Source organism: Streptomyces sp. NPDC041129 (assembly GCF_055592265.1).
The window spans coordinates 859,062-972,582 of the sequence record NZ_JBVIYV010000002.1; the positions used below are offsets into that span (position 1 = coordinate 859,062).

Consider the following 113,521-nt stretch of genomic DNA (forward strand, 5'->3'; position numbering starts at 1 on the left):
CCACACCAGGCTCGGCAGGTCCCGCACCACCACCATCCGCGCCGGCCCCTCCGACCGGGGCACCTCGGCGGTCATGACCCAGTCGGGCGTACCCGGCGGAACGTTCTTGGTGAAGAACACCTGCCCGTCCGGCCCGTCCGGATAGCGCAGCAGGGACACCGCCCGGTCCCGCAGATGCGGCAGCATCACGTCGGCGACGGTCGCGTAGTAGTGCAGCAGCTCCCCCTTGGTGAAGCCGGTCTCCGGATACAGCACCTTGTCCAGGTTGCTGAGCGAGACCCTGCGGCCCTCCACCTCTGTGATTGGCGTCATAGGATGACAATCCCAGACAGACCCCCGCATATCGCTACACAGCACACGCAACGCCCGATCGGAACGGAGGCCGCGGCACGTGCGATCCATCTGGAACGGCGCCATCTCCTTCGGACTCGTCAGCATCCCGATCAAGCTGGTGAACGCCACCGAGAGCCACGCGATCTCCTTCCGCCAGATCCACACCGAGGACAGCGGCCGCATCCGCTACCGCAAGGTGTGCGAGCTGGAGGACCGAGAGGTCAGCCAGGCGGAGATCGGCAAGGCGTACGAGGACGCCGACGGCACGATCATCCCGATCTCCGACGAGGACCTGTCCCACCTCCCGATCCCGACCGCCCGGACCATCGAGATCGTCGCCTTCGTGCCGGCCGACCGGATCGACCCGCTCCAGATGGACGCGGCGTACTACCTCGCCGCGAGCGGACCCCCGGCCGCCAAGCCGTACACCCTGCTGCGCGAGGCCCTGAAGCGCAGCAACAAGGTCGCCATCGCCAAGTACGCCCTGCGCGGCCGGGAACGCCTGGGGATGCTGCGCGTCGTGGGCGACGCCATCGCCATGCACGGCCTGCTCTGGCCGGACGAGGTACGCGCCCCCGAGGGCGTCGCCCCGGACGGCGACGTCACCGTCCGGGACAAGGAACTCGACCTCGCGGACGCCCTGATGGACACCCTCGGCGAGGTCGACCTGGAGGACCTGCACGACGAGTACCGGGAGGCGCTGGAGGAGGTCATCGCGGCCAAGGCGGCCGGCGAGACCCCGCCGGAGGCCCCCGAGCCCGCCCAGGGCGGCAAGGTGCTGGACCTGATGTCGGCCCTGGAGAACAGCGTCCGCGCCGCCCGCGAGTCCCGGGGCGCGCGACCGGCCGCCGGGAAGACGGAGGAGGCCGAGGTCAGACCCCTCACCCGCGGCCGTTCCGCCCCGAAGGAGACGGGCGGCAAGAAGTCGACGGCCACGACCTCGAAGAAGGCGCCCGCCAAGAAGACCGCGGACTCGAAGAAGTCCACGGCCAAGACCACCGGGAGCGCGAAGAAGACCACGCAGGCGAGGACGACGTCCGAATCCCCTGCCAAGTCCACATCCAAGTCCAGTGCCAAGTCCGCCACTTCGGCCAAACAGACGGCGAAGAAGACCCCGGCGAAGAAGACGGCCTCCAGTAAGCGCTCGGCCTGACGGCGGGGCGGGAGCGGGTCCGCGGCAGGCCCGGGGCAGGGAATGGACCGGTATTCCCTCCCCTGAGGTGGGACGACTCGGGCACGATGTGGGCGTGACTTACGTGGTGACCGTGACCATGGCCCCTGCCAAGGGCGCTCCGGAACTCGACGCGCTGCAGCGGGAGGGCGTGATCTTCCTGCTGCGGAGAGGGTTCGACTCGCTCGAAGCGGTCGAGGGGCCGGACGGCATGGAGATCGAGCTGATGGACGACGTCATAGCCGCCCATCCCGGAGGTGCGCTGCTCAAACTGTTCGTGGAGGCCCCGGCGCTGGAGTTCGCGGAGGACGCCGCGCGCGAGGTCGTGGCCGAACTCCTGGAACGCACCGAACCGCTCGCCGAGTGGCAGATCACCCGCTGCGCGGTGGAACTGAACTCCGCGCTCCTGCAGGAGAGCCTCGACGCCGCCGACGGCCCCGACGCCCCGCCCGCCGACCCGGCGGAACGCGCCCGCCGCCACGCCGCGGCCGAACCCGCACCGGCGCAGGACCGCCTCGACCGGGCCGAGGTCGAGGCCATGCGCACCAGACTCCGCACCCTGGCGCCGACCTTGAGGGCCTTCCCCCTCGACCTCTTCGGCTTCTCCGACGACGAGGACGAACGCATTGTGTCCCGCGAAGCGGCCGAAATCGCCGCGGGCGCCCTCGTCTTCGCCATCGACCTCCTGGTGGACGAACTCTTCACCGACCTGGCAGGCCTGGAGGAGGACGGTCCCACGGTGGCCGGGAGCGACGCCACCTTCATGCTCCTGGACGACCTGCCCTCGCAGTACGCCGACGAGTACACCGTCCTCTTCGCCCGCCGCCTCACCGTCACGGCGGTCACCCTGACGGCCCGCCTCACCCAGCCCCACTTCACCGGCCCCCACTGCGTGGCCGAGGACATCCTGCTGAGAGTCCTGCTCACCCAGGCCGAGGTCACGGCCGACCTCTACGACCTCCTCACCGACGAGGTCACCACAGCCTTCGAGACCCTCACGGAAACCCTCGACGAGGACCCCACCCACGACCCCCTGGACCAAGCCCCGCCCGGAGTGGAGAACTGGTTCACCCCCTTCGACGCCGAGAGCCCCGTCCACCCGTACGCCACCAACGACGACGAGGAGTCCCTGCAGGGCCGATAGCGGTGGCCGCCGGCAGGCTGGACCCCCGGATGGGTTCCCCGATGAGCGCCGCGCCCGAAGTCGATCTAGCCTCCGAGATGAGCGCAGAGTGGATCTTCTGATGGTGCGCTCTTCTGATGGCGAGAAGGAGGAGAAATGCGCAAGCTTCGCACGGCCGTTGCCGCGGCCGCCATCATCGGTGGCGTCGGCTTCATGGGAACCGTCCCGGCCACCGCCCAGCCCATGGGAGGCGGTCACGGCGGCGGTTGCAAGTCCCACGACCTGAACATCGACATCCTCGGCGAGGTGGGCGTCGGCAACGGCGTGCTCGGCAACCTGTTCAACGGAGAGGGCAGCCCGGGCGGCCAGTTCACCGACATCGGCTCCGACTGCGGAGGCTGGTAAGACCACCTCCCAGCACACCCGAATAGGTCCGGGCACCCGGCCGACGAGGCCCACGCCCACTCCACCATCTGTGGCAGAGAGAGTCTCATCTCAAGGTGGACACCGAAGGCCCCGCACCGCTGATACCGGTCCGGGGCCTTTGAGTTCGTGAGCCGACGCGCGATCACGTAGTGCCTGCGCCCCGATCACCAGTCCTGACAAGATGGCGCCATGGAACGTGTGCTTGGAATCGGTGGGTACTTCCTGCGGGCCTCCGACCCGGCGGCTCTGAACGCGTGGTACCGCGACTGCCTGGGCCTGGACGCGGATGAGCACGGCATGTGGCGACAGGCCACCGGCCCAACGGTGTTCGCGACCTTCGAGTCCGATACCGACTACTTCGGCTCCCGCACCCAGCGAACCATGCTCAACTTCCGCGTACGCGACCTGGACGCCATGCTCGCCCAGCTACGCGCCGGAGGAGCGGACGTGGCAGACGAGACACAAGACATGGAAGGTGTCGGCCGCTTCGGCTGGGTCACCGACCCCGAGGGCAACCGCATCGAACTGTGGCAGCCCGTCTGAGGTGACTTGCCGAGGAGCGAACCTCGGCCAGGCCCGCGGTCGCGTCCGAGCGTCGAGATCGTGCCGGCCACTGAACGAAGTGACTCGACGGACGGCAGGACGTAGCCGACCGGATCATCGGGGACTGCTCCGCGAGCGCTGGTCGCCTCGGTGTCCTGCCTCATTCCGTTCGCCGCTTGGCACGGAGCACCTCCCGGGTAGTCCCCACCAGAAAACCCGCCGCGAGCAACCCGACCACGATCGCTCCCTGCCGCACACCGTCGGCGTCGCGTCCGTCGAGGTACGCAACGCTGCGGACCTCGGTGGGGCGCGCGGGGTTGTAGGCCACGGGTATGCGCGCTCCCGGCTCCGCGGCGTTCGCTGATCCAGACGCGACATCGACATCCGCGCGTACGAGTCCGGACGGTGTGCTGAAGCGCACGGTCACGGAGGTCGCCCGGCCTTCCTCCGACCGGCCGGAGACCCCGACCACGGTCGCGTCGGTCCTCTGGCCCTGGTCCCGGAGACCCGCCAGCGCCTGGTACTCATGAGCGGCCTCCCATCCCATGACTCCGGCGGTGGTGGCGAACACCAGGAAACCCACGGCGGCCATGCGGGCTCTGGCCCAGCGGGGCGCCACCAGCCACGACTCCGGTCCGAGCCGCAGCAGTCCGGCCACCAGACGGGCCGGCGAAGGAGCGGGCCGGCTCCGGCGGCGCAACAGCCTGGAGAAGCCATCCGCCGCGGCCAGCGCCACCGCCCAGCCGAGCAGATAGAGCCACAAGGACCCAAGCGGCCCGAAGGCCATCCACACCACGATGGCCACGACGCCAGCGAGCACTCTCCACCCGCCAGGAGAGACATCCTTGTCCCGGCCATCGCCCAGCACGGATCCGCGCTCATCCATCTGCGCCTCCACACCCCGTCACGAGATGAGACTCCCCGGCTGCCGCACGGGTTGTAGAAGCACCTGGCGTCCCCGGCCGAGCGCTCCGCTCACACCGGGGCGCTCGAACTCCCGGGCGCAGACGCCGAGGTGCCTCTCGCTGGACGGCCCCGTAACCCTGGCCGGAGGCCTGGAATGGTGAGCCCGACGTCCTGGTCGGGACCCATAGGTAATCAGTGACGGGTGATCGGACTCTGATCCTGTGGTCCCAGCTCGCGCCGGTCACGGCGACGACACGCTGTCGGCGAGGGCGGCGGGACCGCCGCTCGCAGGGCAGGTGCTTGCCTTCCCCCTACTCGCCCTTCTTGTGGGTTGACCCCCAACGCCACATCACGCCCAGCAAGGCTGCACAGGAGATGACGAAGAACACCACTGCCCCAAGGCCTATCGACTGGATCACGAGTGAGCCGATCACGATGGCGATCACCAGCAGGACCGAACAGCCGACACAGCCGTAGGCTCACGAAACGAACACGGGCTCCTGGCTCATCCCCCCCAGAAGTTCAATGAGCAAGTACCGAGCATAGATCCAAGACGCCTGTGCCGGCCGGATGCACGATGCGGCTCCGGACACCAGGCTTGTCAGCCTCGGCGTCATACATGGTGCCGAGACTGCAGTCCCGGGCTGCGCGTCGCGGCCGCCCGCATGCCGTTGCAGGTGCCGCGCTTCAGCGCGAGGCGCGGCCCGCGGCAGCGACAAGCCCTGGCCCAGCGGCACCGGCGGCATCGAGGCCGCCGTCAACTGCAGGATCCCGTTCACCCACTGCTAGTTGACCTGATCTGACAGAGTGCCCCACGCTCCCATCCTCACCTCGACCACAGACCCCGGCATGCGGGTGCTCCGGGCGGCATACGCCTGCATATACGCAAAGATCCAGGCCTCAGCGTTTCCGCTGGTGACGGGGTCTTTGGGCACCTCATGCTGGGTGCCCCCGGCAGGATTCGAACCTGCGCACACGGCTCCGGAGGCCGATTGGGTGTCCGGCATCTGCGCTGGTTAGAGCTGTTCTGGGTTGGCCGGGGCCCATTCCCGTCCACGAATGGTCCACGGACCTGGAGCTCGCTCAGCGCGCGTGGTCACCGGGTCGCTGGACGGGACCGAAAGGGATCGCTGAGCACCGCAGGCCAGCTGGGTATGGGATGTCAGACCACGGCCTTGCGACGCTCGACAGTTGCCTTGATCTCCCGAGCGGCAAGCTCTGGATCTTCGTGCTCCCAGAAGCGGAGCACGATCCAACCCTGGTCCTTGAGCGCATTGGTGGTGGCTACGTCGCGGTCTCGGTTGTCCTTGATCTTCTTACTCCATGCCTCGCTGTTCTGTTTCGACGGCCGGTAGTGTTCTGGACAGCCGTGCCAGAAGCAGCCATCCACGAAGACAGCCACCTTGACCTTCGTGAATACAACGTCTGCCGTGCGCCTCAATTCCGGGATTGGACGAACACCGACCCGATAGCGGAGGCCCTTGCGGTGCAGAGCCGACCGGAGCAATAGCTCGGGCTTGGTGTCCGCTCCCTTGTTCGCTGTCATTACTGCGCGGACAGACATCGAGGTAGCGGTGGAGCTTTCAGGCAGTGGCTCATCGACGGCGAGTCCAGCCTCACGAGCCTTGCGCCAGGCATGGGCGAGATTGGCGGCGCGAGTGGCTTCGGCGACATCGCAGACGTAGCGCTCTTCGGTGTAGCCACTGACCGACCAGCGTAGATACGCCCGGATACGCCGAGTCCGTCGATAAAGCCGGAGAGTGATTGACGCCCGCGCGAATTGGCCTTTCCCAAGCGGAACTGCACGGCGATAGCGTCCGCCTGCCGCCTTATCCTGCTCCGCTGTCCGCTTGTCCCGAGACAGGCCCGACAGCGGCTTATACGCTTTTGCGGGCGGCAATCGATCGTTCCAGCCCCGCTGCGTGCCCACAGCCTCGTGTGTCATGGCTTCTCCAGGGCACCGACCGAGTTCAGGGCAGCGGCGACTGCGTCCGCGAACACCTTGCCCAGCTTCACCGGCACTGCGTTCCCGAGCTGCCGCATCTTCTCACCACGCGGGCCAGCGAGCGTCCACTCGTCGGGAAAGGTCATGACGCGCGCGGTCTCGCGGACCGTCATGTATCGATAGCCGCTTCCATCGAACGTGGGGTCGTCCATCATCATCACGGACTCGCCGCCAGGGACGCCGTGGACGCCAGCCTTGACAGTCTTGGCGGGTCGGTCAAGGAGGTTGGGAGTGTGTCCCGTATAGACCCGAGCGCCTGGCCACCCAAAGTGGTCGGAGATCACTCCGACCTGTTCCTTATTCCTGACCGCAGCCTCGCTGACGTACGGCAGGGGACGCCCCTCGAACTCGTCAACACCGTGGATCGCATCCCGGAGTGTCCGCCACGGCTGAAGGGTCAGCTTCTCTTTGATCTTCGGGTCGTCGTAGTTGAGCTTCGGCAGGTTCGCGATGGCGCGAGCCTTCGCTTCTTCCGACACTTCCCAATGGCGCGCCCAGTACTCGCCGCCCTCACGCATGGAGTGAATCAGTGCCTCGTCAGAGTGCGTGTCCTTCGGTGCGAACCGGTCCCATTCCTCTTCGTCCAGCCCGAGATCCGCCCGAAAGGCCACGATCACGACCCTCTGCCGGATCTGGGGGACCCCAAAGTCAGCGGCGTTCACGGCGTGATGCTTCACGACGTAGCGCTCGGAGGCGGGCACCGATTCGTTGGCGAGCAGCTTCTCCAGAACCTCGTTGTGCTCCTCCCACGTCGCGCCCTCCTCACGCTCGACGAAGGGGAGCCTCATCTCGTTGAGGATGTACTGGAAGTAGGGGTTGAAGGACTTCCGAAGGAGACCCCGCACGTTCTCGCAGATGACGGCCTTCGGTCGCATCTCTTGAATAGCGCGGAACATCTGCGGGAACATGTTCCGTTCGTCCTCCGTCCCCTTGGCGACGCCGCCCAGGCTGAACGGCTGGCAGGGCGGCCCGCCGGCGAGGACGTCGACCCGGCCCTCCAGTTCCTTGAAGTCGTTCTGCAGCAGGCGAACGTCACCAGGCTTCAGTGGCCACTTCCCGCCACCCGGCATCTCGTTCGCCTGGAGGGTCTCGATGGCCCGCTTGGCGTACTCGTTCACGAGCAGCGGTCGGAAGCCAGCGTTGTGGACACCCATAGCGAGGCCACCACCACCGGCGAACAGCTCGACACAGGTACCCACCTCAGGATGCTTCTCTCGCAGCTCAGACATGAGAAAACCATACCGCGGAGTTGTCGATCAAGTGAGCCCTTCCCGGATATCCGGCACCGCGCTCCCCAAGGTCACCAGATAGAGTGACGACGATCACTCGTCGCATGCGCAGGAGGCCCAGGTCGTGTTGCTGGAGAACCACGCCGAATTCAAGTTGAGCATCACCAAAGCACTCGGCGACCAGCTCGCGGCCGCGCTGGAGGAACTGACGCCCGCGCCTCTCGCTGTGGGGAACATCTTGAGGCTCCGTCCCCTGCCCGGCGTGTACCAACTGTACAAGGGCGAAGAGCTCGTCTACGTCGGTAAGGCAGACAAGTCGCTGCCCCAGCGCATCGAGAAGCACTTCCGAAAGATCTCGGGACGAAGGAACATATCCATTGAGGAAATGTCCTTCACCTGTTTGTACGTCGATGAGGACTTCGGCGCCGTCGCCCCGGAACGCCTCCTGATCAACAAGCACCGGGGGCAGGGCGAAGTGCCCTGGAACTACAACGGCTTCGGCAACAACGACCCCGGCAAGCGGCGGGACACCACCGTGGTCGAGGAGAAGCACTTCGACCGCCAGTACCCGATCGACCTGGCCTACGCCTTCCCGGACTTCATGACCGTCGACGACGGGAGCGAGGACGAATGGACTCTGGCGAAGCTGCTAACGACCGTTAAGGCCCTCCTCCCCTACGTGTTCCGTTACGAGTCCACCAAGGCGTTTGACGAGATCGGCGTCCAGCTTCCCACCGGACCTCTCACCGCCGACGAGGCGCTACGCGTCATATCCGAGCACGTCCCCGCCCCCTGGCAGGTCACCGCCCTCCCGGGATACGTGATCATGTACGGCAAGACCGAGGACTACCCCAGTGGCATGCGTTACTACCGGGCCGGCCAGGTCATCGACCCAGCCCCGGACGCCTGAGCCTGACAGAACAGACTCCACCCATCGGGCCACCTCCTCCGTTCCCTTCGCGGGACCTTCTGCCGACCACTAGCCAGGAAGTCATGGCCACCGCATACACTCCGAAGTCGTTCGACCCCCTGTCGACTGAGCAGATCGCCCACACCATCTGCGAGACCTTCGAGCGCCAGCCGTTGGTCTCCATGCTCCGCGAGATTCCCCGATTCGACGGGGCGGGGCTGTATGCCTTGTACTACCGCGGCGAGAACGTCTCTCTCTACTCGCCGTTGAGTAACCTTCAGATCCCCGTTTACGTGGGGCAGGGACGGTCAAGCAACAGCTCCACCGGCGCCAAGACGTCGGCACGATGCCCCGTCTCCGACAGGCTCAGGAAACATCGGCGATCGATAGAGGAGGCCCAACTGCCGCTGGAGGAGTTCCGGTTCCGGGCCCTCTTGCTGCCGGACGTGCACGCCAACCTGGGAGAGAACAGCCTACGCGTCGGTTACCGACCGGTCTGGAACCACACGCTAACCGGGTTCGGCGGCAACGAGCAGGGCTCCTCAACCCGCCAAAGCAAGAAAAGCAAGTGGGACACCGTGCATGACGGACGAAGTCGGACTCACGGCGGCGTCGTACACGAGGCGAACAAACTCCTGGCCATCGCCCAGGGCCATATCGCTCAACAGGTCGCCTCTTACGATGATCTGCCTTGGCACCATCCCGACACGGACACCTACGAAGACCTGGATGACTGAGCCTTCCTCCAGCACGTGATGGCCCCTGCCCTCGACTCCACGCCGAGGGCAGGGGCAATGCGGTTGTTACAGGTACAAGTAGGGGCGCTTGTTGTCGCCCCCTACTGTTTCGGGCCCGCCCCTCTGACGCGCGAAGGCCTGGACGCCGGGGAATTCCCGGCGATCGGCCCCTCGTCCTTTTGCAGGTCTGGCTCATTGAGAATCTCTGCGGCTTCCCCGATTTCAAGTTCGAAATCGAGAAAACGGTCACTGAGGTAGTATCGCTTGATCTGCCCTTTTGACCTCTAGCGCTGTAGGGGTAATTACAGGGCGCCCTGTCGCTCCTATGAAAGCAGCGCCATCATTTCGGCGCTCCTCTTTTCCTCGAGTGCTCTGCCGCGGTGCGGCGGTCTTGCGCTGTTGAGGGGGCCGCCGGTCAGCCTGGCGGTAGGGGCCCTCGCCGAGGTGTCGGAACCTGGTCTAAGGCCCAGGCTGCGCCATCAACTTAGCTAGTCAGCGGCGGTGGGTCAACGAGTCGGGCATATGGCCTCTAATGTGATGTATGCGACACTCTCCCCGCATACTGTTTCGAAGCGTCTCAAATAATGAAAAAAGTGATTCCCCTTGCGTGCTGCCGCCCCACCGCCCTAGCTTTCTAATCGCTTACTCGGAGAGGGCGGCGAACGGTGTCGTTCCGGGTTCGCGTGATTCTTTTTCGTGCCAAGGGGGAGGGCGTCTTCGAAATGGAAGACGTGATCGATTCATGCGTCGAGGCCTTGCTGGAGGACAGCGAGCGTCTAGGGCGGCTCGAACGTGACCACGTTGTGCAAGTCGCGAGCCGGCGGGGCCTCGATCCGCAGCAGCTCGATCGAGTCATCGCCGTGTTGCGTGGTCACGGGATACTTGGTGATAAAGCGGCCTGCGGGAAATCGCCGGCCTCCGATGAGGCGGCAGAATTTGAGCCCGTCGGGAGCACCGGGTCCGGCCAGATGGGATACCAATCGGGTCGGATCGGACGCCACCGCATCCTGAGCGCCGAGGAGGAGGTCGCGCTGGGGAGACGGATTCAGATGGGGCGACGCGCCGCCGCTTCCCCGGTGGCCGGGAGCGCATCGGACGACTTGGCAGAGATGGTCCGCGACGGAGACGCGGCACGCAGGACGTTGGTCAGGCACAACGTACGCCTGGCGATTGACATCGCGAAGCGCTATCTGCCGGGAGCGGGCGACTTGGAGTTCGACGACCTAATCCAGGAGGGGATTCTGGGGCTCAACCGGGCGGCCGAGAAGTTCGATCCGACGATGGGCTTTAAGTTCTCCACATATGGAAGCTGGTGGGTTCGGCAGACGATCACTCGGGCTATCGCAAACACCGGTTCCGTGGTGAGGCTGCCAGTGCACGTGCGTGAGGATCTGCGGCGTGTTAATCAATACGCGCGAGGCTTCGAGGCGCGCAACGGCCGTCCTCCCACTATCTCGGAGCTCGCTGAGGCCCTGGGAGAGAAGCCGGAGACGATCCAGGCGCTGTTGGACTACTCCGCGCCCATCATCCACCTGGATGTACCGGTCGATGACGAGGGTGGGGCCACGCTGGGCGATCTGTTGCTCGCGTCCAAGACGGAGCAGCCCGAGGACGACACCATCCAGGAGCTGTTGAAGGAGCAAATCCTCGAGACGCTTGACGCGTTGCTCTCGGAGTCGGACCCGCGGTTGATGCGCCTGCTGGTCGGGCGTTTCGGCCTTGACGGCGAGGAGCCCATGACGCTGGACGCGCTGGGCAAGGAGTTCGGTGTCACGAGGGAGCGGGTGCGGCAGCTGGAGAAGAAGCTGCTCAAACGACTGCGGGAGAGCGGAAGGCTCAGGGAGCTGACGATGGAATTCCTGGCGGTGGAGGCGGCGTGACGAAGGACAAGGTGGAAGCCCAGACTCGGTTCGTGTCCTGGCTGGACAGCAGGGTGACAGCCGAGGGCCGAGGGGACGGGGAAAGCGTGCTGGACGCGGATCCGTCGGGCGTCTACTGGTTGGGGCGGCTTGCCCCGGAGAGCGACGCGGGGGCGGTCGGACGCGAGAGGCGTATGGACCCTTGCGCGGTGGGCATGCGTGTGCGGCCCGAACATGCAGGGCCCTGGTCTTTCCGGGTCCGGGTCCGGGCCCTGGCCTGGAACCGTGTGCGCGACCCTGGAGAGAAGTGGGAGAAGACCAAGCCTGTTGATGTGGTTGTACGCGTCGACGTGGCGGCGGGTGCCGGCGGGGTCGCCTACGGGGGGCAGCAGATCGCAGAGGCCCTTAACGCTGTGGGGGCCCCGGGCTCGAGCGCCGAGGTGCGGGTGACGGACGAGTCCTGGCGCGGAGATCCAGAACTCGTCGTGGAGCTCGTCAACACCACGCCTGAAGGACCGCGACAGCGGGGCGAGCGGCACCTGTTCGAAGTCGAGTTGCGAGTGCTGGACCTCGATACTGTGCCCTTCTTCTTGGAATCACTGCCTGAGAGCTTTCGCTACGATCGGCGGTTGCCGGCCATCGGGATCAACTGCGGTGTCGCGATTCTCGAGCCTCGGGGGCTCGCTACAACCGATCAGGTCATCGTCGAGCGACACCGCCCCGAGTACACCTTCGATCGAACCGACGCGGCCGTCTTGCCGTTGACATTCGACCGTCTCTTCGGTGATCCCGTTGCCGCGCTGTCGCGTCTGGTGGATGCCTACGCGGCGTGGGGAAGCGACCACTGGTCGCCCGAGCGCCTTCGGAGCCGTGCCCATGACGAGGACTGGCAGCCGGAGATGCTTCGCCAGGCCCAGGAGGCCGCCGAAGAACACGCGGGCGAGCTGGAGCGACTGCGCGCGGGCGTGGAGGCCCTGAAGCAGGACGCCGAACTACGTCACGCGTTCGAGCTCATGAACCGCGCCATGGCCCTCGCCGCCCGCGGCCGCTACAGCGGATGGCGACCGTTCCAGATCGGCTTTGTCCTGTCTGTGCTGCCCTCACTCGTGCGCGGGGGATCGGACTGGGGCACGGTAGAGACGGTGTGGTTCGCCACCGGCGGTGGCAAGACCGAGACTTATCTTGCCTTGCTCGTGCTCGCCGCCTTCTATGACCGCTTGCGCGGCAAGCTCGCCGGCATCACCGCCTGGAGCCGCTTCCCGCTGCGGATGTTGTCCCTGCAGCAGACCCAGCGTTTCGCCGACGCGCTGGCGGCGGCCGAGGTGGTACGCCAGGACCACCACGTGCCAGGGGATCCGATCTCACTCGGCTACTTCATCGGTTCCGGTGCCACCCCCAACGAGGTCCCTACAGCGCCCACCGAACACAACCCCGTCGACGTGGACGACCCCGGTATGGCCGATCGCTACCAGGTTCTCACCGCCTGCCCGTTCTGTGGTTCCGAGGACCTGGGAATGAAGTTCCACCGCGGTGACTGGACCCTGCGCCACGTGTGCAAAGCATCTCAGTGCCGCTCCGAGGGACGACCACTTCCCGTCTACGTCGTCGACCAGGAGATCTACCGGTTCCTTCCCACCGTCGTCATCGGCACCTTGGACAAGGCCGCGCTCATCTCAATGCAAGGCGGCATGCGTGCCTTTGTCGAAGGGCCGGCAGGTCGATGCTCCCGCCCCGGCCACGGCTTCACCTATGCCAAGCGCGCCAAGCGCCCGAATGGCTGCCTGGTCCCGGACTGCCCCGGTGAGTCCAGCCCTCTGGGTACGAGGGAACGAACCCGCTTCGCCCCCTCATTCCGGTTGCAGGACGAGCTACACCTGCTGCGTGACTCCCTGGGAGCGGTCGACTCGCACTACGAGTCCCTGTTGGACGCCCTCCAGCTTGAACTCACCGGTACCACTCCCAAGATCATCGCGTCGTCGGCGACCCTAACGGGATTCGAGCGACAGGTGCGCGTCCTGTACAACCGGCCCGGGCGAGTTTTTCCCGTCCCGGGTCCCTCCGCTCGCGAGTCGTTTTGGACACGGGATACCAGCAGCCTGCTGCGTAGATTCGTCGCGGTGTGGCCGCGCGGCGTCACCCTGGAGTGGGTCTCAGACCGCACCACCACCATCCTGCAGCAGTCCGTCCGCCGTCTGGTTGATGAGCCCCAGCGTGTATGCGCCGAGGCTGACATCGACCCCTCCCACGTGCCCATGCTGCTGGACCTCTACGGGACACACGTCGTGTACGGCAACACCGTGCGGGACGTCGAAGCAGCCCGTCGATCCCTGGGTACGCAGGTACCCGTCACCCCGCTTAACGCGGCGCAGCTCACCGGCCAGACCCCGTTCGAGGAAGTCCGTGAGACCCTTCAACGTCTTCTGCGGCCAGAATCCGATTTCGACGACCGCCTTCATGTCGTGACCGCCTCCTCCATGATCTCCCACGGGGTCGACGTCGACCGCTTGAATGTCATGACGGTGCTCGGCGTGCCACTGACGACCGCAGAGTTCATCCAGGCCACCGCCCGGGTGGGACGGTCGCATCCAGGGCTGGTCTATGTCATCCACAAGGTCGGCCGCGAGCGCGACGCAGCCGTGTTCGCCCACTTCACTCCGTTCATAGAGCAGGGCGACCGGTTCGTGGAACCGATCCCCGTGACGCGTTCCAGCCGCCGCGTACTGGAATTGACCACCAGTGCGGCGATCGAGGCCCGCCGCTTGTTCGTCCACGAACCACGCTCTGCGTGGGGTCGGCTGACCACGGTTGACATGCTGCGTAAGTATGCCGCCCAAACCAGCCTGGGAGCGAGCGAGGAGGCACGGGCCTGCGCTGCGGCCCTGGGAGTCGAGGAACAGCACCACCTGGCTTTCGGTGACGTGAACCGACAGCTGGAAACGTATTTCATGCGCCTCGAAAACCCGGGCGACGGAGCCAAGTGGCCCCAGCAACTGTTGGCCCGCCCGCCCATGCGCTCGCTTCGTGACGTCGAAGCCCAGATCCCCGTCAGCGACGACTGATCGAACCGGGAGAGAGCAGATTATGAAAGACCAGCGCAGCGGATCACAGATCCTCTACGGCTTCCTCCCGCAGCAGACCGCCGACCTCAAGGGGGGCATCTGGCTGACTACTGAGTGGAAAGATCCGCGCCCGGTCGACGTCGACGACTCGATCATCCGCACGCGGCTGATCGCCGAACTTCAGGGCTGGGTCGCGCACGGCATGGACCCCGGCGCGGTCAACTTCCTTCGTTCTGGCGGCGCAATCGAGGTTGTGGCGGTCAACCCCGAGCGCGGTGTGCGTGTCGAACGCTATCCCCAGGTGTGGGTGTGTCGTATATGCCGGCGTGTGGAGACTGGCGCGCCGAAAGCCTGCGTCTGCAGCAACAACCGCTGGCAGCAGCTGCACTTCGTCGGTTTCCATGACTGTGGACTCCTCGAACAGCCAGTGATCCCTACGTGCCCTGAGCACCACCAAGTTCGCATGCCACACCAGTCCAGCATGGACGCCTCGCGGATCCGCTTTGAGTGTCCGGTGTGCCACCGTGAGATTCGGAAGGGTTTCGGATACCGCAAGTGCCCCTGTGGCCGTAGGTACTCTGATACCAGGAACAGTGAGTACCTGCGGTACAACGTCCACCGCTCCGCTAGCGTTTACACGCCCCAGACCTTCACGCAGATCAACCCAGCCAGCCGGGCCGCGATGCGCCGGGTTACCGAGTCTGGTGGCCCGCGGCGAGCGTTGCTCTGGGCTTTGGGCGGCTTCGAGGACGCCGAGCCGGGGGCCGGACGGCGGACGCAGGCGGCGATAGTCGACCAATTGGTCGCCTCGGGGCTTACGCGCGCGGTGGCCGAGCGTATGGCTGCCGTGGCCAGCGCAGCTGGTGAACTAGGGGCCGAGGAAGACCTTGGTGCGCTCGCGAACGCCAACGTAGACCAGATCGAGGCTGCGGAGCGTGAGGCAGTCGATGTCGCCCTCGCCGCAACTGAAAAGGGCTCCCGCCGACGGGTTGACGACTTGATCACGCCCTCGACACCGAGCGACGCGCTCACGCGCTACCGACATGATTACCCAATCGCGCTGAGACGGGCAGGTCTGGCCGGAGTCGATCTCTTCACTGACTTTCCCGTTCTGAAAGCCGTCTATGGCTATACCAGGGGCAGCGGCGAACCGGGAGCCTCCCGTCTGAGTTTGTACACTGGCAAGAGCGGCCGGCGGGTGTACGCGGACTTGCGCGCCACCGAAGCGCTTTTCTTCCGCCTTGATCCGTTGATGGTGCACGCCGCCCTGCGAAGCCGTGGCCATGTGTTGCCAGGCGTGACCGACGCCCGCGAGGCTCGTGCCGTTCTCGCGGCCGGCGTGAATCCGCCGTCCCGCTTCAGCGACCCACAGGACGCGGACCCCCTGGGCCGTGACCTGCTAACCCTGATTCACTCCTATGCCCACCGTGCCATCCGCCAGCTCGCGGTTTTCGCCGGCGTTGACCGAGAAGGCCTGGGTGAGTACCTAGTCCCCCGGCACAACGGGTTTTTCGTGTTCGCTGCCAGTCGAGGCGACTTCGTGCTCGGCGGTCTGCAGGCCGTGTTCGAGAACGATTTGCACCTGCTGCTGGCAACCATCGCAGGCGCCGAATCGCGGTGTGCCATGGACCCAGCCTGCGAACGAAATGGTGGGGCGTGCCATGCCTGCCTGCATCTCGGGGAGCCAGCGTGCGACCACTTCAACCGGTACCTGAACCGTACCGCTCTCTTCGGCCCGGACGGGTTTCTTGCCGCGGCAACGCCGATCACGAAGTGACGGTCACAGCGCAGGGGGAGGGTTCACTTCTGTTGCCTCGCTGCTAGCCACCGATGCTCACCTGCTCTTTGCCGGCAGGTGTACAACGGGTGGGGGTTGGAAGCGCTGCAGCCAATTGTATAGCTGGGCTCGCGCATGGGGTGCCACGCTAGGAAGTCCGGCGGTGTAGCGACTGCTGACCACCTTTTTCGTGAGCGGTATTCCATGCTTGATAGCGAACAGTGCCGAGGTAACCTCGTCGACGCGCTTACGACGTGTACGGTAGAAGGCCGACGTTGCGGTGAACCGGTTAACACCCACTGATTCGATCCGCTTCTGGATTGACAGGTCAACCGAAGCGGGTATACCGATAATTCGCCAAGCCTCGTCCACCACCGACCTGAGGTGAGGTGCCACTGGTGCGCTGCGAAACAGGGCAGTCGCGAGAAGTTGAGCAGCGCGCTGGAAGGGCTGGCCCTCATAGTCGGTGAGCTTGGCAACCTCAGTCGGAAGCCAAACGAGGTTCGGAATGAAGCTGTAAAGGTGTGGTATCCGGCTCGCGAGGACGGCCTGGCCAACTTCTCGCCATATATGTGCCGCAGTGAACCCAGGGCCCATCTTTGCGCCGTCAAGAGGGTGCCCAAAAGGAGCGGTAACACTCAGAGAGCGGGCTGTTCCCTTGATGAACGAGTTATCGTCCAGACAGTACCCGCGCAAGTCCGGGCTGGACCACCGTTCTTCGCGCACGCCCCCAGCGCTACGGCAGGACAGATCACGTACAGACCATGGCAGCATCACAGGCCAGGCAGCGTACGCATCCAGTGGTAGCCAAATCCCTGTCCGGAGAATCACGTCGATTGGGTCTTTCTCGGCTACACGCGAAAAATCAGGCACGGAATGCGCCAAAACGTCCCAGCCTGGGACTCGTCTGGTAACCATTTCACCGTCCAGTAGCCGTAGTTGTGGTGCGAAAGATTATCTGGCCCGACGTCTCTGGGGTGGACTCAGAACCTACAGAACAGGGACGGAGATGACGTTCCCCGATGACTGGGTCCTCGCTGGCCCACGAGGCGAGAAGCTGCGGCAGCTCGGCAATGTCGTTCCGGTCAAGCTCGGCGAGACCTTCGCGGGGCAGTCCTGACCGCCCTCCATGACGCCGAGGGGCGGACATGACGCGACCGGCCAGCCGACACGTTTGGAGTGACCAGCTCCCACCCGAGCGGGCCTGGAAGGCGAGAGCGGGGATGACCAGGGTCGCCCGCTCGGTGGAGCAGGATCCCGCGGCAGGCGGCCGCCACCGTCGCGCCGTTGTGATCGATGACGAACGACGGGCTACCGGATCCATCGCGCTTCGCCACTACCGCCGCACGCGTCGGATCCGCGCGCACCTCTGTTGGTCCCAACAGGGCTCTTAACGAGAGCATTACGTGGGCCAGGTCAACGCCACGACTCGGGCCGCCAACCTTGCTCAAGCCTGATCCATGGCTCGGGCCGCCGGGATGGTCACGGATGAGGTCCTGCCGACCGGCTCCAAGGCCTCCTCGATGGCCGTGCGCGCCGTCATGGCGACCAACAAGGGGCGCGACACGAAGCTGGAGCTCCTGCTCCGTTCGATCCTGTACCGCAAGGCCTTCGGTACCGCGTGAACGTGCAGCCACTGCCCGAGCTCCGCCGCACGGCCGATCTAATTTTCCCCAAAGCCCACGTCGCCCCCTTCGTCGACGGCTGCTACTGGCACGGGTGCCCCGACCACTACCGTCCCGCCATGAAGCGCTCCCGATTCTGGCAAGACAAGATCCAGGGCAATCAGGCCCGGGACGCCGACACGAACCAGAGGCTTCGAGAGCAGGGCTGGGGGGTCGTTCGGGGTCTGGGAGCACGAGGCCCCGAACGCCGCTGCCGAGAAAGTCGTAGCGGCACTCGAGCAACGGTGAACGATGCCCGTCGCGGCTACCGTGGCAGGCTGTGGGCATGCTTCGGGAACCCACACAGCTGACGATCGGCGACGACGGACAGGTCCAACTCCCCCTCGGCCTCCTGGCGGAGGCCGGCCTGAGCCCCGGCTCCGAAATCCTCGCTTACAGCATGGGAGACGGTCGCATCACTCTTCGCCGAGCTGAGGACGCGATCGGCGAGCTACTTTCCACGGGAGACCTCACGTAGGCGGGACCCGTCTGGGGACAGTGGCCGTTCAGATGGGCCTTTCTTCGAACGCACTGATTCGCAGCTGCTGATTTTGCTGTGATTTACGAAAACGTTGGGCCGACCACTCGCACCGACGGGTGCGGGGGACTTGGTGGGACCGGTATCCCTACGCGGTGGCCGCCTCAGCGGGAGCCTGTTGGGGAATCGCGGTCGTCGGCATGTGCGCACGGTGCATGTCCCAGTGCTTAGCCAGCCACTTGAGGTGATCGGCCGTCATGGTTACGGTCAGCGGGGCGCCGTCCAGCCTGGCGTAGTCCGGGTACGCCTTGAGAACGTTGGCCAGGTGCAGAGTCTTGGTCCGGGGGTTGACGGAGATCAGCCCGAGATCGAAGAGCCGATGCATGTCACGACGCAGCAGCAGACCACCGCCCTTATGGTGTTTGCCGTTGGCGGCGTAGCTGTACAGGTGCGCCGCTTCCAACGCCTGGACCGGGGCCGGACCGGTGAACGCGCATACCTCGCCGAACATGTCCAACAGGTACTTGCGGAAGGCGGGCTGCCCTTTACGTACGCGGATGGTCGCGGTGCCGTGTCCTTCGGCGATCACCTGCTGGGTCGTGTCGATGATGCCCAGCGGAAGCGGCACGCCGCCGTGAGTGAGGGCGTGCTGGAAGTCGTCCCAGCGCAGTTCGCGCAGGCTGTTCTGAGACGCGCGTTGCACGCACAGCATGCGCAGCTCGGGAGCGGTCAGGGTGCCGCGTGCGTCAATCCAGCCGGCCTCGTGCCGGCTGCGGTAGGTGGTGACCTGCTTGCGCTTCCAGCCCGCCTGGTCTGATTCGTGCTTGCACTTCTGGTTCCAGCACACGAACCGGGGCAGCTTCTTCTTCCGCTCGGCCACATCGGCCTTGCCGCACTTGAGACAGTACGGGGTTTCCTTCTCGGCCTGCCCGACCTCGATGTCCTCAATCACCGACAGACCCAGCAGCTCGGTGGAGTCCCACAATGCGATCACGTCACCGACCTTCAGCTTGGCGTGGTTGTTCACCGTGTTGTCCCAGCTGTAGTGGGTAGAGGGGTTGTCGTCGTAGCCCTCGCTCACCCGCTTGCTTCCAGCCTTCGCCAGCACCAACCACGCCGTCATTAAGCCCTCCAAGGCATCTCGAACCAAGGTGCCTCCATGCCGGAACGAGCCCGCACGAGCGCCTGGAGCAACGTAGCGGGCTGCACTGACAATCCCCTCTCGGCCTCCTGGCAGGGCTCGGTCTGAGTTGTGGCTCCGAGATGGTTGCCTGCAGCACCGTGGGCATCCGACGCCGTTTACGTGGCGGTGGATGTCACCTCAATCATGATCAGACGTCGGCTGGATTGCTTAACGGTCGCTGTGCCCGGCGCTTGCAGAGAGACTAGCGATCGGCGCTGAAGGTTGGGGCGCCTCGCTGCTGGGCTGCCAAGCCAGCACTACTACGTTGACCGTGGTCCGCCGAGAGAGTCGGTGGACCCCTCGAGGCCCGGAGCTGATAGTGGGCAGGTCGACGCTCTCACCGTCGAGTCAGGTTGGGGCCAGATTCCGCCTACAGGGGGAGGTGGTGTTCTCCTCGGGACGGCAGTCTGCGAAACCTGTCCAGGTCGAGCTTGGTCGGTTTGCAGGTCAGGAGCCGTTTGGACATGCGCCCCCAATCTCTCACTTGGTAGATGACGCTAGGATCCGCCTCTGACAGGGCCGCGGGGGGCAGCTTCCTCACATCCTGCCCGTGGCACTGCATTGCCGTAGTGATGCCCACCCGTCCTTGCTGGGTAGTGCTGGCAAGCGGTGAGGCCAGCCCTGCTGGCTCCTAGAGTCGGGCCGGGCACGTCACGCCCCCGCTTCCTCTTGCCAGTTTCTCGGTTTCCCTGCGATGCGGCGGAGAGGTCGACTTAACTTTCCTCAGCAACGCCGTCCCGGTCGAGGAGTCCAACATGAGCCTCATCTACCAGCCGTCCAAGCAAACAATTGGCCAGCTTCTCAACGACACGAAGAAGACCTCAGTCCCTGACTACCAGCGGGACTACAGCTGGACCGCTAGCCACGTAGATTACTTCTGGCAGGACGTCGTGCACTTCGCAGACGGCCTCATTGGTAGAGATATGGCGGACGAAGAGTACTTCCTTGGGTCCATGGTTAGGGTTGATCTCCCCTCTCATTTTGAGTTGTTGGATGGACAGCAGCGACTGGCAACCGCAGTAATCCTCCTATCGGCCATCCGGGATCATCTGCGGCCGTTGAACAGGCGAGTGGCGGATAAAACACAGGATAAATACATTGCCGAAGAAGCCGATCGTTCCGGGGAACTCGCTCCCTCTCTGCGGCTGAGCAGGTACGATCGCGATTACTTCCGGCGGCGCATTCAGGAAGACCCGGGAACCGAGGTGGAAGCAAAAACTCGCAGCCAGAGATTGATTAATGAGGCGCGCAATAAGTTCGACCTTGAACTCGCTAACGTCCTAGCCGTCAAGGCTGACGAAAGGGAGAGAGAGCAATGGCTGATCTTCCTGAGAGATGTGATTGTAGATCACCTGACAACGGTGACTGTCACGTGCGCAAGCGAACGCTATGCGGCCAGCATTTTTGAGACCCTAAACGACCGAGGTTTGGGGCTCTCCACAGTGGACCTGCTGAGGAATTTTGTTTTGCGCCGGGCTGCTGAGCCCGATCGCGAGGAAATCATCAGCCTCTGGCATCAAATTCTCGATGAGTCTTCCTCCGTGGACGTAGACGACTTTCTGCGGCATTATTGGACTTCCCGCCACGGAGACATTAAGTCACAAAGGCTCTACCGAGCAATCCGTGACCAGATGGAAGAGGACGCAACTCCCAGTGTTGAATTTATGCGCGACCTCGCTGACGCGCATAAGGACTACGTTCGGATCATCAGCGGAAAATTCCAGGATGCCCGTGTTCGCGATGTGCTCCAAGATGTATTCTCCCTCAAGGCAAAGATGCTCTACCCCCTTTTTCTGAGTGCACTTGCTTCGGGGGAGGAAAACTTTTCCGGGCTTGTGGAGGCTGCAATCACGTACTACACGCGTGAAGGGATCGTGGCCAAACGGAATGGATCCCAGATGGAGCGGATCGTCTTTTCTGCTGCCGTAGATCTCTATAGGCGCAAAGATGTCAAAAGCGTGTTCTCCGCGTTGCTCCGAGAAAGTGCCGACGATAATGTCTTCGAGGCGGCGGTGAGCGGTCTGAGAGGTCTCGACGCACCCTCGGCCAGATATCTCCTTAAGGAGATCGAAATGTCTCTCAGGAACGGTGAAGAGACTAAAGTCGGACGCCCCCCCAAGGTACACGTCGAGCATGTCTATCCCCAACGCCCTCGCAGTGAGTACAGGTGGTCGAGTCATGCCGAATATGTCGGCAAACTGGGAAATCTGACTCTTCTTTCGCGAGCAATTAATACAAGGATCAAGAATGCGCCGTTCGCCGAAAAAAGGCAGCACCTTGCAGAGTCGGAGTTGCTGATCACTCAAGAGGTGGCAAGCCACACTGAATGGAATGAGGCTGCGGTCGACTCCCGGCAGACGTTGCTGGGTGAGCGCATCAAGAAGATCTGGGCTTGGCCACAATTCGTGGTGGAGGCGGCGGACGAACTGCGCGCATTGGAAAGTGAAGGAGATGTTGTAATTCCGAGCCAGTCAACAGAGACTCGGGCTAAAGCGGCGAGTAAGCCAAACCCCTAGCGATACCACGGTCAACCCCAGCTTCCATCCCGTCTACCGTCGACGCACACTCCGTGGAGCAGGCGCGGTGCCTGGCGTCCAGGTGGAGCGCGCCACTGTACGAACGACTGTGAGGATTGATCACGGCGCAGCTCGGCAGGGCTGACCCGCCGAACGATTGACGCTTTGAGCTGTCCTCACCAGGAATCGTCGGCCAGCTGGGCGGCGCTTTGTACGCGGCCGGTCGGGCACCTGCGACTTTATAGGAGCCCGGCCAATTCGTCTGCCTCGTAGAGGCGAGCTGCGCTTTGTAGAGCATGCTTGAGGTCACTCGAACTGAAGCTCCTCTTGGGTCCCGTCGAAACGGATGGTTCGTGGCAACGGGGATCCCCCCAGAGGTATGGGCGGGCGAAATCGTCGGGAGCGGGGGTCACGCACGCAGTCACTGTGTGCGGCCACTTGCCAATGTGGCTCTTAGGAATATATGGTCCGCTGACTCCCGATGTTGCCCGCGGTTGCTTGCACTACCTAAAAAGCGGTTATCGCGTTCAGGTTGATAGCGCTGCAATGTGTTGGACGAGTTCTCCCTCGTCCATCGAGCATTGAGCAGTGATCATGGGCCACCATTGGCTTTCTCTGGTGGTATATGGATTGCCGGCATTAGAAATTAGCGAGCGTGCCCTCGTAACGACGAACCCGTGGCGTGCCCTGGAGGCCATGACGAGAACCACTCGGAGCTCCTCTTCCAGTTGCGCTGCACTGCTTGCCCGGCTGTCCGGAATATGGAAATCTTCAAAGCCGGGGACGAACACCCAGTCAAATTGTTGGCCTTTCCCTGTGTGTGCGTTGAGAAGGTGGACACCGGGCTCGATTGCTGTCTCGCTGTCCACGACGCGTAGCTGAGCCGCCGCAGCAGTTAGGGATCCTGCCTGAGCCACGAGCCCTTCGAACTCCGACAGAGCAATTTCTACTTGCTCCAACGTCTCGACGTCGCCTTGGTCGATGCCGTCCAACACGAGGCTGCGCAGCAAACCCAGGTCGGCTTGGCGTGGCAGCCGGCCAACTGCTGTAACGAGGCGTTGCACCATACTGCTGTCCTCGAGTGCGAGGTCCCAGCGCTGGCACGCCAACTGATCTGCGGCCGCAAAAGCCGCGTCCACGGCCCTGCGCCGCCAACCGGAACGGGTGATGATGCCGACGGTGCCTTTAGGATTTGCTGTGAGGATGTCTGTCGCTCTCTGCACGAGCCACTCGGCCTCCTCGGTACCGCTGGTAAAGATGGCAGAGCCTGCTGCCCCGCCCGAGGGCCACGCATCAGGCTGCGCAGCTTGGAGGTCGCCGCTGCCATTAAGCCTCGCCGAGACATGGTTCACGACGGCAAGCACTGCTGGAGAGGAGCGGTAAGAAAGAGTGAGTCGATGTGGTTCGCCACACAGTGTTCGCAGTTGCCGCTCGACTTCTGTTGGCCTAGCACCAGCCCAACTGTAAATACCCTGCAGCGGATCACCTACGAAAGTGCGACTTTTACCGCTGGCCAGGGCAATTTCCAATTGCTGAGGCGACAAGTCTTGGAACTCGTCGACTAGAACCGCCCTGTATCGCGACTGATAGAGATTTGCAATTTCGGCAACTCTGAGCAGCCGCTGTGCGTGCCGCAGCAAATCGTCGTAGTGAAAGATCCCTGCTTCTATGCGTCCTGCTTCGATTTGTTGGGCATGGACGTTACCGCTTGCGATGAGAGCAGCATGCACTACGGCGTCATCGTACGGGCCCTGCTTAGCGCTCGACAAAGCCGCTTCGATGCTCTTTCGAAGATTTATGGCTGCACCGACATTTAGGCCTTCTGTATATGTGGAAATAGCATCACTGAGCGTTGAGCGCCCGGGCATGGGAGTTTCTGGCGCCAGGTTGAGCGTCCGACCATGTGCGCGAATGATTTCGGCGGCATGCCCGTGGAAGTTAGTAACTCGCACGCAGCGCGAGAAACGTTGAGACCCGAGGGCACGCCTTAGACGCTCGCGCAAATTCTGTGTCGCACGGTTGGAAAAAGTCAGCGCCAGGAGCCGTTGGTGAGGCTCAAGACCATCGAGTAGGTGGACAGCGCGCCGCGATAGCAACTCTGTCTTACCGCAACCCGGTGGCGCAATGACCAGCAGGTTTGCTTGATTGCTGTATGCCGGGTCGGACTCATGTCCTGCGCTCATGCTTCGGCCAGTTTCTTCGCCTTGGAGAGGACCCCAGCAACGCTGGTGATCGCTTCAGCGTGCTCGCGTGTCATGGCCGATGCGATCGCTGTGGCGGCGTCCGTCTTGTTCTTGCGGCAGAAGGCCGCGACGCCCTCCGAAGTGAGGTCACTTTCCTGCGAAACACCGCATGCCTGAAGGAGTCCATCAAGACGACAAACGCCGGCGTCGACGAGGATGCGGCCAGCTACCGGGCCGGTCAAGGCCTTGCAGTACTCGTCTTCAAGATCACGATCGCTGGACCAGACCTTCGTGCCGAGCAGGAGCTTGGGCTTGCCACCGATGGCGCCGGTGAAGATGCCCTCCTCCGCTTTGTCCACTAGACCGAGGACGTGCACACCAAAACCCTTGTCACCGAGCATTTTGTAGACATGCCTGAACTTGTCGGCACCGTCGAGTTCGAATACGACGACGCCGCTCCGGTCGAGGCCGATGCCTAGTGCCCGCGCTGCAGCCTCCACGATGATCCTGTCAGCTACACCTTCAACAGTAATCACGAAACGGGCAGTCAGTGCCTCGAGGAGACGTGGAGACCACCACTGGGAGCGTAGTTTTTCCACCGCCCCAAGTCCCGCATCTGGAATCTGATGCACGTTACCGCCAGGAGCGACAACGAGGACCTGGGAAGGTTCGAACCGCTGAAGGACGTACGGCGAGTGTGTACAAACAATCTTTTGGTTCTCGGATGCGGCAAACAGGTCGGCGATGGTTCGTTGACTCGAAGGATGAAGGTGCAGTTCTGGCTCGTCGACAGCAATGATGTTCGCGGCATTTTCGGCCAAGTCGAAGAGAGTCAGCGACATCAACTGACGCAGACCGTCCGACTGTTCCGTGATCGGCTTGTACTCATCATCACGTTGTAGAAACATGGAGACGCCCTCCAGAACGGAGGCCCCCGGATCTGCTGCCGTGCGCACAGCTAGGTCGTCGGCGGTGATCGGACGCGGCATGGCCTTCGCCAGATGCCCAGCGATTTTCCTTCGCAGGTCACTCAGACTTTCACTGGCGTGGAGCTTGCTATTGAATTGGCTCAGGATCTCGGTGAGAACGGCTTTCTCGGAACCGAGGTCAAGGCCGTCGAGCATTAGCTGTAGGGCGCTATTCGGACCGCCGAGTTGGAAACCACTGGTTCCACGCGTTGCAGGGAGGTATCGCCAACCGATCGCTTCGAGCTGCTGACGGGTGGGCGCACGACGGTCCGCAGTTCCCGTAAGGACCCGGTGGATGACGACAGCTTCGACGTCGTCCTCGTTGGGCGCCACTTCAAGACGGACAGTCAGTGATGCCTTCTTAGTGGCGGAGTCGATGTCGATCTCGCGGTGAAATAGCGCCTTCTCGGTGTTGGAGAAGTCGGCCAGAACTGCCTCCACGGTGAGTGGACGTCCCGGGTCTCGGAGATCAGCCCGAGACAAGCTCTGATATAGATAACCGAGCGTGGCGCCCAGCGTGAGATTGAGTAGCCGCAGTAGTGACGTCTTGCCAACGTCGTTTGCGCCGACAAGGACGAGATGTTTGCGGACTTCGACGTCGAGATCTTGCAGGCGGGCATAGTTAGAAATCTTCAACTGAGTGAGTCTCACTGGTGCCAACCTGCCCATCTCGGTGCCGGATTCAGACACTGACCGCTGGCAGCGGCAAGGCTTCCGGGCAGACTCGTCGCGGTACTGAGGGTCACCCGGACAGGCTACGACGATCAGGACATCCCAGCAGCCGTTTTCTTCGTTTACTACCCCAAGCCCGCGCAGGCCCATCCCGGTGTCGTGAGTGCTGCCAAGCCCGGTTTCGCCCGTCCGCGCAGGTGCATCCTGCACACGGTCCAGCGCGCAGAGTTGGGCATTGCGCCTCCGCGACATGGCACCGTGTGAGGCCCCCACCCACCACCGGTCGCGTCTGGCTCCGGAGACCTATGACCCAGCGCGGAGTCAGCATGCTCCATCTGTGATTGAGTGCTTGGATGCCCCGCGATGCCTCAACTTTGTGGTGTGAGGTTGGTGGAGCGGCTTTGGGCTGGAGCTGCTTTGGCGCGAGTGATCATGGCCCCGTAAGCTTCCGGCGCGTCGGGCAGTCTGTGGACCTGCCCGCTAAAGCACGACGTTGGGGCCGTGATCTGCGAGGCTCGCGCCAAAGTGGCTGCCTAAAGCCGTGGAGCCGACCGCCCCAGCCACGACGTACCTCTTCTCTGGCATCAGGTGGCTGACTGCTCTGAGCGCAGCACGGGCGCCGGCCGGGCTGGAGCGGGGCGGAGACAGGAGCGCAGGCCCGGCCGGCGCCCGGGCCGCGCGCGGCGAGCGGAGCGAGCCGCCTTGAACCCGTGAAGAAAGTTGTTACTCACGTGCCGTCTGGGATGCGCCACAAGGGCGCGTCGTACTGCTTCGGCCAGCTATCGATGAGCAGCCGCCGCAAGTCGTCGCGCTGAGAGCCGCTGAGATCCAGTGCCTCAGTGATGCGGCGGAACGTTGTGTGGCTGATGCCGTGGGCCCGGGCTTCGCGCTCGAACTCCTCGAGCTGCGGCCAGATAGCCGCTGGGTCCAGCTTGGCCGGCTCCCGGTCGTCGAGCCATAGGGCCTTGTTGCGCTCGTAGTCGATTTCCGAGGAGCCACAGATCTCGCGGCTATGGGCTTCGGCCTCATCCAAGTGCGCTGTAGCCATGATGGCTCGGGCCAGCTCGTTGCGGCTGATGGCGTCGTCCAGTTCGACCTCGTGCACCCGCGGGCTCTCATCCGTGAGCGGTACGGGGAGTCCTGCGTCTCGGATCTCGCATGTGCCTCGTACGCCTCGGGCCGCTGCCGCAAGGAGGGCTGTCGCTTCGGACGGGTGCCACTCCAGGACGGCGCTGATCGCGTCTGCGTCACTTGCGGTGAAGGTATGGACGACGGGGCCCAGCACGTCCCCCATGTCTTCCTGCTTGAGTTCGCCGTCCATTCCCGGACCCGCGACCAGGAGTCGCACCGGTGCGTTCACCTGGCAGCATGCGGCAAGCGTGAGTGCGTCAGCTAGTGGGCTCCTGAGTGTCGGCTCGTCACCCCGCGCGAGGATGTCCCCACCGACGTCCAGGAGGTCGATCGACTCGGGCTCCATGTGGCTCACCAGGTCTTCGAGCTGATGGGTGAGGCCTTCGGCGCCCCCGGACGGGTCGAGTAGCGCCAAGATGTGCGGGAGCTCCGATGCGAGTCGGGGGAGCGTGGAGCCTGCGGGCGCGATGGGGCGGGCCTCTGCCGGTACTGCCCAGACGGCCGGGGTGAGACGTTGCAGGCCGGTGAAGTCGCCGGGCCGCCGCGGGCCCGGTAGCGGGTCGATCAGGAGGCGGTCCCATGCATACGTGAGGATCACCGCCTGGTCCTCCCCGCCGTAGAGAGCGGCGTGAAGCATTGCGGCGGCGACTGCGTCGCCCCCTCCTCCTGCTGCGACGATCAACCGCGTCATGCGTTCAGACTACGGGTTCACAGGTTGGCCACTCACTCTATAGTGGCTAAAGGCCATAGCCACTTGGACTAGGAGGGGAAGATGCCTCAGATCGAGGAGGCTCAACCGAAGTACCTTCAGATCGCCCACTACATCCGTGATCAGATCCTCAGGGGTGACCTGCGCCCGGGGGACGAGGTGCCCTCGGAACGGCAGCTCGCCGTTGACTGGAAGGTGTCCCGCCCTACGGCGGCGCGGTCACTGGAGGCGTTGAGTCATCAGGGCCTGGTCGAGAAGCGTCAGGGCTCGGGGACCTATGTGCGCAGTCTCGAAGTGAACCGGCGCGCAAGGGAGTTGTACGGGCGGGCGCGGCAGACTGGGAAGATCTATACGCCGGGGGAGTACGCGGTGATTACTTCGGCCGGCTGGCTGGAGGCGCCGGACTACGTGGCCGAGGCACTGGGTCTGGTGAAGGATCGTCGAGCCGTGCACCGCCGTCGAGTGACGAACAACCAGGACGGTCCGATCACGCTGTCTACCTCCTGGTTCGCTCCAGAGGTCGGCCAGCGAGCGCCCAAGCTCACGGATCCGGAGCGGATCCAGGAAGGGACGCTCATGTACGTCGAGAGGATGACAGGGCGTCAAGGCAGCTACGCCGAAGACCGCATGTGCGCTCGGGCTGCGACGGGTGAGGAGGCGGACGATCTGCGGCTGGAGCCGGGATCTGCGGTCCTCATCGTCCATCACGTCGTCTTTGACCTCCAGGATCGGCCCTTGGAGTTCGCCGAAGCCACCTACCCGCCGCACCGCTGGGCGTTCGAGCAGGGATACCCGCTCACCTGACGACTCGCCAGTTACGGCGAACCGCTTGCACTCCGCAAGTGGCCAATGCCACTATCCAGGAAGTGGCTAAGGCCACTTGAGGAGAAGGGGGCACGGCGTGACGAGTCGTCGGCCGGCGCAGGGTGCGCCGTTAGCTTGCCGGGGGTGTCGGGGGCGTGGGTGGAAGCGCGTCGGCTCTCGGACGGAGCTGGCGCTCTCCACGGCCAACGACCGCAGCCGTGCCACGTCGAAGCGGCGCTGCCTCGACTGCGACGGCAGCGGCAAGGAGTGAGCACCCATGGCGTACACGATCGACCGATACCCGTGCCAGGACTCACCGCGACTCGGAGCGATGACCTTGCAACCCGTTCCTGAGTCCGTGCCGCGAGCCCGGCGCTGGTTCCGGAAGTTCATCGCTCCTCACAACCCGAGCTGCTCGGTCGACGACTGCGCGCTGATGATCTCTGAGCTGGTGACCAACGCCATCAGCTACGGCACGTCGGATGACCCCTGGCTGGTACGAGTCGAGTGGTTCCGTGAGGGAACCTCGCTCCGCGTCGAGGTGCACAACCCGGGCTTTCCGGCGAACGTGCGGCTGCGGCACCCTGAGGCGAACGACGCACACGGGCGGGGGCTGGTTCTGGTCGACTCCATCGCCGACTCCTGGCACTCGGGGCCCAGCTACTTCGGTGGAACTGTCGTCTCCTTCGTGGTGGCCGATGCCTGGCCGGCGTGATGGGATAGCCCACCCCTCCTACTGTCGGTGTGCAAGTGTCGCTAGTCTGGTTGACCAGTTGACTTGGCCAATCCCGACAGGCGGCGTTCATGGCGTATGAAGTGGAGCCACCGAAGTACGTGCGCCTCGCGCAGACGCTTCAGCGCCGTATCGAGGACGGCACCTACGCGCCGGGTACTCGTGTGCCGAGTGAGAACCAACTGGTGCAGGCATTCGGGATGTCTCGCCCGACCGTCGTCCGGGCGCTGGAGCTGCTGAAGCGGGACGGTTGGCTCGAGTCCCGGCAGGGGTACGGCACGATCGTCCGCGGTCGTCCGGAGGTCGTCGAGCACAAAGACCGGCGGGGGCGCGAGGCGCTCGAACGCGACGAGTCGCAGGACGCGGGCCGGCTGATCGAAGTCGGACACGTGGCTGTCCCGGCTCGGGTCGCTTCTGCGCTTGGCCTCCCGAGGGGAACCGACGTGCTCGTGCGCCGCTTCCTGGTCGAAGAGGGCGGCGAGGCGGTCGAGTTGGTCTCCTCGTACTTTCCCGCCGGCTTGGCTGAAGGTACTGAACTGGGTTCAGACAAGCCCTTGAGTGGAAGTACCCGTGAGCTCCTCGAGACACGTAAAAAGATCCGCTTTGATCACGTGGTCGAGCGCGTGTCGGCTCGGCTGCCCGAAGAGCGTGAGGCCGAACTACTGGGGCTGCCGGACGGTGTCCCTGTTCTGAGCGTCCTGGTTATCGCCTGCGACGCCTCCGGTCGTTCCCTACAGGTCTCCGACGTGCTCCTCCCGGCTGACCAGCACGAACTTGAAGACACCTACCGCCTGAGCTGATGCCGCCCTTCGGGCGAACCTCCGTCGATAGCAACTTGACAAGTCAACCTGGCAACCCTAACTTCGAACTTGCTAAGTCAACCTGTCAGGCCGACAGGTTGATCGACTCTCAGAGGGAGAATCCCTGTGCGTGTGATCCGCATTGACGCTTCCGCCGCCACGATCCTGCTCACTGAGGCCCCGGCGCCGAAGGTGCGCGACCGGCAGACCGGCGAGATCGCCAAGGACGCGCTGACCGGCGAGGCGCTGATGACCGTCGGCGTCGTCTACATCGACGAAGGCGAGTCGTCGCTGATCCAGGTCACCGTTCCGGAAAGCGGAGTGACCGAGGGCCTGACGGTAGGTGCTCCGGTCTCGCTCCCGGGCCTGGTGGCGCGGCCGTGGCAGAGCGTCTTCAACGGCCAGGAGCGACACGGGATCGCCTACCGGGCGACCGCCATCGCTTCGGGTGCCTTCCCGATGGCCCAGGCAGGCTGATCGCTGTGACGGACCTGGTGACGTTGGCGGAGCTGGGCGGTCCTCTCGCCGTGATAGGCGGCGCCGCCTACGCCCGGCACGCCTACCCGGCGGTGTACTGGTCCACGGTCGGGCTGCCGCTCTCGGTAGCCCGGCTGCTGGCCTCGTACTCCTCGACAATGGATGCCTGCGGCCTCACTGTGGAGCCGTCCCGGTGGCGGGCTCTGGCTGTCCGGGCGACCACCCGCCGTGAGGTGCGGCCGGTGCCTCCTCGTCGGGGGATCATCCGGCCTACGTCGACTGGTCTGCGCATGCGGCTCCGGCTGGTTCCTGGACAGGAGCCGGCGGACGTGGCGGCTTCGGCCGAACGACTTCGGCATGCCTGGGGCGTCCACGCAGTTCATGTGCGGGACGTGAAGCCGGGTGTCGTCGAGTTGTGGCTCGTCGGCTTCGACGTCCTGCAGCAGGTGAGGATGCCCCGTCGCTCCGACAGTCGCCCGCTTCAGGTGCCCGTTGCGTTACGGGAAGACGCGACCGCCTTCGTGCGGGACTACCGGACTGTTCCGCATGAGCTTGTGCTCGGTGCCACGCTCTCGGGCAAGTCCATGTACCTGCGGAACCTGGTGACCGGGCTGGCTGCTCAACCGGTCGTGCTGGTCGGCATCGACTGCAAGCGGGGGGTTGAGCTGGCTCCCTTCGCGTCACGGCTCTCCGCCCTGGCAACCGACCCGGATCAAGCGGCTGAGCTGCTCCCCGTGCTCGTCAAGGAAATGGAGGATCGATACGACCTGATCAAGACGCGACAGGGCATCGCGCCCGGCACCGCTGAAGAACTGATCACCTCGGACATCTGGGGACTTCCGGAGGACGAACGACCCGCTCCACTTGTTCTCTTCATCGACGAGGTTGCCGAGCTCTTCATGGTCGCCACGCGAAAGGAGGAGGAACGGCGGGACGAGATGGTCACCCAGCTCATCCGGCTCGCCCAACTCGGCCGGGCCGCTGGAATCTACCTCGAGGTCTGCGGGCAGCGCTTCGGCGCCGAACTCGGCAAGGGCGCGACCATGCTCCGAGCGCAGCTCACCGGTCGTGTCTGCCACCGCGTGAACGACGAAGCGTCGGCGAAGATGGCGCTCGGTGACATCGCCCCTGAGGCCGTCCAAGCATCGTGCGCCATCGCCCCCGAGCTGCCCGGCCTGGCTGTCGTCGGCGACACCTCCGGCGGCTGGTCCCGCATACGTACTCCCTACCTCTCCCTAGCCGACGCTGCGGCCACCTGTCGTGCGACGGCTCACCTTGCGCCTGACCTCCCGGCGCTCAATCCCTTCCGGCCCTACGTTTCGCCGCTGCCGGATGTGGCGCCTGGCTCCATGGCCACAGCTCGCCCGGTCACCGAGTAACCGCACTCACTCCCACGGCTGGCACGGCCGTTCCGTGCCAAGTCCCTACCCCCTCCATGCCTGGAACCGGAAGGAGTCGCGCCGTGCGTGCCCTGCCCGTCCGCCTCGACGCCGTGCTCGTCCAAGCGGTAATCGCCGCCGCGCTGTCCTTTGCCCACCTGCACGATCTGGCATCGGCCGCCGGACAGCACGGATGGAAGGCATGGGCTTACCCGGTCTCCGTCGACCTGCTTCTCGTGGCTGCCTGGCGGCGGCTCCGGTGCGGTGGGGCGAAAGCGGCAGGCTGGTGTTGGTTCCTCGTAGCCCTGACCGCATCGCTCGGCGCCAATGTCTCCACGGCCGGGCTGCTCGACCTGGGCGCCGTACCGGCCTGGCTGCGCATTCTTGTAGCCGGATGGCCCGCGGTCGCCTTCCTTGGCGGAACGCTGCTCGCTCACGGTGCAACCTCCGTCACCCAGGCGGAGGGGCGCGAGTCCGCCCCGGAACCCATGGCACCAGAACCTTCCGCCTCTGCCCCTCAATTGCCCGCTGCAGAGACCGAACCGATTCCGCCCTCCGCTTCTGCGGTTCCGCCGGCGCTCATCGCACTCGCGCGCAAGGTCGCCCACGAACACCGCACCCGGACCGGATCACCGATCGACATCTCAACCCTTCGAGCCCGGCTCGGCGTTCCGCTGCCGCTGGCCGAAGCCATCGCTACCCAACTCACCTGACCCGGAGGACTCTTCACCGTGCGCCCGTCCACGCTCCGCGCGCTGCAACGCGCCGCCGAGCTGACCCGACAGAACCGCCTCACCGAAGCCGTGCTCATCGCCGAACCGGTGATCCTCGCCGCCGACAGCTACGAGGGCGACGAGATCTTGCGCTGGCTGGCCGAGCACGCCACCGACTTCACCGGCGTAGACCCGAAGGAGACCCGCTGATGAGTGCCAATCGCCGCTTCCGCAACGTCACTCGCATAGGGCCTGTCCAGGTTGCCACCTACTACGACGGCCGAGGGCGCGAGAAGCACACCGCAGCCTGCACGGCTCCTCGCTGCGGCTTCGCCACGGATTACGACAGCCGTGCCGCCGCCGAGCTGGCCGCCCGGACCCACCGCTGCGCCGTCCGCTGAGGGAGCTCCCGTGACCGTCTCACTGCCGCTCGTCTTCGTCCTGGGCGTCATCACCTGGGCCGCGATCAAGTTTCTCGGCGTTCGGCTCTGGGTCGCCGTCGTGATCGCGCTGTTCGGCTTCTGGCTCTCGCACACCTTCCTCGCACCCGCCATCGAGTCCGGCACCCGTTCCGGGGTCGGCGTCGTCGACCGCACCCACCACTGACAAGGAGGTATGCCGTGCTCCGCCCCAAGCTGCCCGACATTCCGACCCTGCCGACGACCGCCATCGCGCCTCAGCCGACGCAGGTTCCGCCCTCCTTGGCCGGCCGCTCGGCCACCCCGTTCGTGAGCGTCGGTGTCGGCGCGGTCGCCGCCGTGGTCGTCGTCGGAATCGTGCTCACCGCACTCCTGGCGGCGGTCGCCGTCTCGGCCGTGTCCGTGGCCATCGCCGCCGTGGTCCTGCGCTCCCTCATCAGCAGCGCCAACAAGCGCTGACCGGCCGCCGGGGCGGCAACAAGCCGCCAAGCATCCCGCCGCCCCGGGGCCGTCCCTCCCAACCGTCGGAACAGCCGAAAGGAACTCCCATCATCTCCCGGCAGACTCCGCCACTGGCGGAACTCTCCATGCTGGCATCCCTCGGCACCATGCCCGAACTGGCCCGCCAACTGTCCGGACTGGGCGGCTGTACCCGCCCGGTACGCCTCGACGGACACCGCACCGAACGTGCGGTGGACCAGACGACCGGCGAAATCGGCCGTGTCCTGCACCACCTGGACTCGTCGAACCTTCCTGCCGGCCAACTGCTCGTCCGCTGCAACAACCGCCGCGCCACCCGATGCGCGGCCTGCGCCGAGACCTACCGCCGCGACACCTACCACCTGATCACCGCCGGACTTCGAGGCGGCAAGGGCACTCCGGAACGGGTCGCCACACACCCGCGCGTCTTCGCCACCTTCACCGCTCCCGGCTTCGGCGCGGTCCACAACCGCCGCTCTGACGGTCGGAACTGCCGTTGCGGCGTCCAGCACGAGGAAGGTGACGCAGTCCTGGGGACGCCCCTCGACCTGGAGACCTACGACTACGAAGCGGCCGTGCTGTGGAACGCGCACGCAGGGGCGCTCTGGCGGCGGTTCTCGATCTACCTCCGCCGCGAGGTCGCCAAGCGGGCCGGCCTCACTCAGCGGGCGTTCCGAGACCACGCCCGGGTCTCTTTCGCGAAGGTGGCCGAATACCAGAAGCGGGGTGCCGTCCACTTCCACGCCGTGATCCGCGTCGACGGCCCGGAGGGTGGTGAATCTCCGCCTCCCGCCTGGGCCACAGCCGAACTGCTGACCGACGCCGTCCGGGCTGCTGCCACCACGGCGCGAGTCGATGGACCGGTGATCGGCGAACGGGCCCACGCCTTCGGGTTCGGTCGTCAGCTCGACGTCCGCACCATCCGCTCCGCTGACTTCGACGGCGGCCAGGAGCTGACCGAGCGAGCTGTAGCGGCGTACATCGCCAAGTACGCCACCAAGGGCGCCGAAACTGCCACAGGCACCCTGGACCGGCCCATCAAGTTCCTCGCCGAACTGGCCCAGGCACGGATCACGGAACACGCACGGCGCATGATTCGCACTGCCTGGGCCCTGGGCACACGCCCCGAGCTGGCAGACCTTCGCCTGCGGGCCTGGGCACACATGCTCGGCTTCCGCGGCCACTTCTCCACCAAGTCACGCCGTTACTCGACCACCCTGGGCGCGCTCCGTGACGCCCGTGCCGACTGGCGCCGGGCTCAAGCGGCTCCGCCCGTCCCGCAGGACGGCGAGACCACGCTCGTCCTCGCTCACTGGGTCTTCGCCGGCACTGGCCTGTCCCGCGCCGAAGCCTGGCTTGCTGCATCCCTCGAACCCGCTCCCGGAACGGAAGGAGAGCCGACATGGACAGCCGCCGCGACGAGCTGATGACCGTTCGCCAAGTCCTGAACGAGCTGGGCGGTGTTTCACGCCGAACGTTCTATCGCTGGCGTGAGTTGGGACAGGGGCCGGCCGCATTCAAGCTCCCCAATGGTGAGCTGCGAGTGTGGCGTAGCGATTTCGCCTCGTGGCTCCGGCAGCTCGAGGAGGCGGCGTGAAGTCTCTCGACGTCAAGGTCTGGGGCGTGCGTAAGCGGGACACCAAGACGCCCTCTTACGGAGTGCGCTGGTCTGTCGCGGGCAACGTTTTCTCGGACTCGTTCCGTACCAAGGCGCTCGCTGATCACTACCGAGCGAAGCTCATGAGTGCCATGCGGGGCGGCGAAGAATTCGACACGGAGACTGGTCTTCCGGCTTCGATGGAACAGAAGAAGTCGCCGTTGTCCTGGTACGACTTCGCCCTCAGGTACCTCGCGATGAAGTGGCCTCACGCTGCACCCAATACGCGCGACGGCATCAACGAATCTCTTACGAGCGTGACCATGGAACTTCTCCTGGAGCGGCCAGGGCGGCCGTCCGACGAGGAGATCCGCAAGGCCTTACGCAACTGGGCCTTCGTGTTGCCAGGGCCCAAGGACCGGGAGGTTCCAGATAACGTCCGGAACGTTCTGCACTGGGTGGCAAAGGCCTGTCGGCCGCTTGCGGATCTCGCTGAACCGGCAACGGCCCGTGCGGTGCTCGACGGGCTGAAGCTCAAGCTTGACGGCACCGCGGCAGCGGCCGAGACAGTGCGGCGGAAGCGGCGGACTCTCGTAAACGCCGCGAACTACGCGGTTGATCTGGGGGAGCTGCGTGAGAATCCGATCACGGCGGTTCGCTGGCAGAAGCCGAAGGTCTCGAACCAGGTCGATCCGCGCGTTGTCGCCAATCCGGAGCAGGCACGCAACCTCCTGGCGGCGGTGTCCTACGTGGGCGGCTACCGGCGTGCTCGCGGCCGGCGCCTCGTCGGGCTGTTCGCGGCTATGTACTTCGGTGGCCTCCGTCCCGCCGAGGCGGTCGGCCTGGTCGAGACTGACCTTGCCCTGCCTGAGCAGGGCTGGGGATCGGCGCTGCTCCACCGAACCCGTCCTTCGGTCGGCAAGCAGTGGACGGACTCGGGGGAGACCCACGACGACCGCGGGCTCAAGAACCGGCCGACTGAGGACGTTCGGCGTGTGCCCATCCCGCCCCAGCTCGTCGCCGTGCTGCGCGAGCACCTGGCTACGTTCGGCACGGCGGATGACGGGCGGCTCTTCTTCAGTGAGAAGGGCTCGGTTGTCCCGTCCTCTACCTACTACCGCGTGTGGCAGGAGGCCCGCCTCCTGGCGCTTCCGCCGGCGGTCGCGGCCTCGCCGCTTGCGAGCAGGCCGTACGACCTTCGGCACTCGGCGCTGTCGACGTGGCTCAATGCGGGAGTGGATCCCACCGAGGTTGCCGAGCGCGCCGGCAACAGCGTTGAGGTCCTGCTGACCCGGTACGCGAAGTGCCTCGATGGACGTCAGGACGTTGCCAACCGGCGTATCGAGGACCTGCTCCGCGAGTACGAGTGAGACAACCTGCACCCACACTGAGGCCTCAGGCATGCCGCCTGGGGCCTCCCTCGTTTTGGCCCTACCTGCGCCGATGCCTCGTTTGGAAAGGGCGAGCTGAGTTGAGCTGCGTACCCTGCGGTCTTGTGACCTCGTCTCGCTTGCTGCTGGCATATCGGCAACGTCAACGCGGGAGCACAGGGGGCCTTGTGGAACTGCACGTCACGCGCTGGAAGCGGTACGGGCATGATCGTCTGTACGCCAACCTGCCTGATGGCACCGCGGTCGGTTGGGCGGACGTCACGACGGGGGACATCACGGTTTTGCGGGCCGAGTGTCGTGACGACGTGATCGCCGTGCTCACGAAGCACTTACAGAACCTCACCGAGCCTGTCCCGCCAGACAGGGCGCCGGAGGTTCGGGCGCGTCCGAATCTGCCGCCTCTGACGCCGGGTGACGACCTGGCCGTCAACCCTCCCGGGCAGGGGTTGCGTGATCTGCTCGCCGAATCCGGCCCGGGGCTGATGGAGCGAGTCGTTTCACGGCTTCTTCGGCGACCCTCAGAATGGGACTCCTGGCGAAAGGGATTGGCGGGGGAGCGGCGAGTGGGAGCCGAGTTGAACCGCTTGGGCCGCCACGGCTGGCGCGTCCTGCACTCCGTTCCCTTGGCCAACAAAGTGGATATCGATCACTTACTGATCGGGCCTGGTGGAGTGTTCAGTATCAATACGAAGCACCACCACAAGCGGGCTGTATGGGTCGGGGACGATTCCGTGAAAGTCGATCACGGGAAACCGGCGCCCTACGCACGCAAGAGCCGGGCGGAGGCCAAGCGGGTTGCCCGAGTGCTTGAGCGCTATTGCGACTTCTCGGTGCCTGTGGAGCCGGTGCTCGTCTTCGTGGGTGTCACCGAGTTGAAGGTGGTCGCTACGCAGCTCGATGTCCGGGTGTACCAGGAGCGCCAGGTATCGGCACTCGCTCCCCTCTCAGGGGTTCTGACGGCCGACCAGGTGGAGCAGGTGTACGGCGTCGCTCGTCATCGCCAAGCTTGGAGTCTGGCCTGAGCCGGTGCGTCTCAGCGAGGTGCCTGCCTTCCCTGCCTGCGGGGCCTGTGGATGGTTTCCAGGGTGTGACCGTCGTCGGGGCTGGGTGCCCTGTCAGTGCCGTCTCTTACGCTCCGCTCTTGAACGAGCTGTTCGAGTGGAGAGGGGACGCGGATGGGTGGCAACGCATGGACGCACACGGGCCCGTATCAGCGTGATCTGGCGGCCGCGTTCCGGCAGGAGCAGGAAGACGAGCTGGCACGGGACAGTCACGGCTTCGAGGGGCGGTCCCTTGAGGAACTGTGGCGCGACCCGGAGTGGCATGAGTACATCTTCACCGGCGGCACGGGCTCCGTGTTGGACTTCCCTTGCATGATCGAGGCCGCGGACACCGACGACGGTCCGTTCATGCGGCCGCTGACCGATGACGAGGTGCGAGGGTGGGCTCCTCACGGCCGGCCCACCTACGAGGAGTGGGACGCCGCGCTCGACTCCGAGCAGTTGGACTTCCCAGGCCGCGCCCAGGGGAACTGCACAGTGCTCTACCGCGACGGTAGGCCAGCGCAGATCGCCTACTGGGGGGTCACCGCCGACTAGAGGAGTCGGTACCGCCTTGCGCTGTGGCCCCATACCTGTCCCGGGTCCGGGGCCACATCGGTTTGCGGGGCTCACCTGGGAGAACGCTCCAAGATCCCGTCCACGCCTCGTCCACAGGCCCCGACATACGCCCGCTCCGGGCCGCATACGCCTGCACATACGCGAAGACCCCGGCCTCAGCGTTTCCGCTGGTGACGGGGTCTTTGGGCACCTCATGTTGGGTGCCCCCGGCAGGATTCGAACCTGCGCACACGGCTCCGGAGGCCGTTGCTCTATCCCCTGAGCTACGGGGGCGTGTCGGGCGCTGAGCTGTTCGCTTGCGGCGACGGGTAGAACACTAGCAGGTCCGACGGGGTGATCAGGAACGGGTTTCCAGGGTGCGTCGGGGCGGGTTCGGTCGAGGTGGGCAGGGGTGGGACGGCGGTGTCGCGCGCACGGGGTGGAAGGGTGTCGCTCGCGCGGGGTGGAAGTGGGGAAAAGCCGGACGCGGTGGCCGGCGCCGACCTACTCTCGAGTTGTGCCAGGCGCGTCGGGTCGGGTGCTTGTTGTGGACGACAACAAGGTCATCCGGCAGCTGATCAGGGTCAACCTCGAGCTGGAGGGGCTTGAGGTCGTGACCGCGGCTGATGGTGCCGAGTGTCTGGATGTCGTGCATCGGGTTCGGCCCGATGTCGTCACCCTCGACGTCGTCATGCCCCGGCTGGACGGGCTGCGGACCGCCGCACGGCTGCGTGCGGATCCTCGTACGCGTGATCTTCCGCTCGCCATCATCAGCGCCTGTACGCAGCACGAGGTGGAGAGCGGGCTCGACGTCGGTGTCGACGCCTTCCTCGCGAAGCCCTTCGAGCCCGCGGAGCTCGTCCGGCTCGTCAAGCAGTTGATCGAGCGGAAGCCCGGGCGCAGTCGGCACGGGGACGGCGAGGGTGAGGAGCCAGGGGAGGGTGACGAGGGCAGCGGTGGGGGCGGTGACGGGGCGGGGGTAGTGGTGGGGTGAACGGGGTGATGGGGTAGCTGGTGGGGTGGCCCCCTGCCCGCTTCCGTCTCGCACCGTAAAACCGCCTCGCATACCCACCCCCCACCTCCCCTACGCTTGTCCCGTGACCCCCGTCGAGCTCTCCCGCACCGTGTTGCACGCGGTGCGTGCTGCCGTGGACGGCGGGGAGCTGTGTGTGGACGTGGTGCCCGAGCGGGTCGTCGTGACCGAGCCGGGGCCCGGGGGGTGTGGGGACTACGCCACCAACGTCGCCCTTCAGCTCGCCCGGGCGGCCGGGCGAGCGCCCTTGGATGTCGCCGACATTCTCCGCAAGCGGCTTCTCGAGGCCGATGGCATCGATGACGTCGTCGTCACCGGGCCGGGATTCCTCAACGTCACACTCGCCGACAGCGGTGAGACGGCTGTCGGTCTCGTCACCGAGATCCGCCGCCTCGGCCCCGCCTACGGTCACGGTGACACCCTCGCCGGGCAGGTCGTGCTGTTGCGGGTGCCGTACGAGGTGCGGGCCGAGGTCGTCGCCGACGCGGTCGTGCGGATCGTCGCGACCCAGGGCGGGCGTGCCGAGGTCGAGCACGGGGAGCCGGTGAACCTGCGGCCCGTGCCGGCGCCGGAGGATCCCGCGCCGCTCGGGGCCGACGCCGCCCAGTGGGCGCTGCTGCATCCCGCGCCGCACGACCGGCCCCGGATCACCGCCGACCACCTGGTGCAGCGGGAGGGCAATCCGCTGTTCCGGGTGCGGTACGCCTACGCCCGTACCCGGGCCATGACCCGCGGTGCCGCCCGTCTCGGGTTCGGTGCCGAGCCCGGACCCGTGGCGGCCCGCGAGGTGGTCGCCGCCCTGGCCGACCACCCCCGCATCCTCACCGCGGCCGCCACCCATCGCGCCCCGGACCGGCTCGCCCGGCATCTCGTCACCGTCGCCGATGCCGTGCTGCCCTTCCTGCCCACCGTGCTGCCGCGCGGCGAGGAGAAACCCTCGGCCGCCCACCGTGCCCGGCTCGCCCTCGCCGAAGCCGCCGGGACGGTGCTGGCCGGTGGCCTGTACCTGCTCGGCATCGACGCACCCGAACACCTCTGAGGCGACCCAGGACGCCCCGGAGAGAGACAGAGAGTCTGAGAGTCACGTCATGAGCCGTTCCGCCCACCCCGCCGGGCCCCGTCACGCCGATGTCCTTCCCGAGGGGCACTACTCCGCCCCGCCCGCCGACCTCAACGCCCTCGACCCCAAGGTGTGGGCGCAGACCGTCGGCCGGGACGAGGACGGTGTCCTCACCGTCGGCGGGATTCCCGCGACCCGGCTCGCCGAGGAGTTCGGCACGCCCGCCTACATCCTCGACGAGGCCGACTTCCGGGCCCGGGCGCGCGCCTGGCGCACCGCGTTCGGTGCCGACGCCGACGTGTTCTACGCCGGGAAGGCGTTCCTGTCCCGTGCCGTCGTGCGGTGGCTGAACGAGGAGGGGCTCAATCTCGACGTGTGTTCCGGTGGGGAGCTGACCACCGCGCTGTCCGCCGGGATGCCCGCCGAGCGCATCGCCTTCCACGGCAACAACAAGTCCGTGGCGGAGATCGAGCGGGCGGTCGAGGCCGGGGTCGGGCGGATCGTGATCGACTCCTTCCAGGAGATCGTGCGGGTCGCGCACGTCGCGCGGTCGCTGGGCAAGCGGCAGCGGGTGCAGATCCGGATCACCGTCGGGGTCGAGGCGCACACCCACGAGTTCATCGCCACCGCCCACGAGGACCAGAAGTTCGGCATCCCGCTCGCCGGCGGTCAGGCCGCCGAGGCGGTGCGGCGGGCGCTCCAGCTCGACGGGCTCGAGGTCATCGGGATCCACAGCCACATCGGCTCGCAGATCTTCGACATGTCCGGCTTCGAGGTCGCCGCCCACCGGGTGGTCGGGCTGCTGAAGGACATCCGGGACGAGCACGGGGTCGAGCTGCCCGAGATCGACCTCGGCGGCGGGCTCGGCATCGCGTACACCAGCGCCGACGACCCGCGCGAGCCGCACGAGATCGCCAAGGCGCTGACCGAGATCGTCGGCCGGGAGTGCGAGGCCGCCCGGCTGCGTACGCCCCGCATCTCGGTCGAGCCCGGCCGTGCCATCGTCGGGCCCACGGCGTTCACGCTGTACGAGGTCGGCACCGTCAAGCCGCTCGACGGGCTGCGGACGTACGTCTCCGTGGACGGCGGGATGTCCGACAACATCCGTACCGCGCTGTACGACGCGGAGTACAGCGTCGCCCTCGTCTCGCGCGCCAGTGACGCCGAGCCCGTGCTCAGCCGTGTCGTCGGCAAGCACTGCGAGAGCGGGGACATCGTGGTCAAGGACGCGTTCCTGCCCGCCGACCTGGCGCCGGGCGACCTGCTCGCCGTACCCGCGACCGGTGCCTACTGCCGGTCCATGGCCAGCAACTACAACCACGTGCTGCGCCCGCCCGTGGTCGCGGTGCGGGACGGCGAGGCGCGGGTGATCGTGCGGCGTGAGACGGAGGAGGACCTGCTGCGTCTCGACGTCGGCTGACGGACGCTGACGCCGGCTGACGGAGGTTGTTCGTCGGCCGGTGGCCGGCTGACCGAGGCTGAACCGGCCGGTGCGGCTGACGGAGGCTTTCGGCTGGTCGCGGCTGACCGAGGCTGACACCGGCCGAGGGCGGCCGGCGACGGTGGGGCCGGGGCGCCGGAACCTCCGATTCCGCGGGCTTCGGTGAAGCGCGGGAGAAGGGCCGGAAGATCTTCGGTCTTCCCATCCCGGGAAAATGAAATAGATGTCTCACGATCCGGACGAAGGGTAGAAACTCCCGTCCGGTGAGTGAGACTGGTCCAACCGTAGACGGTGAGAGGAAACGAGGTCGGATGATGCGTACGCGTCCGCTGAAGGTGGCGCTGCTGGGCTGTGGAGTGGTCGGCTCAGAGGTGGCGCGCATCATGACGACGCACGCCGACGACCTCGCCGCCCGGATCGGGGCCCCGGTGGAACTGGCCGGCGTCGCCGTGCGCCGGCCCGGCAAGGTGCGTGAGGGCATCGACCCGGCCCTGGTCACCACCGACGCCACCGCCCTCGTCAAACGCGGCGACATCGACGTCGTCGTCGAGGTCATCGGCGGCATCGAGCCCGCGCGGAGCCTCATCACCACCGCCTTCGAGCACGGCGCGTCCGTGGTCAGCGCCAACAAGGCGCTGCTCGCCCAGGACGGGGCGGCGCTGCACGCCGCCGCCGAGGTGCACGGCCGGGACCTGTACTACGAGGCCGCCGTCGCCGGCGCCATCCCGCTGATCCGGCCGCTGCGCGAGTCTCTCGCCGGTGACAAGGTCAACCGGGTGCTCGGCATCGTCAACGGCACGACCAACTTCATCCTCGACAAGATGGACTCCACCGGCGCCGGGTACCAGGAGGCGCTGGACGAGGCCACCGCGCTCGGATACGCGGAGGCCGACCCGACCGCCGACGTCGAGGGGTTCGACGCCGCCGCCAAGGCCGCCATCCTGGCCGGTATCGCCTTCCACACGCGGGTGCGGCTCGACGACGTCTACCGCGAGGGCATGAGCGAGGTCACCGCCGCCGACTTCCGCTCGGCCGCGGAGATGGGCTGCACGATCAAGCTGCTCGCCATCTGCGAGCGGGCCGCCGACGGCGCCTCGGTGACCGCGCGGGTGCATCCCGCGATGATCCCGCTGAGCCATCCGCTCGCCTCCGTGCGCGGCGCCTACAACGCCGTCTTCGTGGAGTCCGACGCCTCCGGGCAGCTCATGTTCTACGGCCCCGGCGCCGGCGGTTCCCCGACCGCCTCCGCCGTGCTCGGCGACCTGGTCGCCGTCTGCCGCAACCGGCTCAACGGCGCAACGGGGCCCGGAGAGTCTGCGTACGCCGCCCTGCCGGTCTCGCCCATGGGCGAGGTCGTCACGCGCTACCACATCAGCCTCGACGTCGCGGACAAGCCGGGTGTACTGGCCCAGGTCGCGACCGTGTTCGCCGAGCACGGGGTGTCGATCGATACGGTTCGCCAGCAGGGCAAGGACGGCGAGGCCTCCCTCGTCGTCGTCACCCACCGCGCGTCCGACGCCTCCCTTACCGGGACCGTCGAGGCGCTGCGCAAGCTCGACACCGTGCGGGGTGTCGCCAGCATCATGCGGGTTGAAGGAGAGTAACCAGCAATGACCCACCAGTGGCGCGGAATCATCGAGGAGTACCGGGACAGGCTGCCGGTATCCGACACCACTCCGGTCGTGACGCTCCGCGAGGGCGGTACGCCCCTCGTGCCCGCGCAGGTGCTCTCCGAGCGCACGGGCTGTGAGGTCCACCTGAAGGTGGAGGGGGCCAACCCCACCGGCTCCTTCAAGGACCGCGGCATGACCATGGCCATCTCCAAGGCCAAGGAGGAGGGGGCGAAGGCGGTCATCTGCGCGTCCACCGGCAACACCTCCGCCTCGGCCGCCGCCTACGGGGTGCGGGCCGGGATGGTCTCGGCCGTGCTCGTGCCGCAGGGCAAGATCGCCCTCGGCAAGATGGGCCAGGCCCTGGTGCACGGCGCCAAGATCCTCCAGGTCGACGGCAACTTCGACGACTGCCTCACGCTCGCCCGCGCCCTGAGCGAGAACTACCCGGTGGCGCTGGTCAATTCGGTCAACCCGGTGCGTATCGAGGGGCAGAAGACGGCCGCCTTCGAGATCGTGGACATGCTCGGCGACGCCCCCGACATCCACGTCCTGCCGGTCGGCAACGCGGGCAACATCACCGCCTACTGGAAGGGCTACAAGGAGTACGCCGCCGACGGCGTCTCCGCCCGGACCCCGCGCATGTGGGGCTTCCAGGCCTCCGGCAGCGCGCCGATCGTGCGCGGCGAGGTGGTCAAGGACCCGTCGACCATCGCCACCGCGATCCGCATCGGCAACCCCGCCTCCTGGGAGTACGCCCTCGCAGCCCGCGACGAGTCCGGCGGTGCCATCGACGAGGTGACGGACCGTGAAATCCTGCGCGCCTACCGGCTGTTGGCCGCGCAGGAGGGTGTCTTCGTGGAGCCCGCCTCCGCCGCTTCGGTGGCCGGTCTGCTCAAGGCCGCCGAGCAGGGCAAGGTGGACCCGGGGCAGCGCATCGTGTGCACCGTCACCGGCAACGGTCTGAAGGACCCGGACTGGGCCGTGGCCGGCGCGCCGCAGCCGGTCACCGTCCCGGTCGACGCGGCCACCGCGGCGGAGCGCCTCGGCCTGGCCTGATCGCCCGCGGCCCGGGTGACCGGGCCGGCGGCCCCCGCTCGCGGGGGCGACCCGTGGCAGGGTGCACGGGAGGTCCACGACACGCATCGTGCGCCTCCTGTGCGCCCTATGTCGCGGCGGAACCTTCCTTCGATAGGCTGTACTGAACCCGCCTGCCGCATATGCCCCCGCGTGTGGGCACGGGCCGCGCCGTCTACGCGGTCCGACGGGTCTTCGTACGTCATCGAATGTCCATCGAAGCGATCGAGCGGCATTCGGCCCATCGGATGTCCTTCGACACTCAACGCAGCTCAAGGAGAGTCTTCGAGCGATGGCCGGTCCAGCTTTCCGCGCCGCCGCCGTACGGGTGCGCGTCCCTGCCACCAGCGCCAATCTCGGTCCGGGCTTCGACGCCCTGGGCCTCGCGCTGGGGCTGTACGACGACGTCGTCGTCCGGGTGGCCGACTCCGGTCTGCACATCGACATCGCGGGTGAGGGCAGCGAGACCCTGCCCCGTGACGAGAGCCATCTGCTCGTCCGCTCCCTGCGCACCGCCTTCGACCTGCTCGGCGGACAGCCCCGCGGTCTGGAGATCGTCTGCGCCAACCGCATCCCGCACGGCCGTGGCCTCGGCTCCTCCTCCGCCGCCATCTGCGCCGGTATCGTCGCCGCCCGCGCGGTGACCATAGGCGGCGAGGCCCGGCTCGACGACGCGGCGCTGCTCGCGCTGGCCACGGAGATCGAGGGCCATCCCGACAACGTGGCCGCCTGTCTGCTCGGCGGTTTCACCCTGTCCTGGATGGAGGCCGGCGCCGCCCGGGCCATCAGGATGGAGCCCGACGATTCCATCGTTCCGGTGGTTTTCGTGCCCGGGAAGCCGGTGCTGACCGAGACCGCGCGCGGCCTGCTGCCGCGCACCGTTCCGCACGTCGACGCCGCCGTCAACGCGGGCCGTGCCGCTCTGCTCGTCGAGGCCCTCACCAGGCGCCCCGAGCTGCTGCTGCCCGCCACCGAGGACCGTCTGCACCAGGAGTACCGCGCCCCGGCGATGCCGGAGAGCGCGGCGCTGGTGGAGCGGTTGCGGGCCGACGGGATCCCGGCCGTCATCTCCGGCGCCGGACCCACCGTCATGGCGCTGGCCGATGCCGGCAGCGCCGAGAAGGTGTCCCACCTCGCGGGTGAGGGCTGGGCCGCCAACCGGCTGGACCTCGATGTCCAGGGAGCGAGCGTGCTGCCGCTTGCGACCTGAGACACGGTTGCCGGATTTGGAGAGGGGGAATGTTTGTTGGATCCGGTAGTGTTAACCTCAAGTCTGCACCCGACCCCACCATGGCGAGGTGCTTCGTGTCCCCGTCAGGGACAGACATCCTTCCGGGAGCCTCCCACACCACTCCGTGTTCCGTGCGCCGTACCGGGGCAGTACGACGTATGCGGACATTGAGCGGGACATCGGTGGGGGTACCCCCTCTGGGGGAGCTCCGGAATCGGTGCTACCACGCCACGTGACACTGGGTGCCACGGCTGCGGAAGCGCCATCACCAGCAAATTTCTCTTCCGCCGCTTTGGCGGACCACCGCCCCGGCACGGTTCAGCGAAGACAGGACCGTAGCCGGACAGCACAACCGGTCGCCGAGCCAGACAGGCCGACGTCCGCTCCAGGGAAGGACCCTTCGTGAGCGACACCACCGATCTGATGGGCGCACGTGTCGAGGAGACCGCTGCCGCGCCCGCCACGGACGCCTCCGCGCCTGCCAGCGGTGCCGGCTCCCGGCGGCGCCGCGGTACCGGCCTCGAGGGCATGGTGCTGGCCGAGCTGCAGCAGGTCGCATCCGGCCTCGGAATCAGGGGCACGGCGCGTATGCGCAAGAGCCAGCTGATCGAGGTCATCAAGGAGGCCCAGGCCGGTGGGGGCGCCGCTCCCAAGGCGGAGGCGGCCACCGAGACCAAGCCCAAGCGCCGGGCCACCTCCAAGGCCCGTACCGGCGAGGACGCCGCCGAGAAGAAGGCGGACAAGGCGGCCGAGGCTCCCGCCGAGAAGGCCGTGGCCCAGCAGCAGATCGAGATCCCCGGCCAGCCGGCCGGTGGCGCCGCCCGCTCGGGCGAAGCCGAGCGTGGCGGAGACGAGGCCCCGGCCGAGCGCCGTCGCCGTCGTGCCACCGCCGAGGCGGGCAGCCCGGCCGCCGGCGCCGAGAGCGTCGCCGCCGAGGCGAAGGTCGAGTCCAAGGGCGAGACGCAGCAGCAGGGCGAGTCCCGTGGCGACGCCGGTGACGGCGAGGGCCGTGGCCGTCGTGACCGCCGCGAGCGCGGCCGTGACCGCGACCGCCGCGGCAAGGGCGACGACCAGCAGGGCGGCGGCCGTCAGGACCGTCAGCAGCAGGGCCAGCAGCAGGGCGGCCGGCAGGACCGCAACAGTGGCCCGCAGGACGACGACGACTTCGAGGGCGGCCGCCGTGGCCGTCGGGGCCGCTACCGCGACCGCCGTGGCCGCCGTGGCCGCGACGACATCGCCGAGCCGCAGGTCGCCGAGGACGACGTCCTGATCCCCGTCGCGGGCATCCTGGACATCCTCGACAACTACGCGTTCATCCGGACCTCCGGCTACCTGCCCGGCCCGAACGACGTGTACGTCTCCCTCGCCCAGGTCCGCAAGAACGGCCTGCGCAAGGGTGACCACATCACCGGCGCGGTCCGTCAGCCGAAGGAGGGCGAGCGCCGCGAGAAGTTCAACGCGCTGGTCCGCCTCGACTCCGTCAACGGCATGGCGCCCGAACACGGCCGTGGCCGCCCGGAGTTCAACAAGCTGACCCCGCTGTACCCGCAGGACCGCCTCCGCCTGGAGACGGACCCGGGCGTGCTGACCACCCGCATCATCGACCTCGTGTCGCCGATCGGTAAGGGCCAGCGCGGTCTGATCGTGGCCCCGCCGAAGACCGGCAAGACCATGATCATGCAGGCGATCGCCAACGCGATCACCCACAACAACCCCGAGTGCCACCTGATGGTCGTCCTCGTCGACGAGCGTCCGGAAGAGGTCACCGACATGCAGCGGTCGGTGAAGGGCGAGGTCATCTCCTCGACCTTCGACCGCCCGGCGGAGGACCACACCACGGTCGCCGAGCTGGCCATCGAGCGCGCCAAGCGCCTGGTGGAGCTGGGTCACGACGTGGTCGTGCTGCTCGACTCGATCACGCGTCTGGGCCGTGCGTACAACCTCGCCGCCCCGGCCTCCGGCCGCATCCTGTCCGGTGGTGTCGACTCGACCGCCCTGTACCCGCCGAAGCGGTTCTTCGGTGCGGCCCGCAACATCGAGGACGGCGGCTCGCTCACCATCCTCGCCACCGCCCTGGTGGACACCGGGTCCCGCATGGACGAGGTGATCTTCGAGGAGTTCAAGGGCACCGGCAACATGGAGCTCAAGCTCGACCGGAAGCTCGCCGACAAGCGCATCTTCCCGGCGGTGGACGTCGACGCGTCCGGTACCCGTAAGGAAGAGATCCTGCTCGGCAACGAGGAGCTGGCCGTCGTCTGGAAGCTGCGCCGGGTGCTGCACGCGCTCGACCAGCAGCAGGCGATCGAGCTGCTGCTGGACAAGATGAAGCAGACCAAGTCGAACGGCGAGTTCCTGATGCAGATCCAGAAGACGACGCCGACGCCCGGCAACGGCGACTAGCCGGTAGGCAGCGGGTAAGAAACGAGGGCCGCCCCCCGTCACCACGTGACGGGGGGCGGCTTTTTGGCGCTGAGAGGTAGGGGAGCGCATCATGCGCCCCACTCACCACATCTCTCCCTGGGGGGAACCGCCTTGCCCACGCCCGAGCCCGGGCGGCACAGACGCCGGATACGTCTTGCCGTCCCCCTTGCCGCGGCCGGTGTCGCCGCCGCCGTGACCGCCGCGCTGATGACGGCCTCCGCCGGCGCGGCCACCCCGCTGCCGAAGCCCGGCACCGCCCCCGCCGTCGCCCAGCCGTCCCAGACCACGCTGGAGAAGCGCATCGCGGGCGCCTCCGGCACCGAGCAGCCGGCGAAGACCAGCAGCCCCTCAGCCGTCTCCCCGAAGATCATCGGTGGCAGCGAGACCACCATCTCCTCGGCGCCCTGGATGGCCCAGCTCTGGTACTACGACGACAGGAACACCACTGACACCGGCGACGACGTCGGCTTCTTCTGCGGCGGTTCGGTCGTCTCGCCCACGAAGATCCTCACCGCCGCGCACTGCCTCAGGGAGGACAACAGGAACTACGACTGGGCGGCCCACGGCGCCGTCGTCACCGGTACCGACCAGCTGCCCACCACCGACGCCGCGGGCAACACCGACCTGCACGGCGGCCAGGCCACGGGCGTACTGCGCCAGTGGTGGCAGCCGGGGTACGACCCGGTGGACAAGGAGACGGGGAAGTACGAGAGCGACCTCGGCGTGCTCACCCTGGGCGTCCCGGTCAAGGCCACACCGATCCGCATGGTCACCTCCGGCGACACCGCGTCCTACGCGACCGGCACCAGCGCCAAGGTGTACGGCTGGGGTCGCACCAGCTCCACGAGCCAGGACATCTCGCAGACGCTGAAAACGACCGCGCTCACCCTGCACTCCGACAGCGCCTGCACCGGCGCCTACGACACGGCCTACGTCGCGGGCCGCATGGTCTGCGCGGGCACCCAGAGCGGAAGCGACACCGGTACCAGCGCGACCTGCAACGGCGACTCCGGTGGCCCGCTCGTGGTGGGCGGCCGGATCGCCGGAGTGGTCTCCTGGGGCGTCACCGACTGCGTGAAGCAGGGCTACTACAGCGTCTTCACCAAGGTCGGCGCCTACGTCGGCTCGGCCTACCCGCAGATCGACGACAGCAACCTGAGCTACAAGGACAACAAGGCCGACCTCTTCGTGCGCGCCTCGTCCACGAAGACCGGCTACGAGAAGGACTCCAAGGGCACGTCCTTCGGCTCCCGCATCTCCTGGGGCGACTGGGGCGGGGTCAACCTCGCCCTCCAGGCCGACCTGAACCGGGACGGCTACCAGGACGTCGTCTACCGGGTCAGCTCCACCGGCGACGTGTACTGGGAGCACTTCGTCCTCAACAGCGCCCGCACCAGCGGGAGCTGGACCGAGACGAAGATCTTCACCGGCTGGAAGACGCGCAAGCGGATCATCACCCCTGGCGACGTCACCGGCGACTACCTGCCCGACGTGCTCTCCGTCGATTCCAACGGCGCGCTGTGGCTGTACGCGGGCAAGGGCAACGGGACCTTCGCCGCCAAGGTGAAGGTGGGCACCGGCTGGGACCAGTACAACTCGGTGCGCGGCCACGGGGACTTCAACGGTGACGGCAGGGCCGACCTGCTCGCCCGCAAGTCGAGCAACGGCGACCTGTACCTGTACAAGGGCACCGGCAAGTCCGGCTCCGGCGCCTTCTCCACCCGGGTCAAGGTGCGCAGCGGCTGGACCGGCTACAACGCCTTCGACGCGGTCGGCGACGTGAGCGGCGACGGCAAGGCCGACTTCCTGGCCCGCACCCCCGGCGGAACCCTGTACCTGTACAAGGGCACCGGAAAGGGCACAAGCGAGATCTTTGCCACACGGGTCTCGGTCGGCACCGGCTTCCAGGCGTACGACATCTGGGGCTGAAAGCGCAGGTGAGCGCGGCCCGCCCAGGACCGCGCGGTCACGCACGGTGCCCGTCGCCGCACGCGGCGGGCACCGTGCGCTGTGCAACCCTGTGCCGAGTTTCTCCGTCTGACCGGGCGGAGCGACGATGGAGCGGTGACGACCGCGCCTGACCCTGAAAGCAGGGGGTAGCCGACCGGACGAGACCTAGGAGTGACGTGTCCGCCGAGAGCACGCCGGAGCCCGGCATAACACAGCCGGTCCCCACCGGCCCGCAGCAAAGAGGCGGGGGCCGCCGCCGCAAGGCCGCAGCACCCGGCAAGCGCCGCAAGGCCCTGCTCGCCACCGCATGGGCAGCCGCAGGCGTGGTCGTGCTGGGCGGTACCGGCCTGGGGTACGTCTACTTCAAGCTCAACGGCAACCTGAAGAGCGTCGACATCAACCAGGCCCTCGGCGACGAGCGGCCCACGAAGATCGACAACGGTTCCGAGAACATCCTGGTCCTCGGCTCGGACACGCGCTCGGGGAAGAACCGGAAGCTGGGCGGCGGCACGGACGACGGCAGCGCCCGCTCCGACACCGCGATGATCGTCCACGTGTACAAGGGACACAAGAGGGCCAGCGTGGTCTCCGTCCCGCGCGACACCCTCATCGACCGCCCCGCCTGCACCGACACCAAGGGCAACGGCTACCCGGCGGCGTCCGGCGTGATGTTCAACTCCGCCTACTCCACCGGCGGCGCCGCCTGTGCCGTGAAGACGGTCGAGTCCCTCAGCGGCATCCGCATGGACCACTACCTCGAGGTCGACTTCGCCGGCTTCCAGAAGCTCATCGACGACCTCGGCGGGGTCCCGGTCACCACGACCAAGGCCATCGCCGACCCGCAGAGCCACCTGAACCTCAAGGCCGGCACCCACACCCTCGACGGTGAGCGGTCGCTCGCCCTGGTCCGCACCCGGCACGGCGTCGGCGACGGCTCCGACCTGGGCCGCATCCAGCTCCAGCAGGCCTTCGTCAAGGCGCTGCTCGACCGGGTCGAGCACGTCGGCGTGCTCAGCAACCCCAAGAAGCTGTACGACGTCGCCGACACCGCCACCAGGACCGTCACCACCGACTCCGACCTCGGCTCGGTCAACGCCCTCGCGGACTTCGCGGGCGGCCTCAAGGGCATCGGCTCCTCCCACATGAGGATGGTCACGATGCCGGTCCAGTACGACCCGGCCGACCCCAACCGGGTCCTCCTGCAGAAGGCCAAGGCCCAGCTGATCTGGAAGGCCCTGAAGAACGACAGGCCCATTCCCGCGTCGGCCACGAAGGGCACCGCGGCGGGCGGGGCCAAGGGCGTCGTCAGCGGCTGACACCCGCACCGGGCCGTCCCCGCACCCGGACAGCCCCCGTGCCGGGCTCCGGAGAGCCGCCGGGGAACCGCCCGGGGAATATACGGCCCGGCCCCCCGGTTTTGGGGGATGGCGCCAGTCCTGGCAGACTGGTACGTCGGCTCCGGTTCACGCTCTCGCATCCCGCGGCTGCGACCCGGCGCCCTCCCGAAACCTAGGAGACACCTTGAAGCGCGACATCCACCCCGAGTACGTCGAGACGCAGGTCAGCTGCACCTGTGGCGCGTCGTTCACCACCCGCAGCACCATCGAGTCCGGCACCATCCGGGCCGAGGTCTGCTCCGAGTGCCACCCGTTCTACACGGGCAAGCAGAAGATCCTCGACACCGGTGGCCGTGTGGCCCGCTTCGAGGCCCGCTTCGGCAAGGCCGCCGGCTCCAAGAAGTAGCGAGCCCCATATCGCCGGTCCACGGTCGCGCCCTCCTGCGGGGTGTGCCCGGGACCGGCGTTTTTGGTCGCCCGCCCTTGCCCTCACCGCAGTATCAGGAGCCGAAAGATGTTCGAGGCCGTCGATGAACTCGTCGCCGAGCACGCCGACCTGGAGAAGAAGCTCGCCGACCCGTCGGTCCACGCCGACCAGGCCAACGCGCGCAAGCTGAACAAGCGCTACGCCGAGCTCACCCCGATCGTCGCCACGTACCGCTCCTGGAAGCAGAACGGCGACGACATCGAGACCGCGCGCGAATTCGCCGCGGACGACCCCGACTTCGCCGCCGAGGTCAAGGATCTGGAGAAGCAGCGCGAGGAGCTGACCGAGAAGCTGCGCCTGCTGCTCGTCCCGCGCGACCCCAGTGACGACAAGGACGTCATCCTGGAGATCAAGGCCGGCGCCGGTGGTGACGAGTCCGCGCTGTTCGCCGGCGACCTGCTGCGCATGTACCTGCGCTACGCCGAGCGGATCGGCTGGAAGACCGAGATCATCGACGCCACCGAGTCCGAGCTGGGCGGCTACAAGGACGTCCAGGTCGCGGTGAAGGCCCGCGGGCAGATCGAACCCGGTCAGGGCGTGTGGGCCCGGCTGAAGTACGAGGGCGGCGTGCACCGCGTGCAGCGCGTCCCGGCCACCGAGTCCCAGGGCCGTATCCACACCTCCGCCGCCGGTGTCCTCGTGACCCCCGAGGCCGAGGAGGTCGACGTCGAGATCAACCCGAACGACCTGCGGATCGACGTCTACCGGTCCTCCGGGCCCGGCGGCCAGTCGGTCAACACCACCGACTCCGCGGTGCGCATCACGCACCTGCCGACCGGAGTCGTCGCCTCCTGCCAGAACGAGAAGAGCCAGCTGCAGAACAAGGAGCAGGCGCTGCGTATCCTGCGCTCCAGGCTGCTCGCGGCGGCGCAGGAGGAGGCGGAACGGGAAGCGGCCGACGCCCGCCGCAGCCAGGTCCGCACCGTCGACCGCTCCGAGAAGATCCGCACCTACAACTTCCCGGAGAACCGCATCTCGGACCACCGCGTCGGCTTCAAGGCGTACAACCTGGACCAGGTCCTGGACGGCGACCTCGCCGCGCTGATCCAGGCCTGCGTCGACGCCGACTCGGCGGCGAAGCTGGCGGCCGCGTAAGAGGCGCGTACGAGTTACACGGAGGACTTGCGTGCAGTCACCATCGGGGGGGCGCCCCCCAAGCCCCCGCAGTCTGCTGCTCGCCGAGGTGGCCCAGGCCACCCAGCGGCTGGCCGACGCAGGCGTGCCCTCGCCGCGCACCGACGCGGAGGAGCTCGCCGCGTTCGTGCACGGCGTGAAGCGGGGCCAGCTGCACTCCGTCAAGGACTCCGACTTCGACGCCCGGTACTGGGAGGTCATCGCCCGGCGTGAGCAGCGCGAGCCGCTGCAGCACATCACCGGGCGGGCCTACTTCCGGTACCTGGAGCTCCAGGTGGGGCCGGGTGTGTTCGTGCCCCGGCCGGAGACCGAGTCCGTGGTGGGCTGGGCGATAGACGCCGTGCGCGCCATGGACGTGGTCGAGCCCTGCATCGTCGACCTGTGCACCGGCTCCGGCGCCATCGCGCTCGCGCTCGCCCAGGAGGTGCCGCGCTCGCGGGTGCACGCCGTGGAGCTGAGCGAGGAAGCGCTCCAGTGGACCCGCAAGAACGTCGAGGGGTCCAGGGTCGACCTGCGCCAGGGCGACGCCCTGACCGCCTTCCCGGACCTCGACGGCCAGGTCGACCTGGTCATCTCCAACCCTCCGTACATCCCGCTCACCGAGTGGGAGTACGTCGCGCCCGAGGCCCGTGACTACGACCCGGAGATGGCGTTGTTCTCCGGCGAGGACGGCCTCGACCTCATCCGCGGCATCGAGCGCACCGCGCACCGGCTGCTGCGGCCCGGCGGGGTCGTCGTCATCGAGCACGCTGACACCCAGGGCGGCCAGGTGCCCTGGATCTTCACCGAGGAGCGCGGCTGGGCCGACGCGGCCGACCACCCGGACCTCAACAACCGCCCCCGGTTCGCGACCGCCCGCAAGGCGCTGCCGTGAGCACCCCGACGACTTCCAGCCCGCAGTACCCGCATGAGGAGGCTCGCTAGACATGGCACGGCGATACGACACCAACGACGCGACCGACCGTGTGACGGGTCTGCGCGAGGCCGCGTCCGCCGTCCGCCGGGGCGAGCTGGTGGTGCTGCCGACCGACACGGTCTACGGCATCGGCGCCGACGCGTTCTCCGCGGAGGCGGTCGCCGACGTGCTGGCCGCCAAGGGCCGGGGCCGCAACATGCCCACCCCCGTCCTGATCGGCTCCCCGAACACCCTGCACGGCCTCGTCACGGACTTCTCCGAGCTGGCCTGGGAACTGGTCGACGCCTTCTGGCCGGGCGCCCTCACGCTCGTCGCCCGGCACCAGCCGTCCCTGCAGTGGGACCTGGGCGACACCCGGGGCACGGTGGCCGTGCGCATGCCGCTGCACCCGGTCGCCATCGAGCTGCTCACCGAGGTCGGCCCGATGGCCGTGACCTCGGCCAACCTCACCGGTCACCCGGCGCCCGAGGACTGCGACGCCGCCCAGCGGATGCTCGGCGACTCCGTCTCCGTCTACCTCGACGGCGGCCCGACGCCCGGCAACGTGCCGTCGTCCATCGTGGACGTCACGGGCGAGGTGCCGGTCCTGCTGCGGGAGGGCGCGCTCTCCCCGGAGGAGCTGCGGAAGGTCGTACCCGACCTCGAGGTGGCGAATTGACGGCCCCTGACGCGGGGCGTGGCATAGGAAGGGAGAGCGCCGCGGAGATCACGACGACGTTCGTCGGGCTTCCGCATGACTGCTTCCGCATCCTCCACGTCAGCACCGGCAACGTGTGCCGCTCACCGATCACCGAGCGGCTGACCCGTCATTTCGTGACGGAGCGGCTCGGTGTGCTCGGTGGCGGGCTGATCGTGGAGAGCGCCGGCACCTGGGGCCACGAGGGCGCGCCGATGGAGGCCAACGCGGAGACCGTGCTGGCCGAGTTCGGCGCCGACGCCTCCGGGTTCACCGGCCGGGAACTGCTGGACGAGCACGTCATCATGGCCGACCTCGTTCTCACGGCCACCCGCGACCACCGCGCCCAGGTCATCTCCATGGGCCACTCGGCGGGCCTGCGCACCTTCACGCTGAAGGAGTTCACCCGCCTGGTGCGCGCCATAGACCCCGCCACGCTGCCTCCGCTGGAGGACGGCGTGGTGGTGCGTGCGCGCGCCCTGGTGCGCGCTGCGGCCGCGCTGCGCGGCTGGCTGCTGGCGCCGACCGCGGAGGCGGACGAGGTGTACGACCCGTACGGGGCGCCGTTGACCTTCTTCCGCTCGATCGGCGACGAGATACACGAGGCCCTCGATCCCGTGGTGACCGCTCTGACCGGGGTCCCCGCCCGCGCGTGACGCGGGCGGGCGCCGTCCGTCTGCCGGGCGTACGACGCCGACATCGGGTGGGGAAACCCGCGCGTACCGGACATCTCGGGCCTACATTGGACTCACGTCACCGTCGACCGCCCGGAGCCCGCCATGTCGGTCACCCGCACCCTCGAGACCGATGTCCTGCGGGAACAGGATCCCGAGCTCGCCGACATCCTGTTCGCGGAGGCGGACCGGCAGTCGACGACGCTCCAGCTCATCGCCGCCGAGAACTTCACCTCCCCGGCAGTGCTGGCCGCCCTCGGCTCGCCGCTCGCCAACAAGTACGCCGAGGGCTATCCCGGCGCCCGGCACCACGGCGGCTGCGAGATCGTCGACGTCGCCGAACGCCTGGCCGTCGAGCGGGCCATGGCGCTGTTCGGCGCCGAGCACGCCAATGTGCAGTCCCACTCGGGCTCCTCGGCCGTCCTGGCCGCCTACGCCGCCCTGCTGCGCCCCGGCGACACCGTCCTCGCCCTGGGGCTGCCCCACGGCGGCCATCTCACCCACGGCTCGCCCGCGAACTTCTCCGGCCGCTGGTTCGACTTCGTCGGCTACGGCGTTGACGCCGAGACCGGGCTCGTCGACCGCGACCAGGTCCGGCACCTGGCCCGCAACCACCGGCCCAAGGCCATCGTCTGCGGCTCCATCGCCTATCCCCGCCACCTCGACCACGCCTTCTTCCGGGACGTCGCCGACGAGGTCGGGGCGTATCTGATCGCCGACGCCGCGCACCCCATCGGTCTGGTCGCCGGGGGAGCGGCGCCCAGCCCGGTGCCGTACGCCGACATCGTGTGCGCCACCACGCACAAGGTGCTGCGCGGCCCGCGCGGCGGGATGATCCTGTGCGGGGCGGAGCTGGCGGAGCGGGTGGACCGGGCCGTGTTCCCCTTCACCCAGGGCGGCGCGCAGATGCACTCCATCGCCGCCAAGGCCGTCGCCTTCGGCGAGGCGGCGACCCCGGCCTTCAGCGACTACGCCCACCAGGTGGTCGCCAACGCGCGGGTGCTCGCCGGCCATCTGACCGCCGAGGGGCTGGGCGTGATCACCGGCGGCACCGACACCCACATGATCATCGTCGATCCGGCCCCGCTCGGTGTCGACGGACGCGCCGCGCGCGGGCGGCTCGCGGCCGCCGGCATCGTGCTGGACTGCTGTGTCCTTCCCCACGGCGACGGCCGCGGGCTGCGCCTGGGCACGGCCGCGGTGACGACGCAGGGCATGGGGGAGCCGGAGATGGTCCGGATCGCCGCGCTCATGGGCGCCGCGCTGCGGGGCGAGGGGGAACCGGCCGCCGCGCGGGCCGAGGTGCGTGAGCTGACCGGCGGTTTCCCACCGTATCCGGGGTGAACCGGGGCAGGCGGAGAGGGCGTGCATCCGGACGCGCGCGGTGGCACACAGCCACCCGTGCAACCATCGTCGCTACCCGGAAGTCCTCATCCATAAGCGTCCGTCGCTAGGGTGTGGGGCTGTGATGGCCAGCGAGACCTGTGGGGAAGCCCGTGCGTGAATACCTGCTGACGCTCTGCATCACGGCCGCGGTGACGTACCTGCTGACAGGGCCGGTACGGAAGTTCGCGATCGTGGCGGGGGCGATGCCGGAGATCCGGGCACGTGACGTGCACCGGGAACCCACTCCGCGGCTCGGCGGGATCGCGATGTTCTTCGGACTGTGCGCGGGCCTGCTGGTGGCGGACCACCTGACCAACCTCAACGAGGTCTTCGCCAAGTCCAACGAGCCGCGGGCGTTGCTCTCCGGGGCCGCGCTGATCTGGCTGATCGGCGTCCTGGACGACAAGTTCGAGATCGACGCGCTGATCAAGCTCGGCGGCCAGATGATCGCCGCCGGCGTCATGGTCATGCAGGGTCTGACGATCCTGTGGCTGCCCGTCCCGGGCATCGGCAACGTGGCGCTGACCCAGTGGCAGGGCACCCTGCTCACGGTGGCGCTGGTCGTCATCACGATCAACGCGGTGAACTTCGTGGACGGCCTCGACGGCCTGGCCTCCGGCATGGTCTGCATCGCGGCGGCCGCGTTCTTCCTGTACGCCTACCGGATCTGGTACTCGTACGGCATCGAGGCCGCCGCTCCGGCGACGCTGTTCTCGGCCATCCTGATGGGCATGTGCCTGGGCTTCCTGCCGCACAACATGCATCCGGCGCGGATCTTCATGGGCGACTCCGGCTCGATGCTGATCGGGCTGGTGCTGGCCGCCGGCGCGATCTCCATCACCGGTCAGGTGGACCCGGACGCGCTGGCCCTGTTCACGGGTTCGGAGAAGGCGGCGGTACACCAGACGGTGCCCGTCTACATCCCGCTGCTGCTGCCCCTGACGATCATCGCCGTGCCCGCCGCGGACCTGGTGCTGGCCATCGTCCGCCGCACCTGGCGCGGACAGTCGCCGTTCGCCGCGGACCGCGGCCATCTGCACCACCGCCTGCTGGAGATCGGCCACTCGCACAGCAGGGCGGTGCTGATCATGTACTTCTGGTCGGCGCTGATCGGCTTCGGCGCGCTCGCCTACTCGGTCAACTCGGCGTCGATGTGGATCGTGCTCGGTGTGGTCTTCCTGAGCGCCATCGGCCTGATCCTGCTCCTGCTGCCCCGCTTCACGCCCCGGGTCCCCGCCTGGGCCCAGCACTTCGTGCCGCCGCGGTACCGGCGCACGGCCGAGGAGCCGGCGCTGTCCGCGGAGGCAGCGGTGCAGGAGCCGTCGGCGGCCGAGGAGCGGACCCCCGTCGCAGCCGGTACGACAGGGGTCAACGGGGCGACGGCCATCGGCCCTCGTTCGCGTATCGGCAAGGCCACAAGGTAAGAATCTGACTAGAGCATTGCCATCTCGTGGGGGAGCAAAGCCCCCCAATACCAGACAAACAGGCCTGATTTTTGCACAGACGCGCACTGTCACTCTCATGTGTGACAGCAAGCACACCCCCCAGGTAAAGACCTCATCAAATAGTTTGTGATACGGTTCACGAGAACCCGGGATAGAACCGAAGGACCGTAGTGCGACGGTCCACCGGTGTGAGGTCTCGACTACTCGGCCCGGGACTACGCTCGTCCATGACGACACCTGCCCCCTGTGAAAGCGGAGTTGCCGCCATGCCGTCCAAAGACGCCCGGAACCTACTGCAGATCGCTGTGCCCGCAGCGGCCGCCGGCGTGATCGCCGTCGCCGTGAGCGCCGCGGTCGCGGGGGGCAAGGGTGCGCTCGGCGCGGCTGTCGGCACGGTGCTGGCCATCCTGTTCATGGGGATCGGCCTCTACGTGCTGCAGTGGACGGCAAAAACGCTCCCGCAGCTGTTCCAGGCCATGGGGCTGATGCTCTACATGGCTCAGCTGCTGCTCCTCCTGATCTTCGTCGCCGTCTTCAAGGGCACCTCTCTCTTCAACGCCAAGGCGTTCGCCGTGTCGCTCGTCGTCACGACCGTCGTGTGGATGGCCGCGCAGGCGCGCGCCCACATGAAGGCCAAGATCTTCTACGTCGATCCCGACTCCGCGAAGAGTGAGAAGCACGAGAAGACGGGGCCGCCGTCGTGAGGGGTAGGGGCGGGATAAAGGCCAGTGACATCTCCTGCTATCGTCCGGTGCCAACTGCGGCATCGCGGGCGCGGGCATCCGAGCTGACGCCTGCTCAATCGCGAGGCTTGATGCCCCCCAGCCGCCCCCACATCCGTAACACCAGTCCGGTGCCGATCAGCGGCCCTGTGCCGCGCCGACACAACGAGGTTGCCGTACCCATGCGTCACGCCGAAGGAGCCCGCGGTGAGTGCTGACCAGACCCAGCTCGCCTTTGACTGGAGTTGTCGGATCATGTCCGACAACGGGTGTGGCTTCCCGGCTCCGGGCCTGCACTCGTTCCTGTTCAAGCCGATGGCCACGGTCGGCGGCTTCGAATTCAACAAGGTGATGCTGCTCGCGCTCGTCACCACGGTCGTCGTCATCGCCTTCTTCTGGGCCGCCTTCGGCAACGCCAAGGTCATCCCGGGCAAGCTGCAGATGATCGGCGAGGCCGGCTACGACTTCGTGCGCCGAGGCATCGTCTACGAGACGCTCGGCAAGCGCGAGGGCGAGAAGTGGGTGCCGCTCATGGTCTCCCTCTTCTTCTTCGTCTGGCTGATGAACATCTGGTCCGTGATTCCGCTGGCCCAGTTCCCGGTCTCGTCGGTCTTCGCCTTCCCCGTGGTGCTCGCCCTGCTCGTCTGGGTCCTCTGGGTCGGGCTGACCTTCAAGCGTCACGGTTTCGTCGGCTTCTTCAAGAACGTCACGGGCTACGACAAGTCGCTCGGCGCCGTGCTGCCGCTCGTCATGGTCATCGAGTTCTTCTCGAACCTGCTCGTCCGCCCGTTCACGCACGCGGTGCGACTCTTCGCCAACATGTTCGCCGGTCACCTGATGCTGGTGATGTTCACCGTCGCCTCCTGGTACCTGCTGAACAGCTGGATGATCCCGGCCGCCGGCATCTCGTTCGTGATGACCATGGTCATGATCTGCTTCGAGCTTTTCGTGCAGGCCGTCCAGGCGTACGTCTTCGTACTGCTGGCCTGCTCCTACATTCAGGGCGCTCTCGCCGAGCACCACTGAGCCTCAACACACCCCCAGTCGTCCGGTGGCCAATCCCCACCGGTCCGTAAAGAGAAGGAAGATTCAGCATGGCTGCCACTGAGACCCTCGCCGCTGTCTCCGGTTCCCTCGGTTCCGTCGGTTACGGCCTCTCGGCCATCGGCCCCGGCATCGGCGTCGGCATCATCTTCGGTAACGGCACCCAGGCCCTCGCTCGTCAGCCCGAGGCGGCCGGCCTGATCCGTGCCAACCAGATCCTGGGCTTCGCCTTCTGTGAGGCGCTCGCCCTCATCGGCATCGTTATGCCGTTCGTGTTCGGTAAGTAATTACCTCTTACCCGACACGAAACGACGAAAGGCACTGATGTGATCGCCAACCTGGCACAGCTGGCGGCCGAGGAGACCGAGCAGAACCCGCTCATCCCGGCCGGCCCCGAGCTGCTCGTCGGCACCATCGCCTTCGCCATCGTGTTCTTCTTCTTCTGGAAGAAGCTGCTTCCGAACATCAACAAGGTTCTGGAGGAGCGTCGCGCGGCGATCGAAGGCGGCATCGAAGAGGCCGACGCCATGAAGGTCGAGGCCCAGAGCGTCCTTGAGCAGTACAAGGCTCAGCTCGCCGAGGCCCGGCACGAGGCCGCGCGTCTGCGCCAGGAGGCGCAGGAGCAGGGTGCCACGCTCATCGCCGAGATGCGGGCCGAGGGCCAGCGGCAGCGCGAGGAGATCGTCGCCGCCGGTCACTCCCAGATCGAGGCCGACCGCAAGGCCGCCGCGGGCGCGCTCCGCCAGGACGTCGGCAAGCTCGCCACCGACCTGGCCGGCAAGCTCGTCGGTGAGTCCCTCGAGGACCACGCCCGGCAGAGCCGTGTGATCGACCGCTTCCTCGACGAGCTCGAGGAGAAGGCCGAGGCCACGCGATGAACGGAGCGAGCCGCGAGGCCCTCGCAGCCGCACGTGAGCGTCTCGACGCGCTGACGGACTCCACGTCCGTGGACGCGACGAAGCTCGCGGACGAGCTGGCGGCCGTCACCGCGCTGCTCGACCGCGAGCCCAGCCTGCGTCGGGTCTTCACCGACCCGGCGCAGCCCGGTGAGGCCAAGGCCGAGCTGGTCCAGCGCCTGATCGGCGGTCAGGTCGGCACGACCACCGTCGACCTGGTGTCCGGCATGGTCCGTTCCCGCTGGTCGCAGTCGCGCGACCTGGTGGACGCCCTGGAGGAGCTGGCGAACGTCGCCGACCTCACCTCGGCGCAGAAGACGGGCACGCTCGACGACGTCGAGGACGAGCTGTTCCGGTTCGGCCGGATCGTCTCCTCGAACACCGAGCTGCGTGCCGCGCTCACCGACCGCTCGGCGAGCGTCTCGGCCAAGGCCGAGCTGCTGCGCCGGCTCCTCGGCGGCCGGGCCAAGCCCGCCACCGAGCGTCTGGTCGCGCGCCTGGTGTCCGCGCCCCGTGGACGTAGCCTGGAAGCGGGACTGGAGTCCCTGTCCAAGCTCGCCGCCGAGCGCCGGGACCGCATGGTCGCCGTCGTCACGTCGGCGGTGCCGCTTAGCGACGGGCAGAAGCAGCGCCTCGGCGCCGCCCTGACCAAGCTCTACGGCCGCCGGATGCACCTCAACCTGGACGTCGACCCCGAGGTCGTCGGCGGGGTCCGGGTGCAGGTCGGTGACGAGGTCATCAACGGCTCCATCGCGGACCGGCTGGAGGACGCGGCCCGCCGCATGGCGAGCTAGCGACACCTCGGCAATCGAGAAAACGCAAGACGTGCTTACGGCCCTGGTTGGGCCGTGCAGAGGATTCACCTCATTCAGGGGGGAGTCCCCATCCCCCCAAAGTGAAACTTCGGGCCCAACAAGGAGAGCAGGGAACCCAGATGGCGGAGCTCACGATCCGGCCGGAGGAGATCCGGGACGCGCTGGAGAACTTCGTCCAGTCGTACAAGCCGGACGCGGCCTCGCGCGAGGAGGTCGGTACGGTCACCGTCGCCGGCGACGGTATCGCCAAGATCGAGGGCCTGCCCTCGGCCATGGCGAACGAGCTGCTGAAGTTCGAGGACGGCTCCCTCGGTCTCGCGCTGAACCTGGAAGAGCGCGAGATCGGTGCCGTCGTACTCGGTGAGTTCAGCGGTATCGAGGAGGGGCAGCCGGTGCACCGCACCGGTGAGGTCCTCTCCGTCGCGGTCGGCGAGGGCTACCTCGGCCGCGTAGTCGACCCGCTCGGCAACCCGATCGACGGCCTCGGCGAGATCGAGACGTCCGGCCGCCGCGCCCTCGAGCTGCAGGCCCCCACGGTCATGCAGCGCAAGTCGGTGCACGAGCCGATGGAGACCGGCTACAAGGCCGTCGACGCCATGACCCCGATCGGCCGTGGTCAGCGTCAGCTGATCATCGGTGACCGCCAGACCGGCAAGACCGCCCTGGCCGTCGACACGATCATCAACCAGCGCGACAACTGGCGCTCGGGCGACCCGAAGAAGCAGGTCCGCTGCATCTACGTCGCCATCGGCCAGAAGGGCTCCACCATCGCCGGCGTGCGCCGTGCGCTGGAGGAGAACGGCGCCCTGGAGTACACGACCATCGTCGCCGCCCCGGCGTCCGACCCGGCCGGCTTCAAGTACCTGGCGCCGTACACCGGTTCGGCCATCGGTCAGCAGTGGATGTACGAGGGCAAGCACGTCCTGATCATCTTCGACGACCTGTCGAAGCAGGCCGACGCCTACCGCGCCGTGTCGCTGCTGCTGCGCCGCCCGCCGGGCCGTGAGGCCTACCCGGGTGACGTCTTCTACCTGCACTCCCGTCTGCTGGAGCGCTGCGCCAAGCTCTCGGACGAGATGGGCGCCGGCTCGATGACCGGTCTCCCGATCGTCGAGACCAAGGCCAACGACGTGTCGGCGTTCATCCCGACCAACGTCATCTCCATCACCGACGGCCAGTGCTTCCTGGAGTCGGACCTGTTCAACGCCGGTCAGCGCCCCGCGCTGAACGTCGGTATCTCCGTCTCCCGAGTCGGTGGTTCCGCGCAGCACAAGGCGATGCGCCAGGTTTCCGGCCGCCTCCGTGTGGACCTCGCCCAGTTCCGTGAGCTCGAGGCGTTCGCCGCCTTCGGTTCCGACCTGGACGCGGCCTCGAAGGCCCAGCTGGAGCGCGGTCAGCGCATGGTCGAGCTGCTGAAGCAGGACCAGTACCAGCCGATGTCGACCGAGGACCAGGTCGTCTCCGTCTGGGCCGGCACCAACGGCCGTATGGACGAGGTTCCGGTCGCCGACATCCGCCGCTTCGAGCGCGAGCTGCTGGACTACCTGCACCGCAAGGAGCAGGGCCTGATGACCTCCATCCGTGAGGGCGCCAAGATGTCGAACGACACGATCCAGGCGATCGACGACGCCGTCGCGGAGTTCAAGAAGCAGTTCGAGACCTCGGACGGCAAGCTGCTCGGCGAGGACACTCCTGCCGCTGCCGCCAAGTGACGTAAGGAAGGGACCTGACTCATGGGAGCCCAGCTCCGGGTCTACAAGCGTCGCATCCGATCCGTCAGCGCGACCAAGAAGATCACCAAGGCGATGGAGATGATCGCCGCCTCGCGCGTCGTCAAGGCGCAGCGCAAGGTGGCGGCCTCCACGCCGTACGCGACCGAGCTGACGCGCGCGGTCACGGCGGTCGGTACGGGTTCGAACACCAAGCACCCGCTCACCACGGAGGCGGAGAACCCGGCGCGCGCCGCGGTTCTGCTCCTCACGAGCGACCGCGGTCTGGCCGGCGCCTTCAACTCCAACGCCATCAAGGCGGCGGAGCAGCTGACCGAGCGCCTGGAGCGCGAGGGCAAGCAGGTCGACACGTACATCGTCGGCCGCCGTGGTGTCGCCCACTACAACTTCCGTGAGCGCAAGGTCGCGGAGTCGTTCACGGGCTTCACCGACGAGCCCTCGTACGCGGACGCCAAGAAGGTCGCGGCGCCCCTGATCGAGGCCATCGAGAAGGAGACGGCGGACGGCGGCGTGGACGAACTCCACATCGTCTACACCGAGTTCGTCTCGATGATGACGCAGACCGCGCTCGACGCCAGGCTGCTGCCGCTGCGTCTCGAAGAGGTCGCCGAGGAGGCCGCCCCCAAGGGCGAGATCCTCCCGCTGTACGACTTCGAGCCGTCGGCGGAGGACGTCCTCGACGCCCTGCTGCCGCGCTACGTGGAGAGCCGGATCTACAACGCGCTGCTCCAGTCGGCCGCTTCGAAGCACGCCGCCACGCGGCGCGCGATGAAGTCGGCCACCGACAACGCGGGCGAGCTGATCAACACGCTCTCCCGTCTTGCCAACGCGGCCCGCCAGGCCGAAATCACCCAGGAAATCAGCGAGATCGTCGGTGGCGCCAGCGCCCTGGCCGACGCGACCGCGGGGAGTGACCGATAATGACCACCACTGTTGAGACCGCGACGGCTACGGGCCGCGTCGCCCGGGTCATCGGCCCGGTCGTCGACGTGGAGTTCCCCGTCGACGCGATGCCGGAAATCTACAACGCCCTTCACGTCGAGGTGGCCGACCCGGCCAACGCCGGCGAGAAGAAGACGCTGACCCTGGAGGTCGCCCAGCACCTGGGTGACGGCCTGGTCCGCACCATCTCCATGCAGCCCACCGACGGTCTGGTCCGCCAGGCCCCGGTCACCGACACCGGCAACTCCATCACGGTGCCCGTCGGTGACTTCACCAAGGGCAAGGTGTTCAACACCCTCGGTGAGGTGCTGAACGTCGACGAGCAGTACGAGGGCGAGCGCTGGGGCATCCACCGCAAGGCCCCGAACTTCGACGAGCTCGAGTCGAAGACCGAGATGTTCGAGACCGGCGTCAAGGTCATCGACCTGCTGACCCCGTACGTCAAGGGCGGCAAGATCGGTCTGTTCGGCGGCGCCGGCGTCGGCAAGACGGTGCTCATCCAGGAGATGATCTACCGTGTCGCCAACAACCACGACGGTGTCTCCGTGTTCGCCGGTGTCGGTGAGCGCACCCGTGAGGGCAACGACCTGATCGAGGAGATGTCGGACTCCGGCGTCATCGACAAGACCGCGCTGGTCTTCGGTCAGATGGACGAGCCGCCGGGCACCCGTCTGCGCGTCGCGCTGGCCGGCCTCACCATGGCCGAGTACTTCCGTGACGTCCAGAAGCAGGACGTGCTGTTCTTCATCGACAACATCTTCCGCTTCACGCAGGCCGGTTCCGAGGTCTCGACCCTGCTCGGCCGTATGCCGTCCGCGGTGGGTTACCAGCCGAACCTGGCTGACGAGATGGGCCTCCTCCAGGAGCGCATCACCTCGACCCGCGGTCACTCGATCACCTCGATGCAGGCGATCTACGTCCCCGCGGACGACCTGACCGACCCGGCCCCGGCCACCACCTTCGCCCACCTCGACGCGACGACGGTTCTCTCCCGTCCGATCTCCGAGAAGGGCATCTACCCGGCCGTGGACCCGCTGGACTCCACGTCCCGGATCCTGGACCCGCGCTACATCGCCGCGGATCACTACAACGCGGCCATGCGCGTGAAGACGATCCTGCAGAAGTACAAGGACCTCCAGGACATCATCGCGATCCTCGGTATCGACGAGCTCGGCGAGGAGGACAAGCTCGTCGTCCACCGTGCCCGTCGCGTGGAGCGCTTCCTGTCCCAGAACACCCACGTCGCCAAGCAGTTCACCGGCGTGGACGGTTCGGACGTGCCGCTGGACGAGTCGATCGCCGCGTTCAACGCGATCTGCGACGGCGAGTACGACCACTTCCCGGAGCAGGCGTTCTTCATGTGCGGTGGTCTTGAGGACCTCAAGAACAACGCCAAGGAGCTGGGCGTCTCCTGAGCCCCGTGCTCTCGGTGAGGGGGCGGGTGCGTCCCGCCCCCTCACCCACGCCCCCTAGAATTGACCCCAACACCCGGCACCCCCGCCGGGTGGTGACCCGAGGAGCCACCCTTGGCTGCTGAGCTGCACGTCGAGCTGGTCGCCGCGGACCGCCAGGTCTGGTCCGGCGAGGCCACCCTGGTCGTCGCGCGCACCACGTCCGGCGACATCGGCGTCATGCCCGGTCACCAGCCGCTGCTCGGTGTGCTGGAGTCGGGCCCGGTGACCATCCGTACGAGTGATGGTGGAACGGTCGTCGCCGCGGTGCACGGCGGTTTCATCTCGTTCGCGGACGACAAGCTGTCGCTGCTGGCCGAGATCGCCGAGCTGTCGGACGAGATCGATGTCCAGCGCACGGAGCGCGAGCTCGAGCGCGCGAAGGCGGAGGACGACGCGGAGGCGGAGCGCCGCGCCGACGTCCGCCTGCGGGCGGCTACGGCGGCGCGTTGATCCAGCGCGCGGTGTGATGACGTCACTCAGCCGCGGTCGGTCCGGAGCAATCCGGTACCGACCGCGGCTGAGGCGGATGTGGGTGTTTTTTGGTTTTCATTACTCAGTTGTTAGCGCAGTGACACTGTCTGGGAGACGAGGAGGTCGGTGCCGATGGTCCTCGCTCTGACTGTGTGCGGGATCGTGGTCGCGCTCGTAGTGGTCGGACTGTTCCTGTTCGGGCTGCGCCGCAGACTCATCCAGCGCTCCGGCGGAACCTTCGACTGTTCGCTGCGCTGGGACGTGCCCGAGAAAGCGGACGCGGGCGGCAAGGGCTGGAGCTACGGCGTCGCCCGCTACAACGGCGACCGGATCGAGTGGTACCGGGTCTTCTCCTACGCCCTGCGTCCGCGCCGTGTCCTGGAGCGCGCCGCCATCGAGGTGGTCGGCCGCCGGCTCCCCGAGGGCGAGGAGGAGCTGGCGCTGCTCTCCGACGCGGTGATCCTCGCCTGCAGCCACCGCGGCACCCGCCTCGAACTGGCGATGAGCGAGGACGCGCTGACCGGATTTCTCGCGTGGCTGGAAGCGGCCCCGCCCGGACAGCGGGTGAACGTGGCGTAGCCGCACCCGCTCTCCCCGGCCGAGGCGGAGGAGAGCGAATGCGGCTCTGAGCGGGTGACGCTCGCCTACAGGTTGTTGCTGATGGCGCTCACCAGCTCGCCGTTGCTGGTGTCACCGCTGAACTCCCAGAAGAACGCGCCGCCCAGGCCCTGGTTCTTGGCCCAGGTCATCTTGCCGGCGATGGTGGCGGGGGTGTCGTAGGACCACCAGTTGCTGCCGCAGTGCGCGTACGCGGTGCCGGCGACGGTGCCGGTGGCCGGGCAGGACGTCTTGAGCACCTTGTAGTCCTCGATGCCCTGCTCGTAGGTGCCCGCCGCCGGACCCGTGGCCGTGCCGCCCGGGGCGTCCTGGGTGACACCGGTCCAGCCGCGGCCGTAGAAGCCGATGCCGATGAGCAGCTTCTTCGACGGGACACCGATCGCCTTGAACTTGGCCATCGCGTCGGCGGTGGTGAAGCCGTCCTTCGGGATGCCGGAGTACGAGGTGAGCGGGGAGTGCGGGGCGGTCGGGCCCTTGGCGTCCCAGGCGCCGAAGAAGTCGTACGTCATCACGTTGTACCAGTCGACGGAGCTCGCGGCCCCGGCGTAGTCGGCGGCCTCGATCTTGCCGCCGTTCGAGCCGTCGGCGGTGGTGGCCGCGGTGACCAGGTTGCCGGTGCCGAACTTGGCGCGCAGCGCGGCCATCACGTTCTTGAAGGCCGCCGCCCCGCTGGTGTCACAGCTCAGACCGCAGGCGTTCGGGTACTCCCAGTCGATGTCGATGCCGTCGAAGACGTCGGCCCAGCGCGGGTCCTCGACCAGGTCGTAGCAGGACTGCGCGAAGGCGGCCGGGTTCTTCGCGGCCTCGCCGAAGCCGCCGGACCAGGTCCAGCCGCCGAAGGACCACAGCACCTTGATGTTCGGGTACTTGGCCTTGAGCTGGCGGAGCTGGTTGAAGTTGCCGCGCAGCGGCTGGTCCCAGGTGTCGGCGGTGCCGCTGACGGACTGGTCGGCGGTGAACGCCTTGTCGTAGTCGGCGTAGGAGTCGCCGATCGCGCACTTGCCGCCGGTCACGTTGCCGAAGGCGTAGTTGATGTGCGTGATCTTGGAGGCGGAGCCGGACGTCACCAGGTTCTTGACGTTGTAGTTGCGGCCGTAGATGCCCCACTCGGTGAAGTAGCCGAGCTTGACCTTGTCGCCGGTGGGCGGGGGAGTGGTGCCGCCGCCGGTGGTGTGCACGGCGACCGCTCCGCTGACCGGTCCGGTCTGGTCGGCGGTGTCGCGGGCCCGCACGGTGTAGGAGTAGTCGGTGCCGGCGGTCAGCCCGCTGTCGGTGTACGAGGTGGCCGTCACCGTGGAGACGACCTTGCCGTCGCGCAGGACGTCGTAGTTCTTGACGCCCTTGTCGTCGGTGGCCGCGCCCCAGGAGAGCTTCACCGAGGTGTCGGTGATGCCGGAGGCCGTCGGGGTGCCGGGGGCGGAGGGTGCCGCGTCACCGGGGACGGTGGTGCCGTCGCAGCTGTCGCCGTTCAGCTTGCAGTTGGACGGGGAGCCGGGACCCGCGCCGTTGAAGCCGAAGGAGACGGTGGCGCCGGGGGCGATGCTGCCGTTGTAGGACTTGTTCTTGGCGGTCCAGTGGGTGCCGGAGTTCGTGACGTCCGCGTCCCACGCGGAGGTGACGGACGTACCGGAGGGGAAGTCCCACTCGACGGTCCAGGAACTGATGGCGCTGGTACCGGTGTTCTTCACGGTCCACTGACCGCCGAAGCCGGTGCCCCAGTCGCTGGTCTTGGTGAAGCTCGCCGTCGCGTTGGCCGCGGCCTGGGCGGGGCTCGCGAGACCGACGAGGCCGGCCAGGGGGAGCAACAGTGTCGCGAACCCTGCCGCGGCTCTGTGTCTGAAGCGCATGCTGCGCCTCCCTCTTCGTTGGGGGTGTCAGGGGCATGACTGAGCCTTCACGCCCACAGTGCCGCGAGAATAGAAAGGTCTGGACCACGTGGTCAATAGGTCTGGACCACTTGTCCCCGGCTCCGGCCGGTTCCCCAACTCCTGTAACTGGACCGCCGCTTGTCCCCCGCCGTGCGATCCGGCCTCCCCGGCAGACGGCTGACATGCGCCTCCGCCGTGCCCCCCGCCGTCTCCGGGCGCCGGGCGGTCTCCGCGTCGGACGGCCCCTCGCCGCCGTCCGGGCGGCCCCCGGAAAACGGCACGACCCGCGCCCTCCATGAGTGGAAGGTCGCGGGCCGCTGGATCCTGGCCGCGCCGGTCGCCCCGGCCGGCTAGCGCTCCCCGCCCGGCACCCACAGCACGTCGCCGGTGTCCTTGTTCGCCGTCCGGGCCAGGATGAACAGCAGGTCGGACAGGCGGTTGAGGTAGGTCGCGGTCAGCGGGTTCATCACCTCGCCGTGCGCCTCCAGCGCCGCCCAGGTGGAGCGCTCGGCCCGGCGGACCACCGTGCACGCCTGGTGCAGCAGGGCGGCGCCGGCGGTGCCGCCCGGGAGGATGAAGGAGCGCAGCTTCTCCAGCCGCTCGTTGAAGCGGTCGCAGTCCGCCTCCAGCCGGTCGATGTAGAACTGCTCGACCCGCAGCGGCGGGAACTCCGGGTTCTCCTTCACCGGCGTCGACAGGTCGGCGCCCACGTCGAACAGGTCGTTCTGGACACGGGTGAGGACCTCGACGATCTCCGCGTCCAGGCCGCCCAGCGCGATCGCCGTGCCGAGCACCGCGTTCGCCTCGTTGGCGTCGGCGTACGCCGAGATCCTGAGGTCCGTCTTGGCGACCCTGCTCATGTCGCCGAGGGCGGTGGTGCCCCGGTCGCCGGTCCTGGTGTAGATGCGCGTCAGATTGACCATGTGACCAGCGTAGTTACGCTCCGGCCGTCCGGAACACGCGTGTGCCCACTGTCACGGTCAGTACGGCGAAACCGACCGCGACGAGACCGCCGTACAGCATGTGCGCGCTCGTGTACCGGCCGATGTAGGCGTCGCGGACCGCGTCCACCAGATAGCGGAACGGCACGCAGTGCGAGAGCACGTCCAGCCAGGCCGGCGCGAGGGTCATCGGGAGCATCAGGCCGGACAGCAGCATCGACGGCATCGACACGGCGTTGATCAGCGGCCCGAACTCCTGCGGGGTGCGCACCTTCATCGCCAGCGCGTACGACAGCGAGGCCAGCGACACCGTGAGCAGGGCGACGAAGGCGAAGCCGATGAGAACGCCCGGCAGCGGTGCGCGCAGCCCCATCACCAGCGCGGCCAGCACCAGCAGCACCGCCTGGAGGACGAAGACCGTGGCGTCGCGAAGGACCCGGCCGAGGAGCAGGGCGAGGCGGCTGACGGGGGTCACCCGCATCCGCTCCAGCACTCCCTGGGCGTTCTCCATGATGACGGTGAAGCCCGCGAACAGGGCGCCGAAGAGACCGAGTTGGAGCAGCAACCCGGGCACCAGCACCTGCCAGGAGCTGCCGTCGCCGCCCAGCGGCAGGCCGGTGAGCAGCGGGCCGAAGAAGAGGAGGTACAGCAGGGGCGTCAGCACACCGAAGAGCAGGGCGAAACGCGAGCGCAGGGACTGACGGAGATAGCGGCCGTAGACGAGGGCCGTGTCGTGCAGCAGCATGCGGGCGTCCTATACGGCGAGGGGAGCGGCGCCGGCCGGGGCGGGACCACGGCCGGTGATGGCGAGGAAGGTGTCCTGGAGGGTGGCGTCGATCGAGCCGCCGTGCGCCAGCTTGAGCGCGCTCGGCGTGCCGTCGGCCACCACGACACCCCGGTCGACGACGACCAGGCGGTCGGCGAGGGCGTCGGCCTCGTCCAGGTAGTGGGTGGTCAGGCAGACGGTCGTGCCGTGCCGGTCGCGCAGCCCGCGGACCAGGTCCCACAGGTCGGCGCGGCTGCCGGGGTCGAGGCCGGTCGTCGGCTCGTCCAGGAACAGCACCTTCGGGCGATGGGTGAGCGCCATCGCGATGTCCAGACGGCGCCGCTGGCCGCCGGAGAGCGCGGCCGTCCTGCGGTCGAGCAGCTCGGTGAGGTCCAGCTCGCGGGCGAGTTCGGCGGTGCGCCGGACCGCCTCGGCCTTGGGCAGGCGGTACATCCGGGCCTGGGTGACCAGCTCCTCCCGGACGGTGATCTGCGGGTCGACGCCGCCGGACTGGGCGACGTAACCGGAGACCCGGCGCACTCCGCCCGGGTCGGTGGCCAGGTCGTGACCGGCGACGGTCGCCGCGCCGCCGGTGGGCTTCAGCAGGGTGGTGAGCATCCGCAGGGTGGTGGTCTTGCCGGCGCCGTTGGGTCCGAGGAGGCCGAGGATCTCGCCCTTGCGGACGGCGAGGTCGACACACCGTACGGCCTCCACCGGACCGGCTTTCGTCTGGAAGGTGCGGGCCAGGCCGGCCGCGCTGATGACTGCTGCCATGGCGTACAGAAAAACAGAGTCCATGAAAGTTTGCAATGTCTCCAAGTTTTCATCGGGCCCAGCGAAGTTAGGATGTGGGCATGGCTGAGGGGCTCAGGGAGCGGAAGAAACGGCAGACCAGGCAGTACATCTCGGATGTCGCCACGGGTCTGTTCGTCGAGCGCGGGTTCGACGCGGTGACGGTCGCGGAGATCGCCGGGGCGGCCGATGTCTCCGTCAACACCGTCTACAACTACTTCCCCGCCAAGGAGGACCTGTTCTTCGACCGCTCCGCCGGCATGGTCGACCGGCTCGCCCGCTGGGTACGCGGCCGCCCGGCGGGCGAGTCGGCGGTCTCCGCGGTGCTGCGCGAACTGCGTGAGGAGGTCGAGGCCGTGTCCCCGCGGGTCGGGCTCATCCCCGGATACGCGGCGTTCATGAGGGTCATCGAGGAGGCCCCCGCCCTGCGCTCCCGGCTGTGGGGAATCGGCCAGGAGGTGCAGTCCACCCTGGAGCGCGAACTGCGCGAGGAGACCGGCGCCGCGGACGACGACGACCTGCCGCACCTGATGGCCGGCCAGATCGGCTGGGTGCACAGTACGGTCATGGCGGTCATCGGCCGGGAGATGGTCAGGGGGCGCGATCCGCGCGATGTCTCGCGGGAGGTGCTCGCCCTCCTCGACGACATCGAGGACCTGCTGAGCGAGAAGGTCCTCACGTACGCGGTGCGCCCCGGGGCCTGAGGGCCCTGAAGTTCCTCGGCGATCTGACTCCGGTGGCCCGGCCCTGCCCTGTGGGAGAGACTTCAGCAGCTCATGCCGTCCACGACCGAACCTGGTGTATCGGTCGACTGGACGCGCATGAACGTGTCCTGGCGCTGGGAATTCCCCCGCGACTACCGACAGTTCATCGAGGCGTACGGGTCCGGGACGATCCAGAACTATCTGGTGGTCCAGGAGCCCGAGCCCCGAGGTGAGCAGCCGAGTTCCGAATTCGGTGGGATGCTTCACGAGACGGTGAACGCCGAGCAGGCCGTAAGGGCCCGTGCGCATCCAGCAGTTGCCGCCCATGTCGATGCCTCTTCCTTCGGCTCTCCGGTCCTGCCGGGCCGGCGTAGGAGGCGGTACTGACATCGACGTCGACGCACAGGCCGTGCGGTGGACCGCGGACGTGACCGGTATCTCACCCCGTGAGACGTGAAACGCGTTACTAACTCCGCCGCTGCGCCCCTCACGGGCGCTAGTGTCCGGCCGAGAGATAGGCCCCGGCGTGACCTTTTCGCCTGCCCGGCGGCGTCCGGTGAAGCAACTGTCCCAGGACGCCGGGATCGAATCCGTGAGCGGACCAGGGGAAGGCAACGCCAGGGCCTGACGACAGCGCGTATCAGGGGAGTCGCACAGTGGCACGGAAGCTCGCCGTCATCGGGGCCGGCCTCATGGGGTCCGGTATCGCTCAGGTCGCCGCGCAGGCGGGCTGGGACGTAGTCCTGCGGGACGTCACCGACGAGGCCCTCAAGCGTGGCACCGACGGCATCAAGGCCTCGTACGACAAGTTCGTGAGCAAGGGCAGGCTGGAGGCGCACGACGCCGACACCGCTCTCGGCCGCATCACCGCGACCACCGACCTGGACGCCGCCGCCGACGCCGACATCGTCGTCGAGGCCGTCTTCGAGAAGCTCGAGGTGAAGCACGAGATCTTCCGCGCGCTCGACAAGATCGTGCGGCCGGACGCCGTGCTCGCCTCCAACACCTCCGCCATCCCGATCACCAAGATCGCGGCGGCCACCGAGCACCCCGAGCGGGTGGTGGGTGTGCACTTCTTCTCCCCGGTGCCGATGATGCAGCTCGTCGAGCTGGTCCGCGGCTACAAGACCAGCGACGAAACCCTCGCCACCGCGCGGGAGTTCGCCGAGTCGGTCGGCAAGACCTGCATCGTCGTCAACCGGGACGTGGCCGGCTTCGTCACCACCCGCCTCATCTCGGCCCTGGTGGTCGAGGCGACCAAGCTGTACGAGTCCGGCGTCGCCACGGCCGAGGACATCGACCTCGCCTGCAAGCTGGGCTTCGGCCACGCCATGGGCCCGCTGGCCACCGCGGACCTGACCGGCGTGGACATCCTGCTGCACGCCACCGGCAACATCTACACCGAGTCGCAGGACGAGAAGTTCGCCCCGCCGGAGCTGATGCGCCGGATGGTGGACGCCGGTGACATCGGCCGCAAGAGCGGGCAGGGCTTCTACAAGTACTGACCCGTACAGATCCGTACGAATCCGGACGCACGCCCCGGGAGCATCACTCCCGGGGGTGAATTCGGTATCGGTTCGCTTACAAGCAGCAACCGCACTGCCACTCAGGCAGTCAGACGTTGCACAGCACGAGCACCGTCACGGAGTACGCCAGACCGCACTCAACGGGGAGCGCATATGTACATCAGGGGCGACCACGCCGAGCTGGTCGTCGGGGGCCGCCTCGACGTCCGCAGCGCGGCGGACGCCCGTACGGCCCTGCACTCGGCCGTCGACGGCGGCGTCGGCGACCTGGTGCTCGACCTGTCCGAACTGGACTCCTGGGACGCCACCGGCCTCGGGGTGATCATGGGTGCCCACCGGCGGGCCGGCCGCTGCGGTCGCCGTCTGGTGCTGCGCCGTGTCCCGCCGCAGATGCAGCGGCTGCTGGTCGCCACCCGGCTGCACCGCATCCTCGCCATCGAGGGCGGCATCGGGGTCGAGTCGCTTCCCCGGGTGTAACACGCGCGATCAGGGGTGAATGGGGGCGACGGGGGAGACCCGGGCGCAGCCCCCTTTCCGCACCTCGAGGGCAATCCTCACCGGACCGTGACGTCTCGGGCCGCGCGGCACCCCGGCCTGTCGTGGATACTGTGCGAAGGTTTAGGGTTCGGTCGCCCGCTGCCTGAAGCAACCCTCGAGCGGGCCCGGACCAGAAGCGACAGCGCGGTGTGCAGCAGGCCGGGAGGGGCCGGTGCTTGAGGGCACACGACGCTTTTGGGGGGCTTGAACCCATGGACCCGATCACTCCGGGACCCGAGGAGCACGGCCAGGCTCTCAGCCGACGCCCGCCCAGGGAATCCCTCACCTCCGACTTCGGCCAGAGCACGCCCGCGATCGCCCGGACGGCGCAGGTCGTCTCCGGCGACTTCCTGCTCACCGTCAACCCGGTGGACGGCAGCGAGATAGAACCCTGCCCGCCGCACCAGAGGCCCGAACGGCCCCGCAGGCGCACGCCCGCCGAACGCGCCGAGACCGAACGTGCCGCCCGGCCGCCCGTGCCGCCGGGCCCGGCGCTGCCCACGCTCTCCCTGCTGGAGCGTCAGGACGAACGCGAACGCCTGGTCCGGCTGCTCGCCCGGGGCCGCTCGGTGCGGCTCACCGGCCCCGGCGGCTCCGGCCGCACCGCCCTGCTCGACCTCGTCGCCGAGGACTGCGTGGACCTCGCGCCCGACGGCGTGGTCCGGCTCACCGGCTTCGGCCGCACCGCCGCCGACCTCCTCCACGACCTGTTCCACGCCGTCCACGAGGCCCCCGCACACCGCCCCGAACAGGACGAACTGGTCGCCCTCGTCGGGGAGATCGGCGCGGTCGTCGTCGTGGACGACCTGGAGTTCGGCGGCGCCGCCCTGGACGAACTGCTCGACGCCACCCCCGAGTGCGCCTTCCTGTTCGCCGCCACCCCGGACGTGCCCGGGCCCGCCGCCGGCTCCGAGGTCGAGGAGGTCTTCCTCGGCGGTCTGGACCGCGCGTCCGGCGTGGAGATCCTGGAGCGGGCCGTCGGCCGTGTCCTCACCGAGGAGGAGGCCAACTGGGCCGGCGACCTCTGGTTCGAGTCCGAGGGCCTGCCGCTGCGCTTCGTGCAGGCCGGCGCCCTGCTCCGGCAGCGCGACCAGGTTCGCGCGAGCACCGGGGCGGTGGACGAGTACGGCGTCTTCGAGGACCTGCGGTCCCCGGTCGAGGAGGAGTTCGGCGCCGACGAGGGCGACCAGGTGGCCCTGCCGTCCCTCGGCGAGGCCGCCGCGCCCGCCCCGCTGCTCGCCGCCCGGCTGAGCGCCTCCGCCCGTGCCACGCTCCGCCTCGCGGTGGCGCTCGGCGGTGAGGTCCCGCACCAGGCGCACCTGCCCGCCCTGGTCGGCGACACCCACGCCGACGCCGCCCTCGGTGAACTCGCGAGCTGCGGACTGGTGTCCGCGGTCGGCTCCCGCTACCGGCTCGCGGCCGGTGTGCAGGCCCAGCTCGAGGCCGCCGGATACGACGCCGACGCCCCCGCCGAAGCCCGGACGGCCGCCGAGCACTACGCCTGGTGGGCCGGTCACCCCTCGGTCACCCCCGAGCGTGTGTGCGCCGAGGCGGACGCGGTCCTCGCCGCGCTCGCCGTGGTGGTGCCGGCCACGGAGCCCACCGCGGAGGGCGAGGAGAGCGTCGCGGTGCGGCTCGCCCGCACCGCCGCGCCCGCCTTCGCCGCCGGGCTGCACTGGAGCGCCTGGGAACGCTCGCTGCGCTCCGGCACCGAGGCCTCCCGGCTCTCCGGTGATGTCGCCGAACAGGTCTACTTCCACCACGAACTGGGCGTCCTCGCGCTCTGCGGGGGCCGGCTCGACCGGGCCCGTGCCGAGCTGGAGGCCTCGGGCGGCCTGCGCGCGGCGCTGGCCGACAAGCGGGGCGCCGTCGCCGGGCGCCGCGCGCTGGCGCTGGTCGCCGACCTCGCCGGTGAGGCGCCCGGGCCCGCGGCGACGGCGGGCGAGGAAGCGCCCGACGCCCGCCACGAGGAGTCCGCGTCGCCGCCCCGCGGGGTACCGGCCGTCCGCACGGCGCCGTTCGGCCCGGCCGGCGAACCCCTGATCGCCCGTCAGTCCCCGGCCGCCGCGACCGGCGGCGGCATCCGCCGGCTGGCCCGCCGCAACCTGGTCGCGGCCGGTTCCGGGGCACTGCTCGTCGCCGTGCTCGGCACGGTCGTCACGCTCGGCATGACCTCCGAGCAGAACGCCGACCGGAACCCGGCCGGCACGGTCGACGTCAACCCGTCGGTGAGCCAGGACATCGACGACGGCAGCCCGGCCGCCGGCCCGAAGAAGGACGACGACGGCGACGCCGGCCCCGGAGCGGTCTCCAGCAGCCCGACCAACCCCGGTCCCGACGGCACCTACGGCACCTCGGACGACCCGGCCCCGCCGGCGGAGAGCTCCGGCCCGTCGTCCCGCCCGAGCGCCACGAAGGGTTCGGACGGCGGGGGTACGACGCCGTCGCCGACCAGGAGCACCCACCGGCCGGGTTCGCCGACACCCACGCCGACCAGGTCCACCCCGTCGAGCAGCCCGCCGCCCAGCCCCAGTTCGCCGGGGTCCCCTTCCCCGTCCACGAGCCCGTCCTCGTCCCCGGGGACGTCCACCTCGGCGAGCGGCCCGGCGTCCGGAGCCCCGGCGGCGGCGTCGAGCGGCGCGGCGAGCGCGCCGGAGGCCGGCGGCCCGGCCTCCGTGATGTGACCCTTCCCGCTGAACGCGCGAGGGCCGGTTCCCCCGGGGAACCGGCCCTCGGCCGTGTCGGCGTCGCCGCGGCTCAGAACAGCCGCAGCTTGTCGTCCTCGATGCCGCGCATGGCGTCGTAGTCCAGGATCTGGCAGTTGATGCCGCGGTCCGTGGCGAGGACCCGGGCCTGTGGCTTGATCTCCTGGGCGGCGAAGACACCGCGGACCGGGGCCAGATGCGGGTCGCGGTTCAGCAGTTCGAGGTAGCGGGTGAGCTGTTCCACGCCGTCGATCTCGCCGCGCCGCTTGATCTCCACGGCGACCGTCCCGCCGTCCGCGTCCCGGCAGAGGATGTCCACCGGGCCGATCGCGGTCATGTACTCGCGGCGGATGAGCGTGTAGCCCTCGCCGAGCGTCTCGATGCGGTCGGCGAGCAGTTCCTGCAGGTGCGCTTCCACGCCGTCCTTGATCAGGCCGGGGTCCACACCGAGTTCGTGCGAGGAGTCGTGGAGGATCTCCTCCATCGTGATGATCAGTTTCTCGCCCGCTTTGTTGATCACCGTCCACACGCCCTCGTCGTCACCCGCCCCCTCCTTGAGCGTGCAGGGCGGCGACATCCAATTGAGGGGCTTGTACGCCCGGTCGTCCGCGTGGATGGAGACGCTGCCGTCCGCCTTGACCAGGATCAGGCGGGGCGCCGAGGGCAGGTGGGCGGTGAGCCGGCCGGCGTAGTCGACCGAGCATCGGGCAATGACGAGACGCATGGTCGGCAACGCTACTCGACACCCGGTGGTGCACGCGATTCGCCCTCCTTCCGCCGACCCCACCGGCACCGCGGGTCCGGGGAACCACCCCCTTTATCCCTGGAAACTCCTGTTCAACTCTGGCCGATTGTGCGCCTAAAGGGACCGTTCCATATACGCATTCTGCTGGTGTGGTCACCGACCGTTGCCTACCGTAGGGAACGGGAGGTCGCGGTCCGTGTACCCAGCGTGTTCGATATCGCGAACTTCCTTGTCTGTCCGGCAACCCCTGCTCGGCGGGGGTGCGAGAGGAGAACCCATGTCGCTCGACGTCTCACCGGCCCTACTCGAACAGGCCGAGCGAGGCGAGGTCGACGAAGCAGCATTCGTCGACTGCGTCCGGACCTCCCTGCCCTATGCGTGGGAGATGATCAGCTCCCTGGTGGCCCAGCTGAAGGTGGACGGCGGACCCTTCGCCGACAACCAGACGCCCCCGCCGGACGAGCAGGCACGTGGTCAGCTGCTGCGTGCGCTCGCGAGTGACGCCATACGCGGTGCGCTGCAGCGGCACTTCGGTGTACGGCTCGCCTTCCAGAACTGCCACCGGGTGGCGGTGTTCCCGCTGGACGACTCGGTGGACGAGACGCTGGCCCGCTTCACCTCGGTGCGCAACCAGTTGCTGAACCAGTCGCCGGAGCTCCGGGACTGCTGACGCGCGGACACCAGGCTGCTGACACAGTGAGCCGCTCGCTTGCCGCTCCACCCGGGGGAGGTGCGTACCTACTGGGGCGGCAAGCACCCCTGGGCGCCGGGGATCCGGCGGCCCGTCAGCGAAGCTGGGGCAGCACCTCGGCGCCCAGCCGCCGCACGTTCTCCTCCGTCGCCGCGAGGTCGCCCGAACCCTCGACGAGCAGGGCGAACCGGGAGATCCCGGTGCGCTCCGAGGTGGCCGCGAGCCGGTCGGCGGCCAGCCGCGGGGTGCCCACCGGGTGCAGCCCGCAGAGCAGTTCGGTGTAGGCGAAGGGGTCGCGCATCGCGCGCGCCCGGCCGTCCACCGTCACATGGGCCTCGAGGCCCTGTTTCAGCCAGCCCGGCATCGCCTTCAGCAGGGTCTCCACCGCGTCGGTGCGCCGGTCCGCGAGCTGGCAGACGCCCGCCGAGACATGGGCCGCGCCCGCGACCTCCTCGGGCGGCCGGCCCGCGGCCCGCGCGGACCGCCGCCACAGGGCGACCATCTCGGCCTTTTCCTCGTCGCCGATGTGCATCCCGAGCAGCATCGGCAGCCCTCGCTCGGCCGCCAGCCGCACCGTGGCCGGCGAGGTGCAGGCGACGACGACCTCCGGTCCGGAGGTCTCCGTCAGCGCCTCCGAGGGGCGGGGCACGACGGGCACCTCCCGGAAGGAGAAGCGTTCACCCGAAGCCGCGACGGACGGTTCGCGCAGCCAGCGCACCAGCAGATCGAGTGATTCCGGGAACCCCCGCTCGTACGCCTCGAGACCCGCGCCGAACACCTCCAGGTCCACCCACGGCCCGCCGCGCCCGACGCCCAGCGTGAACCGTCCGCCGCTCGTCAGGTGCAGCAGCGCGGCCTGCTCGCCGAGGGCGACCGGGTGCGTGGTGGGCAGCACGCTGACGGCGGTGCCGACCCGGACGCGCTCGGTTCGGCCGAGCAGCATGGCGGCCAGGGTGACCGCGGACGGACATGTGCCGTACGGCACGAAGTGGTGCTCGGCCAGCCACACTGTGTCGAGTCCGGACTGCTCGGCGACCTCCGCCGAGCGGACCGCACGGTGCAGTGCCTCCCCGGGGCCCTGACCCGGGAACTGGGCCGCCAGCACAAAACTTCCTACGCGCATCGCTCTTCCTGCTTCCTTGGCTCCGACCGGAGCTCCCCCACCCGGCATAACCGTCTGACACGTGCCGAGGACACGGCCTGGCGGGGAGATTTGCGGATTGTCTGCAGAATGCGCCCCCTGGCGGGGGCACTTGTGCGGTCGGGAGCGCTACGCGTACCCGTACCGGCGCCGCGTACGCTGGATGCGGCCCGTGCTTCCTGTATAGCTCCGAGAGGTGTCCCGTGTCCCCGCGTCGCAACCGACCGAAGGCAGCCGGATCGTCCGGCCGGAGCGCCGAGGACGACCAGGCAGGCCGGTACGGCGGCTGGCAGTCCTCGGAGAGCTGGCGGGGCGAGGAGTGGAGCGTGCGCCATGTCGCGGGGGCGAGCGCCGAGGGCAAGACCTACCGCTGCCCGGGCTGCGACCAGCTCATCCCCTCCGCCGTCCCGCACGTGGTGGCCTGGGCCGAGCACGCGGGCGTGGACGACCGCCGCCACTGGCACAAGGCGTGCTGGAACGCGAAGGACCGCCGCACCACAAGGGTGCAGCGGTCCCGTAGCGCGCCGAGGTTCTGACCCCGGGGCTCAGACGTCCCGGCTCCGCAGCAGCGCGTAGGCGCCCGCGTAGGCCGCGGCGACCACGCCCAGCATGATCCACAGCGGGTCCCAGCCCGACGGGCCGGAGTGGCTCAGGGTGTTGTCGTAGAAGACGCCCATCTGGCTCGGGATCGAGTACTCCAGCAGCGCCGTCTGCACCTTCTCCAGTGAGGACGCGTTCATGAACAGCGCGATCACCAGCGGGGCGAGCACCGCGCCGATCATGATGGTGATGGCGCCCGCCGAGTGCCGGATGATCGAGCCGACGAGCAGCGACAGCAGCCCGAGCAGCGCGACGTAGAGGCTGATGCCGAGCGTGGCCTTCAGCCATTCCCCGGTGGACGGGCTCTTCGCGCCCTGGCCGTCCAGCATGGACGCGTGGAGCATCGCCACGAAGGACACCACGGCCAGCGTCACCACGAAGGCGAGCACGAAGAACACGATCGCCTTGGCGGCCAGCACCCGGCCCCGGCTCGGGCACGCGGTCATCGTCGTACGGATCATGCCCGTGCCGTACTCGGACGCCGTGGTCAGCACGCCGAGCGTGATGATGCACATCATGCCGATCAGCAGGCCGAAGAAGCCGAGGGTCAGCGGGCTCTGGCCGCCCAGGTCGCCGGAGCCCCGGACCGCCACACCGGCCAGCAGGCCGATGCCGACCACGAGCAGGACGAAGACGCCGAGCGTCCACATCGTCGAGCGCACCGACTTGATCTTGGTCCACTCGGAGGCCAGCGCGTGCCCGAGGTGGGTGCGCACGACGGGGATCGGCGAGCTGTAGCCGGGGTGGCTCCCGCCGGGCGCCGCCTGCCATTCGGGCGCGGCGGCCGGGGCCTGCGGCATCGGGGGCTGGTGGGTGCTCATCGGGCGTCCTCGGGCTGGGTCGGGTCGGCGGCCGGGGCCGCGGGTGCGGACTCGGACGGTGCGGCGGCCGGGGCCGGGGGAGCGGCCACCGGGGGCTGAGCCTGCGGGGCCTGGGGCGCCGGCTGCGCCTGGGGGACCGGCGGGGTGTGGGGCGCCTGCCCGGCGGGGGCGGCGTAGGGGTTGGGGGCGCCCGCGCCCGGTGCCCCGTACGCGCCCGCGGGAGCGCCGCCGTACGGCCCCGAGGGCGCCGGCATCGCGAACGGGTGCCCGCCCGCTTGCGGCGGCGGCGGGGCGTACCAGCCGGGCTGGCCCTGACCGGGAACCGGCAGGGGCGGCTGGACGCCGGGCGGCAGCGGCTGCTGCAGCCCCGCCTTCTGGTCGATGGTGGATCGGTAGTCGACGGCCCCCTGCGTCATCCGCATGTACGCCTCCTCCAGCGAGGCCTGGTGCGGCGACAGCTCCCACAGCCGAACGTCCGCCTCGTGCGCGAGGTCGCTGATGCGGGGGAGCGGCAGCCCGGTCACGCGCAACGCGCCGTCCTGCTCCGGCAGCACATGGCCGCCCGCCTCGGTGAGCGCGGAGGACAGCTTCTCGCGGAGCTGCGGCTCGGTGTCGGGGGTGCGGACCCGCGCGAAGTCCGCGGAGTTGGCGGAGATGAAGTCCGTCACGCTCATGTCCGCGAGGAGCTGGCCGCGTCCGATGACGATGAGGTGGTCGGCGGTCAGCGCCATCTCGCTCATCAGGTGCGAGGAGACGAAGACGGTACGGCCCTCGGCGGCCAGTGCCTTCATCAGGTTGCGCACCCAGAGGATGCCCTCGGGGTCGAGGCCGTTGACCGGCTCGTCGAAGAGCAGCACCTGGGGGTCGCCGAGCAGCGCGGCGGCGATGCCGAGCCGCTGGCCCATGCCCAGCGAGAAGCCCTTGGACCGCTTCTTCGCCACTTCCTGCAGACCGACGACCCCGAGCACCTCGTCCACCCGGCGGGCCGGGATGCCGGAGAGCTGGGCGAGGCTGAGCAGGTGACTGCGGGCGGACCGGCCGCCGTGCACCGCCTTGGCGTCGAGCAGGGCGCCGACCTGGCGGGGGGCGTTGGGCAGCCTGCGGTAGGGGTAGCCGCCGATGGTCACCGTGCCGGACGTCGGGTTGTCCAGCCCGAGGATCATCCGCATGGTGGTCGACTTGCCCGAGCCGTTGGGCCCGAGGAAGCCGGTCACCGCTCCCGGTCGCACCTGGAAGGAAAGGTTGTACACGGCGGTCTTGTCGCCGTAGCGCTTGGTCAGGCCGACAGCCTCGATCATGCTCCGCACCCATCGAAAGGTTCAGGACAGCGGGGCACACGCCCCCCGTAAGGGTTAGGAGGATATCCGGGCGCTGACGGTTCCGGCCAAGGAAAAGTAAAGCCAGAGCATCACCGAACGTGGCCGAAACGACTTACTGGGCGTCCCGCCGCTTCAGCAGGGCGTACCCGCCCGCCAGCGCCGCGGCCACCCACAGCGCCATGATCCCGAGCCCGCCCCAGGGGCCGTAGGGCGTGTCGTCGCCGATCCTCGGCACCACCTGCATGATCCGGCTGCCGGCCTGGTCGGGCAGGAAGCGGCCGGCCTTCCTGGTGGCGTCGACGTTGCCGAGGATGTTGGAGACCAGGAAGAAGAACGGCATCAGGATGCCGAGCGAGAGCAGCGGCGAGCGCAGCATGGTGGCGACGCCCATGGAGAACATCGCGATCAGCGTCATGTAGAGACCGCCGCCGATCACCGCACGCAGCACACCGGGGTCGCCGAGGTGGGTGCGCAGGGAGCCCAGCATCGCCTGCCCGAGGAAGAACGCGGCGAAGCTGGTGGCCATGCCGACCACCAGTGCGAGCGCGGTGGCCACCGCGACCTTGCCGAACAGGAAGGTGCCCCGCTGCGGCACGGCGGCCAGCGACACCCGGATCATGCCGGTGCTGTACTCGTTGGAGACGACGAGCACCCCGAACACGATCATGGCGAGCTGGCCCAGGGTCATGCCCGCGAAACTGACCACGGTGGCGTCGAAGGAGAGCCGCTCGCGCACCGGCATGTTGTCGAACTGGCTCCGTGTCAGCGCGGAGATGAGCATCCCGAGAGCGAGCGTGACCAGTACGGCCAGCGAGAGTGTCCACACCGTGGACGAGACGGACCGGATCTTGGTCCACTCGGACCGGATCACCTGTGCGGTGGCCATGCTCAGGCTCCCTTCCAGCCGGCGCCCCAGTCCTGGGGGACCCGGGCGGTGGGTTCGGCGTGCGCGTGGTACTCCACCGACTCGGCCGTCAGCCGCATGAACGCCTCCTCCAGCGAAGCCTGCTGCGGGCTCAGCTCGTGCAGCACGATCCCGTTGCGGGCGGCGAGCTCCCCGATCCGCTCCGCCTTGCCGCCCTCCACCTCCAGCGCTCCGCCGCCCGCCTCGACGACGGTGACACCGCCCTCGTGCAGCACGTCGAGGAGCCGCTCGCGCTGTGGCGTGCGGATGCGCACGTAGGCCCTGGAGTGCTGCCGGATGAAGTCGGCCATGGAGGTGTCGGCGAGCAGCCTCCCCTGCCCGATGACCACCAGATGCTCGGCGGTCAGCGCCATCTCGCTCATCAGATGGCTGGAGACGAACACCGTCCGCCCCTGTGCGGCCAGCGACTTCATCAGGTTCCGGATCCAGTGGATGCCCTCCGGGTCGAGCCCGTTGACCGGCTCGTCGAACATCAGGATCCGTGGATCGCCGAGCAGCGCGCCCGCGATGCCGAGCCGCTGGCCCATGCCGTACGAGAACCCCTTGGCCTTCTTCCGCGCCACGGCGGTGAGCCCGACGGCGTCGAGCACCTCGGCCACCCGGCGCGCGGGGATGCCGTTGCTCTGCGCCAGACAGAGCAGGTGGTTGTAGGCGCTGCGGCCGCCGTGCACCGCCTTGGCGTCGAGCAGCGCCCCGATCGAGGTGAGCGGGTCCTTGAGCTGCTCGTAGTGCCGGCCGTCGATGCGCACGTCACCGGCGGTGGGCCGGTCGAGTCCGAGGATCATCCGCATGGTCGTGGACTTCCCGGCGCCGTTGGGCCCCAGAAAACCCGTCACGATGCCCGGGCGCACGGTGAAGGAGAGGTGGTCCACCGCCACCTTGTCGCCGTACCGCTTGGTCAGCCCCTCCAGCTCGATCATGCGGCCACGCTAGGACGGGGGCCGGGGCCCTGCCACTCGGGCGGCCGGCTCGCCCCACGCCCGCAAGCGCGGTCAGCGGGACCGCCGGCGGATCCGGACGGGCCCGCGGGCCCGCTCGGGATCGACGGGAGTGCCGCGCTGGGTGATCTCCACCTCTCCCCGGGCCGCGAGCCGGGCCGCGGCCCGGCGGACGGGTTCCATGAGCTCCCGCCAGCCGTCGTCGTCGGACCGGTGGACCGCACGGGCCACGTCCGACGGACAGACCGAGGCGCCCGGCGCTCTGCGGTCCAGGAGATCGAGGACGGCGTCCTCCAGGGACCGGTCGGAGTCGGACATACGGCGGCCCCCTTCCCTCTTCCGTCAGGCTACGCGCACACGGAAGGGGCGGCGGGACAAGGTCCCACCGCCCCTCACCGGGACACGGCCTAGCGGGTCTGCTGCGCCGGGACGCCCCGGGAGATCGACTCGTCCTCGGCCGGCGAACCGGCGGCGGCCACCGCGGCACCGGTCAGCGTGGCGAGCATCTCGCGGACGTTCGTGAGCTGGGCGTTGATGGAGTCGCGGCGGTTGGTGAGGGCCGCGAGCTCGCGCTCGGATTCCGAACGGATCCGGTCGGCCTTGGCGTTGGCGTCGGCCACGATGTCCTCGGCCTGGCGCTGGGCCGTCTCCACCGTCTGGCGGGCGCGGCGCTCGGCGTCGGTGCGCAGCTTCTCCGCCTCCAGGCGGAGCTGCTCGGCACGGTGCTCGATCTCCGCGAGGCGCTTCTCGGCCTTCTGCTGACGCGAGGCCAGATCGCGCTCGGACTGCTCGCGGCGCTTGGCGAGGTTCGTCTCGAAGTCGGCGGCGGCCTGCGCGGCCTTGGCGCGGGTCTCCTCGAAGAGGGCGTCCGCCTCCTCGCGCTTGGACTGCGCGTCCTTCTGCGCGTCGGAACGGAGCTGCGCGGCCTCGCCCTTGGCCTTCTCGACGATCCGGACGCCCTCGTCCTCGGCCTTGGCCTTGCGCTCGGCGGCGAAGGACTCGGCGTCGTTGCGGACCTGCTGGGCCGCCGACTCGGCCAGCTCGCGGTGCTGCTCGGCCGCGCGCCGGGCCTCATCGCGCAGATCCTTGGCCTCTTCCTCGGCCAGGCGCAGGATCTTCTCGACCCGCGCCCCGAGACCCGCGTACGACGGCTCGGCATCGGTGACCTGGGCCTGCGCGTTCTGCGTCTCGAGGTGCAGCTCCTCGATGCGCTTCTCCAGCGCGGTGATGCGAGAGAGGGCGCTGTCACGGTCGGAGACGAGCTTGGAGATGCGTTCGTCCACCTGAGCGCGGTCGTACCCACGCCGCACAAGCTCGAAGCCGTAGGGGGAAGTGTCGCTCATGGGGTTCCTGTCGAATGAGACCGGTGAGGTGATAGGTGGAATCCTAGGCGCCGAAGCGGTGTGTCATCGAGCGGATACGTGTTTGATCTGGAGAATGACACCTCTTTCGGGTGGCTGATCACGTGACGGCTTGCCAAAGACCTGGGCAAAGCACCCAGAAGACACCTCAAGCCTTCCCGTTCGCTAGCCCTCCGACGATTTGCCACCCGATCGGGGGGAACCGATCGTCGCGCCCGCCTTGACCCCGTTGTCCTTGCCCGCCGGGGCCTCGAAGGACTCCAGGGCCTCCAGGACGTCCTGGACCCGGGAGATCTCGGTGTTGATGTCCTCGCGGCGGCGCACCAGCAGCTCCAGCTCCCGCTTGCCCTCCTCCACCGTGCGCCGGGCCTCGCGGACCGCCTCGGCCTTGAGCTCCTCGGCCTCCTTGACCAGCGTGGCCTTCTTCTGCTCGGCCTCCTTGAGCAGCCCCTCCGCCTTCTTGACCGCGGCGATGCGGACCTTGCCGGCCTCGGAGTTGGCCTCCGACACCAGCTCCTTGGCCTTCGCCTGCGCCTCGGCGAGCTGCTCCTCGGCCGCCTTGATCAGCGCGTCGCAGCGGTCGCCGGTCGACTTCATGGTCTCGGCGGCCTCCCGGCGGGCCCGCTCGTGCAGCTCCTCGATCTCGGTGGTGATGCGTTCGCGCAGCTCCTCCGCGCGCTCGCGGATCGCGGTCGCGTCCCGGCGGGCACCGACCAGCAGCTCGTCCGCGTCCGTGCGGGCCTTCTCCACACGGGAGTTGCCCTCGACGGTCGCCTCGGACACGATCCGGTCGGCCTCGCTGCGGGCCGCGCCCACCATCGTGTCGGCCTGCGACTCCGCGTCCGCGGTGGCCTTCAGCGCCTGCTGCTGGGCCTCGGTGAGCAGCTTGTCGGCCTCGGCCGTGGTCTCCGTGATGAGCGTGTCGACCTGCTCGGCCGCCTCCGAACGCCGCTTGTTGGCGTCCTTGCGGGCCTCGTCCAGGGTGCGCTCCGCCTCCTCGCGCGCGGCCCCGGTCAGCCGCTCGGCCTCGGCCTCAGCGTCCGCCCGCAGCCGCTCGGCCTCGGCACGCAGCCGCTCCGCGTGCGCCTGCGCCGAACCCACCGTCTCGGCGGCCTCGGCGCGCAGCCGTTCGGCCTCGCCGGTGGCGTCCCCGACGAGCTGCTCGGCGTTGGCGACGGCCTCGGCCCGGACCCGGTCCGCCTCCGCGACGGCCTCGGCCCGCAGCCGCTCGGCCTCGGCGGCCGTCTCGGTCTGCAGCCGCTCCGCCTCGGCGGTGGCCTCGGTGATGAGCGTGTCCACCTGGGCGGCCGCGTCCGAACGGATGCGGTTGGCGTCCTCCCGGGCGTCCGCCCGGGTGCGGGAGGCGGCCTGGTCGGCCTCGGCGAGCGCGTCCGACGCCTCGGTGCGCACCCGCTGGGCGTGCGCGGACGACTCCGCGCGCAGCCGGTCGGACTCCGCGATCGCCTCCGCGACCGTGCGCTCGGCGAGCGCCTTGGCGGCCTCCGTCTCCTCGTTCGCCTCGCGCCGCAGCCGCGACGCGTCCTCGCTCGCCCGCTCCCGCTCGGCGTACGCGTCGGCGCGGACCCGGTCCGCCTCCTCCTCGGCCTCCCGCTTCGTACGGTCGGCCGCGTGCTCGGCGGCCGAGCGCAGCCCGGTGATCTCCGCCTGTGCCTGCTCGTGCAGCCCGGCGACGGAGTCCCGTACCTGCTGGGCGTGCTGCTCGGCGGCGGACACCATCTCCGTGGCGCGCCGGTCGGCCTCCTCGACCAGCCGGGTCGCCTCGGTCTGCGCGTCCTCCACCCGCTTGCGGGCCGAGGCCAGCAGTTCCTCGCTCTGCTCGCGGGCCCGTTCACGCTCCTGGTCGGCCTCGGACCGCGCGGCACCGAGCAGTTCCTCGGCCTCACGGCGGCGCCGGGCCGCCTCCTCCTGAGCGGCGGCCAGGGTCTCGGACGCCTCGGTGCCGAGCCGCTCGGCGGCGGCCTGCGCCTCCGCGCGGACCCGGTCGGCGGTGTCCTGGGCCTCCAGCTTCAGCCGCTCGGCCTCGGACGCGGCCTCCGTGCGCAGCCGTACGGCGACGGCCTCGCCCTCGGCGCGCGAGGCGGACGCGTCCGACGCGGCCTCGGTGCGCAGCCGCTCGGCCTCGTCCGCGGCCTGCTGCTGGAGCGTACGGATCCGCTCGGCGGCCTCGGTGCGCAGCCGCTCGCCCTCCTCGGCGGCCTCCCGGCGGATCCGGGCGGCCGCCTCCCGGGCCTCGCCGAGGGCCTGTTCGGCCGACGCCAGCCGCTCCTGGGCCTCCGACTGCAGCCGGGTCAGCTCCTCGGCGGCCTCGACGCGCCGCGCCTCGACCGCCCGTTCGGTCTCCTCGCGCAGTTCGCGCGCGGCCCGTTCGGCGTCCGCCTTGAGCGCATCGGACTGCTCGACGACCTCCGCGCGGTGCCGCTCGGCCTCCTTGCGGGTGCGCTCCAGGGTCTCCTCGGCCTGCCGGCGCAGCGCGGTGGCCCGCTCGATGGCCTCGGTGCGTACCTTCTCGCTGTCCGAGGTCGCCTTCTGGCGCAGCTCGTCGGCGTCCGCCCTGGCCTTGGCGAGCAGCTCCTCGGCGGACCTGGCGGCCTCCTCGATCTGCGCCACGGCCTCCCGGCGGGCCTCGGCGCGGATGGACTCGCCCTCCGCGACCGCGTCGGCGCGCAGCTGCTCGGCCTCGCCGCGCAGCCGGCGCGCCTCCTCCTGCAGCTCGACCGTCTTGGCGCGGTACTCCTTGGTGTCGTCCTTCGCCGCGCCCTTGAGCTGCTCGGCGATGTCGTGCGCCTCGGAGCGCAGCCGGTCCGCCTCGGCCTCGGCCTCCCGGCGGACCCGCTCGGCCTCCTCGGCCGCGGCCTTGATGGTCTTCTTGGCGTCCTCCGACGCCTTGTCGAGGACGTCCTCGGCGGTCCGGGCCGCCTTCGAGAGCTGGGTCGCCGTCTCCTCGGCGGTGGCGCTGCGGGCCTTCTCGCCCGCCTCGGCGACGATCTTCTCGGCCTCGGCACGCGCGTCCGCGACCAGCTGCTCGGCCTCGGACCTGGTGTTCTCGGCCTCCTTGGTGGCCTCTTCGACCAGCCGGGCGACCTGCTCCTTGGCGGTACGGGTACGGGTCTCGTTGGCGGCCTCGGCGCCGGCCAGTGCCTTGGCGGCCGCCTCCTTGGCCTCGGTGACCAGCTTCTCCGCCTCGGACTGCGCCTTGCGCAGCGCCTCCTCGGCCTCCGCCATGCGCTGCTCGGCGGCCCGGCTCAGCTCGATGGACTGCCGGCGGGCGGCGTCCGACTCGCTGGCGGTGGAGGTGCGCAGCTGCTCGGCGTGGTCGGTGGCCTCCTGCGCCTGCGTCGAGGCGGCGTTCAGCAGCCGCTCGGCGTCGGTGCGGGCACGGCGCAGGATCTGCTCGGCCTCGGCGCGCGCGGCCTCCGCGTCGCTCTGCAGCCGCTCGCGGGCCTCCCGGGTCAGCCGCTCGGCCTCCGCGCGGGCGGTGGCCATGGCCTGCTCGGCCTCGGCGCGGGACTCGTCCAGCAGCCGGCGGGCCTGCGACTCGGTGCGGGCGCGAAGCTGCTCCGCCCATGCCACGTTCTCGTTGACGTGCGACTCGACGGTCTGCCGTCGCTCGGCCAGCTCCTGGTCGAGCTGCTGGCGGCGGGTGACCGCCTCCTGGTGCAGCTCGGTCTGGAGCCGGGCGGCCTGCTCGGCGTGCTCCTGCAGGATGCGCTGGGTCTGCGCGCGGGCCTGGCTCAGCTCCCGCTCGGCGTCCTGGCGCAGCTGGTCGGCCTGCATCTGGGCATTGCGGAGCAACTGCTCGGCCTGATAGCCGATGTCACCGCCGTCATAGGCGGGCCGGGTCATCAGGGTGCGGCGCGCCTCGTGCAGCTTGGCGCGCAGCACCTCGACCTGGTAGCCGAGGTCCTCGGCGTGCTGGATCGCCTTTTCCCGCTCGGTCTTCAGCCGCTTCATCTCGGCCTCGAACCGAGAGAGGTGGTCGACGTCAGCCGCCGGCTCTCGCTCCTGGCTCTCGTAGCCCCGCACTGCGCGGTCCCATCCGTCCCCTGGTGAGCTTCTCCAACGAGCACCGTCCATCCGCCGGACGGGGCCCCCGGGGAATGGTGTCAGATCAACGGCGGAGCACGGGCTGCTGCCCCGACGCTCGTCCCCCGAAACCCGGACCCCGGCATGCGGTCGCCCCGGTTCTGAGGACGACCGCCCCCAACCCTACCGGCCCATATGTACGAGGGTCAGTGCTCAGGTGACTCAACTGGGGCCGAAGTGACCAGTTCTGTCAGGACACCGTGGCAATCCTTCGGGTGCAGGAAGGTGATCCGCGACCCCATGGAGCCGCGTCGTGGCTCGTCGTACAGAACGCGTACGCCCTTGCCCCTGATGGAGTCGGCGTCCGCGTCGACGTCCGCCGTACCGAAGGCGATGTGGTGGACGCCCTCGCCGTTCTTCGCCAGCCACTTGCCGACCGCGGAGTCCTCGCGGGTCGGTTCGAGGAGCTGGAGGTAGGAGGCGCCGCCGTCGGACGTCTCGTTGATCTTGAGCATGGCCTCGCGCACGCCCTGTTCCTCGTTGACCTCGGTGTGGAACACCTCGAAGCCGTACGTGGCCCGGTAGAACTCGACAGTGGCGTCGAGGTCGTGGCAGGCGATCCCGATGTGGTCGATTCGCGTCAGCATGGATTCAGTGCAGCGCCACCGCCGTGGTTACGCAACGTGCGCGCGATCACACCGACGGGCCGATGACGGCACGGAGTGCCGCTCAGTACATTCGAAGTAAACCCTCGTTCACTCCTCGGCTGTGCAGGCCGGTAAGGGGATCGCAGCTCATGTCTTCTGGAACACCCGGTACGACCAGCTCGGTGATCGTCGCGGGCGCGCGCACGCCCATGGGGCGGCTGCTGGGCTCGCTGAAGTCCTTCTCGGGAGCCGACCTCGGCGGCTTCGCGATCAAGGCCGCCCTCGACCGTGCGGGGATCGGTGGCGATCAGGTGCAGTACGTGATCATGGGGCAGGTGCTGCAGGCCGGGGCGGGGCAGATCCCGGCCCGCCAGGCCGCCGTCAAGGCCGGCATCCCCATGAACGTCCCGGCGCTCACCATCAACAAGGTGTGCCTCTCGGGCCTGGACGCCATCGCGCTGGCCGACCAGCTGATCCGCGCCGGTGAGTTCGACATCGTGGTGGCCGGCGGCCAGGAGTCCATGACCAACGCCCCGCACCTGCTGCCGAAGTCCCGCGAGGGCTACAAGTACGGTGCCGTCGAGCTGCTCGACGCCATGGCCCACGACGGCCTGACCGACTCCTTCGAGAACATCGCCATGGGCGAGTCGACGGAGAAGCACAACACGCGCCTCGGCATCAAGCGCCCCGAGCAGGACGAGATCGCCGCGCTGTCCCACCAGCGGGCCGCCGCCGCGCAGAAGAACGGCATCTTCGAGGCCGAGATCACCCCGGTCGAGATCCCGCAGCGCAAGGGCGAGCCGGTCCTCTTCAGCAAGGACGAGGGCATCCGCGGCGACACCACCGCGGAGTCGCTGGGCAAGCTGCGGCCCGCCTTCGCCAAGGACGGCACGATCACCGCCGGGTCCTCCTCGCAGATCTCGGACGGCGCGGCGGCCGTGGTCGTGATGAGCAAGGCCAAGGCGCAGGAGCTGGGCCTGGAGTGGCTCGCCGAGATCGGCGCGCACGGCAATGTGGCCGGCCCGGACAACTCCCTGCAGTCCCAGCCGTCCAACGCCATCCAGCACGCCCTGAAGAAGGAGGGCCTGGAGGTCTCCGACCTCGACCTCGTCGAGATCAACGAGGCCTTCGCGGCGGTCGCGGTCCAGTCAATGAAGGACCTCGGCGTTTCCACGGAAAAGGTGAACGTCAACGGCGGCGCCATCGCGCTGGGTCACCCGATCGGCATGTCCGGCGCCCGGCTCGTGCTGCACTTGGCGCTGGAGCTCAAGCGCCGCGGCGGCGGGGTCGGCGCGGCCGCGCTGTGCGGTGGCGGCGGTCAGGGTGACGCCCTGATCGTGCGGGTACCGAAGGCCTGAGTTCCCAGTTACCTCGGTGAAGTGAACGGAGCTGTTTGATGCAGGACGTCTCCTCTCTGGTGGCCCAGGCCAGGGAAGGCCGGCCGCGGGCCGTGGCCCGGCTGATCTCCTTGGTGGAGGGGGCGTCCCCGCAACTCAGGGAGGTCATGGCGGCGCTCGCCCCGCTGACCGGGAACGCCTACGTGGTGGGCCTGACCGGCTCGCCCGGTGTCGGCAAGTCGACCTCCACCTCCGCTCTCGTCACGGCGTACCGCAAGCAGGGCAGGCGGGTCGGCGTCCTCGCCGTCGACCCGTCGTCGCCCTTCTCCGGGGGCGCCCTTCTGGGTGACCGGGTCCGCATGTCGGACCACTCCTCCGACCCCGGTGTCTACATCCGCTCGATGGCCACCCGCGGTCACCTGGGCGGTCTGGCCTGGGCGGCGCCCCAGGCGATCCGCGTGCTGGACGCGGCGGGCTGCGACGTGATCCTGGTGGAGACGGTCGGCGTCGGCCAGTCCGAGGTGGAGATCGCCTCCCAGGCGGACACATCCGTGGTGCTGCTGGCCCCGGGCATGGGTGACGGCATCCAGGCGGCCAAGGCCGGAATCCTGGAGATCGGCGACGTCTACGTCGTCAACAAGGCCGACCGGGACGGCGCCGACGCCACGGCCCGCGAGCTGAACCACATGCTGGGCCTGGGCGAGGCCCGCGGCCCCGGTGACTGGCGCCCGCCCATCGTCAAGACGGTCGCGGCCCGCGCCGAGGGCGTGGACGAGGTGGTGGAGGCCCTGGAGAAGCACCGGGCCTGGATGGAGGAGCACGGCGTCCTGGCCGAGCGCCGCAGGGCCCGCGCGGCCCGCGAGGTGGAGACCATCGCGGTCACGGCCCTGCGCGAGCGGATCGGAGACCTCCACGGCGACCGCCGGCTCAGCGCCCTCGCCGAGCGCATCGTGGCGGGCGGTCTCGACCCCTACCGCGCGGCGGACGAACTGGTGGCGGGTCTGACGGAGGGCTGACCGGCCGCTGTCCGGATGCGGACCCCCGGGGGCGCGGGTCGCTCCCGCACCCCGGGGGGACAGCCGCTGTCAGGGACGCCCCCGATGCCCCCTCAGGTGCTCGGCGATCGGCTTGAGCGCCTTGTCCAGCTCGGTCAGCGCGTCGGGCGACAGCAGGTCTATGAAGTGCCTGCGCACCGACGCCACGTGATGGGGCGCGACCTTCCGCATCGTCTCCATGCCGTGCTCCGTCAGCACGGCGTACAGCCCCCGCCGGTCGGACTCGCAGTTCTCGCGCCGTACCAGGTTCGCGTTCTCCATCCGCGTGATCTGGTGCGAGAGCCGGCTCTTCGACTGCAGCGTGGCGGACGCCAGGTCGCTCATGCGCATCCGCACGTCGTCCGACTCGGACAGATTCACGAGAATCTCGTAGTCGTTCATCGTCAGGCCGAACGGCTGCAGATCTTTTTCGAGCTGGTACGTCAACAGCCTGTTGACCTCCAGGTGGGTGCGCCAGGCGCACTGCTCCGCATCGGTCAGCCAGCGCGTGGCCGTCTCGGTCTCCATGAATGAAGTCTACCTAAGAAGTTGAATGACGAACTACTTCGGATGATGTGACGGTGCGCACGCGTTCGAGCCGTCACACTCCGCAGACTACCGCTCACAGCCCGAAGCGACGCTGGAGGTCCCCGAGCTGTCCGGGAAGGCGCGGTGCGCCCGACGATTGCGGACCGTGTCCAACCGGTCCCGCTCCGCCACCGCCGGGAACCCCCGGTTCGGGCGGAACCGCCCCAGTCGCCTGCTCCGCCATCAGCGTCTCACTCGACTGGAGCAGGACCGTCCCGGCGCCGACGAACTCGAACTGATGCTCCTCGCCGGAAGCCCCGCCCAGGCCCGTCATCGCACGTAGACCGCCCATGACACCCGTCAGATACCCGTGGTCGTAGTGATGACACGGTGACGGGCAGTCGGCCCATCCGACCAGCGCCTGGGGGTCCACCCGGATCGGGGGTTCCAGGAACACCACCGGACCGTTAGATGCGGCCACGAACTTTCCGGTTCCGATGAGTGTCAGAAAACCCGGCACGATCGACTGCTTGAGCGCGAGACTTGGCTGAAAAGCGAGCAGATTGCCCGCGCGAATGGTCAAGTTCCCGTCGTCCAGGTCATAGGAGTTGACGTTGAAGGCCCGGTCGGCCAGCAGCATCTTCCCCGAGCCGGCCGCCACGACCCAGTCGCTCGCGTGCAGTGGCGAATGGAACGACGTGCGGACAAGTCGGTCGAGTCGGCCGTGTCCGATGCCGTTGAACTCGATCGCCCCGTAGTAGGCGATCATCTTCCCCTTCTGCAGGAACCACTCCCCGCCCTTGAGCTCGACGCAGAACGTGTACTTGTTCACGTTGTCGTCGGCGGGCAGGGTCACCGGGTCGTACACCACGGGGCCGCCGGGGGTTCCGTACGCGCTCACAGCTTTTCCTCCGAGGCCTGGACGTACACCGTGCCGCTGCCGCTCAGCTCCAGCTGGAACGCCTCCCCGGAGCCGCGGCCCACCATGTCCCGCCAGCCGAGCGCGGTGGACAGCTTGTTGCGCACGTCGCCGTGGTGGGCGACGTAGGCCTGCGGGTCCACGTGCACCGGGCGCTGCGGGGTGATCGGGATCTCGAAGACCCCGCCGTGCGCCATCACGGCCACCGAGCCCTGCCCCTGGAGAGTGGTGGTGAACAGGCCCTGCCCGGTGACCTGGCCGCGCACCAGGCCCATCACGCCGCCCTGGGAACCCATGAACATCGTGCCCTGCCGCAGCGTGCCCTCGAAGGCGAGCAGCCGGTCGGCCTCGACGTAGAGGGTGTCGCCGGTCAGCCCGATGACGTGGACGTGGTGGCCGCCGTGCCCGAAGAAGACCGTGCCGCTGCCCTCGACGGACATCAGCGGGGCCGCCTCGCCGGCCACCCGGCGCCCGATCATGGACATCAGTCCGCCCTGGCCGCCCTGGACGTTGGGGGTGAAGGACACCTCCCCCCGGTAGGCGAGCATCGCCCCGCGCTGGCTGTACAGCCGCTGTCCGGGCAGCACGGTCGCCTCGACCATCTTGGTGTTGATCTCCCGGAAGGTCATCTCACAGGTCCCCCGCGATCGTGTTGCGCTCGCTCGGCTGGACGTACACCAGCCCGTCGCCCTCGAAGCGGATCTGGAAGGCCTCGCCGCCGCCCTCCCCGAAGAGGGTGCGGAACGTCACACCGGACTGGAAGGTCTGCCGCACGTCGCCCTGGTGGGCGATATAGGCGCCCGGGTCGACGATCAGCGGGTACTGCGGGCTGACCCGGAGCACCACCGCCGGCCCGTCCGACATGATGGCCGCCTGCCCGTGGCCCTCGACGGTCGTCGTGAACAGCCCGTTGCCCTGCGAGGCGCCGCGCAGCCCGGTGAACGTCGTGCCCGTGCGCAGCCCCGCGTCGGTCGCGAGCAGGTTGCTCGACTCGACGTGGAGCTTGTCCCCCCGCAGGGCGACCAGGTTGATCTCCGCTGCCCGGTCCGCGAACCAGCAGGTCCCCTGCCCCCTCACCTCCATCACCGTCATCTGCTCGCCGGTGAGCCGCCGGGTCACCATCCCGCGCAGCCCCTCGCCGCCGCCGCTCAGCTTCTTGAAGGTCATCTGCCCGTCGTACGCGACCATCGAGCCGTTCTTCGCCTTGACGGCGTCCCCGGTCACGTCGACGGCGAGCACCTTGCTTCCCTGGAGTCGGAACATCGCCACGCAGGGAAAGTAGCGGTGAGCCGGGTGGAGGGAACAGGGCCCGTGGGTGGAGAACGACCCTGAGCGCACCCCGAGGGGTGCGGTTTGCCAGAATGGGGTTCAGCTTGTGCGTCTGTTCACAAAGCAGCCGGCCCGTCGTCGCAACTTCCACCGAAGGTGATCCGTGGACATCAAGACCGCCTCCGCCCTCCGCCGTCTCCGCCTGGTCTCCGCCCCGGAGGCCGTGTCCTTCCTCGTCCTGCTGCTCTGCTCGGTGCTGAAGCGGACCACGGACTTCAACGCCGTGCCCGTGATGGGCGCGGTCCACGGCGTGCTGTTCGTCCTGTACGTCCTCTTCTGGGCGGACGCCTGGAACCGTGCCAAGTGGAGCTTCGGCACCGCTGCCCTCTACTTCGTCCTCTCGGTCCTGCCCACCGGCGGTTTCTTCGCGGAGCGCAGGCTGCGCCGCGAGGCCGAGAGCGCCGTCATCGCCGCCCGCGCCCGCAAGGAAGAGGTCGTGAAGGCATGATCGTCGCCTTCTCCGTGACGCCCCTGGGTGTCGGCGAGGACGTGGGGGAGTACGTCGCCGACGCCGTCCGCGTGGTCCGCGAGTCGGGGCTGCCCAACCGCACCGACGCCATGTTCACCTCCGTCGAGGGGGAGTGGGACGAGGTCATGGACGTCGTCCGGCGGGCCGTCGCCGCAGTGGAGGCGCGGGCACCGCGCGTCTCGCTCGTCCTCAAGGCGGACATCCGGCCCGGCGTGACCGACGGCCTGACCTCCAAGGTCGAGACCGTGGAACGGCACCTCGCGGGCTGACCCGTGCCGCGTCCGCGGTCCCCGGGTGCCCGAAAGCCGAGACAGGGCTGACCGGCATATGACCGGCCGGTAGGGTCTGCTGACGTGCCCAAGCCTCTCAGCCTCCCCTTCGACCCCATCGCACGCGCCGACGAGCTCTGGAAGCAGCGCTGGGGAAACGTGCCCGCGATGGCCGCGATCACCTCGATCATGCGGGCGCAGCAGATCCTGCTGGCCGAGGTCGACGCGGTGGTCAAGCCGTACGGACTGACCTTCGCCCGCTACGAGGCGCTGGTGCTGCTCACCTTCTCCAAGGCCGGCGAGCTGCCGATGTCCAAGATCGGCGAGCGGCTCATGGTGCACCCCACGTCGGTGACGAACACGGTGGACCGGCTGGTCAGGTCGGGTCTGGTGGCCAAGCGCCCCAACCCCAACGACGGCCGCGGCACGCTCGCCGTCATCACCGCCAAGGGCCGCGAGGTGGTCGACGCGGCCACCCGCGAACTGATGGCGATGGACTTCGGCCTCGGGGCCTACGACGCCGAGGAGTGCGCGGAGATCTTCGCCATGCTGCGCCCGCTGCGGATCGCGGCGCACGACTTCGACGAGGGGTGACCGGCGAGGGCTGACCCGGGGCAAGATCTCCCGGAACGGGCGGTTACGCTCGTCGGCATGAAGAAGAGCGTGCTGACCCGCTACCGCGTCCTGGCCTACGTCACCGGTGTGCTGCTGGTCCTGCTGTGCCTGAGCATGATCGCGAAGTACGGGCTGGACATGGACGGTGCCGCCGACGTCACCCGGGTCGTCGCCATCGCGCACGGGTGGCTGTACGTCGTCTACCTGGTCTTCGCCTTCGACCTGGGCTCCAAGGCGAAGTGGCCGGTCGGCAAGCAGCTCTGGGTGCTGATCGCGGGCACGATCCCGACGGCCGCCTTCTTCGTCGAGCGCAGGATCAGCCGCGAGCTGGACGGCGGGGCCGCGGACCGGGCCCCGGCCGTCGCCAAGGTCTGACCGCAGGCCTCGCAGCACCGCCGTACGGCACCCGTACGGCGGTGTTCTCGTGGTCGTGACCCAGTTGGCATCGACATTTACTAGGACGTCCAAGTAAATTCGATGGTATGGACGCTCACGCCATCGAGGAAGGCCGCCGGCGCTGGCAGGCCCGCTACGACGCCGCGCGCAAGCGCGACGCAGACTTCACCACGCTCTCCGGCGACCCCGTGGAGCCGGTGTACGGACCCCGGCCCGGGGACGCGTACGAGGGATTCGAGCGGATCGGGTGGCCCGGGGAGTACCCCTTCACGCGCGGGCTCCACCCGACCGGCTACCGCGGCCGCACCTGGACGATCCGGCAGTTCGCCGGGTTCGGCAACGCCGAGCAGACCAACGAGCGGTACAAGATGATCCTCGCCGCGGGCGGCGGCGGTCTGTCCGTGGCCTTCGACATGCCGACGCTCATGGGGCGCGACTCCGACGACCCGCGCTCGCTCGGTGAGGTCGGGCACTGCGGCGTGGCCATCGACTCGGCCGCCGACATGGAGGTCCTGTTCAAGGACATCCCGCTCGGCGACGTGACCACCTCCATGACGATCAGCGGGCCCGCGGTGCCCGTCTTCTGCATGTACCTGGTCGCCGCCGAGCGGCAGGGCGTGGCCCCGTCGGTCCTCAACGGCACGCTGCAGACCGACATCTTCAAGGAGTACATCGCCCAGAAGGAGTGGCTCTTCCAGCCGGAGCCCCATCTCCGGCTGATCGGCGACCTGATGGAGTACTGCGCGGCCGGCATCCCCGCCTACAAGCCGCTGTCCGTCTCCGGCTACCACATCCGCGAGGCGGGGGCCACGGCCGCGCAGGAGCTGGCCTACACGCTCGCGGACGGCTTCGGCTACGTCGAGCTGGGTCTGAGCCGCGGGCTCGACGTGGACGTCTTCGCGCCCGGCCTCTCCTTCTTCTTCGACGCGCACGTCGACTTCTTCGAGGAGATCGCCAAATTCCGCGCGGCCCGGCGGATCTGGGCCCGCTGGATGCGCGACGTGTACGGCGCGAAGAGCGAGAAGGCGCAGTGGCTGCGCTTCCACACGCAGACGGCGGGCGTCTCGCTGACCGCCCAGCAGCCGTACAACAACGTGGTGCGCACGGCCGTGGAGGCGCTGGCCGCCGTGCTCGGCGGCACCAACTCGCTGCACACCAACGCGCTGGACGAGACGCTGGCGCTGCCCAGCGAGCAGGCCGCCGAGATCGCGCTGCGCACCCAGCAGGTGCTGATGGAGGAGACCGGCGTCGCCAACGTGGCGGACCCGCTGGGCGGTTCCTGGTACATCGAGCAGCTCACGGATCGGATCGAGGCGGACGCGGAGAAGATCTTCGAGCAGATCAAGGAGCGGGGGCTCAGGGCGCACCCGGACGGGCAGCACCCCATCGGGCCGATCACCTCCGGGATCCTGCGCGGGATAGAGGACGGCTGGTTCACCGGTGAGATCGCCGAGTCCGCCTTCCGCTACCAGCGGGCCCTGGAGAAGGGCGAGAAGCGGGTCGTGGGCGTCAACGTCGCCACCGGGTCGGTGACCGGGGACCTCGAGATCCTGCGGGTCAGCCACGAGGTGGAGCGGGAGCAGGTCCGCGTTCTGGGCGAGCGGAAGACGGCGCGGGACGAGGCCGCGGTGCGCGCCGCCCTCGCGGACATGCTGAGTGCCGCCCGGTCCGGGGCGAACATGATCGAGCCGATGCTCGACGCCGTACGGGCCGAGGCGACCCTGGGCGAGATCTGCGGGGTGCTGCGGGACGAGTGGGGGGTCTACACGGAACCGGCGGGCTTCTGACCCCGTTGCCCGCCACGGGCGTCTCCAGGGGGCGGCGGACGTCCCCTGGAGCCAGAGCCTAGGCCGCCCCGCCGCCCGGCTGGGCGGTCAGGCCGAGGAGCAGTACCCGGGTGAAGCTGTGCACCCAGGCCTCGTCGGCCGGCTTGCCGCTCACCAGGGTGCGGTGGACCACCGCGCCCGCCACCATGTCGAAGATCAGGTCCACCGTGCGGGACGACTCCGCCGGGTCCGGCTCCGGCGGGAGTTCGCCGCGGCGCTGGGCCCGGGCGCGGCCCTCCAGGACCAGGCGCATCTGCCGGTCCACGATCGAGGCGCGGATCCGTTCGCGCAGGGCGTCGTCGCGGGTCGCCTCCGCGACCACCGCCATCAGGCCACTTCTGGCCTCCGGCCGGGCCAGGATCGCCGCGAACTGCAGCACCACGCCCTCGATGTCGGCGGCCAGACTGCCGCGGTCGGGCAGTTCGAGCTCGTCGAACAGCTCCGCGACCGCGTCCACCACCAGTTCGTGCTTGCCCGCCCAGCGGCGGTAGAGCGTCGTCTTCGCGACCCCGGCCCGCGTGGCCACGTCGCTCAGGGTCAGCCCCGACCAGCCGAGTTCCACCAGAGCGTCCCGTGTGGCGGCCAGGATCGCGGCGTCCGCGGCGGCGCTGCGCGGGCGTCCGGTACGGCTGGCGGGGTGGCGGCTCTGCATGCGTCGACCATAACCGGCGGAATCTGTGCGGTCGTGAGGGAGATCACCGGGCAGTGGTGTCGCGGTGACCCCGGATGGCATTACGCTACGGGTCGTAGCGAAAGCTCGTGCGGGACGTACACGGGCGACGACCACCGGCGTGGGGTGGGGACCCGGCGCCAATCACATCGCTTTTTCTTTCATGCGCCGAGACGGGGGAGGATAGACGCATGCAGCCACGGAACATGTCCATGAGCGGCGTCGTCGACCTCGCCGCGGTGAAGGCGGCCCAGGAGGCCAAGGCCAAGGCCGAGCAGACGCGCGCCGAAGCCGCCCGGCAGGGCGGCGCGGGGGCCGTCTCCCCGGCCGACCTCGTCATCGACGTCGATGAAGCGGGATTCGAGCGGGATGTCCTGCAACGGTCCGCCGAAGTACCGGTCGTCATCGACTTCTGGGCCGAGTGGTGTCAGCCCTGCAAGCAGCTGAGCCCGGTCCTCGAGCGACTGGCCGTCGAGTACAACGGGCGCGTCGTGCTCGCCAAGATCGACGTCGACGCCAACCAGATGCTGATGCAGCAGTTCGGGGTCCAGGGGATTCCGGCCGTCTTCGCCGTCGTCGCGGGGCAGGCGCTGCCCCTCTTCCAGGGCGCGGCCGGCGAACAGCAGATCCGGGAGACCCTGGACCAGCTCGTGCAGGTCGCCGAGCAGCGCTTCGGGCTGACCGGCCTGACCGTCGACCCGGACGCCGATCCGGGCGGCGCCGCGCCGCAGGAGATGCCGGCGGGGCCGTACGACGCCCTCCTCGAGGCCGCCGTGAGGGCGCTGGACGCGGGGGACCTGGGCGGTGCCGTCCAGGCGTACAGGAACGTGCTGAGCGACGACCCGGGCAACACGGAGGCCAAGCTGGGCCTCGCACAGGCGGAGTTGCTGCAGCGGGTGCAGGGTATGGACCCGCAGCGGGTGCGCGACGAGGCCGCCGGCAAGCCGGGCGACGTGGACGCGCAGATCGCGGCCGCCGACCTGGACCTGGTGGGCGGTCATGTCGACGACGCCTTCGGACGGCTCATCGACACCGTGCGGCGCACGGCGGGTGACGACCGGGACGCGGTACGGCGCCGACTGCTGGAGCTGTTCGAGGTCGTGGGGCCGGAGGACCCCCGAGTGGTCGGGGCCCGACGGGCCCTCGCCCGGGCTCTGTTCTGACCAGTCGCTAAACACCACGGCATGTGATGCCGGAGTGAAAAATTCGCCTACGAGGCGTCAGGGCGGCCGCACTTTGCCAAAACTTGGCAATTGCGGCCGCTGTTACTCGGAGTAAATCGATGCCGTTGATCTGTCTGGATTCGTCCAAGGATCAACGGCTTTGCTCTGCCCCTGACCGACACCCAGCGTCGCCCTTCGAGACCGCTGGGTCGTTGTTCGGTTATCCGGCCGTTACTAGCCAGTAACGAACCCCCTTGTGTCCGGGCCGAGAATGCACCACGATCGGCGACGCTCGGTCCATTCCCGCACCCCCGGCAGCCGGTCGGGTCGAGGGAGACTCTGGGTCCCCACCGAGCAGAGCCGGCGGCAGTGGCGCCGGCTCTGGGGCAGGGGGGTCTTCGCCGCACGGCGAAGCCTGTCCAGAAGGTTGTGCGTGATGCGTGTCAGGCGCGACCAGTGGTTGTCGCTCGGGGGTGATCGCCGGTGGTTCGGGCGCGGTTCGTGCCTGATGAGTACGGGCGCTCTCCTTTCCGAGGACGTAGCACTTCTCCCATCCCTGCCTGGCTGAGCCGCCGATTGGGGCGAGTCGGGCCAGGAGATGTACGTCCGAGAAGGAGGAAATATGGAGTCCCAGGTGCGTGGCGGGACCAGATGGAAGCGGTTCGCTGTGGTCATGGTGCCCAGCGTCGCCGCCACGGCAGCGATAGGTGTCGCCCTGGCACAGGGTGCTCTCGCTGCTTCGTTCAGCGTTTCGGGGCAGTCGTTCAAGGTGACGGCGAAGTCGCTCCACGGTGAGGGCTTCGCGCAGTACGGAGCGCTCGACCAGGGCTACACCCTGACCGGCCAGAAGGCGCTTCACCCCGTCGCGGTCTCGGCCTTCAAGTCGGCCACGATCCAGAAGATGTGTCAGTCGGTCGTCACCCCGGACCTCCCGGTCATCGGTGACGTGACGCTCCGCCTGGAGGCGGGTGACAGCACCGACAAGGACAAGCAGGTCGAGGCCGACCGCCTGTACATCGACGTCGAGGACCTGCAGGCCGACGCCGTCTTCCACAACATCGACATCGGTGTTGCGGCCAAGGACGCCGGCAAGGGTCCGGGCATGAAGGGCAACGGCGAGCAGGCCAACCCGTTCGGCTTCGCCCAGCAGGCGGACTCGGCGGACCTGACCGACGTGAAGCAGACGGCGTGGGCGACCACCGCCGGAACCTTCAAGCTCAGCGGTCTGCACATGTCGCTGCACAAGGGCAAGGGTGCAGGGATCGAGTGCTACTAGGCACTCACTGACGGGCGGGGGAGCCGATGGCGCCCCCGCCCGTCCACACTCCGGCCGCGCTTTCACACGCGGCACACATCACCACCACAGCAACGCCGCACCAGGGAGCTGTTTTCCATGAGCGCCGAGACCCCTGCCGCCGACCCCGGCCAGTTCACCCGCCGGAGGCTGCAGTTCCGCGCCTGGCGGGGCACCCGGCCGTTCTGGGCCGGCCTCCTCGTCTTGCTCAGCGGCTTTCCGATCATGTACTTCCCGTACGCGCATCTCCAGGTCGGTCATCTGACCCTGGCGATGTCGACGACCGCGGGAGCCGGATCGCTGATCATCGGCGTACTGCTCGTCGTGCTCGGCGTCAGCCTCTGGTTCCAGAAGCACGTACGGACCTTCGCGGGCGTCGCCGCGATCCTGCTCGGGCTGGTGTCCCTGCCCGTGTCCAACTTCGGCGGCTTCATCGTCGGCTTCCTGCTCGCCCTCGTCGGCGGTGCGATGGCCGTGTCGTGGGCACCGGGCGTGCCGGCCGCGCCGGAGGGCGCGGAGGTGACCGGCGCGGGGCAGGCGGCCGCTTCCGGATCCTGGCTCGACAAGGCCTCGGACGCGGGCACCGTGAGCGACTCGAACGACCTGTCAGGAACGAGCCCGGCCAACGGGGCGAACGGGAGGCACAGTGCCGGCTGACGAGGTGACCCACGGGGCCGATGTGGACGGGTCCCGTGCGAGAACCGGTCCCCGCCACGCGGCACCCAGGCGGCCGCTGTTCACCAGGTTCCACATGCCCGCCGGCAAGGCGATCGCCTCCGTGGCGATGCCCACCGCCGTCATCGTGGGCATGGGCTTCACTTCGACGCTCGCCCTCGCCGACAACGGCGGGACGACGTCGAACAGCCAGAAGGCCGCGGAGTACAAGGACTGCGTGGACGCGCTCAAGGACTCCGGGAAGCCCTCGGACTCACCCTCGCCGTCCGCGAGCGAGTCCACGGACACGGCGACGCCGACCCCCACGGCGTCCACCGGGGCCACGGACAAGCAGGACTCGGGCAAGACCTCGTCGTCGGATTCAGGTTCCGACGAGAAGGCCACGCCCGAGCCCACGGCGACGTCCGGCTCCTCCGACTCGGGTTCGGGCTCCGGCTCCGGTGGCGACACGGCGACGCCGTCTCCGTCGGCGACCGACAGCAGCGGTGGTGTGCTGGGCGGCCTCGGCGACGCGCTCGGTGACATCCTCACCGGCGGCAAGACGGACTCGGGCACGTCCGCGAGCCCGGAGCCGTCCGCGTCCCCGTCGGCCGGCTCGTCCACGTCCGGTTCCACCGCCAAGGACAGCACGACCGGCACGGTCAAGGACACGGTCAAGGACACGGTCGAGAAGACCACCAAGACCGTCACGGACACCGTCAAGGACACCACCGACAAGGTCTCCAAGACGGCCGAGGACACCACGCAGACGGTCGAGGACGCGGCCGAGTCGGCCACGCCCAGCCCGTCCGCGAGCTCCACGACGTCCCCCGACGACTGCCCGGCGGCCACCGACGCCGAGGGCGGCGTCGACAACAAGGTGCCGGTGGCGGACGACCCCTGGTACCTGGACGCCAGCTCGCTGACGCTGAAGGGCGCCGACTACAAGGGCATAGTCGAGGTCAGGACCGCCAACGGCACCACCAAGAAGGTGCTGAAGTACGTCATCTCGGGTGGCACGGACATCGGTGACCTGCACCAGACGGTGAAGGACAAGCAGGCCGGCAAGACGTACCACGTGCAGGCGGCCAAGGGCTCGAAGTCCACCATCACCGGCGGTGACACGGTGATGTACACCGAGAGCATCTCCGGCAACCTGCTGGGGCTGATCCCGGTCACGTTCAGCCCGGACAGCCCGCCGCCGCTGAACATCCCGCTGATCTACTTCACCAAGGTCCACGTGGTCCAGGCGGCCCAGTTCGGCGGCAACCTGCACGTGCCCGGCATGCACGTGTACAGCACCGACTGAGCCTGCGTACAAGCCCGTTCGGGAGCCGCGCACAGAGCTGAGGGCGCCCCCTGTCACAGGGGGCGCCCTCAGTGCGTGCCGAGACCCTCGGCGGGCCCGTCAGTCGTTCTGGCCGCCCAGGTGGTGCACCCGGACCATGTTGGTGGTGCCGGGGACGCCGGGGGGCGAGCCGGCGGTGATGATCATCGTGTCGCCGGGGCTGAAGCGGGCCAGCTTGGCCAGCTCCTGGTCCACCATGTCGACCATCTCGTCGGTGCTGTTGACGAAGGGGACGATGTGCGACTCCACGCCCCAGCTCAGCGTGAGCTGGTTGCGGGTCCCCTCGTCGGTGGTGAACGCCAGGATCGGCTGGGACGCGCGGTAGCGGGACAGCCGGCGGGCGGTGTCACCGGACTTGGTGAAGGCGATCAGGCCCTTGCCGCCGAGGAAGTCGGCGATCTCGGCGGCGGCCCGGGCCACCGAACCGCCCTGCGTGCGCGGCTTCTTGCCGGGGACGAGGGGCTGCAGGCCCTTGGAGAGCAGCTCCTCCTCGGCCGCGCTGACGATCTTCGACATCGTCTTGACGGTCTCGACCGGGTAGGCGCCCACCGAGGACTCCGCCGACAGCATGACCGCGTCCGCGCCGTCCAGGATCGCGTTGGCCACGTCGGAGGCCTCGGCGCGGGTCGGGCGGGAGTTGGTGATCATCGACTCCATCATCTGGGTCGCCACGATCACCGGCTTGGCGTTGCGCCGGCACAGCTCGATCAGGCGCTTCTGCACCATGGGGACCTTCTCGAGCGGGTACTCGACGGCCAGGTCACCACGGGCCACCATCACACCGTCGAACGCCATCACGACGTCCGCCATGTTCTCGACCGCCTGCGGCTTCTCCACCTTGGCGATCACCGGGACCCGGCGGCCCTCCTCGTCCATCACCCGGTGCACGTCGTTGACGTCCTTGGCGTCCCGGACGAAGGAGAGCGCGACCATGTCGCAGCCCATGCGGAGGGCGAAGCGCAGGTCCTCGACGTCCTTCTCGGACAGGGCGGGCACGTTCACGGCCGTGCCGGGCAGGTTGATGCCCTTGTGGTCGGAGACCACACCGCCCTCGATGACGACCGTCCGCACCCGGGGACCCTCGACGTCCAGGACCTTCAGCTCGACGTTGCCGTCGTTGATCAGGATCTGGTCGCCCGGCGAGACGTCGCCCGGCAGGCCCTTGTAGGTCGTCCCGCAGATCTGCTTGTCGCCCGGGACGTCCTCGGTGGTGATGACGAACTCGTCACCCCGCTCGAGTTCGACCGGACCCTCGGCGAAGGTCTCCAGGCGGATCTTCGGGCCCTGGAGGTCGGCGAGGACACCGATGGCCCGGCCGGTCTCCTTGGACGCGGCCCGGACGCGGTCGTACCGCGCCTGGTGCTCGGCCTGGGAGCCGTGGCTGAAGTTGAAGCGGGCCACATTCATACCCGCCTCGATCATGGCGACGAGCATCTCGTGGGAGTCGACCGCGGGGCCGAGAGTACAGACGATTTTCGAACGGCGCATGGGGCGATCCTATCGGTTTGTTTCGCTGCGGAATATTCCGTCTGGCGGAAGATACAAATGGGCGGACATGCGCTCAGGCGTGTTACTCCGGTGTATTGCTCAGCTCTTCTTTCCGACCAGCTCGTAGGTCTGTGTCGCGATCTCCAGTTCCTCGTCGGTCGGCACCACCGCGACCGCCACCCGGGCGGACGCGGGCGAGATCAGCCGCGGTTCACCGCCGCGCACCGCGTTCAGCTCGCCGTCGACCGCCAGGCCCAGCGGCTCCAGGCCGGCGATCGCCGCCTCGCGCACCGGCGCCGCGTTCTCGCCGACCCCGGCCGTGAACGCGACCGCGTCCACCCGGCCGAGCACCGCGAAATAGGCGCCGATGTACTTCTTGAGCCGGTGAATGTAAATGTCGAAGGCGAGGGCGGCCTCTTCGTCGCCCTCGTCGATCCGGCGGCGGATCTCCCGCATGTCATTGTCCCCGCACAGTCCGAACAGACCGCTCCTCTTGTTGAGAAGACTGTCGATCTCGTCCATGGACATTCCACCGACACGAGCCAAATGGAAGATGACGGCCGGGTCCAGATCACCGGATCGCGTACCCATCACCAGCCCCTCCAAAGGCGTCAGCCCCATCGAGGTGTCCACGCACCGTCCCCTCTCGACGGCGGACGCCGAGGCGCCGTTGCCGAGGTGCAGCACGATGACGTTCACCTCCGAGGGGTCCCTGCCGAGCAGCCGCGCGGTCCGGCGGGAGACGTAGGCGTGCGAGGTGCCGTGGAAGCCGTAGCGGCGGATGCGGTGCCGGTCCGCGACCTTCGGGTCGATCGCGTAGCGCGCCGCGGACTCCGGCATCGTCGTGTGGAAGGCCGTGTCGAAGACGGCCACCTGGGGCAGGTCCGGGCGCAGCGCCGTCGCGGTGCGGATGCCGGTGAGGTTGGCCGGGTTGTGCAGCGGCGCGACCGGGATCAGCCGCTCGATCTCGGTGAGCACCGCCTCGTCGATCACGGTCGGCTCGGTGAAGAACATGCCGCCGTGCACCACCCGGTGCCCGATCGCGGCCAGATCCGGCGAGTCCAGGCCCACGCCGTCCCGGGACAGCTCCTCGGCGACGGCCTTCAGCGCCGCGTCATGACCGGCGATCGGCCCGTTCTGCTCCCGGGTCTCGCCGGTCGACACACAGGTGTGCTCCAGCCGCGAGGTCTGCTCGCCGATCCGCTCGACCAGCCCCACCGCCAGCCGGCTGCTGTCCCGCATGTCCAGCAGCTGGTACTTCACCGACGAGGAGCCGGAGTTGAGAACGAGGACTCGGGTGGGGGAGGTCACAGCTCGGCCGCCTTCTCGCTGGGGGTCTGGGCCTGGATCGCCGTGATGGCGACGGTGTTGACGATGTCCTGGACGAGCGCGCCCCGGGACAGGTCGTTGACCGGCTTGCGCAGGCCCTGGAGCACCGGGCCGACGGCGACGGCACCGGCCGAGCGCTGCACGGCCTTGTAGGTGTTGTTGCCGGTGTTGAGGTCGGGGAAGATCAGCACGGTGGCCTGGCCGGCGACCTCCGAGCCGGGCAGCTTGGTGGCGGCCACGGAGGGCTCCACGGCCGCGTCGTACTGGATCGGCCCCTCGATCTTCAGGTCCGGCCGCCGCGAGCGCGCCAGCTCGGTGGCCTGGCGCACCTTGTCCACGTCGACACCCGAGCCGGACGTACCCGTGGAGTACGACAGCATCGCGATCCGCGGCTCCACACCGAATTGCGCGGCCGTGGCCGCCGACTGGATGGCGATGTCCGCCAGTTGCTCGGCGTTCGGGTCCGGGTTGACCGCGCAGTCGCCGTAGACCAGCACCTTGTCGGCCAGGCACATGAAGAAGACCGAGGAGACGATCGAGGAGTCGGGCGTGGTCTTGATGATCTCGAACGCCGGCCGGATGGTGGCCGCCGTGGAGTGCACCGAGCCGGACACCATGCCGTCGGCCAGGCCCTCCTGCACCATCAGGGTGCCGAAGTAGTTCACGTCCGACACGACGTCGTAGGCCAGCTCCACGTTCACGCCGCGGTGGGCGCGCAACTGGGCGTACCGCTCGGCGAAGGCGTCGCGCAGCTCGGAGGTGGCGGGGTCGATCACCTGGCTGTCGCCGAGGTCGATGCCCAGGTCTGCCGCCTTCTTGCGGATCTGGTCGGCCGGGCCGAGCAGGGTCAGGTCGCACACGCCCCGGCGCAGCAGCACCTCGGCGGCGTGCAGCACCCGCTCCTCGGAACCCTCCGGCAGGACGACCCGGCGCCGGTCCGAGCGGGCCTGCTCCAGCAGCTTGTGCTCGAACATCATCGGGGTCACCCGGTCGCTGCTCGGGGCCGAGACGCGGCGCGCGAGGTCCGCGCTGTCGGCATACCGCTCGAACAGGCCGAGCGCGGTCTCCGCCTTGCGTGGGGTGGCCGCGGTCATCTTCCCCTCCATGGAGAAGAGCCGCTCGGCGGTGGGGAAGCTGTTGCCGGCCACGGAGACCACCGGGGTGCCCGGGGCGAGGCGGGCGGCCAGGGTGAGGATCTCCTCGCTCGGCACCTCGTCCAGGGTGAGCAGCACGCCGGCTATCGGCGGGGTCCCGGCGCTGTGCGCGGCCAGCGAACCGACGACCAGGTCGGCCCGGTCGCCCGGGGTCACCACCAGACAGCCCGGGGTCAGCGCGGTCAGGAAGTTGGGCAGCATCGCGCCGCCGAACACGAAGTCCAGCGCGTCCCGGGCGAGCCCGGAGTCGTCGCCGAGCAGCACCCGGGCACCGAGGGTCTGGGCGATCTGCGCGACCGTGGGCGCGGACAGCGCGGGCTCGTCGGGCAGCACGTACACGGGCACCGGCAGCCGGTCCGCCAGCCGCCGGGCGATCTCGTCCCGGTCCTCGCGCTCCACCCGGTTGGCGACCATGGCGAGCACGTCGCAGCCGAGCCCGTCGTACGCCCGGAACGCGTTGCGGATCTCCGCGCGCACCGAGTCGGCGGGCTGTGAGCGGCCGCCCACCACCGGGATCACGGACGCGCCGAACTCGTTGGCCAGGCGGGCGTTCAGGGAGAGTTCGTCGGGGAGCTGGGTGCCGGCGAAGTCGGTGCCGAGGACGAGGACGACGTCGTAGTCACGGGCCACCAGGTGGAAGCGGTCGACCAGGGTGGAGACCAGTTCGTCGGTGCCCTGTTCGGCCTGGAGCGCGGACGCCTCGACGTAGTCCATGCCGTAGACGGTGGCCGGGTCCTGCGAGAGCCGGTACCGCGTCCGCAGCAACTCGAACATCCGGTCGGGTCCGTCGTGGACGAGCGGCCGGAACACACCCACCCGATCCACCTGCCGGGTCAGCAGCTCCATGACCCCCAGCTCCACCACCTGGCGGCCGTCGCCGCGGTCGATGCCGGTCACGTACACGCTGCGCGTCACGTGTGCACTCCGTTCCTGTGTCTCGCCGTCTCGCCGGTGTCTTCCGTGGCACAAAGTCCGTGGCACAAAAATCGCCCGCCCAGGTGAGCGGAACCCTCTTGACAATACCCCCGGTGAGGGTTAAGGCGCCCGTCAGGACATCACCCGGCCGGCGGACGTGAAACAATCGGCAGTGGCTCACAGGTACCGACAGCGAGCAGGAGACACAGCACGATGCGCATCGGAGTTCTCACCGCAGGCGGCGACTGCCCCGGCCTGAACGCCGTGATCCGTTCGGTCGTGCACCGGGCGGTGGCGCAGTACGGCGACGAGGTCATCGGCTTCGAGGACGGCTACCGGGGTCTGCTCGACCGCCACTACCGCTCGCTCGACCTGGACGCGGTCAGCGGCATCCTGGCCCGCGGCGGCACCATCCTCGGCTCCTCCCGGCTCGAGCGCGACCGGCTGCGCGAGGCCTGCGAGGGCGCCGCCGACATGGTCGAGGAGTTCGGCATCGACGCGCTGATCCCGATCGGCGGCGAGGGCACCCTGACGGCGGCCCGCATGCTGTCCGACGCCGGTCTGCCGGTCGTCGGTGTCCCGAAGACCATCGACAACGACATCTCCTCCACCGACCGCACCTTCGGCTTCGACACCGCCGTCGGCGTGGCCACGGAGGCCATGGACCGCCTGAAGACCACGGCCGAGTCCCACCAGCGCGTGATGGTCGTCGAGGTCATGGGCCGGCACGCCGGCTGGATCGCCCTGGAGTCCGGCATGGCCGCCGGCGCCCACGGCATCTGCCTGCCGGAACGCTCCTTCGACCCGGCCGACCTGGTCAAGATGGTCGAGGAACGCTTCGCCCGCGGCAAGAAGTTCGCGGTCATCTGCGTCGCCGAGGGTGCCCACCCCGCCGAGGGCAGCATGGACTACGGCAAGGGCGATATCGACCAGTACGGCCACGAGCGCTTCCAGGGCATCGGCACCGCGCTGGCCTACGAACTGGAGCGGCGCCTCGGCAAGGAGGCCAAGCCGGTCATCCTCGGCCACGTCCAGCGCGGCGGCAGCCCGACCGCGTACGACCGCGTCCTCGCCACCCGCTTCGGCTGGCACGCCGTCGAGGCCGCGCACCGCGGCGAGTTCGGCCGGATGACCGCGCTGCGCGGCACCGACATCGTGATGGTGCCGCTCGCGGAGGCCGTCACCGAGCTGAAGACGGTCCCGAAGGACCGCATGGACGAAGCGGAGTCGGTCTTCTAGGGGCCGCGGCCTCCGCTACGGACTCCTGCTCTCCACCGCCGCCCAGAAGTTGTCCACGATCCGGTCGAGGAACTCCCTGCCGGAATCGCCGGCACCGCTGCCGCCGCCGCCCCAGCCGAGGGTGGCGGCCATGCGCCCCTGGTAGTCCTGGTGCAGCTCCCGCAGCACCCCCTCCACGGTCCCCTGATCCAGGGGCACCAGCCTCGTCACCGGCCGCACATGGGCCTGCCAGCGGGTCGTCACCGCCCCGCGCAGCAGGCCGGCGAGCGCCGCCTCCCGGCCCGTGACGGCCACGAAGTCGGGCGGGGCCAGCTCCAGCACCCGCGCGAGGGCGGCCGACTGGCGCTCATTGCCGCGCCACTGCCCGCTCTCCTCCATCCGCAGATACCCGCGCAGCTCCACCCCGACGGCGCGGGCGACGTCCTCGGGCGCGACCCCGCGGGCGACGCGGTGCTCCCGCAGGGTGCGGGGACGGCTGATGAGTTCTCCCGGGGAGCACCACAACACCCCGGCGAGTGCGGTGAGTTCCGTGCTGCCCGGGGCGGCGGCGCCGCGCTCCCAGGCGACGACGAGGCCGGGCGTCACATACGGCAGACCGTACGAGACCCGCATCCCGTGGGCGACATGCTCGGGGCCCATGCCCAGGGCGGCCCGGAGCCTGCGGGCGGCCGGGGCGTCGAACGGGTGGCCGGCGGGACCGGGACGAGGCGGAGGTGGGTGCACCCGGCACAAGCTAGGGCTGCGACGGGCGGGGTGACTACGGTCGGTTCGACCAGGATCACCGCTGGTGGGCGGCCCCGGTTTTGGACGTTCGGCGGATGGGCCGGCGGTTCCTCGCCTGTCTGCCGATGACCGGGCCGTGGAACGGTGGGCTTCGGCTGCGGCACACTCTTGAGGTACTGCGGCACACTCTTGAGGTGCTGCCGGGGGGAAGGGACACACGTGGCCGAACGGGACGTCAGCGTCGGGCAGTTGCTGCTCACCGAGTACCAGACGATCAAGGACGAGCAGAAGACGCGGATCGGGTTCCGGGACAATCTGCTGTACGTCACGCTGACCGTCGTGGCCGCGGTGATCGCCGCCGCCGCGCAGGCCAGGCAGACCGCGATGCTGCTGGCGCTGCCGCCGGTGTGCGTGGTGCTCGGATGGACGTACCTGGTCAACGACCAGAAGATCTCGGCCATCGGGGCCTATGTCCGCGAGGACCTGGGGCCCCGGCTCGCCGAGACGGTGCGGATGCGGGGTTCCGAGATCTTCCGGTGGGAGGTCGCCCACCGCGGCGACGCGCGGCGGGCGTCGCGGAAGATCGCCCAGTGCGTGGTGGACCTGCTGGCCTTCTGCGTCGTGCCGCTCAGCGCGCTGATCGTCTACTGGGTGGGGGACGACGTGTCGCCGGGGCTGGCGGTCCTGTCCGTCCTGGAGGCGGCCTCGGTGGCCGGGCTGGGGGTGTACATCGTCCAGTACGCCGTGCCGTTCGGGGTGGGAGGCGACGGTGCCGGAGGTGACGGTGCCGGAGGCGACGCGGGGTGAGCGGCCGCGCAGACCGGGCCCGGGCGGTCACCGGCCCGGTGCCGGTGCCTCCGGGACCCAGCGGTAGACGAGCTCCGGCCGGCCCACCTGGCCGTACACCGGGCGCCGCTCGGCCCTACCGGCGTCGACCAGGTGCTCCAGGTAGCGCCGGGCGGTGATCCGGGAGATGCCCACGGCCTCCGCGACCCCGGTCGCCGCCAGACCCTCCCGGGCGTCCCGGAGGGCGCCGGTCACCCGCTCCAGCGTCGGGCCGCTGAGACCCTTGGGGAGCGAGGCGGGGGACGGCGCGCGCAGCACGGCCAGTGCCCGGTCCACCTCGTCCTGCCCGCTGGCCTCGCCCACCGCCGCGTGGAACTCGGCGTACCGCACCAGCCGGTCGCGCAGCGTGGCGAAGGTGAACGGCTTCAGGACGTACTGCACCACGCCCAGCGAGACACCCTCCCGGACCACCGCCAGATCCCGCGCCGACGTCACCGCTATGACGTCCGTGTGATGCCCCGCCGCCCGCAGCGACCGGGCGAGCTGGAGTCCGTGCACATCCGGCAGGTGCAGGTCGAGCAGCAGCAGGTCCACCGCCGTACGGTCCAGGAACCGGCGCGCCTCCGCCCCCGTGTGCGCCTTCCCGACCGCGACGAACCCCGGCACCCGCCCGACGTACAGCACATGCGCGTCGGCGGCGACTGGATCGTCCTCCACCACGAGGACCCGGATCGCCTGCCGCTCCCCGGTCATCTGCCGCCACCCACCGCCGTGCGCAACGGCAACCGCACCTCGAACACCGCGCCGCCCTCCTGGGCCTCCGCCACCGTCAGCGCGCCCTCGTGACGCGTGACCGCCTGCCGTACGAGGGCCAGGCCAAGGCCCCGTCCGCCGGGCCCCGCCGGCTTCGTCGAGTACCCCCGCTGGAATACCAGGTCCGCGTGGGCCGGGTCGACCCCGGCCCCCGTGTCCGAGACCCGCAGCACCAGCTCGGCGTCTCGCGCGTACGCCGTCACCGTGACCCGAGCCCCGGCGCTGCCCTGCGCCGCGTCCACCGCGTTGTCGATGAGGTTGCCGAGGATCGTCACCAGGTCGCGCGCGGACAGACCCTCGAGCAGCCCGTCGTCCAGCCGGCTGTCCGCCGACACCACCAGCTCCACGCCCCGCTCGTTCGCCTGCGCCGTCTTGCCCAGCAGCAGCGCGGCCAGCACCGGCTCGCTCACCGCCGCCACCACCTGGTCGGTCAGCGCCTGGGCCAGCTCCAGCTCCGCCGTCGCGAACTCCACCGCCTCCTCGGCCCGGCCCAGCTCGATCAGCGAGACGACCGTGTGCAGGCGGTTCGCCGCCTCGTGCGCCTGCGAGCGCAGGGCCTGGGTGAAGCCCCGCTCCGAGTCCAGCTCACCCATCAGGGACTGGAGTTCGGTCACGTCGCGCAGCGTCACCACCGTGCCCCGGCGCTCTCCGCCCGACACCGGCGAGGTGTTCACCACCAGCACCCGGGACGCCGTCAGATGCACCTCGTCCACTCGCGGCTCCGAGGACAGCAGCGCCCCGGTCAGCGGGGCCGGCAGACCCAGGTCCGCCACCGAGCGCCCGATCAGGTCCGCGTCACCGGCGTCGCCCACCCCCAGCAGTTCCCGGCCGCCGTCGTTGATCAGCGCCAACCGGTACTGCCCGTCCAGCATCAGCAGCCCCTCGCGCACCGCGTGCAGCGCCGCCTGGTGGTAGTCGTGCATCCGGCTCAGCTCGGTCGCGTTCATGCCGTGCGTGTGGCGGCGCAGCCGGGCGTTGACCACGTAGGTGCCGACCGCGCCCAGCAGCAGGGTCCCGCCGGCCACCCCCAGCAGCGCGGTGACCTGTTCCTGGACCCGGGCGCTGATCGCCTCCACCTTGATGCCGGCGCTCACCAGCCCGATGACCCGGCCGTTCTCCTCCACCGGGGTCACCGCGCGGACGGACGCGCCGAGGGTGCCGGTGTAGGTCTCGGTGAAGGTACGGCCGTGCCGCGCGGGCTCGATACGGCCCAGGAAGTGCCGGCCGATCTGCTTCTCGTCCGGATGGGTCCAGCGGATGCCGGACGGGTTCATGATCGTCACGAAGTCGACGTTCGTGTCCCGCATCACCCGCACCGCGTACGGCTGCAGCTCCCTGGTCGGGTCGGGGGTGTGGATCGCCGAGCGGACCGAGGGGGAGTCCGCAATCGAGCGGGCCACGGCGGTCGCGTGCCGGGCCGCGGCGTCCTCCGCCTGCCGGCCGTCGCTGAGGTAGGTGAACAGCGCGTACCCGGCCACCACCACCGCGATCAGTACCGCCTGCACGGCGAACAGCTGGGTCGCCAGGCTGCGGGGCCGGGGCAGGGACGGGAAGCGCATGCCAGCAGTGTGCCTCTCCATTCAGGCATGAACTAAATGAACGGAAGGGT

The 113,521-nt window shown here is 68.8% G+C and carries 107 protein-coding genes and 2 tRNA genes (1 of these 109 running past the window's edge); 73 read left to right on the forward strand and 36 right to left on the reverse strand.

Features of this window, described 5'->3' with window-relative positions:
- Positions 1-312: the 5' end (the start) of a non-homologous end-joining DNA ligase gene (ligD, locus tag ACZ6B1_RS12125; protein WP_468777238.1), read on the reverse strand. 570 nt of this gene lie to the left of the window's left edge; only the first 312 of its 882 coding nucleotides appear in the window; the start codon lies at positions 310-312; the stop codon falls past the left edge of the window.
- A gap of 79 nt (positions 313-391) precedes the next feature.
- On the opposite strand from ligD, the gene ku reads away from it, so the two are divergent.
- From ku to ACZ6B1_RS12145, 4 genes are all read left to right on the forward strand, one after another.
- Positions 392-1,486, forward strand: a complete 1,095-nt coding sequence (ku, locus tag ACZ6B1_RS12130; protein WP_468777240.1) for a non-homologous end joining protein Ku — start codon at positions 392-394, stop codon at positions 1,484-1,486.
- A gap of 94 nt (positions 1,487-1,580) precedes the next feature.
- Positions 1,581-2,648, forward strand: coding sequence for a hypothetical protein (locus ACZ6B1_RS12135; RefSeq protein WP_468777242.1), 1,068 nt, complete (start codon positions 1,581-1,583; stop codon positions 2,646-2,648).
- Positions 2,649-2,783: 135 nt separating this feature from the next.
- The gene (locus ACZ6B1_RS12140) at positions 2,784-3,032 is read left to right on the forward strand and encodes a hypothetical protein (protein WP_468777244.1); all 249 of its coding nucleotides are present in this window, start codon (positions 2,784-2,786) and stop codon (positions 3,030-3,032) included.
- A 210-nt stretch (positions 3,033-3,242) separates the two neighbouring features.
- Positions 3,243-3,596, forward strand: a complete 354-nt coding sequence (locus ACZ6B1_RS12145) for a VOC family protein (protein ID WP_468777246.1) — start codon at positions 3,243-3,245, stop codon at positions 3,594-3,596.
- Positions 3,597-3,756: 160 nt separating this feature from the next.
- Here the strand turns inward: ACZ6B1_RS12145 and ACZ6B1_RS12150 are convergent, their stop codons facing one another.
- The 5 genes from ACZ6B1_RS12150 to ACZ6B1_RS12170 form a co-directional block, all read right to left on the reverse strand.
- On the reverse strand, positions 3,757-4,401 hold the full coding sequence (locus ACZ6B1_RS12150; protein WP_468777248.1) for a DUF3592 domain-containing protein: 645 nt from the start codon (positions 4,399-4,401) through the stop codon (positions 3,757-3,759).
- 412 nt (positions 4,402-4,813) lie between these two features.
- Positions 4,814-4,948, reverse strand: a complete 135-nt coding sequence (locus tag ACZ6B1_RS12155; RefSeq protein WP_468777250.1) for a hypothetical protein — start codon at positions 4,946-4,948, stop codon at positions 4,814-4,816.
- A 500-nt stretch (positions 4,949-5,448) separates the two neighbouring features.
- A tRNA-Ser gene (locus ACZ6B1_RS12160) sits at positions 5,449-5,507 on the reverse strand.
- A gap of 157 nt (positions 5,508-5,664) precedes the next feature.
- Entirely contained in the window at positions 5,665-6,447 is a 783-nt protein-coding gene (locus tag ACZ6B1_RS12165; protein WP_261675619.1) for a very short patch repair endonuclease, read from the reverse strand.
- Complete coding sequence (locus ACZ6B1_RS12170) at positions 6,444-7,736, reverse strand: DNA cytosine methyltransferase (RefSeq protein WP_468777253.1); 1,293 nt, start codon at positions 7,734-7,736, stop codon at positions 6,444-6,446. Before ACZ6B1_RS12170 ends, ACZ6B1_RS12165 begins: the two co-directional genes overlap by 4 nt.
- 124 nt (positions 7,737-7,860) lie before the next feature.
- Here ACZ6B1_RS12170 and ACZ6B1_RS12175 point away from each other — a divergent pair, with 124 nt between their 5' ends.
- The 7 genes from ACZ6B1_RS12175 to ACZ6B1_RS12205 all read left to right on the forward strand — a co-directional run bounded on the left by ACZ6B1_RS12175 (position 7,861) and on the right by ACZ6B1_RS12205 (position 18,053).
- A complete protein-coding gene (locus ACZ6B1_RS12175) occupies positions 7,861-8,646 on the forward strand; it encodes a GIY-YIG nuclease family protein (RefSeq protein WP_468777255.1) in 786 nt (261 codons plus the stop codon).
- Between the two features lie 83 nt (positions 8,647-8,729).
- A complete protein-coding gene (locus tag ACZ6B1_RS12180) occupies positions 8,730-9,383 on the forward strand; it encodes an Eco29kI family restriction endonuclease (protein WP_468777258.1) in 654 nt (217 codons plus the stop codon).
- Positions 9,384-10,105: 722 nt separating this feature from the next.
- Positions 10,106-11,263, forward strand: a complete 1,158-nt coding sequence (locus tag ACZ6B1_RS12185; RefSeq protein ID WP_468777260.1) for a sigma-70 family RNA polymerase sigma factor — start codon at positions 10,106-10,108, stop codon at positions 11,261-11,263.
- Positions 11,260-14,301: a DEAD/DEAH box helicase gene (locus ACZ6B1_RS12190; protein WP_468777263.1), complete on the forward strand. Its 3,042-nt coding sequence runs from the start codon at positions 11,260-11,262 to the stop codon at positions 14,299-14,301. Before ACZ6B1_RS12185 ends, ACZ6B1_RS12190 begins: the two co-directional genes overlap by 4 nt.
- Before the next feature lie 22 nt (positions 14,302-14,323).
- Positions 14,324-16,078, forward strand: a complete 1,755-nt coding sequence (locus ACZ6B1_RS12195; protein WP_468777265.1) for a hypothetical protein — start codon at positions 14,324-14,326, stop codon at positions 16,076-16,078.
- Positions 16,079-17,538: 1,460 nt separating this feature from the next.
- A complete protein-coding gene (locus ACZ6B1_RS12200) occupies positions 17,539-17,703 on the forward strand; it encodes a hypothetical protein (RefSeq protein ID WP_468777267.1) in 165 nt (54 codons plus the stop codon).
- A 2-nt stretch (positions 17,704-17,705) separates the two neighbouring features.
- Positions 17,706-18,053 (forward strand): hypothetical protein, encoded by a 348-nt coding sequence (locus ACZ6B1_RS12205; RefSeq protein WP_468777270.1) that lies wholly within the window; start codon positions 17,706-17,708, stop codon positions 18,051-18,053.
- A 315-nt stretch (positions 18,054-18,368) separates the two neighbouring features.
- On the opposite strand, the gene ACZ6B1_RS12210 is transcribed toward ACZ6B1_RS12205, so the two are convergent.
- Entirely contained in the window at positions 18,369-19,343 is a 975-nt protein-coding gene (locus tag ACZ6B1_RS12210; protein WP_468777272.1) for an HNH endonuclease, read from the reverse strand.
- Between the two features lie 815 nt (positions 19,344-20,158).
- Between ACZ6B1_RS12210 and ACZ6B1_RS12215 the strand changes: the two genes are divergently transcribed.
- Entirely contained in the window at positions 20,159-21,919 is a 1,761-nt protein-coding gene (locus tag ACZ6B1_RS12215; protein WP_468777274.1) for a DUF262 domain-containing protein, read from the forward strand.
- Between the two features lie 527 nt (positions 21,920-22,446).
- Here ACZ6B1_RS12215 and ACZ6B1_RS12220 read toward each other — a convergent pair.
- From ACZ6B1_RS12220 to ACZ6B1_RS12230, 3 genes are all read right to left on the reverse strand, one after another.
- Positions 22,447-24,102: a UvrD-helicase domain-containing protein gene (locus tag ACZ6B1_RS12220; protein ID WP_468777277.1), complete on the reverse strand. Its 1,656-nt coding sequence runs from the start codon at positions 24,100-24,102 to the stop codon at positions 22,447-22,449.
- Complete coding sequence (locus tag ACZ6B1_RS12225) at positions 24,099-25,721, reverse strand: ATP-dependent nuclease (RefSeq protein ID WP_468777279.1); 1,623 nt, start codon at positions 25,719-25,721, stop codon at positions 24,099-24,101. The genes ACZ6B1_RS12220 and ACZ6B1_RS12225 overlap by 4 nt, the downstream gene beginning before the upstream one ends.
- 748 nt (positions 25,722-26,469) lie before the next feature.
- Positions 26,470-27,564: a DUF1152 domain-containing protein gene (locus tag ACZ6B1_RS12230; protein ID WP_468777281.1), complete on the reverse strand. Its 1,095-nt coding sequence runs from the start codon at positions 27,562-27,564 to the stop codon at positions 26,470-26,472.
- 81 nt (positions 27,565-27,645) lie between these two features.
- On the opposite strand from ACZ6B1_RS12230, the gene ACZ6B1_RS12235 reads away from it, so the two are divergent.
- From ACZ6B1_RS12235 to ACZ6B1_RS12305, 15 genes are all read left to right on the forward strand, one after another.
- On the forward strand, positions 27,646-28,386 hold the full coding sequence (locus tag ACZ6B1_RS12235; RefSeq protein ID WP_123436672.1) for a GntR family transcriptional regulator: 741 nt from the start codon (positions 27,646-27,648) through the stop codon (positions 28,384-28,386).
- A 277-nt stretch (positions 28,387-28,663) separates the two neighbouring features.
- Positions 28,664-29,101: an ATP-binding protein gene (locus tag ACZ6B1_RS12240; RefSeq protein WP_468777283.1), complete on the forward strand. Its 438-nt coding sequence runs from the start codon at positions 28,664-28,666 to the stop codon at positions 29,099-29,101.
- 89 nt (positions 29,102-29,190) lie between these two features.
- Positions 29,191-29,919 carry a GntR family transcriptional regulator gene (locus ACZ6B1_RS12245; protein WP_468777285.1) on the forward strand — a complete coding sequence of 243 codons (729 nt, stop codon included), beginning with the start codon at positions 29,191-29,193 and terminating at the stop codon, positions 29,917-29,919.
- Between the two features lie 126 nt (positions 29,920-30,045).
- Complete coding sequence (locus ACZ6B1_RS12250) at positions 30,046-30,396, forward strand: SCO3933 family regulatory protein (RefSeq protein WP_352144037.1); 351 nt, start codon at positions 30,046-30,048, stop codon at positions 30,394-30,396.
- 5 nt (positions 30,397-30,401) lie between these two features.
- Positions 30,402-31,775 (forward strand): FtsK/SpoIIIE domain-containing protein, encoded by a 1,374-nt coding sequence (locus ACZ6B1_RS12255; protein WP_468777287.1) that lies wholly within the window; start codon positions 30,402-30,404, stop codon positions 31,773-31,775.
- A gap of 83 nt (positions 31,776-31,858) precedes the next feature.
- Complete coding sequence (locus ACZ6B1_RS12260) at positions 31,859-32,488, forward strand: DUF2637 domain-containing protein (RefSeq protein ID WP_468777289.1); 630 nt, start codon at positions 31,859-31,861, stop codon at positions 32,486-32,488.
- Between the two features lie 18 nt (positions 32,489-32,506).
- Entirely contained in the window at positions 32,507-32,698 is a 192-nt protein-coding gene (locus ACZ6B1_RS12265; RefSeq protein WP_123436666.1) for an RING finger protein, read from the forward strand.
- On the forward strand, positions 32,698-32,889 hold the full coding sequence (locus ACZ6B1_RS12270; RefSeq protein WP_123436665.1) for a mobile element transfer protein: 192 nt from the start codon (positions 32,698-32,700) through the stop codon (positions 32,887-32,889). The genes ACZ6B1_RS12265 and ACZ6B1_RS12270 overlap by 1 nt, the downstream gene beginning before the upstream one ends.
- 10 nt (positions 32,890-32,899) lie before the next feature.
- Positions 32,900-33,094, forward strand: coding sequence for a hypothetical protein (locus ACZ6B1_RS12275; protein ID WP_403675261.1), 195 nt, complete (start codon positions 32,900-32,902; stop codon positions 33,092-33,094).
- A gap of 14 nt (positions 33,095-33,108) precedes the next feature.
- Complete coding sequence (locus ACZ6B1_RS12280; protein WP_403675264.1) at positions 33,109-33,366, forward strand: SpdD protein; 258 nt, start codon at positions 33,109-33,111, stop codon at positions 33,364-33,366.
- A gap of 128 nt (positions 33,367-33,494) precedes the next feature.
- A complete protein-coding gene (locus tag ACZ6B1_RS12285) occupies positions 33,495-34,814 on the forward strand; it encodes a replication initiator (RefSeq protein WP_468777295.1) in 1,320 nt (439 codons plus the stop codon).
- Complete coding sequence (locus ACZ6B1_RS12290; RefSeq protein ID WP_355984844.1) at positions 34,790-34,984, forward strand: helix-turn-helix transcriptional regulator; 195 nt, start codon at positions 34,790-34,792, stop codon at positions 34,982-34,984. Before ACZ6B1_RS12285 ends, ACZ6B1_RS12290 begins: the two co-directional genes overlap by 25 nt.
- Positions 34,981-36,354 (forward strand): tyrosine-type recombinase/integrase, encoded by a 1,374-nt coding sequence (locus tag ACZ6B1_RS12295; RefSeq protein ID WP_468777297.1) that lies wholly within the window; start codon positions 34,981-34,983, stop codon positions 36,352-36,354. Before ACZ6B1_RS12290 ends, ACZ6B1_RS12295 begins: the two co-directional genes overlap by 4 nt.
- Positions 36,355-36,542: 188 nt before the next feature.
- Positions 36,543-37,397, forward strand: a complete 855-nt coding sequence (locus ACZ6B1_RS12300) for a nuclease-related domain-containing protein (protein WP_468777300.1) — start codon at positions 36,543-36,545, stop codon at positions 37,395-37,397.
- A gap of 153 nt (positions 37,398-37,550) precedes the next feature.
- Positions 37,551-37,973, forward strand: coding sequence for a hypothetical protein (locus ACZ6B1_RS12305; protein ID WP_468777303.1), 423 nt, complete (start codon positions 37,551-37,553; stop codon positions 37,971-37,973).
- A gap of 222 nt (positions 37,974-38,195) precedes the next feature.
- Here the strand turns inward: ACZ6B1_RS12305 and ACZ6B1_RS12310 are convergent.
- Positions 38,196-38,267: transfer RNA gene (locus tag ACZ6B1_RS12310), tRNA-Arg, on the reverse strand.
- Positions 38,268-38,436: 169 nt separating this feature from the next.
- On the opposite strand from ACZ6B1_RS12310, the gene ACZ6B1_RS12315 reads away from it, so the two are divergent.
- From ACZ6B1_RS12315 to ACZ6B1_RS12440, 26 genes are all read left to right on the forward strand, one after another.
- Complete coding sequence (locus ACZ6B1_RS12315) at positions 38,437-38,967, forward strand: response regulator (RefSeq protein ID WP_468777305.1); 531 nt, start codon at positions 38,437-38,439, stop codon at positions 38,965-38,967.
- A gap of 103 nt (positions 38,968-39,070) precedes the next feature.
- On the forward strand, positions 39,071-40,045 hold the full coding sequence (nrtL, locus tag ACZ6B1_RS12320) for an ArgS-related anticodon-binding protein NrtL (RefSeq protein ID WP_468777307.1): 975 nt from the start codon (positions 39,071-39,073) through the stop codon (positions 40,043-40,045).
- Between the two features lie 49 nt (positions 40,046-40,094).
- On the forward strand, positions 40,095-41,486 hold the full coding sequence (gene lysA / locus ACZ6B1_RS12325; RefSeq protein ID WP_468777309.1) for a diaminopimelate decarboxylase: 1,392 nt from the start codon (positions 40,095-40,097) through the stop codon (positions 41,484-41,486).
- A gap of 332 nt (positions 41,487-41,818) precedes the next feature.
- Positions 41,819-43,111, forward strand: a complete 1,293-nt coding sequence (locus ACZ6B1_RS12330; protein WP_468777311.1) for a homoserine dehydrogenase — start codon at positions 41,819-41,821, stop codon at positions 43,109-43,111.
- Between the two features lie 6 nt (positions 43,112-43,117).
- On the forward strand, positions 43,118-44,176 hold the full coding sequence (gene thrC / locus ACZ6B1_RS12335; protein WP_468777313.1) for a threonine synthase: 1,059 nt from the start codon (positions 43,118-43,120) through the stop codon (positions 44,174-44,176).
- A gap of 310 nt (positions 44,177-44,486) precedes the next feature.
- Positions 44,487-45,404: a homoserine kinase gene (gene thrB, locus ACZ6B1_RS12340; protein WP_468777315.1), complete on the forward strand. Its 918-nt coding sequence runs from the start codon at positions 44,487-44,489 to the stop codon at positions 45,402-45,404.
- Between the two features lie 423 nt (positions 45,405-45,827).
- Positions 45,828-47,825: a transcription termination factor Rho gene (rho, locus tag ACZ6B1_RS12345; protein ID WP_468777318.1), complete on the forward strand. Its 1,998-nt coding sequence runs from the start codon at positions 45,828-45,830 to the stop codon at positions 47,823-47,825.
- A gap of 228 nt (positions 47,826-48,053) precedes the next feature.
- Entirely contained in the window at positions 48,054-49,775 is a 1,722-nt protein-coding gene (locus ACZ6B1_RS12350) for a trypsin-like serine protease (RefSeq protein WP_468777524.1), read from the forward strand.
- A gap of 197 nt (positions 49,776-49,972) precedes the next feature.
- Entirely contained in the window at positions 49,973-51,112 is a 1,140-nt protein-coding gene (locus ACZ6B1_RS12355) for an LCP family protein (protein ID WP_468777320.1), read from the forward strand.
- 205 nt (positions 51,113-51,317) lie between these two features.
- On the forward strand, positions 51,318-51,539 hold the full coding sequence (rpmE, locus tag ACZ6B1_RS12360; RefSeq protein WP_015657814.1) for a 50S ribosomal protein L31: 222 nt from the start codon (positions 51,318-51,320) through the stop codon (positions 51,537-51,539).
- Between the two features lie 108 nt (positions 51,540-51,647).
- Positions 51,648-52,715 (forward strand): peptide chain release factor 1, encoded by a 1,068-nt coding sequence (gene prfA / locus ACZ6B1_RS12365; RefSeq protein WP_468777322.1) that lies wholly within the window; start codon positions 51,648-51,650, stop codon positions 52,713-52,715.
- Between the two features lie 73 nt (positions 52,716-52,788).
- Positions 52,789-53,628, forward strand: a complete 840-nt coding sequence (gene prmC / locus ACZ6B1_RS12370) for a peptide chain release factor N(5)-glutamine methyltransferase (protein WP_468777526.1) — start codon at positions 52,789-52,791, stop codon at positions 53,626-53,628.
- 52 nt (positions 53,629-53,680) lie between these two features.
- The gene (locus ACZ6B1_RS12375; protein WP_250400766.1) at positions 53,681-54,328 is read left to right on the forward strand and encodes an L-threonylcarbamoyladenylate synthase; all 648 of its coding nucleotides are present in this window, start codon (positions 53,681-53,683) and stop codon (positions 54,326-54,328) included.
- Complete coding sequence (locus ACZ6B1_RS12380; protein WP_468777328.1) at positions 54,325-55,002, forward strand: arsenate reductase/protein-tyrosine-phosphatase family protein; 678 nt, start codon at positions 54,325-54,327, stop codon at positions 55,000-55,002. Before ACZ6B1_RS12375 ends, ACZ6B1_RS12380 begins: the two co-directional genes overlap by 4 nt.
- 123 nt (positions 55,003-55,125) lie before the next feature.
- Complete coding sequence (locus ACZ6B1_RS12385) at positions 55,126-56,364, forward strand: serine hydroxymethyltransferase (RefSeq protein ID WP_468777330.1); 1,239 nt, start codon at positions 55,126-55,128, stop codon at positions 56,362-56,364.
- A gap of 152 nt (positions 56,365-56,516) precedes the next feature.
- The gene (locus tag ACZ6B1_RS12390) at positions 56,517-57,830 is read left to right on the forward strand and encodes an MraY family glycosyltransferase (RefSeq protein WP_468777332.1); all 1,314 of its coding nucleotides are present in this window, start codon (positions 56,517-56,519) and stop codon (positions 57,828-57,830) included.
- Positions 57,831-58,117: 287 nt separating this feature from the next.
- A complete protein-coding gene (locus tag ACZ6B1_RS12395) occupies positions 58,118-58,555 on the forward strand; it encodes a hypothetical protein (RefSeq protein WP_468777334.1) in 438 nt (145 codons plus the stop codon).
- 273 nt (positions 58,556-58,828) lie between these two features.
- Positions 58,829-59,599, forward strand: a complete 771-nt coding sequence (gene atpB, locus ACZ6B1_RS12400; protein ID WP_468777527.1) for a F0F1 ATP synthase subunit A — start codon at positions 58,829-58,831, stop codon at positions 59,597-59,599.
- Between the two features lie 68 nt (positions 59,600-59,667).
- The gene (locus ACZ6B1_RS12405) at positions 59,668-59,904 is read left to right on the forward strand and encodes an ATP synthase subunit c family protein (RefSeq protein ID WP_199212019.1); all 237 of its coding nucleotides are present in this window, start codon (positions 59,668-59,670) and stop codon (positions 59,902-59,904) included.
- A gap of 39 nt (positions 59,905-59,943) precedes the next feature.
- A complete protein-coding gene (locus ACZ6B1_RS12410) occupies positions 59,944-60,495 on the forward strand; it encodes a F0F1 ATP synthase subunit B (RefSeq protein ID WP_468777336.1) in 552 nt (183 codons plus the stop codon).
- The gene (locus ACZ6B1_RS12415; RefSeq protein WP_468777337.1) at positions 60,492-61,307 is read left to right on the forward strand and encodes a F0F1 ATP synthase subunit delta; all 816 of its coding nucleotides are present in this window, start codon (positions 60,492-60,494) and stop codon (positions 61,305-61,307) included. Before ACZ6B1_RS12410 ends, ACZ6B1_RS12415 begins: the two co-directional genes overlap by 4 nt.
- A 140-nt stretch (positions 61,308-61,447) precedes the next feature.
- Complete coding sequence (gene atpA, locus ACZ6B1_RS12420; RefSeq protein ID WP_468777339.1) at positions 61,448-63,040, forward strand: F0F1 ATP synthase subunit alpha; 1,593 nt, start codon at positions 61,448-61,450, stop codon at positions 63,038-63,040.
- 21 nt (positions 63,041-63,061) lie between these two features.
- On the forward strand, positions 63,062-63,979 hold the full coding sequence (locus tag ACZ6B1_RS12425; protein WP_468777341.1) for a F0F1 ATP synthase subunit gamma: 918 nt from the start codon (positions 63,062-63,064) through the stop codon (positions 63,977-63,979).
- Positions 63,979-65,415: a F0F1 ATP synthase subunit beta gene (gene atpD, locus ACZ6B1_RS12430; protein ID WP_468777343.1), complete on the forward strand. Its 1,437-nt coding sequence runs from the start codon at positions 63,979-63,981 to the stop codon at positions 65,413-65,415. Before ACZ6B1_RS12425 ends, atpD begins: the two co-directional genes overlap by 1 nt.
- Before the next feature lie 111 nt (positions 65,416-65,526).
- The gene (locus ACZ6B1_RS12435; RefSeq protein ID WP_097252398.1) at positions 65,527-65,904 is read left to right on the forward strand and encodes a F0F1 ATP synthase subunit epsilon; all 378 of its coding nucleotides are present in this window, start codon (positions 65,527-65,529) and stop codon (positions 65,902-65,904) included.
- A 153-nt stretch (positions 65,905-66,057) separates the two neighbouring features.
- Positions 66,058-66,504 carry a DUF2550 domain-containing protein gene (locus tag ACZ6B1_RS12440; RefSeq protein ID WP_468777345.1) on the forward strand — a complete coding sequence of 149 codons (447 nt, stop codon included), beginning with the start codon at positions 66,058-66,060 and terminating at the stop codon, positions 66,502-66,504.
- A gap of 65 nt (positions 66,505-66,569) precedes the next feature.
- Here the strand turns inward: ACZ6B1_RS12440 and ACZ6B1_RS12445 are convergent, their stop codons facing one another.
- The 4 genes from ACZ6B1_RS12445 to ACZ6B1_RS12460 all read right to left on the reverse strand — a co-directional run bounded on the left by ACZ6B1_RS12445 (position 66,570) and on the right by ACZ6B1_RS12460 (position 70,892).
- Positions 66,570-68,390: a glycosyl hydrolase family 18 protein gene (locus ACZ6B1_RS12445; RefSeq protein ID WP_468777347.1), complete on the reverse strand. Its 1,821-nt coding sequence runs from the start codon at positions 68,388-68,390 to the stop codon at positions 66,570-66,572.
- A gap of 371 nt (positions 68,391-68,761) precedes the next feature.
- The gene (locus ACZ6B1_RS12450; protein ID WP_468777349.1) at positions 68,762-69,334 is read right to left on the reverse strand and encodes a cob(I)yrinic acid a,c-diamide adenosyltransferase; all 573 of its coding nucleotides are present in this window, start codon (positions 69,332-69,334) and stop codon (positions 68,762-68,764) included.
- Positions 69,335-69,347: 13 nt separating this feature from the next.
- The gene (locus tag ACZ6B1_RS12455; protein WP_390058675.1) at positions 69,348-70,097 is read right to left on the reverse strand and encodes an ABC transporter permease; all 750 of its coding nucleotides are present in this window, start codon (positions 70,095-70,097) and stop codon (positions 69,348-69,350) included.
- Between the two features lie 9 nt (positions 70,098-70,106).
- Complete coding sequence (locus tag ACZ6B1_RS12460; RefSeq protein WP_468777351.1) at positions 70,107-70,892, reverse strand: ATP-binding cassette domain-containing protein; 786 nt, start codon at positions 70,890-70,892, stop codon at positions 70,107-70,109.
- 80 nt (positions 70,893-70,972) lie between these two features.
- Here ACZ6B1_RS12460 and ACZ6B1_RS12465 point away from each other — a divergent pair, with 80 nt between their 5' ends.
- The 5 genes from ACZ6B1_RS12465 to ACZ6B1_RS12485 all read left to right on the forward strand — a co-directional run bounded on the left by ACZ6B1_RS12465 (position 70,973) and on the right by ACZ6B1_RS12485 (position 76,361).
- Positions 70,973-71,614, forward strand: a complete 642-nt coding sequence (locus ACZ6B1_RS12465; RefSeq protein WP_468777354.1) for a TetR/AcrR family transcriptional regulator — start codon at positions 70,973-70,975, stop codon at positions 71,612-71,614.
- Between the two features lie 72 nt (positions 71,615-71,686).
- Positions 71,687-72,001, forward strand: a complete 315-nt coding sequence (locus ACZ6B1_RS12470) for a hypothetical protein (RefSeq protein ID WP_468777356.1) — start codon at positions 71,687-71,689, stop codon at positions 71,999-72,001.
- 269 nt (positions 72,002-72,270) lie between these two features.
- Positions 72,271-73,119 (forward strand): 3-hydroxyacyl-CoA dehydrogenase family protein, encoded by an 849-nt coding sequence (locus ACZ6B1_RS12475; protein WP_351672366.1) that lies wholly within the window; start codon positions 72,271-72,273, stop codon positions 73,117-73,119.
- 174 nt (positions 73,120-73,293) lie between these two features.
- Entirely contained in the window at positions 73,294-73,617 is a 324-nt protein-coding gene (locus ACZ6B1_RS12480; RefSeq protein WP_190013268.1) for an STAS domain-containing protein, read from the forward strand.
- Between the two features lie 272 nt (positions 73,618-73,889).
- Positions 73,890-76,361, forward strand: coding sequence for an ATP-binding protein (locus ACZ6B1_RS12485; protein ID WP_468777359.1), 2,472 nt, complete (start codon positions 73,890-73,892; stop codon positions 76,359-76,361).
- A gap of 73 nt (positions 76,362-76,434) precedes the next feature.
- Here ACZ6B1_RS12485 and nucS read toward each other — a convergent pair whose 3' ends face one another.
- Positions 76,435-77,106 carry an endonuclease NucS gene (gene nucS, locus ACZ6B1_RS12490; protein ID WP_468777361.1) on the reverse strand — a complete coding sequence of 224 codons (672 nt, stop codon included), beginning with the start codon at positions 77,104-77,106 and terminating at the stop codon, positions 76,435-76,437.
- A gap of 298 nt (positions 77,107-77,404) precedes the next feature.
- Between nucS and ACZ6B1_RS12495 the strand changes: the two genes are divergently transcribed.
- Positions 77,405-77,797, forward strand: coding sequence for an SCO5389 family protein (locus tag ACZ6B1_RS12495; protein WP_383020252.1), 393 nt, complete (start codon positions 77,405-77,407; stop codon positions 77,795-77,797).
- A 115-nt stretch (positions 77,798-77,912) separates the two neighbouring features.
- Here ACZ6B1_RS12495 and ACZ6B1_RS12500 read toward each other — a convergent pair whose 3' ends face one another.
- A complete protein-coding gene (locus ACZ6B1_RS12500) occupies positions 77,913-78,941 on the reverse strand; it encodes an LLM class flavin-dependent oxidoreductase (protein WP_468777363.1) in 1,029 nt (342 codons plus the stop codon).
- Positions 78,942-79,162: 221 nt separating this feature from the next.
- Here ACZ6B1_RS12500 and ACZ6B1_RS12505 point away from each other — a divergent pair, with 221 nt between their 5' ends.
- Entirely contained in the window at positions 79,163-79,495 is a 333-nt protein-coding gene (locus ACZ6B1_RS12505; RefSeq protein ID WP_468777365.1) for an ATP/GTP-binding protein, read from the forward strand.
- Positions 79,496-79,504: 9 nt separating this feature from the next.
- Here the strand turns inward: ACZ6B1_RS12505 and ACZ6B1_RS12510 are convergent, their stop codons facing one another.
- From ACZ6B1_RS12510 to mce, 8 genes are all read right to left on the reverse strand, one after another.
- The gene (locus ACZ6B1_RS12510) at positions 79,505-80,380 is read right to left on the reverse strand and encodes an ABC transporter permease (RefSeq protein ID WP_468777367.1); all 876 of its coding nucleotides are present in this window, start codon (positions 80,378-80,380) and stop codon (positions 79,505-79,507) included.
- Entirely contained in the window at positions 80,377-81,678 is a 1,302-nt protein-coding gene (locus ACZ6B1_RS12515) for an ABC transporter ATP-binding protein (RefSeq protein WP_468777369.1), read from the reverse strand. Before ACZ6B1_RS12515 ends, ACZ6B1_RS12510 begins: the two co-directional genes overlap by 4 nt.
- A 133-nt stretch (positions 81,679-81,811) precedes the next feature.
- Positions 81,812-82,585 (reverse strand): ABC transporter permease, encoded by a 774-nt coding sequence (locus ACZ6B1_RS12520; RefSeq protein WP_468777372.1) that lies wholly within the window; start codon positions 82,583-82,585, stop codon positions 81,812-81,814.
- Positions 82,586-82,587: 2 nt separating this feature from the next.
- Entirely contained in the window at positions 82,588-83,544 is a 957-nt protein-coding gene (locus ACZ6B1_RS12525; protein WP_468777373.1) for an ABC transporter ATP-binding protein, read from the reverse strand.
- A 72-nt stretch (positions 83,545-83,616) separates the two neighbouring features.
- Positions 83,617-83,880 carry a DUF3253 domain-containing protein gene (locus ACZ6B1_RS12530; RefSeq protein ID WP_468777375.1) on the reverse strand — a complete coding sequence of 88 codons (264 nt, stop codon included), beginning with the start codon at positions 83,878-83,880 and terminating at the stop codon, positions 83,617-83,619.
- An 89-nt stretch (positions 83,881-83,969) separates the two neighbouring features.
- Positions 83,970-84,905 carry a cellulose-binding protein gene (locus tag ACZ6B1_RS12535; RefSeq protein WP_468777377.1) on the reverse strand — a complete coding sequence of 312 codons (936 nt, stop codon included), beginning with the start codon at positions 84,903-84,905 and terminating at the stop codon, positions 83,970-83,972.
- A 183-nt stretch (positions 84,906-85,088) separates the two neighbouring features.
- On the reverse strand, positions 85,089-88,967 hold the full coding sequence (scy, locus tag ACZ6B1_RS12540; protein WP_468777380.1) for a polarized growth protein Scy: 3,879 nt from the start codon (positions 88,965-88,967) through the stop codon (positions 85,089-85,091).
- A gap of 206 nt (positions 88,968-89,173) precedes the next feature.
- Entirely contained in the window at positions 89,174-89,614 is a 441-nt protein-coding gene (mce, locus tag ACZ6B1_RS12545) for a methylmalonyl-CoA epimerase (protein ID WP_199212042.1), read from the reverse strand.
- A 149-nt stretch (positions 89,615-89,763) separates the two neighbouring features.
- Between mce and ACZ6B1_RS12550 the strand changes: the two genes are divergently transcribed.
- Positions 89,764-90,972: an acetyl-CoA C-acetyltransferase gene (locus tag ACZ6B1_RS12550; RefSeq protein WP_468777383.1), complete on the forward strand. Its 1,209-nt coding sequence runs from the start codon at positions 89,764-89,766 to the stop codon at positions 90,970-90,972.
- Positions 90,973-91,010: 38 nt separating this feature from the next.
- The gene (meaB, locus tag ACZ6B1_RS12555) at positions 91,011-91,967 is read left to right on the forward strand and encodes a methylmalonyl Co-A mutase-associated GTPase MeaB (protein ID WP_468777386.1); all 957 of its coding nucleotides are present in this window, start codon (positions 91,011-91,013) and stop codon (positions 91,965-91,967) included.
- Between the two features lie 69 nt (positions 91,968-92,036).
- On the opposite strand, the gene ACZ6B1_RS12560 is transcribed toward meaB, so the two are convergent.
- The 4 genes from ACZ6B1_RS12560 to ACZ6B1_RS12575 form a co-directional block, all read right to left on the reverse strand.
- The gene (locus ACZ6B1_RS12560) at positions 92,037-92,513 is read right to left on the reverse strand and encodes a MarR family winged helix-turn-helix transcriptional regulator (protein ID WP_199212044.1); all 477 of its coding nucleotides are present in this window, start codon (positions 92,511-92,513) and stop codon (positions 92,037-92,039) included.
- A 94-nt stretch (positions 92,514-92,607) separates the two neighbouring features.
- Positions 92,608-93,414, reverse strand: coding sequence for an AIM24 family protein (locus tag ACZ6B1_RS12565; RefSeq protein ID WP_468777389.1), 807 nt, complete (start codon positions 93,412-93,414; stop codon positions 92,608-92,610).
- Positions 93,411-94,061 carry an AIM24 family protein gene (locus tag ACZ6B1_RS12570; RefSeq protein ID WP_468777391.1) on the reverse strand — a complete coding sequence of 217 codons (651 nt, stop codon included), beginning with the start codon at positions 94,059-94,061 and terminating at the stop codon, positions 93,411-93,413. Before ACZ6B1_RS12570 ends, ACZ6B1_RS12565 begins: the two co-directional genes overlap by 4 nt.
- A 1-nt stretch (position 94,062) precedes the next feature.
- On the reverse strand, positions 94,063-94,695 hold the full coding sequence (locus ACZ6B1_RS12575; RefSeq protein WP_468777530.1) for an AIM24 family protein: 633 nt from the start codon (positions 94,693-94,695) through the stop codon (positions 94,063-94,065).
- A gap of 169 nt (positions 94,696-94,864) precedes the next feature.
- Here ACZ6B1_RS12575 and ACZ6B1_RS12580 point away from each other — a divergent pair, with 169 nt between their 5' ends.
- The 5 genes from ACZ6B1_RS12580 to ACZ6B1_RS12600 all read left to right on the forward strand — a co-directional run bounded on the left by ACZ6B1_RS12580 (position 94,865) and on the right by ACZ6B1_RS12600 (position 98,297).
- Complete coding sequence (locus ACZ6B1_RS12580; RefSeq protein WP_468777393.1) at positions 94,865-95,209, forward strand: DUF3817 domain-containing protein; 345 nt, start codon at positions 94,865-94,867, stop codon at positions 95,207-95,209.
- A complete protein-coding gene (locus tag ACZ6B1_RS12585; protein WP_030187368.1) occupies positions 95,206-95,499 on the forward strand; it encodes an MTH1187 family thiamine-binding protein in 294 nt (97 codons plus the stop codon). The genes ACZ6B1_RS12580 and ACZ6B1_RS12585 overlap by 4 nt, the downstream gene beginning before the upstream one ends.
- An 84-nt stretch (positions 95,500-95,583) precedes the next feature.
- A complete protein-coding gene (locus ACZ6B1_RS12590) occupies positions 95,584-96,093 on the forward strand; it encodes a MarR family winged helix-turn-helix transcriptional regulator (RefSeq protein ID WP_468777394.1) in 510 nt (169 codons plus the stop codon).
- Between the two features lie 57 nt (positions 96,094-96,150).
- On the forward strand, positions 96,151-96,489 hold the full coding sequence (locus tag ACZ6B1_RS12595; protein ID WP_468777396.1) for a DUF3817 domain-containing protein: 339 nt from the start codon (positions 96,151-96,153) through the stop codon (positions 96,487-96,489).
- Between the two features lie 107 nt (positions 96,490-96,596).
- Positions 96,597-98,297: an acyl-CoA mutase large subunit family protein gene (locus ACZ6B1_RS12600; RefSeq protein ID WP_468777398.1), complete on the forward strand. Its 1,701-nt coding sequence runs from the start codon at positions 96,597-96,599 to the stop codon at positions 98,295-98,297.
- Positions 98,298-98,355: 58 nt separating this feature from the next.
- Here ACZ6B1_RS12600 and ACZ6B1_RS12605 read toward each other — a convergent pair whose 3' ends face one another.
- Positions 98,356-98,988: a TetR/AcrR family transcriptional regulator gene (locus tag ACZ6B1_RS12605; RefSeq protein WP_468777400.1), complete on the reverse strand. Its 633-nt coding sequence runs from the start codon at positions 98,986-98,988 to the stop codon at positions 98,356-98,358.
- Positions 98,989-99,197: 209 nt separating this feature from the next.
- Here ACZ6B1_RS12605 and ACZ6B1_RS12610 point away from each other — a divergent pair, with 209 nt between their 5' ends.
- From ACZ6B1_RS12610 to ACZ6B1_RS12625, 4 genes are all read left to right on the forward strand, one after another.
- Complete coding sequence (locus ACZ6B1_RS12610; RefSeq protein ID WP_468777403.1) at positions 99,198-100,169, forward strand: tetratricopeptide repeat protein; 972 nt, start codon at positions 99,198-99,200, stop codon at positions 100,167-100,169.
- A gap of 622 nt (positions 100,170-100,791) precedes the next feature.
- Positions 100,792-101,445, forward strand: a complete 654-nt coding sequence (locus ACZ6B1_RS12615) for a DUF6230 family protein (protein ID WP_468777405.1) — start codon at positions 100,792-100,794, stop codon at positions 101,443-101,445.
- 117 nt (positions 101,446-101,562) lie between these two features.
- Entirely contained in the window at positions 101,563-102,120 is a 558-nt protein-coding gene (locus ACZ6B1_RS12620; protein WP_468777407.1) for a DUF6114 domain-containing protein, read from the forward strand.
- The gene (locus tag ACZ6B1_RS12625) at positions 102,110-103,426 is read left to right on the forward strand and encodes a hypothetical protein (protein WP_468777409.1); all 1,317 of its coding nucleotides are present in this window, start codon (positions 102,110-102,112) and stop codon (positions 103,424-103,426) included. The genes ACZ6B1_RS12620 and ACZ6B1_RS12625 overlap by 11 nt, the downstream gene beginning before the upstream one ends.
- A gap of 99 nt (positions 103,427-103,525) precedes the next feature.
- Here ACZ6B1_RS12625 and pyk read toward each other — a convergent pair whose 3' ends face one another.
- The 3 genes from pyk to pta all read right to left on the reverse strand — a co-directional run bounded on the left by pyk (position 103,526) and on the right by pta (position 108,351).
- Complete coding sequence (pyk, locus tag ACZ6B1_RS12630; RefSeq protein WP_468777411.1) at positions 103,526-104,953, reverse strand: pyruvate kinase; 1,428 nt, start codon at positions 104,951-104,953, stop codon at positions 103,526-103,528.
- 99 nt (positions 104,954-105,052) lie between these two features.
- The gene (locus ACZ6B1_RS12635) at positions 105,053-106,264 is read right to left on the reverse strand and encodes an acetate kinase (RefSeq protein ID WP_468777413.1); all 1,212 of its coding nucleotides are present in this window, start codon (positions 106,262-106,264) and stop codon (positions 105,053-105,055) included.
- The gene (pta, locus tag ACZ6B1_RS12640) at positions 106,261-108,351 is read right to left on the reverse strand and encodes a phosphate acetyltransferase (RefSeq protein WP_468777415.1); all 2,091 of its coding nucleotides are present in this window, start codon (positions 108,349-108,351) and stop codon (positions 106,261-106,263) included. The genes ACZ6B1_RS12635 and pta overlap by 4 nt, the downstream gene beginning before the upstream one ends.
- A gap of 213 nt (positions 108,352-108,564) precedes the next feature.
- Between pta and ACZ6B1_RS12645 the strand changes: the two genes are divergently transcribed.
- The gene (locus ACZ6B1_RS12645; RefSeq protein ID WP_468777416.1) at positions 108,565-109,590 is read left to right on the forward strand and encodes an ATP-dependent 6-phosphofructokinase; all 1,026 of its coding nucleotides are present in this window, start codon (positions 108,565-108,567) and stop codon (positions 109,588-109,590) included.
- 15 nt (positions 109,591-109,605) lie between these two features.
- On the opposite strand, the gene ACZ6B1_RS12650 is transcribed toward ACZ6B1_RS12645, so the two are convergent.
- Complete coding sequence (locus ACZ6B1_RS12650) at positions 109,606-110,322, reverse strand: helix-turn-helix domain-containing protein (protein WP_468777417.1); 717 nt, start codon at positions 110,320-110,322, stop codon at positions 109,606-109,608.
- Between the two features lie 210 nt (positions 110,323-110,532).
- Between ACZ6B1_RS12650 and ACZ6B1_RS12655 the strand changes: the two genes are divergently transcribed.
- Entirely contained in the window at positions 110,533-111,120 is a 588-nt protein-coding gene (locus ACZ6B1_RS12655) for a hypothetical protein (RefSeq protein ID WP_468777419.1), read from the forward strand.
- Positions 111,121-111,147: 27 nt separating this feature from the next.
- Here the strand turns inward: ACZ6B1_RS12655 and ACZ6B1_RS12660 are convergent, their stop codons facing one another.
- On the reverse strand, positions 111,148-111,852 hold the full coding sequence (locus tag ACZ6B1_RS12660) for a response regulator (protein WP_468777421.1): 705 nt from the start codon (positions 111,850-111,852) through the stop codon (positions 111,148-111,150).
- On the reverse strand, positions 111,849-113,471 hold the full coding sequence (locus ACZ6B1_RS12665) for an ATP-binding protein (protein ID WP_468777423.1): 1,623 nt from the start codon (positions 113,469-113,471) through the stop codon (positions 111,849-111,851). The genes ACZ6B1_RS12660 and ACZ6B1_RS12665 overlap by 4 nt, the downstream gene beginning before the upstream one ends.
- Positions 113,472-113,521: the final 50 nt, after the last annotated feature.

Excerpts from the sequence above, each read along its gene's own strand:
- ACZ6B1_RS12140 (WP_468777244.1), top strand. The coding sequence starts at position 2,784 with ATGCGCAAGCTTCGCACGGCCGTTGCCGCGGCCGCCATCATCGGTGGC.
- ACZ6B1_RS12145 (WP_468777246.1), top strand. The coding sequence starts at position 3,243 with ATGGAACGTGTGCTTGGAATCGGTGGGTACTTCCTGCGGGCCTCCGAC.
- ACZ6B1_RS12165 (WP_261675619.1), bottom strand. The coding sequence starts at position 6,447 with ATGACACACGAGGCTGTGGGCACGCAGCGGGGCTGGAACGATCGATTG.
- ACZ6B1_RS12170 (WP_468777253.1), bottom strand. The coding sequence starts at position 7,736 with ATGTCTGAGCTGCGAGAGAAGCATCCTGAGGTGGGTACCTGTGTCGAG.
- ACZ6B1_RS12180 (WP_468777258.1), top strand. The coding sequence starts at position 8,730 with ATGGCCACCGCATACACTCCGAAGTCGTTCGACCCCCTGTCGACTGAG.
- ACZ6B1_RS12185 (WP_468777260.1), top strand. The coding sequence starts at position 10,106 with ATGGAAGACGTGATCGATTCATGCGTCGAGGCCTTGCTGGAGGACAGC.
- ACZ6B1_RS12195 (WP_468777265.1), top strand. The coding sequence starts at position 14,324 with ATGAAAGACCAGCGCAGCGGATCACAGATCCTCTACGGCTTCCTCCCG.
- ACZ6B1_RS12200 (WP_468777267.1), top strand. The coding sequence starts at position 17,539 with ATGGCTCGGGCCGCCGGGATGGTCACGGATGAGGTCCTGCCGACCGGC.
- ACZ6B1_RS12210 (WP_468777272.1), bottom strand. The coding sequence starts at position 19,343 with ATGACGGCGTGGTTGGTGCTGGCGAAGGCTGGAAGCAAGCGGGTGAGC.
- ACZ6B1_RS12215 (WP_468777274.1), top strand. The coding sequence starts at position 20,159 with ATGAGCCTCATCTACCAGCCGTCCAAGCAAACAATTGGCCAGCTTCTC.
- ACZ6B1_RS12220 (WP_468777277.1), bottom strand. The coding sequence starts at position 24,102 with ATGAGCGCAGGACATGAGTCCGACCCGGCATACAGCAATCAAGCAAAC.
- ACZ6B1_RS12230 (WP_468777281.1), bottom strand. The coding sequence starts at position 27,564 with ATGACGCGGTTGATCGTCGCAGCAGGAGGAGGGGGCGACGCAGTCGCC.
- ACZ6B1_RS12235 (WP_123436672.1), top strand. The coding sequence starts at position 27,646 with ATGCCTCAGATCGAGGAGGCTCAACCGAAGTACCTTCAGATCGCCCAC.
- ACZ6B1_RS12240 (WP_468777283.1), top strand. The coding sequence starts at position 28,664 with ATGGCGTACACGATCGACCGATACCCGTGCCAGGACTCACCGCGACTC.
- ACZ6B1_RS12245 (WP_468777285.1), top strand. The coding sequence starts at position 29,191 with ATGGCGTATGAAGTGGAGCCACCGAAGTACGTGCGCCTCGCGCAGACG.
- ACZ6B1_RS12270 (WP_123436665.1), top strand. The coding sequence starts at position 32,698 with ATGAGTGCCAATCGCCGCTTCCGCAACGTCACTCGCATAGGGCCTGTC.
- ACZ6B1_RS12285 (WP_468777295.1), top strand. The coding sequence starts at position 33,495 with ATGCTGGCATCCCTCGGCACCATGCCCGAACTGGCCCGCCAACTGTCC.
- ACZ6B1_RS12290 (WP_355984844.1), top strand. The coding sequence starts at position 34,790 with ATGGACAGCCGCCGCGACGAGCTGATGACCGTTCGCCAAGTCCTGAAC.
- ACZ6B1_RS12305 (WP_468777303.1), top strand. The coding sequence starts at position 37,551 with ATGGGTGGCAACGCATGGACGCACACGGGCCCGTATCAGCGTGATCTG.
- lysA (WP_468777309.1), top strand. The coding sequence starts at position 40,095 with ATGAGCCGTTCCGCCCACCCCGCCGGGCCCCGTCACGCCGATGTCCTT.
- ACZ6B1_RS12330 (WP_468777311.1), top strand. The coding sequence starts at position 41,819 with ATGATGCGTACGCGTCCGCTGAAGGTGGCGCTGCTGGGCTGTGGAGTG.
- thrC (WP_468777313.1), top strand. The coding sequence starts at position 43,118 with ATGACCCACCAGTGGCGCGGAATCATCGAGGAGTACCGGGACAGGCTG.
- thrB (WP_468777315.1), top strand. The coding sequence starts at position 44,487 with ATGGCCGGTCCAGCTTTCCGCGCCGCCGCCGTACGGGTGCGCGTCCCT.
- ACZ6B1_RS12350 (WP_468777524.1), top strand. The coding sequence starts at position 48,054 with ATGACGGCCTCCGCCGGCGCGGCCACCCCGCTGCCGAAGCCCGGCACC.
- prfA (WP_468777322.1), top strand. The coding sequence starts at position 51,648 with ATGTTCGAGGCCGTCGATGAACTCGTCGCCGAGCACGCCGACCTGGAG.
- ACZ6B1_RS12375 (WP_250400766.1), top strand. The coding sequence starts at position 53,681 with ATGGCACGGCGATACGACACCAACGACGCGACCGACCGTGTGACGGGT.
- ACZ6B1_RS12385 (WP_468777330.1), top strand. The coding sequence starts at position 55,126 with ATGTCGGTCACCCGCACCCTCGAGACCGATGTCCTGCGGGAACAGGAT.
- ACZ6B1_RS12395 (WP_468777334.1), top strand. The coding sequence starts at position 58,118 with ATGCCGTCCAAAGACGCCCGGAACCTACTGCAGATCGCTGTGCCCGCA.
- atpB (WP_468777527.1), top strand. The coding sequence starts at position 58,829 with ATGTCCGACAACGGGTGTGGCTTCCCGGCTCCGGGCCTGCACTCGTTC.
- ACZ6B1_RS12405 (WP_199212019.1), top strand. The coding sequence starts at position 59,668 with ATGGCTGCCACTGAGACCCTCGCCGCTGTCTCCGGTTCCCTCGGTTCC.
- ACZ6B1_RS12415 (WP_468777337.1), top strand. The coding sequence starts at position 60,492 with ATGAACGGAGCGAGCCGCGAGGCCCTCGCAGCCGCACGTGAGCGTCTC.
- atpA (WP_468777339.1), top strand. The coding sequence starts at position 61,448 with ATGGCGGAGCTCACGATCCGGCCGGAGGAGATCCGGGACGCGCTGGAG.
- ACZ6B1_RS12425 (WP_468777341.1), top strand. The coding sequence starts at position 63,062 with ATGGGAGCCCAGCTCCGGGTCTACAAGCGTCGCATCCGATCCGTCAGC.
- atpD (WP_468777343.1), top strand. The coding sequence starts at position 63,979 with ATGACCACCACTGTTGAGACCGCGACGGCTACGGGCCGCGTCGCCCGG.
- ACZ6B1_RS12440 (WP_468777345.1), top strand. The coding sequence starts at position 66,058 with ATGGTCCTCGCTCTGACTGTGTGCGGGATCGTGGTCGCGCTCGTAGTG.
- ACZ6B1_RS12445 (WP_468777347.1), bottom strand. The coding sequence starts at position 68,390 with ATGCGCTTCAGACACAGAGCCGCGGCAGGGTTCGCGACACTGTTGCTC.
- ACZ6B1_RS12450 (WP_468777349.1), bottom strand. The coding sequence starts at position 69,334 with ATGGTCAATCTGACGCGCATCTACACCAGGACCGGCGACCGGGGCACC.
- ACZ6B1_RS12455 (WP_390058675.1), bottom strand. The coding sequence starts at position 70,097 with ATGCTGCTGCACGACACGGCCCTCGTCTACGGCCGCTATCTCCGTCAG.
- ACZ6B1_RS12460 (WP_468777351.1), bottom strand. The coding sequence starts at position 70,892 with ATGGCAGCAGTCATCAGCGCGGCCGGCCTGGCCCGCACCTTCCAGACG.
- ACZ6B1_RS12465 (WP_468777354.1), top strand. The coding sequence starts at position 70,973 with ATGGCTGAGGGGCTCAGGGAGCGGAAGAAACGGCAGACCAGGCAGTAC.
- ACZ6B1_RS12470 (WP_468777356.1), top strand. The coding sequence starts at position 71,687 with ATGCCGTCCACGACCGAACCTGGTGTATCGGTCGACTGGACGCGCATG.
- ACZ6B1_RS12480 (WP_190013268.1), top strand. The coding sequence starts at position 73,294 with ATGTACATCAGGGGCGACCACGCCGAGCTGGTCGTCGGGGGCCGCCTC.
- ACZ6B1_RS12485 (WP_468777359.1), top strand. The coding sequence starts at position 73,890 with ATGGACCCGATCACTCCGGGACCCGAGGAGCACGGCCAGGCTCTCAGC.
- nucS (WP_468777361.1), bottom strand. The coding sequence starts at position 77,106 with ATGCGTCTCGTCATTGCCCGATGCTCGGTCGACTACGCCGGCCGGCTC.
- ACZ6B1_RS12495 (WP_383020252.1), top strand. The coding sequence starts at position 77,405 with ATGTCGCTCGACGTCTCACCGGCCCTACTCGAACAGGCCGAGCGAGGC.
- ACZ6B1_RS12500 (WP_468777363.1), bottom strand. The coding sequence starts at position 78,941 with ATGCGCGTAGGAAGTTTTGTGCTGGCGGCCCAGTTCCCGGGTCAGGGC.
- ACZ6B1_RS12510 (WP_468777367.1), bottom strand. The coding sequence starts at position 80,380 with ATGAGCACCCACCAGCCCCCGATGCCGCAGGCCCCGGCCGCCGCGCCC.
- ACZ6B1_RS12515 (WP_468777369.1), bottom strand. The coding sequence starts at position 81,678 with ATGATCGAGGCTGTCGGCCTGACCAAGCGCTACGGCGACAAGACCGCC.
- ACZ6B1_RS12520 (WP_468777372.1), bottom strand. The coding sequence starts at position 82,585 with ATGGCCACCGCACAGGTGATCCGGTCCGAGTGGACCAAGATCCGGTCC.
- ACZ6B1_RS12525 (WP_468777373.1), bottom strand. The coding sequence starts at position 83,544 with ATGATCGAGCTGGAGGGGCTGACCAAGCGGTACGGCGACAAGGTGGCG.
- ACZ6B1_RS12530 (WP_468777375.1), bottom strand. The coding sequence starts at position 83,880 with ATGTCCGACTCCGACCGGTCCCTGGAGGACGCCGTCCTCGATCTCCTG.
- ACZ6B1_RS12535 (WP_468777377.1), bottom strand. The coding sequence starts at position 84,905 with ATGAGCGACACTTCCCCCTACGGCTTCGAGCTTGTGCGGCGTGGGTAC.
- mce (WP_199212042.1), bottom strand. The coding sequence starts at position 89,614 with ATGCTGACGCGAATCGACCACATCGGGATCGCCTGCCACGACCTCGAC.
- ACZ6B1_RS12550 (WP_468777383.1), top strand. The coding sequence starts at position 89,764 with ATGTCTTCTGGAACACCCGGTACGACCAGCTCGGTGATCGTCGCGGGC.
- meaB (WP_468777386.1), top strand. The coding sequence starts at position 91,011 with ATGCAGGACGTCTCCTCTCTGGTGGCCCAGGCCAGGGAAGGCCGGCCG.
- ACZ6B1_RS12560 (WP_199212044.1), bottom strand. The coding sequence starts at position 92,513 with ATGGAGACCGAGACGGCCACGCGCTGGCTGACCGATGCGGAGCAGTGC.
- ACZ6B1_RS12570 (WP_468777391.1), bottom strand. The coding sequence starts at position 94,061 with ATGACCTTCCGGGAGATCAACACCAAGATGGTCGAGGCGACCGTGCTG.
- ACZ6B1_RS12575 (WP_468777530.1), bottom strand. The coding sequence starts at position 94,695 with ATGTTCCGACTCCAGGGAAGCAAGGTGCTCGCCGTCGACGTGACCGGG.
- ACZ6B1_RS12585 (WP_030187368.1), top strand. The coding sequence starts at position 95,206 with ATGATCGTCGCCTTCTCCGTGACGCCCCTGGGTGTCGGCGAGGACGTG.
- ACZ6B1_RS12595 (WP_468777396.1), top strand. The coding sequence starts at position 96,151 with ATGAAGAAGAGCGTGCTGACCCGCTACCGCGTCCTGGCCTACGTCACC.
- ACZ6B1_RS12600 (WP_468777398.1), top strand. The coding sequence starts at position 96,597 with ATGGACGCTCACGCCATCGAGGAAGGCCGCCGGCGCTGGCAGGCCCGC.
- ACZ6B1_RS12605 (WP_468777400.1), bottom strand. The coding sequence starts at position 98,988 with ATGCAGAGCCGCCACCCCGCCAGCCGTACCGGACGCCCGCGCAGCGCC.
- ACZ6B1_RS12610 (WP_468777403.1), top strand. The coding sequence starts at position 99,198 with ATGCAGCCACGGAACATGTCCATGAGCGGCGTCGTCGACCTCGCCGCG.
- ACZ6B1_RS12615 (WP_468777405.1), top strand. The coding sequence starts at position 100,792 with ATGGAGTCCCAGGTGCGTGGCGGGACCAGATGGAAGCGGTTCGCTGTG.
- ACZ6B1_RS12620 (WP_468777407.1), top strand. The coding sequence starts at position 101,563 with ATGAGCGCCGAGACCCCTGCCGCCGACCCCGGCCAGTTCACCCGCCGG.
- pyk (WP_468777411.1), bottom strand. The coding sequence starts at position 104,953 with ATGCGCCGTTCGAAAATCGTCTGTACTCTCGGCCCCGCGGTCGACTCC.
- ACZ6B1_RS12645 (WP_468777416.1), top strand. The coding sequence starts at position 108,565 with ATGCGCATCGGAGTTCTCACCGCAGGCGGCGACTGCCCCGGCCTGAAC.
- ACZ6B1_RS12660 (WP_468777421.1), bottom strand. The coding sequence starts at position 111,852 with ATGACCGGGGAGCGGCAGGCGATCCGGGTCCTCGTGGTGGAGGACGAT.
- ACZ6B1_RS12665 (WP_468777423.1), bottom strand. The coding sequence starts at position 113,471 with ATGCGCTTCCCGTCCCTGCCCCGGCCCCGCAGCCTGGCGACCCAGCTG.